Annotated in this window: 105 protein-coding genes (1 of these 105 running past the window's edge); 49 read left to right on the plus strand and 56 right to left on the minus strand. The window is 59.7% G+C overall.

The genetic code is table 11. The annotated features are described in order from the left end of the window. Positions 1–268 carry the 3' portion of a GNAT family N-acetyltransferase gene (locus tag QMY55_RS11385; protein ID WP_283488697.1) on the plus strand. It extends 266 nt beyond the left edge of the window, so 268 of the gene's 534 nt are visible here — the last part of the coding sequence; the start codon falls outside the window, past its left edge; its stop codon occupies positions 266–268. A gap of 154 nt (positions 269–422) precedes the next feature. Beyond that, complete coding sequence (locus QMY55_RS11390; protein ID WP_283488698.1) at positions 423–710, plus strand: YkvA family protein; 288 nt, start codon at positions 423–425, stop codon at positions 708–710. Between the two features lie 68 nt (positions 711–778). On the opposite strand, the gene QMY55_RS11395 is transcribed toward QMY55_RS11390, so the two are convergent. Beyond that, on the minus strand, positions 779–2,461 hold the full coding sequence (locus QMY55_RS11395; RefSeq protein WP_283488699.1) for a 2-isopropylmalate synthase: 1,683 nt from the start codon (positions 2,459–2,461) through the stop codon (positions 779–781). Positions 2,462–2,779: 318 nt separating this feature from the next. Between QMY55_RS11395 and QMY55_RS11400 the strand changes: the two genes are divergently transcribed. Continuing rightward, positions 2,780–3,595: an AraC family transcriptional regulator gene (locus tag QMY55_RS11400; RefSeq protein WP_283488700.1), complete on the plus strand. Its 816-nt coding sequence runs from the start codon at positions 2,780–2,782 to the stop codon at positions 3,593–3,595. Here QMY55_RS11400 and QMY55_RS11405 read toward each other — a convergent pair. Beyond that, entirely contained in the window at positions 3,592–4,665 is a 1,074-nt protein-coding gene (locus QMY55_RS11405; protein WP_283488701.1) for a linear amide C-N hydrolase, read from the minus strand. The two genes, QMY55_RS11400 and QMY55_RS11405, sit on opposite strands and share 4 nt — an antisense overlap. A 194-nt stretch (positions 4,666–4,859) precedes the next feature. Between QMY55_RS11405 and QMY55_RS11410 the strand changes: the two genes are divergently transcribed. Beyond that, positions 4,860–5,297 (plus strand): hypothetical protein, encoded by a 438-nt coding sequence (locus QMY55_RS11410; RefSeq protein ID WP_283488702.1) that lies wholly within the window; start codon positions 4,860–4,862, stop codon positions 5,295–5,297. Positions 5,298–5,398: 101 nt separating this feature from the next. Here QMY55_RS11410 and QMY55_RS11415 read toward each other — a convergent pair whose 3' ends face one another. Then, on the minus strand, positions 5,399–6,298 hold the full coding sequence (locus QMY55_RS11415; protein WP_283488703.1) for a LysR family transcriptional regulator: 900 nt from the start codon (positions 6,296–6,298) through the stop codon (positions 5,399–5,401). Between the two features lie 82 nt (positions 6,299–6,380). Between QMY55_RS11415 and QMY55_RS11420 the strand changes: the two genes are divergently transcribed. Beyond that, positions 6,381–6,572: a hypothetical protein gene (locus tag QMY55_RS11420; RefSeq protein WP_283488704.1), complete on the plus strand. Its 192-nt coding sequence runs from the start codon at positions 6,381–6,383 to the stop codon at positions 6,570–6,572. A 78-nt stretch (positions 6,573–6,650) separates the two neighbouring features. On the opposite strand, the gene QMY55_RS11425 is transcribed toward QMY55_RS11420, so the two are convergent. From QMY55_RS11425 to QMY55_RS11445, 5 genes are all read right to left on the minus strand, one after another. Then, positions 6,651–8,294 carry an ATP-binding cassette domain-containing protein gene (locus tag QMY55_RS11425; protein WP_283488705.1) on the minus strand — a complete coding sequence of 548 codons (1,644 nt, stop codon included), beginning with the start codon at positions 8,292–8,294 and terminating at the stop codon, positions 6,651–6,653. A 267-nt stretch (positions 8,295–8,561) separates the two neighbouring features. Continuing rightward, on the minus strand, positions 8,562–9,167 hold the full coding sequence (locus QMY55_RS11430; protein WP_283488706.1) for a TetR/AcrR family transcriptional regulator: 606 nt from the start codon (positions 9,165–9,167) through the stop codon (positions 8,562–8,564). Between the two features lie 55 nt (positions 9,168–9,222). Continuing rightward, the gene (locus tag QMY55_RS11435; RefSeq protein WP_283488707.1) at positions 9,223–10,389 is read right to left on the minus strand and encodes an aromatic ring-hydroxylating oxygenase subunit alpha; all 1,167 of its coding nucleotides are present in this window, start codon (positions 10,387–10,389) and stop codon (positions 9,223–9,225) included. Positions 10,390–10,542: 153 nt separating this feature from the next. Then, the gene (locus QMY55_RS11440; RefSeq protein ID WP_283488708.1) at positions 10,543–10,707 is read right to left on the minus strand and encodes a hypothetical protein; all 165 of its coding nucleotides are present in this window, start codon (positions 10,705–10,707) and stop codon (positions 10,543–10,545) included. After that, positions 10,682–10,903, minus strand: coding sequence for a hypothetical protein (locus tag QMY55_RS11445; RefSeq protein ID WP_283488709.1), 222 nt, complete (start codon positions 10,901–10,903; stop codon positions 10,682–10,684). Before QMY55_RS11445 ends, QMY55_RS11440 begins: the two co-directional genes overlap by 26 nt. Before the next feature lie 103 nt (positions 10,904–11,006). Between QMY55_RS11445 and QMY55_RS11450 the strand changes: the two genes are divergently transcribed. Together QMY55_RS11450 and QMY55_RS11455 are read left to right on the plus strand one after the other, a co-directional pair. Further along, positions 11,007–11,318 (plus strand): hypothetical protein, encoded by a 312-nt coding sequence (locus QMY55_RS11450; RefSeq protein ID WP_283488710.1) that lies wholly within the window; start codon positions 11,007–11,009, stop codon positions 11,316–11,318. A gap of 8 nt (positions 11,319–11,326) precedes the next feature. After that, positions 11,327–11,614, plus strand: a complete 288-nt coding sequence (locus tag QMY55_RS11455; protein WP_283488711.1) for a hypothetical protein — start codon at positions 11,327–11,329, stop codon at positions 11,612–11,614. Between the two features lie 10 nt (positions 11,615–11,624). On the opposite strand, the gene QMY55_RS11460 is transcribed toward QMY55_RS11455, so the two are convergent. Beyond that, positions 11,625–12,137, minus strand: a complete 513-nt coding sequence (locus QMY55_RS11460; RefSeq protein WP_283488712.1) for a DUF1697 domain-containing protein — start codon at positions 12,135–12,137, stop codon at positions 11,625–11,627. Between the two features lie 130 nt (positions 12,138–12,267). Between QMY55_RS11460 and QMY55_RS11465 the strand changes: the two genes are divergently transcribed. Beyond that, positions 12,268–13,251, plus strand: a complete 984-nt coding sequence (locus tag QMY55_RS11465; RefSeq protein WP_283484992.1) for an IS5 family transposase — start codon at positions 12,268–12,270, stop codon at positions 13,249–13,251. Between the two features lie 708 nt (positions 13,252–13,959). On the opposite strand, the gene QMY55_RS11470 is transcribed toward QMY55_RS11465, so the two are convergent. The 3 genes from QMY55_RS11470 to dsrO form a co-directional block, all read right to left on the minus strand. Continuing rightward, a complete protein-coding gene (locus tag QMY55_RS11470; protein ID WP_283488713.1) occupies positions 13,960–17,136 on the minus strand; it encodes a tetrathionate reductase subunit A in 3,177 nt (1,058 codons plus the stop codon). 108 nt (positions 17,137–17,244) lie between these two features. Beyond that, positions 17,245–18,285 carry an NrfD/PsrC family molybdoenzyme membrane anchor subunit gene (gene nrfD / locus QMY55_RS11475; RefSeq protein WP_283488714.1) on the minus strand — a complete coding sequence of 347 codons (1,041 nt, stop codon included), beginning with the start codon at positions 18,283–18,285 and terminating at the stop codon, positions 17,245–17,247. 13 nt (positions 18,286–18,298) lie between these two features. Beyond that, complete coding sequence (gene dsrO, locus QMY55_RS11480; RefSeq protein WP_283488715.1) at positions 18,299–19,162, minus strand: sulfate reduction electron transfer complex DsrMKJOP subunit DsrO; 864 nt, start codon at positions 19,160–19,162, stop codon at positions 18,299–18,301. A gap of 584 nt (positions 19,163–19,746) precedes the next feature. Between dsrO and QMY55_RS11485 the strand changes: the two genes are divergently transcribed. Genes QMY55_RS11485 through QMY55_RS11495 form a run of 3 tightly spaced genes read left to right on the plus strand, consistent with a single transcriptional unit; the run spans position 19,747 to position 20,858 of the window. After that, complete coding sequence (locus QMY55_RS11485) at positions 19,747–20,058, plus strand: DUF883 domain-containing protein (RefSeq protein ID WP_283488716.1); 312 nt, start codon at positions 19,747–19,749, stop codon at positions 20,056–20,058. A gap of 31 nt (positions 20,059–20,089) precedes the next feature. After that, the gene (locus tag QMY55_RS11490) at positions 20,090–20,485 is read left to right on the plus strand and encodes a phage holin family protein (protein WP_283488717.1); all 396 of its coding nucleotides are present in this window, start codon (positions 20,090–20,092) and stop codon (positions 20,483–20,485) included. 1 nt (position 20,486) lies between these two features. Then, a complete protein-coding gene (locus QMY55_RS11495) occupies positions 20,487–20,858 on the plus strand; it encodes a hypothetical protein (RefSeq protein WP_283488718.1) in 372 nt (123 codons plus the stop codon). Between the two features lie 113 nt (positions 20,859–20,971). Here QMY55_RS11495 and QMY55_RS11500 read toward each other — a convergent pair whose 3' ends face one another. Beyond that, entirely contained in the window at positions 20,972–22,030 is a 1,059-nt protein-coding gene (locus QMY55_RS11500; protein WP_283488719.1) for a quinone-dependent dihydroorotate dehydrogenase, read from the minus strand. Between the two features lie 34 nt (positions 22,031–22,064). Here QMY55_RS11500 and rpiA point away from each other — a divergent pair, with 34 nt between their 5' ends. Then, positions 22,065–22,763: a ribose-5-phosphate isomerase RpiA gene (rpiA, locus tag QMY55_RS11505; protein ID WP_283488720.1), complete on the plus strand. Its 699-nt coding sequence runs from the start codon at positions 22,065–22,067 to the stop codon at positions 22,761–22,763. A 105-nt stretch (positions 22,764–22,868) separates the two neighbouring features. Here rpiA and QMY55_RS11510 read toward each other — a convergent pair whose 3' ends face one another. The 6 genes from QMY55_RS11510 to QMY55_RS11535 all read right to left on the minus strand — a co-directional run bounded on the left by QMY55_RS11510 (position 22,869) and on the right by QMY55_RS11535 (position 30,466). Further along, on the minus strand, positions 22,869–23,174 hold the full coding sequence (locus tag QMY55_RS11510) for a hypothetical protein (protein WP_283488721.1): 306 nt from the start codon (positions 23,172–23,174) through the stop codon (positions 22,869–22,871). A gap of 15 nt (positions 23,175–23,189) precedes the next feature. After that, positions 23,190–23,852 carry a glutaredoxin family protein gene (locus QMY55_RS11515; protein ID WP_283488722.1) on the minus strand — a complete coding sequence of 221 codons (663 nt, stop codon included), beginning with the start codon at positions 23,850–23,852 and terminating at the stop codon, positions 23,190–23,192. Positions 23,853–23,995: 143 nt separating this feature from the next. Next, positions 23,996–26,035: a M3 family metallopeptidase gene (locus QMY55_RS11520; protein WP_283488723.1), complete on the minus strand. Its 2,040-nt coding sequence runs from the start codon at positions 26,033–26,035 to the stop codon at positions 23,996–23,998. A gap of 205 nt (positions 26,036–26,240) precedes the next feature. Beyond that, positions 26,241–27,095, minus strand: a complete 855-nt coding sequence (gene folD, locus QMY55_RS11525) for a bifunctional methylenetetrahydrofolate dehydrogenase/methenyltetrahydrofolate cyclohydrolase FolD (RefSeq protein ID WP_283488724.1) — start codon at positions 27,093–27,095, stop codon at positions 26,241–26,243. 156 nt (positions 27,096–27,251) lie between these two features. Then, positions 27,252–27,902, minus strand: coding sequence for a response regulator transcription factor (locus QMY55_RS11530; protein ID WP_283488725.1), 651 nt, complete (start codon positions 27,900–27,902; stop codon positions 27,252–27,254). After that, a complete protein-coding gene (locus QMY55_RS11535; RefSeq protein ID WP_283488726.1) occupies positions 27,899–30,466 on the minus strand; it encodes a PAS domain-containing sensor histidine kinase in 2,568 nt (855 codons plus the stop codon). The genes QMY55_RS11530 and QMY55_RS11535 overlap by 4 nt, the downstream gene beginning before the upstream one ends. 377 nt (positions 30,467–30,843) lie before the next feature. Here QMY55_RS11535 and aceE point away from each other — a divergent pair, with 377 nt between their 5' ends. From aceE to QMY55_RS11560, 5 genes are all read left to right on the plus strand, one after another. Further along, complete coding sequence (gene aceE / locus QMY55_RS11540; protein WP_283488727.1) at positions 30,844–33,558, plus strand: pyruvate dehydrogenase (acetyl-transferring), homodimeric type; 2,715 nt, start codon at positions 30,844–30,846, stop codon at positions 33,556–33,558. 18 nt (positions 33,559–33,576) lie between these two features. Then, a complete protein-coding gene (gene aceF / locus QMY55_RS11545; RefSeq protein WP_283488728.1) occupies positions 33,577–35,265 on the plus strand; it encodes a dihydrolipoyllysine-residue acetyltransferase in 1,689 nt (562 codons plus the stop codon). A gap of 124 nt (positions 35,266–35,389) precedes the next feature. Beyond that, complete coding sequence (locus QMY55_RS11550; protein ID WP_283488729.1) at positions 35,390–36,265, plus strand: hypothetical protein; 876 nt, start codon at positions 35,390–35,392, stop codon at positions 36,263–36,265. 94 nt (positions 36,266–36,359) lie between these two features. Continuing rightward, positions 36,360–38,204: a dihydrolipoyl dehydrogenase gene (gene lpdA / locus QMY55_RS11555; protein ID WP_283488730.1), complete on the plus strand. Its 1,845-nt coding sequence runs from the start codon at positions 36,360–36,362 to the stop codon at positions 38,202–38,204. Positions 38,205–38,351: 147 nt separating this feature from the next. After that, positions 38,352–38,543: a hypothetical protein gene (locus QMY55_RS11560; RefSeq protein WP_283488731.1), complete on the plus strand. Its 192-nt coding sequence runs from the start codon at positions 38,352–38,354 to the stop codon at positions 38,541–38,543. Between the two features lie 349 nt (positions 38,544–38,892). Here QMY55_RS11560 and QMY55_RS11565 read toward each other — a convergent pair whose 3' ends face one another. Next, positions 38,893–39,945: a hypothetical protein gene (locus QMY55_RS11565; RefSeq protein WP_283488732.1), complete on the minus strand. Its 1,053-nt coding sequence runs from the start codon at positions 39,943–39,945 to the stop codon at positions 38,893–38,895. Next, positions 39,896–41,797, minus strand: a complete 1,902-nt coding sequence (locus tag QMY55_RS11570; RefSeq protein ID WP_283488733.1) for a DUF3696 domain-containing protein — start codon at positions 41,795–41,797, stop codon at positions 39,896–39,898. The genes QMY55_RS11565 and QMY55_RS11570 overlap by 50 nt, the downstream gene beginning before the upstream one ends. 907 nt (positions 41,798–42,704) lie before the next feature. Here QMY55_RS11570 and QMY55_RS11575 point away from each other — a divergent pair. Next, positions 42,705–42,965 (plus strand): helix-turn-helix transcriptional regulator, encoded by a 261-nt coding sequence (locus QMY55_RS11575; RefSeq protein WP_283488734.1) that lies wholly within the window; start codon positions 42,705–42,707, stop codon positions 42,963–42,965. After that, complete coding sequence (locus QMY55_RS11580) at positions 42,955–44,238, plus strand: type II toxin-antitoxin system HipA family toxin (protein WP_283488735.1); 1,284 nt, start codon at positions 42,955–42,957, stop codon at positions 44,236–44,238. The genes QMY55_RS11575 and QMY55_RS11580 overlap by 11 nt, the downstream gene beginning before the upstream one ends. Before the next feature lie 268 nt (positions 44,239–44,506). Here the strand turns inward: QMY55_RS11580 and QMY55_RS11585 are convergent, their stop codons facing one another. From QMY55_RS11585 to QMY55_RS11600, 4 genes are all read right to left on the minus strand, one after another. Continuing rightward, positions 44,507–44,746: a hypothetical protein gene (locus QMY55_RS11585; RefSeq protein ID WP_283488736.1), complete on the minus strand. Its 240-nt coding sequence runs from the start codon at positions 44,744–44,746 to the stop codon at positions 44,507–44,509. Between the two features lie 385 nt (positions 44,747–45,131). Further along, positions 45,132–46,502 carry an MFS transporter gene (locus tag QMY55_RS11590; RefSeq protein ID WP_283488737.1) on the minus strand — a complete coding sequence of 457 codons (1,371 nt, stop codon included), beginning with the start codon at positions 46,500–46,502 and terminating at the stop codon, positions 45,132–45,134. Between the two features lie 630 nt (positions 46,503–47,132). Then, positions 47,133–47,489: a zinc ribbon domain-containing protein YjdM gene (locus tag QMY55_RS11595; protein ID WP_283488738.1), complete on the minus strand. Its 357-nt coding sequence runs from the start codon at positions 47,487–47,489 to the stop codon at positions 47,133–47,135. Positions 47,490–47,692: 203 nt separating this feature from the next. Next, positions 47,693–48,604 carry a LysR family transcriptional regulator gene (locus tag QMY55_RS11600; protein ID WP_283488739.1) on the minus strand — a complete coding sequence of 304 codons (912 nt, stop codon included), beginning with the start codon at positions 48,602–48,604 and terminating at the stop codon, positions 47,693–47,695. 88 nt (positions 48,605–48,692) lie between these two features. Between QMY55_RS11600 and QMY55_RS11605 the strand changes: the two genes are divergently transcribed. Both QMY55_RS11605 and QMY55_RS11610 read left to right on the plus strand, forming a co-directional pair. Beyond that, entirely contained in the window at positions 48,693–50,051 is a 1,359-nt protein-coding gene (locus QMY55_RS11605; protein WP_283488740.1) for an MFS transporter, read from the plus strand. Continuing rightward, a complete protein-coding gene (locus QMY55_RS11610; RefSeq protein ID WP_283488741.1) occupies positions 50,048–50,449 on the plus strand; it encodes a DUF4440 domain-containing protein in 402 nt (133 codons plus the stop codon). The genes QMY55_RS11605 and QMY55_RS11610 overlap by 4 nt, the downstream gene beginning before the upstream one ends. 9 nt (positions 50,450–50,458) lie before the next feature. On the opposite strand, the gene QMY55_RS11615 is transcribed toward QMY55_RS11610, so the two are convergent. The 4 genes from QMY55_RS11615 to QMY55_RS11630 form a co-directional block, all read right to left on the minus strand. Beyond that, the gene (locus QMY55_RS11615) at positions 50,459–52,312 is read right to left on the minus strand and encodes a vWA domain-containing protein (RefSeq protein ID WP_283488742.1); all 1,854 of its coding nucleotides are present in this window, start codon (positions 52,310–52,312) and stop codon (positions 50,459–50,461) included. Beyond that, a complete protein-coding gene (locus QMY55_RS11620; protein ID WP_283488743.1) occupies positions 52,312–53,379 on the minus strand; it encodes an AAA family ATPase in 1,068 nt (355 codons plus the stop codon). Before QMY55_RS11620 ends, QMY55_RS11615 begins: the two co-directional genes overlap by 1 nt. Before the next feature lie 114 nt (positions 53,380–53,493). Beyond that, on the minus strand, positions 53,494–54,135 hold the full coding sequence (locus QMY55_RS11625) for a VOC family protein (protein WP_283488744.1): 642 nt from the start codon (positions 54,133–54,135) through the stop codon (positions 53,494–53,496). 321 nt (positions 54,136–54,456) lie between these two features. Further along, on the minus strand, positions 54,457–55,377 hold the full coding sequence (locus QMY55_RS11630) for a LysR family transcriptional regulator (protein ID WP_283488745.1): 921 nt from the start codon (positions 55,375–55,377) through the stop codon (positions 54,457–54,459). 201 nt (positions 55,378–55,578) lie between these two features. On the opposite strand from QMY55_RS11630, the gene QMY55_RS11635 reads away from it, so the two are divergent. Further along, the gene (locus QMY55_RS11635; protein ID WP_283488746.1) at positions 55,579–56,931 is read left to right on the plus strand and encodes a DUF3100 domain-containing protein; all 1,353 of its coding nucleotides are present in this window, start codon (positions 55,579–55,581) and stop codon (positions 56,929–56,931) included. A 15-nt stretch (positions 56,932–56,946) separates the two neighbouring features. After that, on the plus strand, positions 56,947–58,122 hold the full coding sequence (locus QMY55_RS11640) for a M20 aminoacylase family protein (protein WP_283488747.1): 1,176 nt from the start codon (positions 56,947–56,949) through the stop codon (positions 58,120–58,122). A gap of 4 nt (positions 58,123–58,126) precedes the next feature. On the opposite strand, the gene QMY55_RS11645 is transcribed toward QMY55_RS11640, so the two are convergent. Next, complete coding sequence (locus QMY55_RS11645; RefSeq protein WP_283488748.1) at positions 58,127–58,363, minus strand: hypothetical protein; 237 nt, start codon at positions 58,361–58,363, stop codon at positions 58,127–58,129. A gap of 270 nt (positions 58,364–58,633) precedes the next feature. Between QMY55_RS11645 and QMY55_RS11650 the strand changes: the two genes are divergently transcribed. Together QMY55_RS11650 and QMY55_RS11655 are read left to right on the plus strand one after the other, a co-directional pair. Continuing rightward, positions 58,634–59,890 carry a cation:proton antiporter gene (locus QMY55_RS11650; protein ID WP_283488749.1) on the plus strand — a complete coding sequence of 419 codons (1,257 nt, stop codon included), beginning with the start codon at positions 58,634–58,636 and terminating at the stop codon, positions 59,888–59,890. Then, complete coding sequence (locus QMY55_RS11655; protein WP_283488750.1) at positions 59,880–61,001, plus strand: YbdK family carboxylate-amine ligase; 1,122 nt, start codon at positions 59,880–59,882, stop codon at positions 60,999–61,001. The genes QMY55_RS11650 and QMY55_RS11655 overlap by 11 nt, the downstream gene beginning before the upstream one ends. Positions 61,002–61,054: 53 nt before the next feature. On the opposite strand, the gene QMY55_RS11660 is transcribed toward QMY55_RS11655, so the two are convergent. From QMY55_RS11660 to QMY55_RS11670, 3 genes are all read right to left on the minus strand, one after another. Beyond that, positions 61,055–61,387: a DUF2322 family protein gene (locus tag QMY55_RS11660; RefSeq protein ID WP_283488751.1), complete on the minus strand. Its 333-nt coding sequence runs from the start codon at positions 61,385–61,387 to the stop codon at positions 61,055–61,057. A 251-nt stretch (positions 61,388–61,638) separates the two neighbouring features. Further along, positions 61,639–62,412 carry a hypothetical protein gene (locus QMY55_RS11665; protein WP_283488752.1) on the minus strand — a complete coding sequence of 258 codons (774 nt, stop codon included), beginning with the start codon at positions 62,410–62,412 and terminating at the stop codon, positions 61,639–61,641. 123 nt (positions 62,413–62,535) lie between these two features. Beyond that, positions 62,536–63,387 carry a DUF2167 domain-containing protein gene (locus tag QMY55_RS11670; protein ID WP_283488753.1) on the minus strand — a complete coding sequence of 284 codons (852 nt, stop codon included), beginning with the start codon at positions 63,385–63,387 and terminating at the stop codon, positions 62,536–62,538. A 266-nt stretch (positions 63,388–63,653) separates the two neighbouring features. On the opposite strand from QMY55_RS11670, the gene QMY55_RS11675 reads away from it, so the two are divergent. Then, the gene (locus QMY55_RS11675) at positions 63,654–64,448 is read left to right on the plus strand and encodes an aldo/keto reductase (RefSeq protein WP_283488754.1); all 795 of its coding nucleotides are present in this window, start codon (positions 63,654–63,656) and stop codon (positions 64,446–64,448) included. A gap of 42 nt (positions 64,449–64,490) precedes the next feature. On the opposite strand, the gene QMY55_RS11680 is transcribed toward QMY55_RS11675, so the two are convergent. Then, the gene (locus tag QMY55_RS11680; protein ID WP_283488755.1) at positions 64,491–65,165 is read right to left on the minus strand and encodes a hypothetical protein; all 675 of its coding nucleotides are present in this window, start codon (positions 65,163–65,165) and stop codon (positions 64,491–64,493) included. A gap of 358 nt (positions 65,166–65,523) precedes the next feature. On the opposite strand from QMY55_RS11680, the gene QMY55_RS11685 reads away from it, so the two are divergent. Then, a complete protein-coding gene (locus QMY55_RS11685; RefSeq protein WP_283488756.1) occupies positions 65,524–67,068 on the plus strand; it encodes a methyl-accepting chemotaxis protein in 1,545 nt (514 codons plus the stop codon). A 36-nt stretch (positions 67,069–67,104) separates the two neighbouring features. Here QMY55_RS11685 and QMY55_RS11690 read toward each other — a convergent pair whose 3' ends face one another. After that, the gene (locus QMY55_RS11690; protein WP_283488757.1) at positions 67,105–67,659 is read right to left on the minus strand and encodes a GNAT family N-acetyltransferase; all 555 of its coding nucleotides are present in this window, start codon (positions 67,657–67,659) and stop codon (positions 67,105–67,107) included. Positions 67,660–68,002: 343 nt separating this feature from the next. On the opposite strand from QMY55_RS11690, the gene QMY55_RS11695 reads away from it, so the two are divergent. Both QMY55_RS11695 and QMY55_RS11700 read left to right on the plus strand, forming a co-directional pair. Further along, positions 68,003–69,229: an MFS transporter gene (locus QMY55_RS11695; RefSeq protein ID WP_283488936.1), complete on the plus strand. Its 1,227-nt coding sequence runs from the start codon at positions 68,003–68,005 to the stop codon at positions 69,227–69,229. A 148-nt stretch (positions 69,230–69,377) separates the two neighbouring features. After that, entirely contained in the window at positions 69,378–71,144 is a 1,767-nt protein-coding gene (locus QMY55_RS11700; RefSeq protein ID WP_283488758.1) for an amidohydrolase, read from the plus strand. Between the two features lie 78 nt (positions 71,145–71,222). Here the strand turns inward: QMY55_RS11700 and QMY55_RS11705 are convergent, their stop codons facing one another. From QMY55_RS11705 to QMY55_RS11730, 6 genes are all read right to left on the minus strand, one after another. Continuing rightward, complete coding sequence (locus QMY55_RS11705) at positions 71,223–72,329, minus strand: FUSC family protein (RefSeq protein WP_283488759.1); 1,107 nt, start codon at positions 72,327–72,329, stop codon at positions 71,223–71,225. Between the two features lie 96 nt (positions 72,330–72,425). Beyond that, positions 72,426–73,832 carry an APC family permease gene (locus QMY55_RS11710; protein ID WP_283488760.1) on the minus strand — a complete coding sequence of 469 codons (1,407 nt, stop codon included), beginning with the start codon at positions 73,830–73,832 and terminating at the stop codon, positions 72,426–72,428. A gap of 291 nt (positions 73,833–74,123) precedes the next feature. Next, entirely contained in the window at positions 74,124–74,642 is a 519-nt protein-coding gene (locus tag QMY55_RS11715) for an EVE domain-containing protein (protein ID WP_283488761.1), read from the minus strand. A gap of 22 nt (positions 74,643–74,664) precedes the next feature. Next, positions 74,665–75,261, minus strand: coding sequence for a hypothetical protein (locus QMY55_RS11720; RefSeq protein WP_328517825.1), 597 nt, complete (start codon positions 75,259–75,261; stop codon positions 74,665–74,667). Positions 75,262–75,373: 112 nt separating this feature from the next. Further along, the gene (locus QMY55_RS11725; RefSeq protein ID WP_283488763.1) at positions 75,374–75,628 is read right to left on the minus strand and encodes a GlsB/YeaQ/YmgE family stress response membrane protein; all 255 of its coding nucleotides are present in this window, start codon (positions 75,626–75,628) and stop codon (positions 75,374–75,376) included. 186 nt (positions 75,629–75,814) lie between these two features. Continuing rightward, positions 75,815–76,441 (minus strand): C40 family peptidase, encoded by a 627-nt coding sequence (locus QMY55_RS11730; RefSeq protein ID WP_283488764.1) that lies wholly within the window; start codon positions 76,439–76,441, stop codon positions 75,815–75,817. 362 nt (positions 76,442–76,803) lie between these two features. Here QMY55_RS11730 and QMY55_RS11735 point away from each other — a divergent pair, with 362 nt between their 5' ends. From QMY55_RS11735 to QMY55_RS11750, 4 genes are all read left to right on the plus strand, one after another. Continuing rightward, on the plus strand, positions 76,804–77,406 hold the full coding sequence (locus tag QMY55_RS11735; RefSeq protein ID WP_283488765.1) for an isochorismatase family protein: 603 nt from the start codon (positions 76,804–76,806) through the stop codon (positions 77,404–77,406). Between the two features lie 422 nt (positions 77,407–77,828). Then, positions 77,829–79,721 carry a propionate--CoA ligase gene (locus QMY55_RS11740; protein ID WP_283488766.1) on the plus strand — a complete coding sequence of 631 codons (1,893 nt, stop codon included), beginning with the start codon at positions 77,829–77,831 and terminating at the stop codon, positions 79,719–79,721. A 273-nt stretch (positions 79,722–79,994) separates the two neighbouring features. Next, positions 79,995–81,383, plus strand: coding sequence for a phosphomannomutase/phosphoglucomutase (locus QMY55_RS11745; protein WP_283488767.1), 1,389 nt, complete (start codon positions 79,995–79,997; stop codon positions 81,381–81,383). Between the two features lie 24 nt (positions 81,384–81,407). Continuing rightward, positions 81,408–82,760, plus strand: coding sequence for a 3-deoxy-D-manno-octulosonic acid transferase (locus QMY55_RS11750; RefSeq protein ID WP_283488768.1), 1,353 nt, complete (start codon positions 81,408–81,410; stop codon positions 82,758–82,760). A gap of 114 nt (positions 82,761–82,874) precedes the next feature. On the opposite strand, the gene QMY55_RS11755 is transcribed toward QMY55_RS11750, so the two are convergent. The 5 genes from QMY55_RS11755 to QMY55_RS11775 form a co-directional block, all read right to left on the minus strand. Next, on the minus strand, positions 82,875–84,350 hold the full coding sequence (locus tag QMY55_RS11755) for a TolC family outer membrane protein (protein ID WP_283488769.1): 1,476 nt from the start codon (positions 84,348–84,350) through the stop codon (positions 82,875–82,877). Positions 84,351–84,484: 134 nt separating this feature from the next. After that, on the minus strand, positions 84,485–84,832 hold the full coding sequence (locus QMY55_RS11760; protein ID WP_283488770.1) for a rhodanese-like domain-containing protein: 348 nt from the start codon (positions 84,830–84,832) through the stop codon (positions 84,485–84,487). 90 nt (positions 84,833–84,922) lie between these two features. Next, on the minus strand, positions 84,923–85,633 hold the full coding sequence (locus QMY55_RS11765; RefSeq protein ID WP_283488771.1) for a protein-L-isoaspartate O-methyltransferase family protein: 711 nt from the start codon (positions 85,631–85,633) through the stop codon (positions 84,923–84,925). 22 nt (positions 85,634–85,655) lie between these two features. Continuing rightward, on the minus strand, positions 85,656–88,910 hold the full coding sequence (locus tag QMY55_RS11770) for an efflux RND transporter permease subunit (protein ID WP_283488772.1): 3,255 nt from the start codon (positions 88,908–88,910) through the stop codon (positions 85,656–85,658). Beyond that, positions 88,911–90,170 (minus strand): efflux RND transporter periplasmic adaptor subunit, encoded by a 1,260-nt coding sequence (locus QMY55_RS11775; RefSeq protein ID WP_283488773.1) that lies wholly within the window; start codon positions 90,168–90,170, stop codon positions 88,911–88,913. It lies immediately after the preceding gene. A 177-nt stretch (positions 90,171–90,347) separates the two neighbouring features. On the opposite strand from QMY55_RS11775, the gene msrA reads away from it, so the two are divergent. From msrA to QMY55_RS11790, 3 genes are all read left to right on the plus strand, one after another. Beyond that, a complete protein-coding gene (gene msrA, locus QMY55_RS11780; RefSeq protein WP_283488774.1) occupies positions 90,348–90,884 on the plus strand; it encodes a peptide-methionine (S)-S-oxide reductase MsrA in 537 nt (178 codons plus the stop codon). Between the two features lie 189 nt (positions 90,885–91,073). Beyond that, complete coding sequence (locus tag QMY55_RS11785) at positions 91,074–91,562, plus strand: hypothetical protein (RefSeq protein ID WP_283488775.1); 489 nt, start codon at positions 91,074–91,076, stop codon at positions 91,560–91,562. 147 nt (positions 91,563–91,709) lie between these two features. Next, a complete protein-coding gene (locus tag QMY55_RS11790) occupies positions 91,710–93,752 on the plus strand; it encodes a TonB-dependent receptor domain-containing protein (RefSeq protein WP_283488776.1) in 2,043 nt (680 codons plus the stop codon). 43 nt (positions 93,753–93,795) lie between these two features. Here the strand turns inward: QMY55_RS11790 and QMY55_RS11795 are convergent, their stop codons facing one another. Both QMY55_RS11795 and pdxH read right to left on the minus strand, forming a co-directional pair. Continuing rightward, positions 93,796–94,851 carry a tyrosine-type recombinase/integrase gene (locus QMY55_RS11795; protein WP_283488777.1) on the minus strand — a complete coding sequence of 352 codons (1,056 nt, stop codon included), beginning with the start codon at positions 94,849–94,851 and terminating at the stop codon, positions 93,796–93,798. Positions 94,852–95,183: 332 nt separating this feature from the next. Next, positions 95,184–95,831 (minus strand): pyridoxamine 5'-phosphate oxidase, encoded by a 648-nt coding sequence (gene pdxH, locus QMY55_RS11800; protein ID WP_283488778.1) that lies wholly within the window; start codon positions 95,829–95,831, stop codon positions 95,184–95,186. A gap of 34 nt (positions 95,832–95,865) precedes the next feature. Here pdxH and QMY55_RS11805 point away from each other — a divergent pair, with 34 nt between their 5' ends. Further along, positions 95,866–96,486 (plus strand): nucleotidyltransferase family protein, encoded by a 621-nt coding sequence (locus QMY55_RS11805; protein WP_283488937.1) that lies wholly within the window; start codon positions 95,866–95,868, stop codon positions 96,484–96,486. A 68-nt stretch (positions 96,487–96,554) separates the two neighbouring features. On the opposite strand, the gene QMY55_RS11810 is transcribed toward QMY55_RS11805, so the two are convergent. Beyond that, a complete protein-coding gene (locus tag QMY55_RS11810; protein WP_283488938.1) occupies positions 96,555–97,166 on the minus strand; it encodes a superoxide dismutase family protein in 612 nt (203 codons plus the stop codon). 105 nt (positions 97,167–97,271) lie between these two features. Beyond that, positions 97,272–97,913 (minus strand): gamma-glutamylcyclotransferase, encoded by a 642-nt coding sequence (locus QMY55_RS11815; RefSeq protein ID WP_283488779.1) that lies wholly within the window; start codon positions 97,911–97,913, stop codon positions 97,272–97,274. Between the two features lie 376 nt (positions 97,914–98,289). Here QMY55_RS11815 and QMY55_RS11820 point away from each other — a divergent pair, with 376 nt between their 5' ends. Next, the gene (locus QMY55_RS11820) at positions 98,290–98,811 is read left to right on the plus strand and encodes an OmpA family protein (RefSeq protein WP_283488780.1); all 522 of its coding nucleotides are present in this window, start codon (positions 98,290–98,292) and stop codon (positions 98,809–98,811) included. Between the two features lie 96 nt (positions 98,812–98,907). Here QMY55_RS11820 and QMY55_RS11825 read toward each other — a convergent pair whose 3' ends face one another. From QMY55_RS11825 to QMY55_RS11840, 4 genes are all read right to left on the minus strand, one after another. Continuing rightward, positions 98,908–99,435: a nuclear transport factor 2 family protein gene (locus tag QMY55_RS11825; protein WP_283488781.1), complete on the minus strand. Its 528-nt coding sequence runs from the start codon at positions 99,433–99,435 to the stop codon at positions 98,908–98,910. 458 nt (positions 99,436–99,893) lie between these two features. Beyond that, positions 99,894–101,140, minus strand: a protein-coding gene (locus tag QMY55_RS11830; protein ID WP_407650544.1) for an IS3 family transposase whose coding sequence is annotated in 2 segments (ribosomal slippage) — positions 99,894–100,795 and positions 100,795–101,140 — 1,248 coding nt in all. Because the reading frame shifts where the segments join, the coding sequence is not laid out codon by codon here. 155 nt (positions 101,141–101,295) lie between these two features. Next, entirely contained in the window at positions 101,296–101,751 is a 456-nt protein-coding gene (gene gloA / locus QMY55_RS11835; RefSeq protein ID WP_283488782.1) for a lactoylglutathione lyase, read from the minus strand. Positions 101,752–101,823: 72 nt separating this feature from the next. Further along, positions 101,824–102,102: a helix-turn-helix domain-containing protein gene (locus QMY55_RS11840; protein WP_283488783.1), complete on the minus strand. Its 279-nt coding sequence runs from the start codon at positions 102,100–102,102 to the stop codon at positions 101,824–101,826. A 142-nt stretch (positions 102,103–102,244) separates the two neighbouring features. Here QMY55_RS11840 and QMY55_RS11845 point away from each other — a divergent pair, with 142 nt between their 5' ends. The 11 genes from QMY55_RS11845 (at position 102,245) to QMY55_RS11895 (ending at position 110,588) form a co-directional block, all read left to right on the plus strand. Then, positions 102,245–102,604 (plus strand): hypothetical protein, encoded by a 360-nt coding sequence (locus QMY55_RS11845; protein WP_283488784.1) that lies wholly within the window; start codon positions 102,245–102,247, stop codon positions 102,602–102,604. Between the two features lie 229 nt (positions 102,605–102,833). Next, positions 102,834–104,132 (plus strand): replication initiation factor domain-containing protein, encoded by a 1,299-nt coding sequence (locus QMY55_RS11850; RefSeq protein ID WP_283488785.1) that lies wholly within the window; start codon positions 102,834–102,836, stop codon positions 104,130–104,132. A gap of 13 nt (positions 104,133–104,145) precedes the next feature. Next, positions 104,146–104,475: a hypothetical protein gene (locus QMY55_RS11855; RefSeq protein WP_283488786.1), complete on the plus strand. Its 330-nt coding sequence runs from the start codon at positions 104,146–104,148 to the stop codon at positions 104,473–104,475. 2 nt (positions 104,476–104,477) lie between these two features. Further along, positions 104,478–104,696 carry a hypothetical protein gene (locus tag QMY55_RS11860; RefSeq protein ID WP_283488787.1) on the plus strand — a complete coding sequence of 73 codons (219 nt, stop codon included), beginning with the start codon at positions 104,478–104,480 and terminating at the stop codon, positions 104,694–104,696. A 184-nt stretch (positions 104,697–104,880) separates the two neighbouring features. Then, positions 104,881–105,063 (plus strand): hypothetical protein, encoded by a 183-nt coding sequence (locus QMY55_RS11865; RefSeq protein WP_283488788.1) that lies wholly within the window; start codon positions 104,881–104,883, stop codon positions 105,061–105,063. Then, complete coding sequence (locus QMY55_RS11870; RefSeq protein WP_283488789.1) at positions 105,063–105,278, plus strand: hypothetical protein; 216 nt, start codon at positions 105,063–105,065, stop codon at positions 105,276–105,278. Before QMY55_RS11865 ends, QMY55_RS11870 begins: the two co-directional genes overlap by 1 nt. Positions 105,279–105,352: 74 nt before the next feature. Then, on the plus strand, positions 105,353–105,586 hold the full coding sequence (locus QMY55_RS11875; protein WP_283488790.1) for a hypothetical protein: 234 nt from the start codon (positions 105,353–105,355) through the stop codon (positions 105,584–105,586). 109 nt (positions 105,587–105,695) lie between these two features. Next, positions 105,696–106,976 carry a hypothetical protein gene (locus tag QMY55_RS11880; protein WP_283488791.1) on the plus strand — a complete coding sequence of 427 codons (1,281 nt, stop codon included), beginning with the start codon at positions 105,696–105,698 and terminating at the stop codon, positions 106,974–106,976. Between the two features lie 102 nt (positions 106,977–107,078). Beyond that, on the plus strand, positions 107,079–108,605 hold the full coding sequence (istA, locus tag QMY55_RS11885) for an IS21 family transposase (RefSeq protein ID WP_283484907.1): 1,527 nt from the start codon (positions 107,079–107,081) through the stop codon (positions 108,603–108,605). Further along, positions 108,595–109,392, plus strand: a complete 798-nt coding sequence (gene istB, locus QMY55_RS11890; RefSeq protein WP_283484906.1) for an IS21-like element helper ATPase IstB — start codon at positions 108,595–108,597, stop codon at positions 109,390–109,392. The genes istA and istB overlap by 11 nt, the downstream gene beginning before the upstream one ends. 473 nt (positions 109,393–109,865) lie before the next feature. Further along, positions 109,866–110,588, plus strand: a complete 723-nt coding sequence (locus QMY55_RS11895; protein WP_283488792.1) for a hypothetical protein — start codon at positions 109,866–109,868, stop codon at positions 110,586–110,588. Here the strand turns inward: QMY55_RS11895 and QMY55_RS11900 are convergent. Then, the gene (locus QMY55_RS11900) at positions 110,585–110,902 is read right to left on the minus strand and encodes a hypothetical protein (protein WP_283488793.1); all 318 of its coding nucleotides are present in this window, start codon (positions 110,900–110,902) and stop codon (positions 110,585–110,587) included. The genes QMY55_RS11895 and QMY55_RS11900 overlap by 4 nt on opposite strands. Positions 110,903–111,174: 272 nt before the next feature. After that, positions 111,175–112,197 (minus strand): DNA-binding protein, encoded by a 1,023-nt coding sequence (locus tag QMY55_RS11905; protein ID WP_283488794.1) that lies wholly within the window; start codon positions 112,195–112,197, stop codon positions 111,175–111,177. Between the last annotated feature and the right edge of the window lie 75 nt (positions 112,198–112,272).

Raw genomic sequence — 112,272 nt, forward strand, 5'->3', positions numbered from 1 at the left:
GGTCTATGTGCACCCTGGGCATCGCGGGCGTGGTCTGGGCCTGCAACTTATGAATCTGCTGATTGCCGAGGCCCGCCGCCGAGGCGATGTGCACGCCATCATAGGCGCCATCGATGCGGCCAACGAGGGCAGCATTGCACTGCACCGGCGCCTGGGGTTCGAGCATGTGGGCCAGATGCCCCAGGTAGGCTTCAAGTTTGGCCGCTGGCTGGATCTGGCGTTCTATCAGCTCACGCTGGAAACGCCGCTGAATCCGGTGGACGGCTAGGATCTGGCCGAAGGCTGCAAGCGCAGCCCCCTGGAGCATTGGCTGAAACATTCTGCAGCCAGATAAATCTGCGCCACTCTTGTCATCTCCCCAGGTACCCACACGTTAAGGACTGGCTGACGCTGGGTCAGCTCCTGTTTGATAAGGATGTGCCATGTGGAAGCTGGGGCGTTTGCTGACGATGTTTCGCAAGGAATTGTTGCTGGCCTGGGCCGTGCTCAGAGACCCGCGCGCACCCAGGGCCGCCAAGCTGGCGACCGTGCTGGCGGCGCTCTATGTGGTCAGTCCGATTGATTTCATTCCCGACGCCATTCCTGTTCTGGGCTGGCTGGATGACGGCTTGATCGGCTATCTGCTGCTGCAGCTGGCGTTCAAATTCCTGCCTGAAGAGCTGCTGAGTTCGCTGCGTCGCCGCGTGGATGGCAAGGCCAATGCGCACTGAAAACCCAGCATCAAAAAGCATAGCGGCCAACGCTTTTCCACCAAGCGCGGGCCGCTGTTTTCATTGAATCAGGCTTCTTCAAAGCGCGCGGCCGCATTGATGACCGCCAGCACCGAGGCCGTGATGATATTGGCATGCTTGCCCACGCCAAAGCGCGAGCCGGGCACGCCGGGCAGCACAGCTTCGACAATGGCCAGCGCGCTGGCATCGGCCCCCTGGCCCAGGCTGCGTTCCTCATAGCTGTCAATGCGCAGCGGCAGACCAAGCGCGGCAACGGTGGCAGCAATCGGGCCGTTGCCCGTGCCCCGGCTGCTCTGGCGCGGGCCATCTTGTCCATTGCTTGCATCGCTCGCATCACCCCAGTGCAGCTCTATGCCCTGGCCTTGTGCGCTATCGAACAGGCTGTGGCCCATATAGCGCTGGCCTGTGGCCATTGCACGGGGCTGCAGATAGGTGGCTTCGAACAAATCCCAGATCTGCTGGCTGCCGAGTTCGGTTTCGCTGGAGTCGGCCAGCCTCTGCACGATGGCGCTGAACTCGATCTGCATGCGTCTGGGCATGACAATGCCCCAGTCGCGCTGCAGCAGGAAGGCGATGCCGCCTTTGCCCGACTGGCTGTTGACGCGCACGATGCTGTCATAGGTACGGCCCAGGTCCTGCGGGTCCACGGGCAGATAGGGCACACGCCAGGGCGCATCGCTTTTCTGCGCCGCAAAGCCCTTGGCAATCGCATCCTGGTGCGAGCCGGAAAAAGCCGTGAACACCAGGTCGCCCACATAAGGGTGGCGCGGGTGAATCGGCAAGGCCGTGCATTCCTCGGCAATGCGCGCCACCGCTGCGATATCGGAAAAATCCAGCCCAGGCGCAATGCCCTGGGTGTAGAGGTTGAGCGCCAGCGTCACCACATCAAGGTTGCCGCTGCGCTCGCCATTGCCGAACAGACAGCCTTCCACGCGTTGGGCACCGGCCAGCAAGGCCTGCTCGGCGCAAGCCACGCCCGTGCCTCGGTCATTGTGGGGGTGCACGGACAGCACGATATGTTCACGCCGCGCCAGGTGGCGGCTCATCCATTCGATCTGGTCGGCAAAGACATTGGCCGTCGTCACTTCCACCGTGGTCGGGAGATTGACGATCATGGGCCGCGCCGGGCCTGCATCCCAGGCCGCGATGGCGGCATTGCACACGGCCAGAGACACCTCCAGCTCGGCCATGCAGAAAGTCTCGGGCGAGTATTGCAGCACCCATTCGGTTTCGGGGTACTGCTCGGTCAGGCGCTTGAGCAGGCTCACATGATGCTCAACCATGGCGATGATCTGCGGTACCTCCATGCCGAAGACGATTTCGCGAAAGGCCGGTGCAATTGCGTTGTACAGATGCACGATCACGCGGCGCGCGCCGGCGGCGCTGCGCACCGTGGTCGCGATCAGATCCTCGCGCAGCTGGGTGATGACCATGGGCGTGACATCCCGGGGGATCAGCTGCGCGTCGATCAGATGGCGCACGATGTCGAAATCCGTCTGCGAGGCCGAGGGAAAGCCCACCTCGATCTCCTTGAAACCTATGCGCACCAGCTCCTGAAACAGGCGCAGCTTGCGCTCGCGGTTCATGGGCTCGAACAGCGCCTGATTGCCGTCGCGCAAATCGGTGGACAACCAGATGGGCGCCTGCTTCAGCGTGCGCGAGGGCCACTGGCGATGGGGCAGGTCGACAACAGGATGGGCGCGGTATTTTTGAGAGGGGTTGGCCAGCATATGAAACCTCGAAATCAGTGAATGGATGTCCTGATTTCCCTGCTTGGCCCGGCGGGGCAAGCTGGCTAGGTCGGGGTCTGGGGAAACCAGATTGGGGCAGTTCGTACGGCAATGCGCGGACCCCGACCGGAGGTCAGAGCCAGTAGGCATAGCAAAAACAGCTGCAAACAGTCCATGGTCAAAGTGCGATGAAGGTGCTTGTCACGTTCTTGTGAAAAGCAATGACTGCACTTTAGACTTCAGGTTCTATGGGTTTCTATCAAAAAAATACCATTTGCTTTATGGATTTGGACATTGTTGCGGGAGGCGCTGCAAGCCATGGCCTATGCCTCGCCTGAACGCGGCGGCCAGCCGCTGAATCTGGATGGGCAAGGCCTGCCCGTGACCGGTGTGGTCGAGCGCTATCCCGCAGGCCATCAGGTGCCTGTGCACAGCCATCCCCACGGTCATCTGATCTATGCGACAGAAGGTCTGTTGCTGGTTCAGGCCAGCTCCGGCCAGTGGCTGGTGCCGCCCACCACGGCAGTGTGGCTTCGCCCCCATGTGCAGCACAGCCTGACCGCGACCACGGCGGTCAGCGCCTGCGGCCTCTTTGTGCGCGAGAAATTGGCCGCGCAGCTGCCAGAGCGGGACTGCGTGCTGCATGTCACGCCGCTGGTGCGCGAGCTGATTGCGGCCCTGGTCGGGCTGGACGCTGCAGCCGCAGCACAGCGGCGCAGCCGTTTGCTGGGCGAATTGCTGCTGGAAGAGCTGAAGGCACTGGCCGCGCTACCTCTGCATCTGCCCTGGCCCGAGGACGCGCTGATGCGCGAGATTTGCGAAGCTCTGGTGCAAGAGCCGGCGCGCGCCGTCAATGCCGATGCGATTGCCAGCCGGCATGCGCTGACCACCAAGACGCTGCATCGGCGCTTTCTGAAAAGCACGGGCATGAATCTGGGCAAATGGCGTCAACAGATGCGGCTGATGGCCTCCATCCAGTGGTTGCTGCAAGGCATGGCCATCACTCGCGTGGCGCTGGAAAGCGGCTATGAAAGCCATAGTGCCTACACCGTGGCTTTCAAAAAGAACTTTGGCTGCCCGCCCTCGGAATTTGTGCTGATCTCGCAGGGCGGGGCATTCGGCGAGCAGTCCTAGATGCCCAGGAACTGGAAGGGCTTGGCCGGCTTGAAATCCTTGGTGGCATTGCCCGAGAAGGTGTGACTCTGGTCTGCACCCAGATCCAGTTTCATGACCTTGCCGGTTTTCGGGCTGAAATCCAGCGCCTTCAGGTCCACCCAGAAGGTGTTGGGCGTCAGCGCGGACTCGAAGAAGTACAGCTTGCGCTGGTGATCGAACACGGTGCGCCAGCGGGTGGAGGAAATATTGGGCTGGTCTGGCGTGCTGATGCCATAAGGCACGGAGACATTGCGGATCACGCTGAAGACACTGGCCAGGGCCTTGTTGGGATTCGGGTCCTTGGGAATGGCTCCAACGTAGAACGATGCCCGCGCAAAGCGGTCTGCGGCGCGATTGGTGCCGGGCAGCATGGTGGTGCCGCCAATCTGCTGCCAGTAGCTGTTGAGCGCCAGTTGCTGGTCGAACGTGGGCGAGTTGGTCATGACCTGGTACTGGCGGCCATGGTGAATGACCTGCTTGCCGGCGATGTATTCGACGATGGCGCTGTCGCCGCTGGCATCCGACATGGACAGGTGCAGCGTGGTCAGGCGGTTCTCGCCGGGCACATTGTCCGAGACGATGGTGAAGGGCTGCTGCTCCAGCGCGGCCACGGCTTCCTTGACGGTGGCGAAGTTGTCCAGCACGTATTGGGCCCAGGCGGCAATCGTCAGCCCCGGTTTGCTGCTGGCGTCGAAGGCCGGGTATTGGGATTCGACCAGCCACAGCAGATTGGCATTGAGGCCGGCCTCGTTGACGCCGTCCGTGGTCGAAATGTCATAGCCCGAGGTGATGACGCTGCCGTATTTGGAGGTCCAGCGCAGCGTGTTGCTGCCTGTTTGCCCATTGCGCTCCATGCCGCGCGGCATCACCCAGAGGTTGCTGACGATATCGCTCTTCCAGTCCATGGAGCGGGCCGTCATCACCTGGCCTTCGGCGCCCAGAAACACCAGGCGGGTGCAGGCCAAGGCGCTGGTCGTGGCGGCAATACCGGAGGCGGCCAGCAGCAGGGCAGCCAGTTGGGGACGGATATGCGGCATTTTGGCTTTCATCAAATCTTCCTTCATGAGAAACAACAGTGATGGGCGTGGATGCTTGGAGTGAGCCAAGCGCTCAGGTTCCGCAAGGAGCGGGATGAGCATTCGCAAGGTGAGTTCGCCTTACATCCCGATACTAGCCTGCAAGCGAGGCTGGCCCATGTGTGCAAGACTTAAGGGCCCGCCCATGCCGGGAACAGTCATACTGCATGACCATGAGCCTCAAGCCTTCACTTACCTTCATCACCTTGCTGGCGCTGCTTGGCCTGAGCGGCTGCGACCTGATAGGCGGCGGTGACGAGTCCGCCGATAGCCGACTGAGCAAGGAGGCCATTGCCACGCGCGATGCGGCGCCGGAAGATGTTTTCAAAGGCGTGCTGGCGGGGGAATCCGTCTTCCTGCTGCTGCACGACTGCGAGGTCTATCGTGTGGAAACCGGTGACAAGGGCGAGGTGCGCTGGCAAAGCGTGCTGGCGCCCGACTTTTATCCGATGTGGACCGCCTGCCAGCGCCAGAGCATGAGCTTTGAAAAAGGCGCACTCACGGTCACGCTGGGCCGTATGGCCTTCGGCGCAGGCGGTTGCTGCGCCACAGGTGGAACCTATCGCTCCACCGATGGCAGGAACTGGAAAAAGATTGCGGACTGAGGTGCCCGGGTGAATGGCGCACTGCAGAAGCTCCGCACCCTGTAAAACCATAGCTGCTGACGTAGGCTGCTAGCGTGCTACGGCAGTTCCCATTGGAAAAACTATGCTGGCTTTTCCGAGCCGAACTCGGCCAATACCTTCAGCACGCTGTCCACTGCCGGATTCAGGTCGGGTTGCAGCCTGTGGGCTACGGCCATGGGGCGCATCAGCGTGGGTTGAAGGTGGCGTATCTGCACCTCGGTTGAGTTCAGCTGGTCTTCCACCTCTTCGAGCGGCAGCAGCGCCGCGCTCTGGCTAGCTGCGGCCAGGCTCTTGAGCGCTCCCGGATAGGTCAGCGCCAGGAAAGGGCGCGGCGTGTAGCCCGCTTGGGCAAACCAGTTGGCGATCAGGCCATGCATCTGGGTCGGGGCCGAGAACGAGGCCCAGCGCCGCTGGGACAGCCATTCGGGCGTGATCAGATCCGGGGCCTCCCAACTGGCGGGCAGCAGTGCAACCAGAGGGTCGTTGCGCCAGGGTTGCAGATGAATGTCCGCACCGGCCGCCTGGGGGCTGGCGACCACGGCCACGTCGAGCGTACCGGCAGACAGCCGCTTGACCGACTCGGCCGAGCTTACTGCCTCCAGCCGAACCTCCACGCCAGGGCTGCGGCGGCTCAGCGCCTCCAGCATCAGCGGCAGCAACCGGGTACTGACCCCTGCAGACACGCCCACGCGCACCACACCTTCGCGGCCCGATGCATGGCGCTGTACGCGCTCGACCAGATCATCGCTGGCGCGCAGCAGCTTGCGGCCTTCGTGCACCAGCACCTGCCCGGCCGAGGTCAGCTCGGCCTGGCGCCTGCCTCGCACCAGCAGCGTGGCTTCCATGCGCGATTCCAGTTCCTTGATATGCAGGCTGATCGTGGGTGGAGCCAGATGCAGCGCCTGGGCGGCAGCGGCAAAAGTGCCCAGATCGGCGATCGCTATCAAGGTTTGCAACTGGTCGAGGTTGAGGTTACGCATGGGTTTTTAGTCAGAAATTCTGAATTGACTATTCATTGAATTCAACTTTACAGAAGTTAGCCAAAACTTGAGCATCGGTCTCATGAATCATGATGACAAAAATGCTTGCCCGGCGATCCGCACAGATGAGCAGGTGCCGGCGCTGCAGACAGAGGAAAATGCGCCGAGCTGGCGCGAACAAGGGGCGGGCTGGCTGCAAGCCATTGGCCAGATGCTGGAGAGGGCCGCAAAGCGCATCGGCGAAAACTTTCGTGTGCCGCCCAACGGCGGTTGAGAGGTCACCGTATGCTATCAATACAGTAACATGTTGCGCTTTACAGGTAAGCGCTTGCGTGGGTTCTGGTCCATTTCTTTAAACCTCCATCCACAGCCATTCATCGCCTGCCCAATCGAGCCTGTGCGTGAGATGGATGGCTTGCAGCAATGCTTCATCGTGCGAAACCACGACCAGCGGCCCCGGATACTGGACAAGCAAGGCCTGCAGTGCCTGCTGCGAAGGCAGATCGAGGTGATTGTCGGGCTCATCCAGCAGCAGGATGGGCAGGGCGCTTTGCTCATCTTCATCAGCGTAGAGTGCGCAGGCCATGGCGGCCTTGAGGCGCTCGCCGCCGCTGAGCAATGCGTTGGGCTGGTCTATATGGCGGGCGTCCAGCCCCAGTTGGGCCAGGCGCATGCGTTGCAGCGATTCGGGCGTGCGCGGGCTGGCGGCTTGCAACTGCTTGAGCACGGAAAGCTGCGGTTGCAGCAGGCTCTGGCCCTGGTCCAGCAGGGCGAAGCTGCCATGCATGAGCCGCTGGCCCGAAGGAGCAAGCAACTGCCCGGCCAGTACCTGCAGCAGCGTGGATTTGCCGCAACCATTGGGCCCGCAGATGGCCACGCGCTGATCGGCGCGCAGCGCAAGGTTCAGCGGCTTGTGCGGCGGTGTGTAGGGCAGTTGCACATCACGCAGCTCTGCCACGATGCGATCGGCCCGCGCGTTCAGCCCTTGCGGCAGATGCCAGTGAATGCTGCCAGCCTGCCAGTCCACCTGGCGATGCAGGGCCTGGGCGGCCTCGCGCACGTCTTGGTTCAGTGCCTCGCGCTTGGCGGCATGCTGGGTGGCCAGTTTGCCGCCCGAGCTTTGGGCGCGCTCCTTGTTGGCGTCCAGCAGGATCTTGGCCTGGTTGCCGCTTTTGCCGATTCGGTCGCCGCGTGCCTGTCTGCGGCTCTGGCGCTCTTGCTGGTTGCGCAGGGCTTGTTCGGTGCGGCTGCGCTCCAGCTTCAGGCGGGCGAGCTCGTCCTGCGCATTCTGGCTTTGCTGGCGTTGGGCCTGCTCATAAAAAGCATAGCTGCCCCCATAGACGGTGATTGCGCTTGGGCTCATTTCGGCAATGACTTGCATGTGCTTGAGCAAGACCTTGTCATGGCTGATCAGCAGCAGCCCGCCACGCCACTGCTGAAGATCGCGCGCCAGGGCGGCGCGGCTGATGGCGTCCAGATGGTTGCTGGGCTCGTCCAGAATCAGAAAGTCGGCTGCTGAAAGGCGCGCGCCTGCCAGTGCCACGCGCATGGCCTGGCCACCGCTGAGCTGGCTGGCCGGGGTCTGAGGCTGCAGTGCTGGCAGGCCGATTTGCGCCAGCAGTGTCTGAAACTGCTGGCGAATATCCCAGCGTTCGGCCAGCAGCTCGAAGTCCCGCGCTTCGCTGCTGCCTTGCTCTATGCGCATCAGCGCCTGCAGGGCGGTCTCCATGCCCGCCAGCGCGGCCACGCTGGCGTGGGGCGTAGCGGCCAGCGGGTTCTGTGGCAGATAGTGCAACAGGCCGGAGGTGGTGATGCTGCCGCTGGTGGGCGCGATTTGGCCCGCCAGAATCCGTGCCAGCACGGACTTGCCCACGCCGTTGCGACCCACGAGCGCGGTGTGCTGTGCGCCAAAAGTGCAGCAAAGATCGGAAAACAGCTGCCGCCCGTTGGGCAGCGCATAGGAGACGCTGTTCAGCGTCAAACGAGGTTCGGTCATAAGACTCTTGCGATGATTGGATGCCAGACATCCCTGCACCTTGTGCCAAACGCTTGAACGCGTGGCAACGTGAGAGGGGAGGGGAGTGGCCGTCAGCAGGACGGCGGCATCAATGGCGCATGGGAGTCGAGACCTCGCAAGGGTTGGAAAGAGGGCGATTGTAGAGCGCTTGCCGCAGCGGTCAAGCCTGTATTCGATGGCTGTGACAGCGGCGTACTCTCAATAGCGAAGCGGGCAAAGGGTTGTGGAGCGGTAGTGTCCAGAAACTCAAGCCGCTTGCAGCAGCCTCAGCAGTTGCGCGGCCATGTCTTGCATCCAGTCGGATTCCTGGCGCAGCAGCGGGTCGGCAAAGGCGCGCTCGAAGGTCGGGCGCACGATATGCGCATAGTTCAGACTGCCCAGCACCATGGTCAGCAAGGCCAGTGCGGGTACGTCACGGCGCAGCAGACCGTCGCGCTGGCCGTCTTCCAGCAGCATCAGGGCGGTGTTCAGAAAACGCTCCAGCGGCCGGGTCTGGGCCGTGGCAATGCGCTCGGAGTTGTCCAGCAGCTCGCGGGTGACGAGCTGGGCAGCCAGGGGGCGCTCGCGCATCCAGTCCAGCTGCACGGCGACAAAGCCGGCCAGTCGCTGATCCGGGGCGGCGGTGTCGGCCAGCATCTGATCCATGCGCTGCATCAGGTCCTGGGCCAGAGTCTCCAGCAGCGCGCGGTATAGCAGCTCCTTGCTGGCAAAGTGGTGCAGCAACCCGGGGTTGCCCAGCTCGCAGTCGCGTGCAACAGCCGACAGCGAGGCGCCGGCAAAGCCGTGCTGGGCAAAGTGCCGTTCGGCGACTTCAAGAATCTGCTCTTTGCGCGGTTTGGCGGGTGTGGTCATGCTGGGGTTGCTATTCAATCAGAAGCTGCTTGCGCAGACAGGTATTGGGTTTGAATCACTTTATGTTTGAATTTTCCAAGGCCTGCTGCAACTGCGCGTGAAAGCGGGGAATGCTGTATTCAAAGCTGGCGAAAGTGAAATGCTCGTTGGCACCGCTGGCCAGCCCCTGTTGAATCGACTCGGCCAGAGCGTAATCTTCGGCCAGAGTGCGGCGGTACAAGTCCACATTGGCCTGCCAGTATTTTCCGGCTTTTTCGGTGGCCGGGGCCTGAGGCAGCAGGGTGATCTCGTGGATGCGGGTGCGCTCTGGGCTGATGGGCTCCAGGCAGCTGAACTGCGCATGGTCGGGCTGCACCAGCACGGTGTTGGTGGGGAAGAAGAAATAGGTCAGATTGCCGTACAGGCGCGGCTCGAAAGCTTCGGGCGGGGGCTGCTCGCGCGCAAAGTTGGCCTTGATCAGATACAGGCGCCGATGCAGTCCGCATTCATCGACCAGTTGCACATTGCCGGCAAACATGGCAGCAATGGTTTTTTGATGGGCAATCTTGAAGTGATAGGCCTCGAACACACCGTCCACCAACAGCTTCCAGTTGGCGGCAACTTCATAGGAGCGCGGCGCATAGCCCACGGCTGATTGCATGCCGGCCAACGTAGCCAAATCCTGCATGGCAGGCCCCAGTGCGGCGGCAATGTCTTGTGCTTGCTGCTGCGGGTCCAGCACCACCCAAATCAGGCCCGCCACCTCATGGCAGGCCAGGCGGCGCAGCCCCATGTCCTGCTGGCAAAGCCCGGCAAACCCTTGGGCCTGGGGCACGCCACGTAAGGCCCCATCGGTCTGATAAGTCCAGGCGTGATAGGGGCAGGAAAAAGCACGGGCCTGATCGCCCGCGCCTTCCGCCACCACCCGCGCGCCACGGTGGCGGCAGACATTGAGAAAGGCCTGCACTTTGCCGTCCGGCTGGCGCACCAGCAGCAAGGGCGTGCCCAGCCTGGTGAGCGACAGCCAACTGCCTGGCCGGGCCAGGTCAGAACTGGCTGCTACGGCCTGCGGATGCTGGCGCAGCAATTGCATCTCTTGCGCAAACTGCTCGGGGCTGCGGTAGCCGGCGACGGGAAGCTGACCGCCCTGGCCCTGTGCATCGGCCCGCATCTGCGTGGTTGCTTGCAGGGCGCGCTCATACAGATCGGCGGGTCGGGGAAAGATCAAGGCGGCGGCGTTCATGGCAGGCTCCTGAGCATCAAGAGCTGTCAATGTACCGATTGACTAGTCGGTGTTTGACTGGGGTTTGTGCTGAGTGGATATGCTGGCTTGCTATTAAAAACAAACCGCCAGCGCTTGCCTGGCATGCGCTGGCGGCCGATTTCCTTCAAATTTTCAAAGCGCCTGCTTGAAGAGCGCACGCACCGATTCGTCGATCAGATCGGCATCATCATTATTCAGTGTGGCTACGTGATAGCTCTCGGGCAGCAGCACCTGCTGGCGATGCCGTTCAGGATCATGCGGCCATTCCTGCTCAGGGTTTGGGGCTGCCGTGCTCAAACACACATTCCAGTTGGTACTGCGGATCGGGTTTTTTCACCGCCGCCAGCAACTGGGCACATTGCGCCTCTTCAGCGGCTTTCTGCGCCGCATGCTCGCTGGCGGCGCGGTGCATGAAGAAAACCATGATGGCGCCCAGCACCGCACCCACCAGAACGGCCCAGCCCTTGGTTCGGCGCAATTGCAACTCTGTCATATTGAAAATGATAGCAGCGCTGAGCGTGCAGCAGCCTTGCGTTTTAGGTGAGGAAGCGCTCCGCCGCGCAGTCTTAGAATCCAGAGCTTTTGCCGGAAACCCCATGAATGTGATCAGCCAGACAAGTTTTACGCTGCAGCAGGGTGATGTGCAGCGCATCATGCTGGCCCACCGCGACGCGTCCGACGCCGTGGTGCAAAGCAGAACAGGTGTGTGGCGCAAGCTGCGCATTGCCTCGATGGCAGGCGTGCCGCTGCTGGCGCTGGTTGCGGCCGGCATCAAGACCTCGCCGGGCATGCAGATCAGCTTCACGCTGATGCTGCTGCTGGGCCTGCTTTTCTACGTCAGCAACTGGCGCATCAAGCAGCGCATGTACGAGATGGGGCCAGCCGCACGGTCTCGCGCAAATCGGTGATTCAGGTGGTGAAGCAGCAGATCTTCAAAGGCCAGCCGCAACTGACCTGCTCGGCCCGGTTTGATGAAAACGGTTTCGATTTGCAGCAGGGCGGCCTGCACTTTGCTGCGGTCTATGACGACGCAAGCCGCATCGGCATCATTTTCGAGCGCCAGGGCATGCTGCAGATCACGCCCGCGAACGCGCGCAGCATGCCGGACGCCATCTTCTTTATCCCTTTGTCACAACTGCCTGCTGCAGATGCCGTCATGCAGCGCCTGCAGGGCAGCCCTTGTTTTGTGGCAGTGCAGGCCTGAGGTTTGGCAATCACATCGCCGCGGCCATCTCGGCCAATTTAGCGACCGTGTTGATGTTTCTTGCCGTGCCTTGCACCGCCGCAGGAATCTTGAGTTTGGACTGGCCCATGCCAGAGCCATAGGCCACATAGATCTCGCGCAAGCCCAGCGCTAGCTGTTCGTCGTTCTGCCCCTTGATATGGGCAAGGGCATCCGCGGGTGGCGCTTTGTCGAGAAAGATGGCGACGGTCTGATGCCCTGGAGAGTCCGAAAAAGGGTTGCCTGCCAGCACTTCGGCCATCTCCTGAGCCGTGCGCACAAAAACCTCGGCAGGTTTGCCCATATGGCTGGCTAGACGCTGCATCAGCGCACTCTTGACCTGCTGCGCCGTACCGCTGGCCTTGAACACCACATTGCCACTGGCGATATAGGTCCTTACCTGCTCAAAGCCCGCGGCTTCGCACATGGCCTTGAGTTCTGTCATGGGCAGTTTGCCTGTTCCCCCGACATTGACGGCACGCAGCAGAGCGATGTAGGTGGGCATTGCAGTAGGAGCGGATCACTTGGGGCGGTACCTATGCCTCGCCTGAAAACAGAAGGGGCCTACTAGGGATCCTCTGCACGAATCCACGCCTGATGTGCTTGCAAGGGCCTGAAGCCCAGACAATACAGACATGAAGCAAAGCAGCCTGGGCCTGAGCAACACCGTCAAGCGCACCCGCAAGCGCGAATTCCTGGACGCCATGGAGCTGGTGGTTCCTTGGGCTGAACTGGTAGCGCTGATAGCGCCCTACGCCCCCGAGAGTGGGCGGCGGGGTCAGCAGCCCTTTGCGGTGCAGACGCTGCTGCGCATCCACTTCATGCAGCAGTGGTTCAAGCTCAGCGACCCTGCAATGGAAGAAGCGCTGCATGATGTGCCTGCGTTTCGTGACTTCGCAGGTCTGTCTCGTTGGGACGAACACATCCCCAGCGAGTCGAGCATCCTGCGCTTCAGGCACCTGCTGGAACGCCACAAGCTGGCCGAACAAATCCTGGCCACGGTCAACGCACTGCTGCAAGCCAAGGGCTTGCAGTTGAAGGCGGGCACCGTGGTGGATGCCACGCTGATTGCGGCCCCCAGTTCCACCAAGAACCAAAGTGGCGAGCGTGACCCCGAGATGCACCAGAGCAAGAAGGGCAACCAGTGGTACTTTGGCATGAAGGCCCACATCGGGGTGGATGCCGACTCGGGCCTGGTGCACACAGTGCGGGGCACGGCTGGCAACGTCAGCGACATCGTCGAAGCCAACAGCCTGCTGCACGGGCAGGAGACAGATGCCTTTGGTGATGCGGGCTACCAAGGGGCGGACAAGCGCCCCGATGCCAGGCAAGCCGTGTGCTGGCACGTGGCCATGCGCCCAGGCCTGCGCCGGGCGCTGGACAAAGACAAGCCTCTTGATGATCTGATCGACCAGCTGGAGCGCACCAAGGCGCGCATCCGGGCCAAGGTGGAACACCCCTTCAGGGTGCTCAAGCAGCAGTTTGGATATGTGAAGGTGCGCTACCGTGGTTTGAAGAAAAACACGGCGCAGATCGTGACGCTGTTTGCCCTGTCCAACCTGTGGATGGCCAGGCACAAGCTGAAAGCCATGGCACAGGTGCGCGTGCAAGGGGCGTAATGCCCACGAAATCGGGGAATTGCATCCCCCTGGAGGCGCCTGGACAACGTTTGGGCGCCTTGCTGAGGCAGGCTTTATCTCACGGACGGGCGTAGCTCACTTCCAAGTAATTCGTGCAGACCTTCCCTAGGTAGGCCCTTCACTCACTGAAACTTGCCAATAGATGAGGGCGTAAGTGAGCTTCAGTCTTGATCTCTCTCTGGATGGAGCTTCTTGTGAGTGATTCCAGTTTGATCTTTGTGCACAAGAGATTAATAGGTGTTAACCCGCTGATGCACTGCTGGGTTGCCATTTCAGCAATGGCTGAAGGCGTGGCGAATCCATGACCGAACTCCAAAACCTGAGGTCATCGCTGCCAGTGCTGGACACCAGGTGTATCCGGCAAAGCTCACGCTGTCGTAGGGAGTGCGCGCGTCGTGCTGTGGCAATTATTGGGTGTCTTTGTAGGTTTCTTCGAAGCGGCTCTTGGCGCGCATGTATTCGTTTCCGCACTCAACAGTGATTGGGTCTGAGGCACACTTTCTAGACGGCTTGAAGTAAGCGGTCCAGGCAGCAGGCTTTCGGGCCTCATATTGACTTCTTGTCTCAGCGGCCTGTAAGGCTTGGGCTGCTCGTTTGGATTCTTGCTCGTGTTGATCTGTCGTAAAAAAGCCCGCCGCTCTCGCGATGGGCTTTTTCATCATTTGGAGATGAAGGCTTGAGCGGTCGTCAGACCTTTTTGACTTTGACTGGCAAGCCCTGCCGAACCACAGCTCCCGACACCCAGTCAATCCAGACATTGTCCTTTTCAGGCCGTGTCGGGTCGGCGAAGCCCAGAGCATTGAGGTTCACACCATTGCCATGCTGTGGGTTGGCATGGGTGGGTTGGCCGTCCACCTTGTGGGCCACGGTGCCCAGTTGCTTGTGGCCGTAGCCATGTTCAATAGCGATAGCACCGGGCGCGATACCGGCGCGCACCAGGGCTACGCCACGCAGTTGGCCGCCGGGCGTGCTCAGCTCGATGTGGTCGCCGTTGGCAATGCCCAGCTTGGCGGCGTCAGCCTTGTTGATGCTGACGGGGTTGTGCGGGTGTACCTGGCGCAGGCGCGAGGCGGCGATGGACATGCTGCTCATCAGATTCGATTTGTAGCTGGTCATGGTCAAAGGCCAGTCCTGCTCGCTGAATACGGCGCGCATATCCGAGCCGTCGGCCAGGCGCGTGGGGTACCAGGTTGGGCAGCCGCTGTAGCGCTCGCCGGTCATGGAGTGGCGCATTTTTGAGAGGCCCTCGTGCCAGAAGGTGGCGGGGAATTTGGCTTGCAGCTTGAGCTGTTCGCCCTTCCAGGCGTCTTCGACCTTGTCAAAGCGGCCGCCACGGCTCATGACCATGGCAACGCGGCGTACTTCCTCGGGCTTCACGCGCTTTTCCACTGAGGGCATCCACTTTTGCAGGCCAGTGATTTCAATATCGTCGTCGCTGGCTTCGGGCACGGGCTTGCCGGCCTGGTAGGCGATATTGCACATGCCGCGCAGGTAGAAGTCTTCGGCGTTTTCGAGGTCGAGTGGTTCGCCATCTTTGGTGGACATGGCATTCTTGCCAAAGCCGGGCAGGCCGAGTTGCTTGGCGACGGCAAAGATAAAGCTTTCAAAGTTGATGACCTGGCCGTCGGCCGTTTTGGCGGTTGCGGCCTCGACCGTGGGCCAGCGCACGGTGCTGCTCTTGGCCACCACGTCGGCCCAGGGCGCGCCAATGCCCCAGCTTTCATAGGTGACGGTATCGGGCACGATGTAGTCGGCCAGGGCCGAGGTTTCGTTGATGAAGGGGTCCACAGAGACAAACAGCGGTAGCTTTTTCACATCCTTGACGGCATCAGCCAGCGCGTTCTCGAAGCCGCACATGGCATAGATGGGGTTGCTCATGTGGTTGATCCAGGCCTTGACCGGGTAGGGGTAGCCCAACATGCCGGCGGCCAGCATTTCGCTGCTCAGGCCACCGGGTGCGGGATACCAGGGCGCCTTGGCGGGGTAGGGGTTCTGGCCCGCCTCCTTCTTGCGCTTGAACTCGCTGGTTTTTTCATAGGGAAACTTGGTGCGCGACAGGGCCACGCCCCTGGGCTTCACCGCGCCCTCGAACTGGGCAAAGTTGTAGCGCGGGCCGGGGCCGAAGGGGCCGAACGGCCCTGCGTCCATGACCCAGCCGCCGCGCACATTGAGGTTGCCGATAAGGTTGTTGAGCATGGCAATGGCGTAGGCGGTGTAGAAGCCCGAGCCATTCATGGTGCCGCCGTGCGAGTTGGCCACGGCCTGTTTGCCATGGCTGGTGAATTCGCGCGCCAGGTCTTCGATTTCCTTGACTGGCACGCCGCACAGTGCTGCGTATTCCTCCAGCGTCTTTTTGTGTGCCTCGGCGCGCAGTTTGACAAAGGCGGTGCAGACAGAGATGGAGGCAGGTTCCTCGGTCGCATCCGCAGCTTTAAGGGGCGTGAATTCGCGCTCCACGATCAGTTCAGCTGCGGTGGCCACGGTGTGGGCCACCAGCTTTCCATCGGCCAGTTGCACCACATAGACATCTTCGGCAGGCGTTTTTTCGTCAACAGGCTCGGGCATGGGCAGGCCGATATCGGCGCCACGCAGGAACTGGCCATAGCGAGGATGCCTGGGTTCGTTGACAAGCAGATGGGTGGCGTTGCTCCAGCTGGCTTCGCCCGCGGCAGCCATGGCAGCGGGGCCGGGCTGGGTCAGGAACTGCTTGTCGTAGCGCTCGTTGTCGATGATCCAGCGTATCAGGCCCATGGCCAGCGCCAGGTCGCTGCCGGGTTTGACGGGCAGCCAGCGGTTGTTGTCGCCCGCAGCAAAGCTGGACGAAGTGGGCAGCATGGGCGAAACCACCACATAGCGGTAGGTGTTCTCGCTGCGCGAACGCGCTTCGGCCAGCTCGCGGCCCACACGCTGGAAGGGGTTGCCCGACTGCGCGGGCGAGGTACCGATGAACAGGCCAAAGCGCGAGTTCTTCCAGTCCGGCTTGCCATGGGGCATGCCAGCCATATCTCCCAATGCGGCGCCCGTACCCACGCGGTAGGTCTGGCCGCAGTAAGAGCCGTGGTTGGACACATTGATGGTGCCGAAGGACTGTTTGGCAAAGCGGTTGACCAGTGGGGTGCGGCCCTCGTTGGCGGCCTCGGTCACCAGCAACTGGTTGGACTTGGGGCCGTATTCGGGGTTGGCCTCATCAATCAGCGTGTTGACGTCGCGGATGGCGGCGAGACCCTCCACATGGCCTTCGCCGAACAGGTCGCCGCCTTCGCAGATTTCCCGGACCAGCTCTTCGAGCGAGATGCTCTTCCACTGGCCCGAGCCGCGCGGGCCCACGCGCTTGAGCGGCTTGAGCACACGGTGCGGGGCCTTCTGGTGTTCGAGCATGGCCGAGCCGCGTGCGCAACTGGTGGCGCGGCCTTCCAGACCGTTGTCACCGCCCAGCATGGCATAGACCTCGCGCACCGGCGTTTCCATGGGCGCGGGATGGGTCGTAGCCAGCGGGTGATAGGGATTGCCGGCAATGCGGATGATGCGGTTGTCAGCGGTATCGACGCGCACACGCACGCCGCACTGCGTCCAGCAGCCCAGGCATGACGAGGGGCTGACCACCTGTCCGACTTGAGTGGACAGCTTGCCGGTGACGGGGTCGATACGGAATTCGGGCGTCAGCGAGTTGCCACGCGTGGCGCTTTGGGTGCTCTTGCCCGAGCTGCCGGTGATGAGGCCCTTGGCGCCCTTGGCCACGGTCTCGCCATAGCCGGCGGCAAAAGCCGCCAGGCCACCCGCCACGGCGCCGCCGCGCAGCAGCAGGCGTCTTTTGGCGATGTCGGCATCCTGGGTGGATTCAGGGGGGATTTTCTTGTCAGTCATGGTCTTGCCCTTGGTTCGAGGGAAGGGCAAGCGCAGCAGTGCTTCTACGGTTTTGATAGCTGCTAGCGCTTGCCGGTATTGCGGTACAGGCCTATTTGGCTTGAATCTTCAAGCGCCAACAGCAGGTTTGCGGGCGGGGAACAGCTCCAGGGCCCAGGTGGTCATGGCGACCAGCGCCACGCACAGGCCGGCTACGCCCAACATGCCCATCAGGCCTTCGCCGCCCAGCGGCATGCTGTACAGATACAGGCCGGCGCCAAACTTGGGCACGCTTTGCACGCCCATGAACAGCGCCCAGCGGAAGGCCCAGGCTGATGCAGCCAGTCCTATGCCCAGCACAAGCGTATATCCCTTGGCTCCCAGACGTTGCTCGCCGCGCAGCAGGGTCATCACCACGGCTGCTCCAAACACCGCCGAGCCCAGCATGGAGATGCGCCAGACGGGGAAGTCCTTGAACAGGCGCACGGCCATGTCAAACGACGGACTTTGGCCTGCAATGCCGGCCACGCCCCAGGTCAGGGCGCTGGCAACCAGGCCGGTAGCCAGCCACAGGCCCAGATTGCGCAGGCCGTGCAGGGTTTCAAAATCAGGCTGCAGCTTGGGCGGAAGAAAACGGTAGAGCACAAAGCCCAGGCCCACGGTGGCCAGCCAGCCACTGAGTGCCAGATTGATGGGGACCCACAGCGTGTTCCACAGCGGACGCGAGCGTATGACCATGATTTCGGCCCCGGTGTAGACCACGATGCTGAGCGTGGACAGCAGCAGCACGGGCACCAGGATGCGCATCAGCTTGTGCTTGCCCAGCCACCACAGTGCGCACATCAGCAGACACAGGCCGACAAACGTGGGCATGAGCACGGCGCCCAGACTCATCCACGACCAGGGCGTGAGGTGGGCATAGAAATGCCAGAAGCGTGCGGGCTGGTGCAGGTCGGCCAGCAGGGCGACAGGTGCTGCAACCGCGCTCATGGCCAGCACCAGCACGGCGGTAGGCAGCAGGCGCTGACGCAGCCCGTTGCTCGGGCCAAACACGCAGGCCGAGGTCAGCAGTGCGGCGCCGGTAGCAACGCCAACGAGGAAGAAATACTGCACGGCCCAGGGCAGCCAGGCGGCTTCATAAGCAGGGGTCAGGAGTTCGATGATTTGCATGATGGGACTCCTTTCACAGATGCTCGGCCACCAGGCGAACAGTCGCCTGTCCATCAACGCCGTTCACGAACTCATCGGGCAGTCCGATGTAGAACACATGGGGCTTGGTCTTCATGCCGGGCTTGAGGACCTTGATCTCGTCCTTGTGGGCATGGATACGCTGGTTGATCTCGCTGTGCGCGTCGTTCAGGTCGCCAATCACGCGCGCACCGCCCACGCAGCTTTCCACGCAGGCAGGCAGCAGACCGGCTTCCAGCCGGTGTTCGCAGAAGGTGCATTTGTCGGCGGTCTGCGTCTCGTGGTTGATGAAGCGCGCGTCGTAAGGGCAGGCCTGCACGCAGTAGCCGCAGCCCACGCAGCGTTCGTTGTCGACAAGAACAATGCCGTCGGTGCGCTGAAACGTTGCTTGCACCGGGCAGACGGGCACGCAGGGCGGCTCGTCGCAGTGATTGCACAGGCGCGGCAGGCTGACCATGGCGGGGGCCGTGTCGTCGGGTTTGTCCACCTCGTACTGCAGCACCGTGGTGCGGAACTGGCCTATGGGCGGCTGGTTTTCGACCGAGCAGCTCACCGTGCAGGCCTGGCAGCCTATGCATTTGCGCATATCGACCAACATGCCAAAGCGCTTGCCTTCCATGCCGGGGCGGCGCTGTGGCTGGAAGCCGGGGTCGCCGGGCAGGGCGGCGCGGGCGCTGCCGGCCAAGCCAAAGCCGGCGGCCAGAGCAATCAAGTCTTGCAGAAAACCTCGTTTGGCTTGAAGTGGGGCGGCTGATGAGGTTTGAGCGCCAGCCGGCTTGTGGCTGCTGGCTTGGGCAGGGGCGCAGGTACAGGCGTTGCCGGATGAGCAACTGGAGGATTCTGGTGTGTGAAGTGGCATAGCCCTTCCTTTCATCGTCGCAATGGCATCAGGGGAAACTGATGTTTATGCACAAAATAGTATTTAATAAATACTTTTTATGTGCTTATTACTATATGAATGGGGTGCCGGTGCCTACTTGATTTGAATCAAGTCTTGTTCGGGTAATCCCTTGCCGGAGGGGAATTGCCGTTCAGGAAAAAGCAGTGGCCCGAGGATGCAATCGTCACATTAATGAACTGTTAAATATTGGACCCTGCAGGGTCTCGAATGTCTGCATGTTGAATTGGCGCAAGGAATATGGCATCGGCTCTGCCGGGATCTGTGGCAGTTCCGTATGAAGCGGCCTCAGGCCAAAGCCCAAACGCTGCCAATGGCCTTGCAGATTGAGGTGGGTGCTTCTGTTTTTGAAGGGAGGCCCTGGGGGAATGTCCGACACCAGCCTGGGCGCACGAGGCGTTTGATCACTGTTTCTTTTGGGTAAGATGCTTGCATGCTGTGTGTGGCGATGAGTTTTTCTTCATCGCCGGGTCACAGTGATCGGCTTAGCGCAGCAAGTTTGCCTTGCGCTGAAACCCTATCAATCGTCACTAGAAAGGTTTGATATGTCTCGCTCTGTATCCGATACCGTCTCCAATGCCCAAGAAGATCTGGAAAAGCTGGTTGGCGATCTGCGTGGGCTGCTGTCCGCTCGCGAACTGGACAAGCTGCCCGAGATCAGCGCGCTGCGCCAGCGCATCGATGACAGCATGAACATGGTGCGCGACTCCGCCGTTCGCGCGGCCCAGGATGCCGCACGTCAGGCCCGCGATGCCGCCGATATGGCGGATCGCTATGCGCATGACGAGCCGTGGCGTGTCGCGGGCGCCGCCCTGGCCGTGGGCGCGCTGGTGGGCTTCATGCTGGGCCGCCGCTGATTGGCGGGCGGCGACATCAGGACGACTGCCTGTGAACTGGATTTCACTATTAGGTCTTGACGCATTGCAGGCGCGTTGGCGCGCCAGTCTCAATGAACTCGCGCTGGCTGCTGAAGACCGCGCAGATCTGGCCCAGCTCGAATGGCAGATGCACAAGCGCAGCCTTCAGACCCTGGTGGTGCTGGTGGTTGCGCTGGGTGGGTTGACGGTGGTGGTGCTCACGGTGCTGTCCATCGCCTTGATGGTGCAGTTCTGGGACAGCGACCATCGCACCACGGTGGCCTGGTGCCTGGCCGGAAGCTGGTTGCTGGTCTGGGTGCTGGCGCTGTGGCGCTTGCTGGCTGCGGTTAAGCAGTTGTCAGAGCCCTTCAAACTGACCCGTAACGAGTTCAAGGTGGACTGGAAGACGCTGAAGGAGAAGCTCTAGCATGAATGCACTTCGGCAGGCACCAACCGATAGCTCCAAACCTGAGGGCTTTGATGCGGACCTTTGGGAAGATGCAACGCCCGAGCAGCAGCTTGTGCTCAAGCGCATTGCCAAGCAGCGTTCCCGTTTGCAGGCACGCTCGGCGGCGAGAGCCCAGGCCCAGACGTTGCAGACTCAGGTCCGTGATGTCGAGCATGTGCAGCCTGATGCACCACTGGTCGATCGCGTCATCACCTTTGTGCGACTGCACCCGATTGCCACGGCGGTGGCGGGGGCAGCCTTGATGGCTGTTGGCCCGCGCAAGCTGATGCGCTGGGGCAGTATTGCCCTTCCATGGGTCATGAAGCTGCAGCAGCGCCGCAGTCGCGCCTGACGCCCGGCCGCGGAGTTTCGCAGCCTCCAAGCAAACAGCCCGTGCAAGCATGCGCTTCACGGGCTGTTTTTCATTCGCAATACAGTGCCTCAGAAATCTGAGGCCATGCGTATTCAGTGCATATGTGCGATGGCCTGGGCGGCTTCCGTCACCAGGTCCGGGCCGCGGTAGATCAGGCCGCTGTAGATCTGCACCACGTCTGCGCCCGCGCGAATCTTGCTCACGGCATCCGCTCCGCTGAGGATGCCGCCCACGCCGATGATGGGGAAGCGGCTGCCAAGGGCCGAGCGCAGCTGGCGGATGATCTGGTTGCTGGCTTCCAGCACGGGTGCGCCGGACAGGCCGCCGGTTTCCTCGGCATGGGGCAGGCCCTTGACGGCTTCACGGCTGATGGTGGTGTTGGTGGCAATCACGCCGTCCATGCCGTGGCGCTGCAGTGTGGCGGCGATCACGCCGACCTGCTCCTCATCGAGGTCGGGGGCGATCTTCACAAATACCGGCGTGCGCTTGCCATGCTCGGTGGCCAGTTGTTCGCGGCGGTTGGCAATGGCGCCCAGCAGGGCGTCCAGTGCCTCATCGCTTTGCAGCGCCCGCAGGTTCTTGGTGTTGGGGGAGCTGATGTTCACCGTCACATAGTCGGCATGGGGGTAGACGCCGTCCAGAGCCTTCAGATAGTCGCTGGTGGCATCTTCAATCGGGGTGGTGGCGTTCTTGCCGATATTGAGACCCAGCAGCATGGCGCCGCCATTGTTTCCTGCTTTTGCACGCACGCGCGAGCGGCGCACATTGGCCAGGAAGGCATCAAGGCCTTCGTTGTTGAAGCCCAGGCGGTTGATCAGCGCATTCTTTTCGGGGATGCGGAACATGCGTGGCTTGGGGTTGCCGGGCTGGGGGCGGGGCGTGACCGTTCCCACTTCCACAAAGCCGAAGCCCATGGCGGCCAGTGCATCGATGCAGCGTGCATTCTTGTCCAGACCTGCGGCCATGCCCACGCGGTTGGGAAACTTCAGACCGGCGAGCTCGATGGGGTCGCTGACCAGAGGACGTTCCCAGGCTTTTTGCAGCAAGGTATTCTGACCCTTTGCCATGAAGTTCATGGTGAAGTCGTGGGCGGCTTCGGGGTCCATACCGAAAAGAACAGGACGGGTCAGGGAGTAAGGAATAAGAGACATGGAGATAATCGCTGGATTACCTGGATTTTCCCTCATGACGACATCTGCTGCTTCCCTCTCTCAAGATGAACTGAAAACTTTGGTCGGACAAGCTGCCCTGAAATATGTGGTAGCTGGTGAAATTGTGGGCGTGGGCACGGGCTCCACGGTCAACAAGTTCATCGACGCGCTGGCCACCATCAAGGATCAGATCCCCGGCGCGGTCTCCAGCTCCGTGGCCAGCACCGAGCGTCTGAAGGCCTTGGGCATCAAGGTGTTCGATGCCAATGAAGTTCAGCGTCTGGCCGTGTATATCGATGGCGCCGACGAGATCGACGGCCAGGGCTATATGGTCAAGGGTGGCGGTGCGGCGCTGACGCGCGAGAAGATTGTGGCGGCCCTGGCCGACCGCTTTGTCTGCATTGCCGATGAATCCAAGCTGGTGGAGATGCTGGGCAATTTCCCGCTGCCCGTGGAGGTGATCCCCATGGCGGCAGGCCAGATCGCCCGTCGTTTCGAGGCCATGGGTGATGGCGTGACCGCGCAAATTCGCCAGAAGGATGGTGCGCCGCTGGTGACCGATAACGGCCAGCATATTCTGGATGTGCGTGGTCTGAAGATTGCCGAGCCCCTGGCGTTTGAATCTGAAGTCAACCAGTGGCCAGGCGTGGTCACGGTGGGTGTTTTTGCGCACCAGAAGGCCGCGGTTTGCCTGCTGGGAACGGCTCAAGGCGTGCAGACGCTGGAATACTGAGCACAGCGCTCTTGTCCCGAAGCCAGCGGCGCCATGTCGCTGGCTTTTTGTTATGTATTTGATAGCTGCTTGCGCTTGATGGGTAAGCGCTACATGCCGTTCTGATTAAAAAAGGGTGACCAGCTCAAGTTGTTCAAACAAGGTGGCTGCTACTACCCACGCCAGCAGCAGCGAAAAGCTCCAGCGCATCAGGCGCAGATTGAACGGATTGCGCTGATGGCGCCAGTGGTTGAACAGCTCGACTCCGCCCCATAGCAAGCCGTAGCTGGCAAAGAATGCGCCGACGATCAACTCGAAGACCAAGCGATTCAAGCCATTGCGCAGTCCGCCATCCGAGACAAACCACATGGTCAGCAGCACCGGTATGACCAACAGGGCTGCGGATTTTTGCAGTTCTTCAGGCCGGGTCATGGGCGGGTGTCCGATTTAAAAGCGCAGACCCGCGGGATTGTCGGCTGTGCGCGTGCCTGGTTGCGGTGTGGCCGGTGCTTGCGGGACAGCGGGGCGCTGGGGGGCAGGATCTTTGGCAGCAGTGGCAGGTGCAGGGGCTGGCGTGGTCAGCGGGCGCGCAGCCGCCGCCTGATAGCCGCGTGGGAGCTTGGACTGTGTGGGGTAGCCCGCGGCATTGAGGTATTGGCTCCAGTTGTCGGCAGCAAAGCCCTTGAGGTGCTGGCTGCCAATGGTGGCAAAGGGCAGGCTGTCCTGGCCGCTGAGCTTTTTGAGTGCTGTCATGTCGGCCGAGGTTTCGATGGTGCGCTCGCCAAACGGAATGCCGCGCCCGCGCAGATACTCGCGCGCTTCGTCGCAGGGCTCGCAGTCCTTGCTGCTGTAGAGCATGACGGGGTAGCGCTCAGCCGACTGGCGCAGCGCATAGGGCAGTGCGCTGTCGGTGTGAGCAGCATTCGGCGAGGCAGGCGGTGCGCTGGGCTGGGCCTGTGCTGCCGTCGGCGCTCGGTCTGAAAACGTCACGCGGCCATCGGGGCCGACGATGCGATAAACGCCCTGGGCCTGCGCGGCAGATGCCATCAGGCTGACACAGGCCATGACAAGAGCGGCGGAAAGAACAGAGCACGAATGACTGCGTGACATAAGCGAAGAAAGTGGGGCAAACAATATGGTGCCTGAGCATAACGGCATCTGTCGCCCTTCGGCTCAGGAATTGCCTGTGCGCTTGATTTGGCGCGCACACAAAAACGCCCTGCGGCGCAGGGCGTTGACGGCAAAGCGATGGATCAGGCGGCTTTGGCCATGCCCTGGTGGCGCAGCAGTGCGTCGATCTGCGGCTCGCGGCCGCGGAAGGCCTTGAAGGACTCCATGGCGGGGCGGCTGCCGCCGGCTTCCAGAATCGACTCGCGGTATTTGCGGCCGGTCTCGGGGTTGGGGGAACCATCGGCCAGCACGGTCTCCTCAAAGGCCGCATAGGCGTCGGCGCTCAGCACCTCGGCCCATTTGTAGCTGTAGTAACCCGCTGCATAGCCGCCGGCAAAGATATGGCTGAAGGTGTGGGCCATGCGGTTGTAGGCTGGCGAGGGCAACACGGCCACTTCGCTGCGCACCTTTTTGAGCAAAGGCATGAAGTCGTCGGCAGGGTTGTGTTCGGTATGCAGCAGCATGTCGAACAGCGCGAACTCGATCTGGCGCAGCGTCTGCATGCCGGACTGGAAGTTCTTGGCGGCGATCATCTTGTCATACAGCGTGCGGGGCAGAGCTTCGCCGGTATCGACATGGGCGGTCATGTGCTTGAGCACATCCCATTCCCAGCAGAAGTTTTCCATGAACTGGCTGGGTAGCTCCACCGCATCCCACTCCACACCGGCTATGCCCGAGACATCACGTTCATTGACCTGGGTGAGCATGTGGTGCAGGCCATGACCTGTTTCGTGGAACAGGGTGATCACATCGTCATGCGTAAGCAGCGCGGGCTTGCCATCCACGCCGGCGGCAAAGTTGCAGACCAGGTGCGCAACCGGGGTTTGCAGCTGATGGGTGTCGGGACGCAACCAGCGTGTGCGCACATCATCCATCCAGGCACCGCCACGCTTGCCCTTGCGGGCCTGCGGGTCCAGATAGAACTGGCCAACCAATTGGCCGGCACGCTCGATACGGTAGAACTCCACACAGGCGTTCCACACCGGCGCTTCTTCACGGCGAATCGAGACTTCGAACAGGGTCTCCACAATCTTGAACAGGCCGGCCAGCACCTTGGGTGCGGGGAAGTATTGTTTAAGCTCCTGCTCGCTGAAGGAGTAGCGGGCCTCCTTGAGCTTTTCACCGATGAAGGCCCAGTCCCAGGGCTGTGGGTCGGCAATGCCCAGCTCGGTCTTGGCAAAGGCGCGCAGATCGGCCACGTCTTTTTCGGCATAGGGGCGGGCGCGTTGGCCCAGGTCGCGCAGAAAGTCTATGACCTGCTTGGGAGAGTCGGCCATCTTGGGCACGACGGAGACTTCGCCAAAGCTCTTGTAGCCCAGCAACTGCGACTCTTCCAGGCGCAGGGCCAGAATTTCCTTCATCACGGCCGTGTTGTCGAATTTGGCGGCGTCGCCTTCCGCCTGCTCGGAAGCGCGTGTCACATAGGCGTGATAGAGCTTTTCGCGCAGCGCGCTGCTCTTGGCGAACTGCATCACGGGCAGGTAGCAAGGCATCTTGAGCGTGAGCTTGTAGCCTTCCTTGCCATCGGCTCCGGCAGCTGCCCTGGCTGCAGCAATCACATCGGCGGGCACTCCATCGAGTTCTTCGGCGCTGGCGTAATAGGCAAAGGCATCCGTGGCATCCAGCGCGTTCTCGCTGAATTTCTGAGCCAGCTCGGCAGAGCGGGCTTGAATCTGGGCAAAGCGTTCCTTGGCCGCGCCTTGCAGCTCGGCACCCGAAAGCACAAAGCCACGCATGGCGTGATCCCAGGCAGCGCGTTGTTCCTTGTTGAGACTGTCAGGGGCGATGGCCTTGTACTTGGCGTACAGGCGTTCGTCGGCGCCGAGGTTGGTCCAGAACTCGGTCACGCGAGGCAGTGCCTCGTTATAGGCGGCGCGCAGCTCGGGCGTATCGGCCACGCTGTTGAGGTGGTTGACGGCCGACCAGGCGGTGCCAAGTTTCTCGGTTGCCACATCCAGCACAGCCGAGATGGCTTCCCACTGCGCAGGAAAGTCGGGTGTGACAACGGTCTCCAATGCCTCGCTGGCGCGAGCCAGCAGAACATCAATGGCTGGGCCTACATCCGCAGGTTGAATGCGGTCAAACAGGGGCAGGGAGGATGTTTCGAGAAGTGGATTGCTCATGCTGTATTAGGTGCCGGCAAGGTCGGGAAAATCAAGCGCTGCCATGGCAATGTTTTGCTATGGCAGTGATAGCGTCAGCCTGTGGTCAGCAGCGCGCTGAGCTGGTTTTAGGCCAGAGACAGCAAGCAAGAGCCGCCTCGCAGCAAGGCTGTCGTCCCCCTCCGCGAAGCAGAGAGGGGGAAGCCACGCAGCGGCTCAGGGGGTGTCAGGGCGCTGCGCGCTCTGCAGACTCCATGGTGTTGACCAGCAGCATGGTAATCGTCATAGGGCCGACACCACCGGGCACAGGGGTGATGTAGCCGGCAACTTCCTTGACGCCGTCGAAATCCACATCGCCGCAGAGCTTGCCTTCGGCGTTGCGGTTCATGCCCACGTCGATGACCACGGCGCCGGGCTTGACCATATCGGCGGTCAGCACGTTGACCTTGCCCACGGCGGCGACAATGACGTCGGCCTGGCGCGTCATGGCGGCCAGATCGGCCGTGCCGCTATGCGTGACGGTGACGGTGGCGTTGGCGGCCAGCAGCATCATGGCCATGGGCTTGCCCACGATGTTGGAGCGGCCGATGACCACGGCATGCTTGCCGCGCAGATTCTTCATGCCAATCGATTCCAGCATCTTCATGCAGCCGTAGGGCGTGCAGGCCTTGAAGCCGACTTCCCCCACCATCAGTGCGCCGGCGCTGGCTACGTGGAAGCCGTCCACATCCTTGGCGGGCGAGATGGTTTCAATGACCTTGTGATCGTCGATGTGCTTGGGCAGGGGCAGCTGCACCAGAATGCCGTGAATGCTGGGGTCGTTGTTCAGCGCAGCCACGCGGGCCAGCAACTCGGCTTCGGTCATCGAGGCATCGTACTTTTCCAGCACGGAGTGAAAGCCCACGTCTTCGCAGGCCTTGACCTTGTTGCGTACATAGACCTGGGAAGCCTGGTTGTCGCCCACCAGAATCACGGCCAGACCGGGCGTCACGCCCTTGGCCTTGAGCGCTGCTGCACGCGTGGCGACTTCCTTGCGCAATTGTTCGGAGAGGGCTTTGCCGTCGATGATTTGGGCTGTCATTGCTGGATTACCAATAAAAAATGCTGCTAGCCCTTGAAATACAAGCACTAGCAGCTATCAGAATAGGAGTTAGCTAAGGCCTGGGCCCGAGCCGTGCTCCTTCAATTATCTCGCGATTGAAGAGGCCTCCAATCACGCTGGCATCTCTTGGATGGTTTAGTTGAGCGCAGCAGCCTTGGCGGCAGCGGCGGTCTGGCCTTGACCCAGGGCGATCTTGAGCAGATCGGCCACGGTGTTGGCGTTGAGTTTCTCCATGATGTTGGCGCGGTGCGCTTCCACGGTCTTGATGGAGATGCCCAGATCGTCGGCAATCTGCTTGTTCAGACGGCCGGCGACAATGCGCTCCAGCACCTGGGCTTCACGGCCCGTGAGCTTGGCCAGCAGCGCATCACGGCTGGCGGCCTGCTGGTGACCAGCGAAGGCTTCGCGAGCGTGATCCAGCATGCGTTCGACCAGGCCCAGCAGCTCTTCTTCGTTGAAGGGCTTCTGGATGAAGTCCAGTGCACCCTTTTTCATGGTGTTCACGGCCATGGGCACATCGCCATGGCCGGTGATGAAGACGATGGGCAGGGGGGATTTGCGCTCGATCAGGCGATCCTGCAGTTCCAGGCCGGTCATGCCGCCCATGCGGATATCCACGATCAGGCAAGCCACTTCGCGAGGGTCGTAACGTGACAGAAAGGTCTCGGCGGAATCAAAGCAGCGAACCCGGTAGTCCTTGCCTTCCAGCAGCCACTGCAGGGAATCGCGCACTGCCTCGTCATCATCGACTACGTAAACCGTGCCTTTTTTGGGTATCAAACTCATGCAATCGTCCTCTTTATGGGTTCGCTTGTCGTGTTGAGTGTTGTCGTCTCCACACCCGTTGCCAGTGGTAGCCAGAATGAAAAGCGGCAACCAGTGACCTCGGAACCATTGTAGAGGTTCTCGGCATGCATTCGGCCGTGATGGGACTCGACAATGGAGCGGCACAGGTTCAGGCCTATGCCCATGCCTTCGCTTTTGGTCGAGAAAAAAGCCTCGAACAAATGCTCCAGCACCTCGGGAGGAAGGCCTCTGCCGGTATCTTCCACTGTAAATTCAACACCTTGCTGGTCGTCATGCTGCTGCGGACGTACGCGCAACTCCACGCTGCGCTGACCCGTGGGGCGCTCGGACATGTCGATGGACTCAGCACTGTTTTTCATCAGATTGATGAGAACCTGCTCAATCAGAATGGTGTCTGCCATCACGGGCGGCATGCGCTCGGCCACATGCAGGGATAGCTGCACATTGCGGCGGCGCAGCTCTATGCCGGCCAGCTCCACGGCTTCGTTGACCATTTCCGAGACCTGGGCCAATGTGCGGTTGGGCTCGCTCTTTTTGACGAAAGAGCGGATGCGCTGAATGATCTGCCCCGCGCGCAGAGCCTGATGCGCGGTCTTCTCCAGCGCAAACTTCATCTGCTCGGGGGTGAGCGTGCCGTTTTCCAGGCGCGTGAGCATGCCGGAGCTGTAGTTGTTGATGGCCGTCAGCGGCTGATTGAGTTCGTGGGCCACGCTGGATGCCATTTCGCCCATGGTGATGAGGCGGCTGGCGGTCTGGGCCTTTTCGGCCTGGGCGGCGGCTTGCTCTTCGGCCTGGCGGCGCTGGGTGATGTCGGTGGCAATCACCATCTGGGCCAGGCGTCCGTCCACCCAGCTCAGGTAACGCGAGCGCACTTCCAGCCATTTGCCCAGGCTGGGCACAAAGATTTCGGCGTTGCCGCTGCGCGCAGTTGTCAGGGAGTCCGTGGGCAGGCCCATGAGCCCATCTTCATCTTCCGGCTCGGGTTGGCGACGCACAGGTAGTTTGCCGGCCTGGGCCACCAGTTGCAGATGGCCTTCGGTATGCGAGCCGAACCACTGACGGTAGAGCTTGTTGGCAAACAGCAGCTCGGCGCTGCCCAGAGGTGCTACGGAAACAGAAGCGTCCAGCGCTTCCAGCACAATGGTGAAGCGCTCATACGATGCAGAAAGCTGCTCGCGAATGCGATTGGGCTCGGTAATGTCCGTCATCGACGACATCCAGCCCGTGTGCTGGCCGTGGGCGTCGATCAGCGGAGACACATAGAGGCGCGCATCGAAGAGCGTGCCGTTCTTGCGCTTCACGCGCACCTGAAAGCCTCCCACGATGGTCTTGCCAGACAGCTCCTCGCGCAGTTGCGAGTGCAGATTGTCGTAATCGTTGTCGGGCCAGTAGGAATAGGGCGGCACCTGGCCGACCAGCTCTTTCTCGCTCCAGCCCGTCATCTGGCAGAACGCTGCATTCACATAGGTGATGCGGCCATGCAGGTCCAGGGCGCGCATGCCCGTGAGCACGGAGTTTTCCATGGCACGGCGGAAGTTGGTTTCGGCAACCAGGGCTTCCTGCGCGCGCTGGCGGCGGCGTGTGTGGCGCCAGGTGGCCAGCAGCAGCCAGGCTGTCATGGCAGACAGTGTGCCCACCAGCCAGAACAGGCCGCTGCCCACCACGCCCAGAGAGGTTCGGTAGGCCTGGGCGCGCAAGATCAGGGAAATGCCCACGGGTGAAACCGGAACTTCATATTCATTGGCAATGGCGCGCCAATGCAGCAGCTCGCTGGGGGTCTTGCGCGGTGCCAGCGGCGTGCCGGCTAGCACCAGCCCCTGGCTGTCCAGCATGGTGATGGCATAGCGCGCCATGACTTCGGTCGGCGTGCCGTAGCGCAGCAGGCTATCTACCGAGAACTCGGCCAGCAGCTCGCCCGCATAGCGGCTGTTGCTGCTGATGGGAACATGCAACTGCAACAGTGGTGGCGGGTCGTCAGGGGTGGCTTTTTCCTGCACATAGATAGGCTGCAGCATTTCCTTGGCCTGCTGGTAGGCATGCAGGGTCTCGCCTCTATGCAGCACTTCACCCACCACACGCAGCTGTTCGGTACTGACGGTGGGGGCCGCCTGGCTTTGCAGGATATGGAGCTTGTCGTCGACCCAGGTGATGGATTGCAGCTCGGGGTACTGGCTGATCAGCGCTTCGGCGCGGATGTCGAAGTCGGACTTGCGCATATCGCGGGTACCCACGTCACGGGCCATGCGCATCAGCTGTTCCTGGCGCTCCAGCAGGCGCAGGCGTACGCGCTGCTGTGCATATTCCACGTCACGGCGCAGTGCTTCCTGCTCGCGGTCCACTTCTTCCGTGCGCAAGTACCAGAAAGACGCAATGATTGCAGCCATGAACATCAGCACGGACGCCAGGGGGGCCAGCGCGGCATAGCGATCCTGGCGGGTCGGCGAGAGGCTGCGCCACCAACTGCGCCACCAGCGCACAGGCGAGGCAACGGATTGCACGCTATCGACGGGCTTTTTTTCTGGTTCGGAAGAGCTTGTTTGCATACCGTCAGTGTAGGGGAGAGACCAACTGCTTTATCCGAGTATTTCTGTCGTGTGGGCGACTGTTTTTGCAGTCTTCACTGTATGTGCATTTGCAGCATTTTTTTAAATAGTGAAATCACGAAGCACCATTTGAAATTCAAAAAAAATGTGCGAAACTCCCCCGGCATCGAGACAGTGAATCGGTTTAATCCGGGGAGCGCCTGAACGGGGCTGTGCCGCGCGTTGCGCGGTTGGCACTTGCCACATCGCGTGATGGCCGCACTCACTGATTCGGTTTTGAGAGCGTGCTTACTTTTTTTGCCTCTGTGTACAAGACGGGATGCAGAAAATGTTCGCAATACTCTGATAGCGACCCCCTCTCTCGAAGGAGACACACAATGACAGCTCAGACTGACCCACAAGGTGCTGGCATGCCTGCCGGCCTGGACCAACAAGAATCCCGCGAGTGGATGGATGCCCTCTCGGCCGTGATCGACCGTGAAGGTGCCGACTACGCCCACAAGCTGATCGAGGACCTGCTCGAGCATGCACGCCAAAGCAGCGTGGACATGCCTTTCTCGGCCAATACCGGCTATGTCAACACCATCGAGGCCGACCAGGAAGAAAAGTGTCCCGGCAACCTCGAGATCGAAGGCCGTCTGCGCGCCTACATGCGCTGGAACGCCATGGCCATGGTGGTCAAGGCCAACCGCATTCACCCTCCCGAAGGCGGTGACCTGGGCGGCCACATCGGCTCCTTCGCTTCGCTGGCCAATATGTTCGCGGCCGGCTTCAACCATTTCTGGCACGCCGAGAACGAAAACCACGGTGGTGACTGCCTGTACATTCAGGGTCACGTCTCGCCCGGCATCTACGCCCGCGCCTATCTGGAAGGCCGTATCTCCGAAGAGCAGCTGCTGAACTTCCGTCAGGAAGTGGACGGCAAGGGGCTGTCGAGCTACCCCCACCCCAAGCTGATGCCCGACTTCTGGCAGTTCCCCACGGTGTCCATGGGCCTGGGCCCGCTGATGGCCATCTATCAGGCGCGCTTCCTGAAGTACCTGCACGCACGTGGCATTGCCAACACTGAAAACCGCAAGGTCTGGGTGTTCTGCGGCGACGGTGAAATGGACGAAGTGGAATCCCTGGGCGCGATCGGCCTGGCTGCCCGTGAAAACCTGGACAACCTGGTCTTCGTGATCAACTGCAACCTGCAGCGCCTGGACGGTCCTGTGCGCGGCAACGGCAAGATCATCCAGGAACTGGAAGGCGAATTCCGCGGTTCCGGCTGGAACGTGATCAAGCTGCTGTGGGGCAAGGGCTGGGACGAGCTGCTGGCCAAGGACAAGGACGGCGTGCTCAAGAAGATCATGATGGAGTGCAACGACGGCGACTATCAGGCTTTCAAGGCCAACGATGGTGCCTACGTTCGCCAGCATTTCTTCGGCCGTGATCCTCGCGCCCTGAAGATGGTCGAGCACATGTCCGACGACGAAATCTGGAACCTGCGCCGTGGTGGCCACGATTCGCAGAAGGTCTACGCTGCTTTCGCTGCTGCGAACAAGCACCAAGGCCAGCCTACGGTTCTGCTGGTCAAGACCGTCAAGGGCTTCGGCATGGGCAAGGTCGGTGAAGGCAAGAACAACGTTCACCAGACCAAGAAGCTGAGCGACGAGGATATCAAGGCCTTCCGCGACCGTTTCAACATCCCAATCCCCGACAGCCAGATCGCTGACATCCCCTTCTACAAGCCGGCCGACGATACGCCGGAAATGAAGTACCTGCACGAACGCCGCAAGGCTCTGGGTGGCTACCTGCCTCATCGTCGCCAACAGGCCGACGAGCAGTTCACTGCGCCCACGCTGGACACCTTCAAGGCCATCCTGGAGCCCACACCCGAAGGCCGTGAGATCTCCACGACCCAGGCTTATGTGCGTTTCCTGACGCAGCTGCTGCGTGACAAAAACATCGGCCCCCGCGTGGTGCCCATCCTGGTGGACGAAGCCCGTACCTTCGGTATGGAAGGTCTGTTCCGTCAGGTCGGTATCTACAACCCCCACGGTCAGCAATACACCCCGGTCGACAAGGACCAGGTGATGTACTACCGCGAGGACAAGGCCGGCCAGATCCTGCAGGAAGGCATCAACGAAGCCGGCGGCATGTCCAGCTGGATCGCTGCCGCCACCAGCTACAGCCATAGCAACCGGGTCATGATCCCGTTCTATGTCTACTACTCGATGTTCGGCTTCCAGCGTATCGGCGATCTGGCCTGGGCGGCTGGCGACCTGCAAGCGCGTGGCTTCCTGCTGGGCGGCACCTCGGGCCGTACCACGCTGAACGGCGAAGGTCTGCAGCACGAAGACGGTCACAGCCACATCCTGGCCAACACCATCCCCAACTGCATCACCTATGACCCGACCTTCGCTCACGAAGTGGCAGTCATCATGCAGGACGGTCTGCGCCGCATGGTGCAGAACCAGGAAAACGTCTTCTACTACATCACGCTGCTGAACGAAAACTACCCCATGCCTGGCCTGGAAGCCGGCACGGAAGAGCAGATCCTCAAGGGCATGTACATGGTCAAGCCTGGCCAGAAGGTGCCCGAGAGCGGCCTGCGCGTTCAACTGCTGGGCTCCGGCACCATCCTGCGCGAATCCTTCTTCGCACAAGAGCTGCTGGAAAAGGACTGGGGCGTTGCCGCCGACGTCTGGAGCTGCCCATCGTTCAACGAACTGACCCGCGAAGGCCAGGAGGTGGACCGCTTCAACATGCTGCACCCCCTGGAAGCCGCCAAGGTTCCGTTCGTGTCCCAGCAACTGGCGGCCCATCCCGGCCCCGTGGTCGCTTCGACCGACTACATGAAGGCCTACGCCGAGCAGATCCGTCCCTACATGCCCAAGGGCCGTACCTACAAGGTGCTGGGTACCGACGGCTTCGGTCGTTCGGACTTCCGCGCCAAGCTGCGTGAACACTTCGAAGTCAACCGTCACTACATCGTGGTGGCTGCACTGCGCGGTCTGGCCGATGAAGGCAAGATCAACGCAACGACCGTGGCCGAAGCGATCAAGAAGTACGGCATCAACGTCGACAAGATCAACCCGCTGCACGCCTAAAAAGGGGAGACAGACAACATGGCATTGACAGAAATCAAAGTCCCCGATATCGGCGACTTCTCCGAAGTCGGCGTGATCGAAGTGCTGGTCAAGGTGGGTGACACCATCAAGGTCGAGCAGTCCCTGATCACCGTGGAGTCCGACAAGGCCTCCATGGAAATCCCCTCCAGCCAGGCTGGCGTGGTCAAGGAAATCAAGGTTGCCCTGGGTGACAAGGTCAAGGAAGGCTCCGTGGTCGTGATGCTGGAAACCGCCGATGCGGCTCCCGCACCTGCCGCCGCAGCGCCTGCCCCTGTTGCTGCACCCGTGGCCGCAGCTCCTGCACCCGTGGTTGCAGCCCCTGTGGCCGCCGCTCCTGCAGCATCCTCCACCGTGGACCTGAAGATCCCCGATATCGGCGACTTCAAGGACGTGGCCGTGATCGAGATGCTCGTCAAGGTGGGTGATACCGTGACCGCCGAGCAATCGCTGTTCACCGTGGAGTCCGACAAGGCCTCGATGGAAATCCCTTCGCCTTCGGCCGGCACCATCACGGCGCTGACCATCAAGCTGGGTGACACCGTCAACGTGGGCGACGTCGTCGGCCAGATGACAGTGCAGGGCGCAGCCTCTGCTCCCGTGCAGGCCGCCGCTCCTGTGGCGGCACCGGTTGCCGCTGCTGTGGCTGCAGCACCTGCACCTGTGGTTGCAGCCCCTGTGGCCGCCGCACCTGTGGCAGCGCCTGCAGCCCACAACCCCACCGTGGCGCCTTCGGGTCAGCTGCCCCATGCCTCGCCTTCGGTGCGCAAGTTCGCTCGCGAACTGGGCGTGCCTCTGGCAGAAGTCAAGGGCTCGGGCAACAAGGGCCGCATCACGGCGGAAGACATCCAGTCCTTCACCAAGTCGGTGATGGCCGGCGCCGTGCAGACCCTGGCTCAGCAGGCCGTGGCTCCCAAGTCTTCCGGCGCATCCGGTGGAAATGTCGGCGGCCTGGAAGTGCTGGCCTGGCCCAAGGTCGACTTCGCCAAGTTCGGCGCCGTCGAGCGCAAGGAACTGTCGCGCATCAAGAAGATCTCGGGTGCCAATCTGCACCGCAACTGGGTGGTCATCCCCCACGTCACCAACAATGACGAGGCCGACATCACCGAGCTGGAAGCCTTCCGCGTGCAGACCAATGCTGAAAGCGCCAAGGCCAAGAGCGACGTCAAGGTGACGATGCTGGCTTTCGTGATCAAGGCCGTGGTCGCTGCGCTCAAGAAGTTCCCCGAGTTCAATGCCTCTCTGGACGGCGACACCCTGGTCTACAAGCAGTACTTCAACATCGGTTTTGCCGCCGACACGCCGAACGGTCTGGTCGTTCCCGTGCTCAAGGACGCCGACAAGAAGGGCATTCTGCAGATCAGCCAGGAAATGGGCGAGCTGGCCAAGAAGGCCCGCGACGGCAAGTTGGGTGCTGCGGACATGCAAGGCGGCTGCTTCTCGATCTCGTCTCTGGGCGGCATCGGTGGCACCAACTTCACGCCAATCATCAATGCGCCTGAAGTCGCCATTCTGGGTCTGTCCAAGGGCGCCATGAAGCCCGTGTGGGACGGCAAGCAGTTCGTGCCGCGTTTGATGCTGCCTCTGTCGCTGTCGTACGACCACCGCGTCATCGACGGTGCAGCCGCTGCACGCTTCAACGCCTACCTGGGCGCTGTGCTGGCTGACTACCGCCGCATCCTGCTCTAAGCAGCTGACGGGCAGGCCGATTTTTAGTGAAATCGGCCTGTAGCGCTTATCTGAACTGCGCAAGCAGCTATCTTTTTAGATGCATTGCGCTTCACCTTGCCAGCCCCTTAGCGACATGAGTGAGATGAAGAACCTGAGACAGCATCCCATCGAGCATCTGCGTGGCGTCATTCCCGGTATCCGGCCTTTTCCGGATGCGGCTGACGTCTTCGCCGAGCCGGTCGAGAAGTACGCGCGGCATTTTCTGCCGCTCGTCACCATCGACCTGGCGCTGCTCGACGATGCCTGGAGCGGGCCGGTTCATCTCGTCGCCCCTTGCGAGCCCTACGAAGGGCAAGTCGGGGAGTGGGGAGGCGAGGAGTTTGGCAACGCGCTGCTCAAGCCTGACTGGCTGGCTTTCAAGCTCAACGAACAAGGCAGGTACGAGCTGCTGGGCGACTGGCGCTACTTCATGCTGGAGCAGGATAGGGCCGACTGGGCGGAAAAATCGCTGGACTGGCGCGAGGTGCGCACCCAGCATCGTGAACTGGTCAAACTGGGCGTGGCGCCACCGTTCGAACTGCACCACGAGGCCAAGTACTCCTGGCGCGATGTGATGGAGCTGCATTACGCAACCCAGCATGCGGCCTATGAGCAGGCCAGGCGGGACTTTCTGGCCCATGGCTGGAATGCTGCGAACGAGTGGGATGACCCCGCTGAAGTTGCCAAGCTGCCGCTGTATGAGCCAGGTACCGATTGCTACGAAACCAGCTCCGGGCGCTATCTGCTCGGCGTGCTGGGCGGCCCTTCCTGGGGCGGCAACTGGAGCAATCTGACGAATGAGCTGCTGAGCGACATTGGCACGGACGATGGCATTCACCCCATCCACCCAGAAACCGGCGCGCACTTCGAGTTCATCTGCAGTGCCAATGCCGATGCTTTTGCCGCAAGCGGCACCGAAACCCTGCTGTTCTACGAGCCTGAAAGCCGTACCGTATTGCTGACTTTTGACTGGAGCTAAGGCGTTAGCCGCCAGGCTTCAACCCGGAAATACCGTTTTCAGCTGCCTGAGCGAATCGGGCGGCGCAGAGACAAAAACCAAGATAGGAGCGCATATGAGCCTCATCGATATCAAGGTACCCAATATCGGCGACTTCGCCGAAGTGGGCGTGATCGAACTGCTGGTCAACCCCGGTGACACCGTGGCCGTGGACCAGTCCCTCATCACCGTGGAGTCGGACAAGGCCTCCATGGAAATTCCTTCCAGCCACGCCGGCGTCGTGAAGGAAATCAAGGTCAAGGTCGGCGACAAGGTTGCCGAAGGCTCCGTCGTGCTGTCGCTGGAAGTGGCCGCCGGCGCTGCCGCTCCTGTGGCCGCACCCGCTCCCGCCGCCGCGGCGCCAGCCCCCGTTGCAGCCCCTGTGGCCGCTCCCGTCGCTGCTGCTCCCGCCCCCGTGGCCAGCAACTTCAGCGGCGCGGTGGACTATGACTGCGACGTCGTCGTTCTGGGCGGTGGCCCTGGCGGTTACTCGGCTGCCTTCCGCGCTGCCGACCTGGGCCTGAAGGTCGTGCTGGTCGAGCGCTACGCCACCCTGGGCGGCGTCTGCCTGAACGTGGGTTGCATCCCCTCCAAGGCACTGCTGCACGTCGCCGCCGTGATGGACGAAGTCAAGCACCTGGAAGTGGCCGGCGTGAAGTTCGGCGCTCCCGAAGTGTCCGTGGACACCCTGCGCGGCCACAAGGAAAAGGTCATCGGCAAGCTGACCGGTGGTCTGGGCCAGATGGCCAAGATGCGCAAGGTCACCGTCGTGCGTGGCTACGGCAACTTCGTGTCTGCCAACCACATCGAAGTCGAAGAAACCACCGGTTCCGGCCAGGAAAAGACCGGCAGCAAGAAGGTCGTTCAGTTCAAGAACGCCATCATCGCTGCCGGCTCGCAAGCCGTGCACCTGCCCTTCATGCCCAAGGACGAGCGCGTGGTGGATTCCACCGGCGCTCTGGACCTGAAGGCTGTGCCCAAGCGCATGCTGATTCTGGGCGGCGGCATCATCGGCCTGGAAATGGGCACCGTTTACAGCACACTGGGCGCACGCCTGGACGTGGTGGAGATGATGGACGGCCTGATGCAGGGCGCTGACCGCGATCTGGTCAAGGTCTGGCAAAAGATGAATGCACCGCGCTTTGACAACATCATGGTCAACACCAAGACCGTGGGTGCCGAAGCCACGCCCGAAGGCATCAAGGTCACGTTCGCTCCTGCCAAGGACGGCGTCACCGTGCCCGAACCCCAGACCTACGACCTGGTTCTGCAAGCCGTGGGCCGCACGCCCAATGGCAAGAAGATCAGCGCCGAAAAGGCTGGCGTGGCCGTGACCGACCGCGGCTTTATCGACGTCGACATCCAGATGCGCACCAACGTGCCCAACATCTTCGCCATCGGCGACATCGTGGGTCAGCCCATGCTGGCGCACAAGGCCGTGCACGAAGCGCATGTGGCCGCCGAAGTCATTGCTGGCGAGCTGCAAGGCAACAAGGAACTGGCTTCCGCTGCCTTCAACGCCCGCGTGATTCCTTCGGTCGCCTACACCGACCCCGAAGTGGCATGGGTGGGTCTGACCGAAGACCAGGCCAAGGCACAAGGCATCAAGGTCAAGAAGGGCCTGTTCCCCTGGGCTGCCTCGGGCCGCGCCATCGCCAACGGCCGCGACGAAGGCTTCACCAAGCTGCTGTTTGATGACTCCCCCGAAGCCCACGGCCACGGCCGTATCCTGGGCGGCGGCATGGTCGGCACGCACGCTGGCGACATGATCGGTGAAATCGCCCTGGCCATCGAAATGGGCGCGGACACCGTAGACATCGGCAAGACCATCCACCCCCACCCGACCCTTGGCGAGTCCATCGGCATGGCAGCGGAAGTGGCCCATGGCTCCTGCACGGACGTGCCACCTGTGCGCAAGTAAGCGCAGCGATCAAGCCTTTGAGTTTGTTCAATAAAAAAGGCAGCCTTAGGGCTGCCTTTTTTATTTTGATAGCTGTTTGCGCTTTCTGCTTATGGGTTTGAAAGCATTTTGATGCATATGGGCGGCAGGGGGGCTGTGACTGGCGTTATGCGCCACCCTCTCAATGCATGGTTGCGCGATTATTTGAAATTGCTGCGCCACTATTGCACCGTCGTCCAGCAACTTGAGCGCGATGTCATTGCGCTGGTGGAGCAAGCCGTGCAAGCCAGCGTGCTCGCTGCGCAGCAGGCAGGGCGCTGGTTCTGGATGAGCTGCGCCGCCTGCACGAAGGTGTGCTAACCCGTTATGGCTTGCGGCCTAGTGAGTGGAAGGTTTGGCAGGGAGGGCGGCAGCGGTGACGAAATGATCGGTGAAATCGCTCTGGCCATTGAAATAGGCGTGACATTGACAAGAATATCCACCCGAACCTAACCCTTGGCGAGCCCAGAGGACTGGCGCTGGAAGTGGTGTATGGGTCTTCCACCTGTGCGCAAGTAAGCATTCAACGATTGATTAAAGAAAAGAGAGCCTTCAGGCTGCCTTTTCTATTTTGATAGTTGTGATCGCTTGCTGATTAATTGGGAAGCTTTGTTAGAGTACATAGATTTTCATTGGGTTCTGCATGAAAATCATAAATGTCATTAAGCTTTCATAAAAACTCAGGGTCGTTAATTATTAGCTCATGCTTTGGCCCTACTCTGGAGAATTCAATTATATTTTTTGATTTTATCCAGTACATCAGTCTTAATCCAACGCCTGATGATGTTATATGTTCACGATATGCATTTGATTCATTAAAAGTTTTTTGCTTATTACTGGATGCTGATTCTCTATACGGAGTAAGGTATTTTGATTGCATGAATTGTTCTAGAATAAATATTATTTTTTCGAAGGTGGTTTGGGAAAAATTTCCATCTAATGCTTGATTGCGGCGGGCACTATCTAAAAAACCACTATGAAAATAAATTTGATCCATGCGTAATAAGCAGCATTTTTCAGGATGACGCTTCATTAATTCTGAGAATATACATGCTTTTAAATCCTCTTTGTCAATAGAGGCTCTGAAATAGTCAAGGAAATTTATTTCCTGAATGCATTTAAAAATATTACATTTTAAATTTATCTCTCGATATATTTTTGAATTCAATATTTTCGGATCTGAGTCTTTAACGATAGAGTTGAGCGATATTGAATTTTTTAGCTCTTCGGTTGAGTGGATGATGATTTCGCCATCTTTCTTGGTATTCTCTAAATGGATTATTAGAGAGTCTATTAGAATTTTAAGGTCGTCATTTCTATCTTTATATATAAATGATGTTATTTCATAATTGGGTTCATTTTGCCAATCTATTATTCCTTCTGATATTTCATTGTCATCGATATTTGACAGAATCCAGTTTATTGAGCGTGAAAGGTCTTTGGGTGAAAAAATGCAATCCTCAACATCATTAATTTTACTTTGTATAGCTTTCTCTGTAGGGAATAAATTATTTGAATTTAACTTTCCAACAATGTCGTATTCAAAATAAGTATTTATTAAATTTTCCTCAAGTATTTTTTTAGAAAAATTATTCCAAGAGATGATTCTTCGAAATTTTCTATAGAACTTAGAATAGGAGATAGAATATATTCGCAAGATATATAAGTATTTTTCATTTGATGGCTTCTTCCTTCTTGTTTTTCTTTTTTCGAGAAGCTTCAATTAATATTCTTTCAATTTCTGAGTCTGTTTGGTCAAAGAAATCTTTTGGCCACTTTAATATGGATCCATACTCATTGATGTTGATGCTTTTAATCAAGCTTGATTCTTTTTCTTTGTCGATAAAGTAAATTTTTGAATTTTCATTAAGCCGGTTATCATTGGCTTGGGCAATTCTTAGCCTTAACCGATGAATAAAGTACTCGCTATGAGTTTCTATGATGCATTGTCTGCCTGATTCGGATAAAGCGTAGAAAAGATCTAAAAGTCGGGATTGTATTTTTGGATGTAAATGAAGTTCAGGCTGCTCGAAGATTAAAGTGTCACCTTCATTTGATAAAAGTGAAAGTAGCACAATTGGGAGAATTTGACTAACGCCAACACCCACATGTGTCAGGTCATGCCACTCATCTTCTGGATCTATTTTTACGAGTAGTTCATAACCTAGCTTCCCTTTGTCCTTTGTGGAGTATTCTGAAATAACGCCTAGGTATTTAAGCCAAACTTGGCAAGCAAATGCTAAAGTTGATTCGCATGGCTCGAATTCAATTTTATCTTCTATGATATTTGGTTTTAAATACTTTATTCTGTTGTTTTTATTCAGGTGTAATGCAGCGGCAGTAAACTCCCCTTTTAGGCCGACATTTTTTGGATCAGGTTGTCCAATGGATGAATATACTGCTTGTGGCTCACTTCGTAGTGGGCCAAGATATTTGAGTGAGTTGTTGAAATAGTTGGTTAAAGCGCCAGACGTATTTGATAGATCAATAGAGTTTATTTGTAAATCTGAATATACGTAGTCTGAGCTATTTAGCCAATAATTTTCAAATTGAAGTTTATTGTTGCTTAATAAATTAGCTAATCGTTCTCTTTTTTCTTCAGAGAGTGAATTGCATATTTCAATGAAATCTATTACCTTTAGAGGGGTGATTCTCTCTGATGCGAATTTTGAAAAATTTGGAAAGATTGAAATTTCATGCTTTAATAGGTCATTCCAGAATTTATTTTTATCGATTATATTTGTTTTTTTTAATCTCTTTTCTATGAATGAAGATAGATCCTTTGATTTTCGGATTGATTCTATTTTTTCTTTATTCTGTAGAGATATTAAATCGTCAATTTTATCCATAAAAACTGGATATATTTCTTTGCTTAATTCAATTGAATCTATATTTCCTGAATTTATGTTTATATATTTATCTTTCTTAAAGTCTTCTACCATCAATCTAAATATATTTTTGGATTTGTTGAATCTGATTTCGAAAGAATATGGTGCTAATGAATTGTTTATTACTCTGGATACTTCACTGTCTGGATATAATTTCAAAGAGTTTGTTAATGACGGTGAGAAATAGTTATTAACACTTAGAGTTTTTTCGTTAGTGGTGCTGAATCTTGTACATAATATTGAGTTGTTGCTTTTTATGGATTTGCCACTGGGATCTTTTGCTTCTTGGATTGAGTTAAATAGTATTTCGGTTATTGATGGATTGTAGTCGTCATCTTGATTTTTTGTTTTGTCTGTTGAGAATGAATATTTGTAATATATTGAAGAGTAATTTCCATACGTTTTACTATATAAATTTTTTAATTTTAAAGAGAGAGTTATTTCTTTTTTTAAAGGGCTTCTTGAAAGAATATCTTTCATCGATCCAAGTCTTAAAAGATTACCATTTAAAATCACAGAATCATAGTTGAATCTGCTGGAAAAGCTTTGGGTTATCAATAATATTGTTTGTAAAATTGAACTTTTGCCGCTGCTGTTTGCTCCGCAGAATATATTTATGGATTTCAATTCTATTGATGTTTGGTTCTTGAGAGATTTGAAATTCTCGACGGTTATTTCTTCAATCATGGATTACAATCTTGTAAAAGAAAAATTTTATCATAATTGTGTGTTTTTGTAAATTAAGCAGCATACGGTTTTTATTTTTTGATATTTAATTTCTTTTGATGGTTATTATTTAATTTTAAATTGTCGATGAATAAATTATTTATCTGTAAATTTGGTTTTAATGAATTTTATATATTTTTGAAAATATATTAAAACTTTTCTTCATTAAAATGTATTTTTATGTGATTAGATAAATATAATTTGTGATGGATGAATTTTTGTGTCGTATATATAATATGTGGCAGTCTGTTGGTGTAAGTAAAGCGTGAGAGCAGATGATTAATAAGTAATGTTTCTGTAATGAGCCTCTTTATAACGCCCTAGCGCTTATTTATCAGGTGGTAGAGACTATAAATTTGATAACGAAGTATCCCGGCACCCTTGCCCTTTTGCCCGCGCCAGCGACGGCGGCCTCTTGTTGCGGGCGGCTGCACCGCAGAGTGCATACGCATCGTCATCACTTCTGCGGCAACCTGTTTGAACGGAGTGCCATAGGCACGCAGTGAGTTTTGCCGCACAGCAACAAGAGGTTGGCGGCGCAGGTTTGCCCCGTAGCGCAGCGAAGGGGACGCGGGCAGCAGGGTCAGGCTCTTTGGCTACTTTCTGGCCTCAGAAAGTAGGGCGACCGCCGGGGCGAAACCAGGAACCTGTCCGTCAGTCAGGCATGAGGCTAAAACAAAATAACAAGCCAAAACCGACTCAACCCCAATCTCAATAAGCGCAAACAGCTATCAAATCAGTATCGCTTTGTCGCCTGGGACAGAGGGTGAGCTGTTTGTTTAATTTCCCGATCAGGAAATATAGATTCCTTTTCACGGTGCTTTGGCGCATAATTTCCCGAACGGGAATTTTCAAGCTAGGCCACCTTATGTCCACCATCCACACCGCCGATCAACTAGGCACCGCTGTGCGCACAGCCCGCAAACAACTGGGGCTGACCCAGCCTCAGCTTGCCTTGGCTGCAGGGGTGGGCACGCGTTTTATTGTGGATCTAGAGGCTGGCAAGCCCACGGTGCGGCTGGAGCATGTGTTGCGGGTGATTGATGCGCTGGGGGGAGAGTTACAGTTGGGCGGTTTGCCGGATCCAGCTTCTGAGGGGGTAGCAGAGGGCGCAGACCATGGCGCATGAACTCGAAGTCTGGCTGTTTGAGCGGCGTGTGGGCAGTCTGTCGCTGGTGCATGGGCGGCTGAGTTTTGCCTATGCGCCAGACTTGTTGGTGCTGCCGCAGGCCACGGCTTTATCGCAGTCGCTGCCGCTGCAGGCTGAGTCCTTTGACGATCACCAGACCCGGCCTTTCTTTGCCGGTCTGCTGCCCGAGGGGCAGATGCGCCGCCTGATTGCCCAGCAGTTTCAGGTGTCTGGCCAGAACGATTTCGCTTTGCTGGACCATATTGGCGGCGAATGCGCAGGGGCCGTGACTTTTCTGGAGCCGGGGCAGGCCTTGCCGCAGATTAACGGGGCTGGGTCGACCGGAGTAGAGGGTGATGTGGAGTGGCTCAGCGATGAAAAGCTGATCGCCTTGCTGGACGAGTTGCCGCGCCGCCCCATGCTGGCGGGAGACGATGGGCTGCGGCTGTCGCTGGCCGGGGCACAGGACAAGCTGCCCGTGGTTTTCGACGGCCAGCGCTTTGGCTTGCCGCGCAATGGCGCGCCCAGCTCGCATATCTTGAAGCCTGCCATCCATGCGGTGGAGGACAGCGTAAGCAACGAAGGCTTTTGTATGTTGCTGGCCGAGGTGATGGGGCTGCGGCCTGCCAATGCCCGCATTCATAGCGTCCTGGGCCGCTCGTTTCTGCTGGTGGAGCGCTATGACCGGGTGCTGAAGGGCGATGCGCAGCACCAGCCGCAGTTGCAACGTCTGCATCAGGAAGACTTTTGTCAGGCGCTGGGCGTGGTGCCCGAGATGAAGTACCAGAACGAGGGCGGGCCGGGCCTGGCGCAATGCTTTGCCCTGCTGCGCAGCGTGACCCGCCCCAGCGCGCCGCAGGTGCTGCGGCTGCTGGATGGGGTGATCTTCAATGCGCTGATCGGCAACCATGATGCGCATGGCAAGAACTTCTCGCTGCTTTATGGCGGTCGAAGTCCGGCGCTGGCACCGTTCTACGACCTGCTGGCTACGGCGATCTACCCTCAGCTAACGCCCAAGATGGCCATGAAGATCGGCAGCAAATACAAGTTCAGCGAGCTGGAAGCCAAGCACTGGGAGCAGTTTGCCGAAGAATCAGGCCTCGCCAAGGCTGCGACGCGCAGGCGTTTGCAGCAGTTGGCTACCGAGCTCCCCCTCGCTGCCCGTAAGCTGCAGGCAGCGCCACAGCATGGTTTTGCGGGCAATGCGGTGGTGGAGCAGATCGTGCAACTGATAGAGCAACGCTGTGCGTTGACGCTGAGGCGAATGGGCTGAGAGTGATTTCACGCCTAAATGGGAGCGCTGTGATGCGGTTTTAATTTCCCGAACGGGAAATATTTATGGAATTCAGTCGCTGCAAACCTAAAAATTCCTGATCGGGAAATTTTGAATTTCATAGCTGTTTGCGCTTTCTGCATAAGCGTTCAAGCCTGATTCAATGGATGCTGGATGCCGTGGATCTCAACACTCGCCACAAAACTGCCCCTTGACGAAGACAGTCATGCTATGCCGAGCGCCCGGCAGCGCGTTCAGTCCTCGGAACTCAGACCGCAGATGCGCGCGCGTGCAAGCGTTCCCATTCCTGCTCCAGCGTATTGCTTGGCAGCTTGCTGTTGCCGCGGCGATACCAGTAGTTGGCGTTGCTTAGATCGCCCTCGACCCGGTGCAGATAGCCGTGGATCTGGCACGACAGTTCGTCTCCGTGGACTTGCACCATGGCATGGGCTTGTTCCCAGTGGCCGGCTTTCGCCAGTTCCAGCGCTTTGAGATGATCGCAGGTCATCGAATTTCCTTGTCGGGGGCGGGTTGACTTGTTTGTGTGCCGGCCTTGCGGGGGCAGGAGCGCAGCCACGCGTGTGTCCGGGGCACTTGGGAGCAAGTGGCGCGGATGCGGAAAGGCGTGTCTGCTGAATGATTCGGGATCTTCTGATTTTGATAGCTGAACAGGCTTGTTGGACAAGCGCTTTGGCCCGTTTTAGGTCAAAGCTTTGTTGCGCCGCTTGTGCCTATTGCTGCGCGCATGGGTGGTGCCATGGCACTTTTCTGAATCTCAAGGCTGAAATGCAGATAGAAAAAGACCCATGGCAGGTGCATGGGCTGCACCTGCCATGGGTCTTTGAGGGGTCTTTGTGTTCAGGTGCTTTCAAGCGGCCTGAGCGTTGCCGGGCTTATGGGGTCTTGGCTTTGCGGATGGTGGCCGCCATCAGAACGATGATGGAGATGACCAGCATCACCAGCACCAGATAGATGCTGTATTGCCGGTTTCCCGTGTACTGGGTCAGCAGGCCGGCCAGGGTCGGGCTGGCGGCGGAGCCCAGGTTGCCCAGGCTGCTGATGAGGGCGATGCCGCCAGCGGCGACGGCAGGCGTCAGGTAGTCGCTGACCAGGGCAAAGAACAGCGGGGGCAGGGCGGCCAGGCCGACCAGGGTAAAGGCCAAGGCAATCAGCGAGCCTTCGAGGTGGCCGTGCATCTGCAGGGTGACGATCAGGCCGGCAATGGCCATGCCGGTGGCAATGAACAGATGCCAGCGGCGTTCGCGGTATTTGTCCGAGCTGGCGCCAAAGGCAATCATGCCGATCAGGCCCGCGATAAAAGGCAGGGCGGAATACACGCCCACGCGCAGCACATCTTCCACACCCAGGCCCTGGATGACGGTGGGCATCCAGAAGACAAACAGATAGGTGGCGCCATGCATCATGAAGTACACCAGTGACAGCGCATAGACCTTGGGGTCGCGCAGCAGCTGTCCCAGCGTGGTGCTGTTGGCGTGGCTGGCCTTGTGTCCGCCATGGTGGCCGCCGCCCAGGCCGGTGTCGTTGGCTATGTTGTATTGCAAACGGGCTTTTTCCGCATCGCTCAGCCACTGGGCGTCGGCCGGTTTGTCCTGCAGGTAGCGATAGAGGATCAGGCCCAGAATGATGGCGGGCGGGCCCTGGATGAGGAACAGCCATTGCCAGCCGTGCAGGCCGTCAATACCGTTCATGTATTTGAGGATGGCGCCGCACAGCGGCCCGGCCACGACGGCCATGCCCATGACGGCAGACAGAAAGATGGAGATCACGCGGCCGCGTCTGGCCGACGGGTACCAGTAGGTGAAGTACAGAATCACGCCGGGGAAGAAGCCGGCCTCGAAGGCACCCAGCAGAAAGCGTGCCACATAGAACTGCAGCGGCGTGGTGACCCAGGCCATGGCCGTGGCGATGATGCCCCAGACCACCATGATGCGCATCAGCGTCTTACGGGTGCCGATTTTCTCCAGCAGCAGATTGCTGGGCACTTCAAACAGAAAGTAGCCGATAAAGAACAGGCCCGCGCCAAAGCCGTAGGCTGCGTCGCCGAAGTCCAGCGTCTGCTTCATCTGGATTTGCGCATAGCCGATGTTGATACGGTCCAGATAGGCGACCATGTAGCAGATCAGCAGCAAGGGCAGCAGTCGCCAGCTGATCTTGGAATACAGCGCGTTGTCTGCTTCGATCTCGGGGCTGCTTGTATGGAGCCTGGGCGTGGCGCTCGCAATGGTCGTTGCGCTTGGGTTCATGCTTGTCTCTTGAAAGTTGGTATGGGGTGCGGCCCTGTTGCACGACTCGAAGGCGTCACGACGCTGTGGGCGCTGTCAGTCGCGATGCAAGGTCTAGCTTTGTGCCGTTGCCTTGATGCCTGGCCTCAATGCTGGCATGGCAAAAGCCGCAAGGCCTTTGCGTCGGCACATTGCCAGGCCAGTGCTGTGACTGAGGCCGGTGATTGATATGCCGGCCTTGGAGTTTCCGATTCATTTCTTCTACGCCCTTCATCGCCAGAACCAGGCTGCGCGCAATAGCTGCGCCAGTCTTTTTGATCTCCGCGGGGGCTGAAAATCAAACAGTTCGAGAGGCAATGTAGGACTGGCGTCCTCAATGGACTTAACGCATCCCGCAACTCAATTGTCAGATCACGACATCCAAGGGTAAGCCTTAGGGTCTGACTGGCTGCAGACTGTGCGGTGGGGAACCATGCTGCACGGCGCTGGTGCAGACAGGTGGCCCATCAGCGGATGGGCCTTTGTTTTTGATAGCTGGTAGCGCTTTCAGGATAAGGGCTTCAGGCGTTTTGCCTTGATTGACAGCGGCGTATTTCCAGCTTGCGCTTTTTGCTGCACCCGGCATTGCACCGGGTGCGTGGCCGGGCGGTCTCACGCCTTCTTCAGAAACTCGGACTTCAGAATGAACGGGCCCTGGTCCGTCTTGCAGTCCACGTCATGGTCGCCGTTGTCATAGACCAGGCGAATGCCCTTGATCTTGGTGCCCTTCTTGATGACGGTGGAGGAGCCCTTGACCTTCAGATCCTTGACCAGCAGCACGCTGTCGCCGTCGGCCAGCGGCGTGCCGTTGGCGTCTTTGATGACGCGGGGGCCGCTGTCTTCTTCGCTGGCGGCTTCGGCCTGGGCCGACCATTCATGGGCGCAGTCGGGGCAGATCAGCAGATCGCCATCGGGGTAGGTGTTGTCCAGACCGCATTGGGGGCAAGAGGGTAGGGTGGCTGTGCTCAAGGATTCGCTTCCGTTCAAACAGTAAGAGAGTAAGCACCAAGCCTAGCTGCTAAACAGTAGTGTCCCGGATTGGTGCGGATTGCAAGACGGCCATGCCCAAGACTAGGGCGCTGCTGCATGGCATGAATTTTATGTTTTTGATAGCGGATAGCGCTTTCTGGGTAAGCGTCAGAGGCTGTTTTGTCTTGAATTTTTGTGGGAAATCAACGCACCAGATGCTCGGCCAGAAAGTCGATGAACACCCGCGTCTTGCGCGGCAGGTGGCGGCTGCCGGGGAAGACCAGATGAATCGGCTGCTTGGGCAGGGCGTACTCGGGCAGCACGCGCTGCAGCTGGCCGCTGCGTACATCGTCCTGCACCAGCCAGTCGGGCAGCACGGCTACACCCAGGCCCGCCAGCGCCAGCGCGCGAATCGCGTTCGATGAATTGGACTGGTGGGCGGCGCGGCCCTGCACCTCGGCCTGCTGGCCCTGGGAGCTTGCCAGCACCCAGTGCGTGGGATTGTCCAGATTGCTGTTGGCAATCCAGGGCAGATCGGCCAGGCCTTGCGGCTGCTGCACGGCTTGCAAGCCAGTCAACCTGGGTGATGCGACCAGCCAGATTTCGTAATCTGCCAGCTTGCGGCTTTTGAGGCTGGAATCGGCCAGGCTGCCCAGGCGCACAACCAGGTCGAGCTTTTCGGCCACCAGATCGCTGAGCGAGGAATTGGCATCGTGGCTGATGGCAATGCCTGGGTAGCGCTGCACAAACTGCGGAATCAGCGGCAGCACATAGCGCTCGCCAAACTCGGCTGTGGTGCTGATGCGCAACTGCCCGCGCAGGCGGCGGCTGCCGTACTGGGCATTGTCAAATGCAGCTTCGATATGGCCGAAGATCTGCTTGAACTCGTCATAGAACTGCTGGCCGCTTTCCGTCAATGCCACCGACCGCGTGCTGCGCACCAGCAAGGTAATGGACAGGGCTTCTTCCAGCGCCTTTACATGCAGGCTGGCCATGGCTTTGCTGATGTTCAGGTAGTCGGCGGCCTTGGTGTAGCTGCCCAGCTCCACCACGGCCAGAAAAGTCTGCACGCGGTGAAGCTGGGTGTGGATGGCAGTGCTTGCGGTGGCGGCCATTGTTCAGTCTGGTCAAACAAAGTATCAAGCATAGCGGTATCGACGCGCTTGGGTACGCTCTCTACCATGCGCAGCTCAAAGGACAGACATGAGCTACCGTTACCGCATTGCCCTGGTGTTTTTGACCGGGTTTTTTATCGACTGCATCAATATCTTCATGCCCGCAGTTGCCTTGCCGCGCCTGGCCGCCGAGTTCGGGACAGCCAGCCTGGACACCGCCTGGGTGGGCAATGCCTACATCCTGGGCCTGACCTTGGTGATTCCCATCAGCACCTGGCTGGCCGGCCGCTGGGGCGCGCGGCGTCTGCTGGCGGCCTCCATGCTGGTGTTTGCACTGGCCGTGACGGCCTGCGGCATGGCGGGTAGTTTTACGGCAGTGGTGGTTTGGCGCTTCGTGCAGGGCATGGCTGGCGGGCTGTTGATTCCCGTGGGGCAGGCCATGGCCTTTGCCTTGTTTCGGGGGGCGGAGCGTGCACGCATCTCCACCCTGGTCATGGGCGTGGCCCTGATTGCACCGGCTTTGTCACCGTTGCTGGGCGGGCTGATTGTGGACAGCAGTTCCTGGCGCTGGGTGTTTTTTGCCAATATTCCGTTGGCTCTGGTGGCCGCGTTGCTGGCATGGTGCTGGGTGCGTGATCCGGCAGAGTCATTCGAGTCGTCGGTTGCAGCCAAGCCCGATATGGCCGGACTGCTGCTGATCGGCATGGCACTGACTGCTGTGCTTATGGGTATGTCGCTGTACGGCGCAGGCCGTGGCCGGGTTGGGGCGCTGCTGTGTCTTGCGCTGGGTCTGGCAGCCAGCGTGCTCTATCTGCGCCACTGGCGCAAAGCGGCAGACCCTGTGGTCGAGTTGCGCCTGCTGCTCAGCCCACGCCTGCGGGTGTCCATGGCCGTGTACTACGCCGTGCCCGGCGTGTTTACCGGCGTCAATCTGCTGAGCCTGTTTTTTCTGCAGGACCTGCTGGCGCTGAGCGCCCAGCGCTCGGGCATGTTCATGCTGGTCTATGCCGGCGGCGCGCTGCTGGCCATGCTGCTGTGCGGCCGCATCTACAACCGCGTGGGGGCGAGGCCGCTGTTTATGGTCAGCCTGCTGCTGCACAGCCTGGGTATTGCCTGCCTGATGGCGGTGAACAGCGCGGGCGATCTGCCAACCCTGGTGCTGGCCTATGCCCTGATGGGCCTGGGCGGCGGTCTGGCTGCCAATGCCGCGCAAACCACGGCGCTGATGGATTTTCACGGCTCGGAACTGCCCCAGGCCAGCGTGATCTGGAACATCAACCGCCAGATGGCCTTCAGCGTGGGCGCGGCCCTGTTCTTGATGATCTTCAATCTGCTGCAGCCGCATACCAGCGCGCTGGCGGCCTATCACGCAAGCTTTGCCGTTGCCGCCCTGGCCGGGCTGCTGCCGCTGACCTGTTTGCACACCTTGAAAGAGAACCAGGCATGAACGACCAGAACCTCAAAGCCGCTGCACAAAGCATTCACGATGTGCATGCGCTGATCCAGACCGTTTTTACCCAAAAGGGCGATGCCGCCCAGGCCGCTATCAAGGCGCTGATGCCAGTATTTGCCGAGCACTTCAGCATGGTCACCACGGGCGGTCGGATCGTGACGCTTGCCCAGGTACAGCAGATGTTTGAGGGCGCTGCTGGCAACCGGCCCGGTTTGCAGATGGCGGTGGATGAGCTGACAACCATCTGGCAGGGGGGCTCACATGTGGCGCTGCGCTACCGCGAAACGCATACCTTGGCGGGAACGAGCCATGCGCGCTATTCCACGGCGATTCTGGAAGTCGCAGCTGGCGGCGTGCTGTGGCATGCGCTGCACGAGACAGCTATTGCTTGATCTTGAATCTCAGCCCATCACAAAGATGGGTGCAGCTGTGCGAAACGGCAGCCTGCGGCCCGCAGGCAGCAGATAGGCATGCTCGCGCGGCACGCGCAGCGGGTCGCACTGGCCGTCGGTGATGATGAGCATGGGCCCATTCTTGGGAAAGTCATCGGCCTGGAGCAGCAGATCCACACCGGGCTGCAACACGGTGCCGCCGCGCCCCTTGAGAGCGATGCGCTGGGCCATGTCGGCGGTCGGCAGATAACCGAGGTCATAGGCTGCGGCGTCGCAGCAGATCAGGCGCACGGCGGGCACGTCCTTGGCCTCGGCATAGCTGGCGATGGCGCCCAGTGCCTTGGCCAGCACATGGCGCTCCATGGAGCCCGAGGTGTCCAGCACCACGCCAAACGTGCGGCCTTCCAGCCAGCGGCTGTCGGCCTGAATGCGCGGGCGGGGAATATCGGGCGTGGCACTTTGGCGGCGGCTGATGCGGGCATAGCTGTGCCTCGTCTCTATCGGCGGAAAGTGGTGGTCGAACCAGCGCGCCAGCTCCACCTGCCAGTCAATCGGCGGCTGCAGCAGGGCGCGAATTTCCTCGATCAATCCTGCGGGCAGCAGGCCTCGTGCACTTTGCTCGTGGCGCAGCAGGCCTTTGCCCAGCTGGGTGCGGCAGAACTCGTCGATGTCGGTGTAGTCACCCGCGTTGTGCTGGCCGCCTACATTGCGCTCCAGCATGTCGCCCTGGCCACCGGCCAGGGTGCGCAGCTTGCGCATGCGGCGCAGATCGCCAGCGATGCGGTCATAGATTTCTTCGGCGCTGAGCCCGCGCAGCTCCGGGTCGTAGAGCAGGCCTATGCCCGGCGGCTGGCCTACATTCATCTGAATCAACCAGTCGTTGATGACAAAGTCACAGGCCACGTTCCATAGAAACGGCTCGCGTCCGCGCCGGCGTGGCAGATGGCGAAGGGCCACATGAAGCACTTCGTGGGCGATGACGAAGCGCAGTTCCAGCTCGGATAGGCGCGGGCCGGGATTGACGTAGATGGTGCGCAGCATCTCGTCGACCGCGGCGACGGCAATGTCCTCGCGCTCGCAGATGCTGGCGTCTTCGATGATGTCAAACGCCGCGACCATGCTGCCCAGCAGTGGAAAGCTGTCCATGAACCAGTGGCGTGCGCGGTCCAGCGCGCTGCTGGCGGGGCGGCTCTGGCCAAACTCGCGGCGCACGCCAGCGGCAATTTCCACGGACTGGGTGACGGAGCGGGCCAGGCCCGCTGCAAACATTTCGGACCAACTGCTATACCGGCGCCAGCGCGGCAACGGCTTGCCGCTGGATTCGGGCTCGGGCCATTGCTCTGGCAGGGCCAGGCTGGGGTGAGCGCCACCTGAGCCGGGGCCGGCCAGGCTCAGTGCCTGCGCCCAGGCGGGTATGCCTTGTTCGCAGAACTGGGCATACCACTGAGCCTCTTCGCGCTGGGGCAGTCCGTCGGGTAATTCCATGCCTTCGGGTGGACGTCCCAGCTTGATGGTCTGGATAAAGCGCGCCGTGACCACATCGCAGGCCGCGCTCCATTGGGCCCAGTGGCTGCGGTCGCGCTGAAACAGCTCCAGGGCGTAGCTCAGCGTGGCCCGTCCCAGGCAATAGGCCCATTCTTCGGGAGCGGCCAGGCGTTTGGGGTGGATGTCGATCTGGCCGCTAAGGCGCTGGTGATTGAGGCTGGCCTGGGCCCAGCCATGGGCCGGACAGGCCGAATGTGCGCTGCGCACAAAGCCCAGGCTGTGGCTGAGTTCGGTAAAGATGGGATGTGCCTGCAGCAAGGCTAGGCCCTGCGTATAGGCCTGGGTGGCAGGCGTTTCTCGCGTCGGGGGGTTGGCCATCAGGCTTTGGCCGCTTCGCGCGCTTCCACCAGACGTGGCAGGTCGCGCACGATTTCCACCATATACCAGGCGGGCAAGGTCTGGCTGTCGCTTTCGGCGGTGACGATCTGCGCCATTTCCAGGCTGATCTGGGCCAGCTCCCTGAGCATGGCCTTGGAGCGGTGCACGGTCTGCTGCAGCTCGCCGCCGCTTTGCTGTTTGTCGGCGGGCAGGATCTTGAGCAGACGCGCGCGGAAGGCCTGGGCCAGGAAATACAGCACGTCGCGGTCCTGCGGGGCATGGGGCCAGCCGGAGTCGCCCTTGAAGATGGCGTCCAGCCGGTGACGGTCGTCGGCCAGCTTGTAGAAGGCCTTGAACTGCGCCGCATGCTGGGGCGTGAGGCAGCCGCTGCTCAGGGCTTCCAGCGTCTGCAGATTCAGATCGTCGCCATAGGACTGCAAGGCGTCGCTGAGCATATGCCAGGAGCGCGGCGTGGAAAACGCCTCTTCATGCTTGGGCGGCTGGCTCCACAGATGGTCGGGGCGCTGGGCCAGGTATTCGAGCACCAGAGCATGCAACTGGGCCTGCTGCGCCCATTGCAGCCACTCGCTGGCGCTGACCTTGAGCTGCACATGAATCATGCGGTTGACCAGCGCCGAGGACATGGTACGCACGATCGCGGAATCCTGCGCCCGGTTGCCAGCCGCAATCACGATGGAGCCTTCGGGCATCACATATTCGCCCACGCGGCGTTCCAGGATCAGACTGTAGAAGGCTTTTTGCACATCCTGGCTGCAGGCGTTGAGCTCGTCCAGGAACAGGCAATAAGGCTGCTCGCGCGCAATCATGGCGGGCGGGCAAAAGCGGGTTACGCCGTCGCTGATCTGCGGCACGCCCAGCAAGTCCTCGGGCGCAAGCTGGCTGCCCAGCAGGGACACACAGTCCAGCCCCACGCTTTGCGCGAAGTTTTGTACCAGGGCCGATTTGCCGATGCCAGGCGGCCCCCAGATGAACACGGGGCGTACGGTGGCGACGTTGAGAAGGAATTCGCTCAGTTGCGAGGGGGTGAGAGCCAGACTGGTTTGCATGCAGCTGGCAGTCTAAATCAGGCGCGCGGCACAGCGGATGCAATGGCGATGAAAACTACTGAATTGATAGCTTTCAGCGCTTTATGCAACGACGTTAGAGCCATATTTCTTCAGTTATTCGTAATCAAAATCGGCTTGGTAATCGGCCGGGTTGATGCCTTCGGCACGCAGCGGCTCGACCAGGCGAAAGCGCGTGATCTTGGCCGATGCGGTGATATAGCCCTTGATGACCAGCTCGCGCGTGACCGGGCTTTGTGCTTCCTGGGCCAGCTGCTCGATCACCCGTGTGGTCTTGCGCCGCGCCAGCATGCGAAAGAGGGCCGGTACATGGGCCAGCAGGCGCTTGAGTAGGTCTTCGGCTTCGGCCAGCCATTGGCCCTGCTTGGGCAGATCGGGCACAAAGCCCCATTCGTCCTCGGTCAGCGCGCGCCACAGGGTGATGGCGTGGCCGTCCGCATCGGTGACGCAGGCCATTTCTTCAAGCTGTGGCGTTTTCATGGGTGCATAGCGTGATGCCAGGCCGGCAGTCAGCAATGCTTGATAGGACTGCAGCACATCGCCAACCTGCAGCCGCAGTGCCACGGGCGCTTCAACGGCCTGCACCTGCAGCAGTCGCAAGCTGGCGCTGCCGGTATCGATGTCCACAAAGCCATCACCGCGCTGCACGGCGGCAAAGCCCATGACATCACACCAGAGCGCAGAGCTGCGTTCCAGTTGAGTCACGGGCACAACAAGATGGCTGATTCCAAAAAACATAGCAGACTTCGCTGGGCTGACAAGGGCAGGAATGATAAAGCGCCGTGATCGTAAGCAATCAGCCCGATTAGCTGTATATTTGTACAGTAATCTTGATTTAACCATTGAGATGGCATGTCTCAGTCGCCGGTAAAGTCTTTTTGGGAATGAAAATTGATAGCGGCTAGCGCTTTGCAGTAAAGCGCTATGACTTGTTTTGGAGGAAATTCCTGTCTGCAACAGTGCGCTTGGGTCTGAATTTTGCGAATAACTGTATTTGTATACAGACTCTGAGTGAAAAAGCATTCAAACTGAATACTGCGGCTGCAGCGAGTTCTGAACTCAGGCGTTGATCTGCGCCTGAAATGCCTGCATGCCTTGTACGCAATACTGCAAAAAACGGTTGGCGGCTGGCGACAGATGGCGTCCGGTACGGGTGACGAGCTGCATCTGCGCATGCTCAAAAGCCGGATTGCTGACGGGAATGGCCTTGACCCGGCCCTGGGCCAGCTCGGCCACGACGGCGCAGCGCGGCAGCAGGGTCAGGCCCTGGCCGGTGCTGACAAAGCTGATGAGCACGCTGATGAGATTGCTGGTCAGTGCCGGAGACAGGCGAATCCGGTCCGCTTGCTCCGCGGCTTCCACCAACTGGCGTATGCCGTAGACGCCCTGCAGCAGGGCGATGGGCCACTGCGTCAGCTCCTGCAGCGAAGTCTGGGACGCACCTGCCAGCGGGTGTTGAGGGTGAATGATGGCCTGCATGGGCTGGCTGGCCGACCCGCGCGCGGTGATATGGCTATCGGCAGGCGGGTAGTAGACAAGGCCGATTTCTGCTTCGTCCTCGCGCACGCGGCGCATGATTTCGTTGGTGCCGTAGATTTCCAGCGCAATCGACACGCCAGGGTGCTGCTGGCGGAACTGGCGAATCGGCCCGTCAATCAGCTCCTGGGCAAAGCCTTCACCGCTGACCACGCTGATGCTGCCGCTGTGCAGCCCGCGCAGAGCATCCATCTTGGCCAGCATGTCATGGCGGTGAGCGATATGTTGGCGGTAGTAGTCGAGGATGAGCTGGCCTGCCTGGGTGGGCACCACGCCGCTGCGGTGGCGCTCCAGCAGGGCCACGCCCAGGGATTCTTCGAGCAGGGTGATCTGGCGGCTGACGGCCGAAGGCACGATGCCCAGCTTCTCTGCGGCTGCCCGCACCGAGCCGCAGCTGACGGCTTCATAGAGATAGTGGGCGCGGGAGTCCTGGTAGGCAGACATGGAAAGAAGTATTCAAGCTGAAGCGCGATTTTGTCTCTGAAGTGTGCACTTTTTTAGAACAGAAAACATCAAGTCATGAAATAAACGCATTGATATATTCGTCAGCCGTATCAGGTGTATGGCTGAGGCCCTTCCCAGCTCTTTTGCATCTGAGGAGTGAATGCTTTTCTGCGGTGCGCTGCGGAGATGAAAAGGATGTCCATGAGTACAGAGATGCGGCCCGCTACACCGGGGCTGGAGATGCGCAACATGCTGCAGATTTTTGCGCTGGCGCTGGTGATTTCGGCCTTGTCCGAATGGCTGGGCCCTTTGCCCATTGAGCTGGGGGTGGGCAAGGTGGTGCTTCTGCCCATGATCTGGGCGCTGCTCATCGGTCTGGTGCTGGGCCTGTGCGCCAAGCGCATGCCAGCGCCGCTCAAGCTCAGCTTGCACAGCCAGCATCTGGCCGCTGCCGTTCTCTCGTTCGCCCTGTTCCTCTTCATTGCCAAGCTGGGCCTGCTGGTGGGCGGTTCGCTGCCGCAACTGGCCGAGGTGGGCGGCGGTCTGGCATTGCAGGAGCTGGGTAATCTGGTGGGCTGCGTGGCCCTGGGCATGCCGGTGGCGCTGCTGCTGGGCATCAAGCGCGAAGCCATTGGCGCGACGTTTTCCATCGGGCGCGAACCTGGCCTGGCCATCATCGGCGAGCGCTTCGGCATGGATTCGCCCGAAGGCCGGGGTGTGCTGGCCGAATACATCACCGGCACGCTGGTGGGCGCGATCTTTATCTCGTTGCTGGCCGGTTTTGTCTCCAGCCTCAATATCTTTCACCCGCTGGCGCTGGGCCTGGGCGCAGGCGTGGGTTCGGGCTCGATGACGGCCGCTGCCGTGGGTGCGATTGCGGCCCAGCATCCCGAAATGGCCGACAAGATCGCCACGTTTGCCGCGGCCGCCAATCTGATTGCGTTGACGGTGGGCACCTATCTGACGCTGTTTGTCTCGCTGCCCCTGGCCATGCGCGCCTACCGCTTCCTGGAACCCATTCTGGGGCGAACAAGCAAGGCCGTGGCCTCCGTACAAGCCGACAAGACTGCCGATGCAGCCAAGGCCGAAGCGGAAGAGCTTGTTCATCCACCCGTGCTGAGCCTGCCCATGCGCCTGCTGTGCTGGGTCTGGGTGGGTCTGATGGTGCTGATCGGCAACCGCATTGGTCATGGCGTGCCCATGCTGGAAGCGCTGCCCGGCGTGCTGCTGATCATTGTGGCCGTGCTGATCGGCGACCTGATCTATATGGGCACGCGACGCATGCTGCCGGCCGTTTGCTGGATTTCGTTCATTGCCATGGCCATGACCTTCCCCCACACGCCTTACGCCGCCGAAGTGGCTGCACTGACGGGCAAGGTCAACTTCCTGGCCATGATCACGCCCATGCTGACCTTTGCCGGTCTGTCGCTGGCCAAGGACATCCCCGCTTTCCGCCGCCTGGGCTGGCGCATCGTCGTGGTGTCGCTGATGGCCAATGCCGGCGTGTTTCTGGCGGCGACCATGATTTCGCAGACTTTTGTTCACACTCTTTGATGGGGGCGGCCTTCCATGTTGAACACCATCCAATGGCCGGGCCAGCAAGAGCTGCAAGCCTGGCGCCATGATTTTCACCGCCACCCCGAAACCGCGTTTCAGGAACACCGCACCAGCGCCCGCGTGGTGGAGTTGCTGAGCAGCTTTGGCCTGGAGGTTCACACCGGCCTGGCCGGCACCGGCGTGGTTGCCGTGCTCAAGGGCAATATGGGCGAAGGCCCCAGCATCGGGCTGCGCGCCGATATGGACGCGCTGCATGTGACCGAGCTCAACACCTGCGAGCATGCATCGCAGAATGCCGGGCGCATGCACGCCTGCGGTCACGACGGCCATACCAGCATGCTGCTGGGCGCGGCCAAGACGCTGGCCGCCCACCCCGATTTCAAGGGCACGGTGCATTTCATCTTCCAGCCCGCCGAAGAAAACGAAGGCGGCGCACGCGCCATGATCGAGGACGGTCTGTTCGAGCGCTTTCCCATGGATGCCGTCTACAGCATGCACAACTGGCCCGGCCTGCCCGTAGGCACGGCAGCGGTGCACGGCACGGCGGTGATGGCGGCTTTCGATATCTTCGATCTGACACTCAGCGGCAAGGGCTGCCATGGCGCCATGCCGCATCTGGGCAAGGACACTCTGCTGGCTGCCTGCCAACTGGTGACCCAGTTGCCCGCGCTGATCGCGCGGGAGCAGGAGGTGCACAAGCCTGCCGTGCTCAGCATCACCAGCTTCAACGCAGGCGATACCTACAACGTGCTGCCCGAGCAGGTCAAGCTGCGCGGCACTGTGCGCTGCTTTGACATGGCGCAGCGTGCCAGGATCGAGCAGCGTCTGCGCGACGCCATTAACGCCACCTGCATGTTGCACGGCCTGGAGTCTCATCTGGACTACCGCGTCAGCTACCCGGCCACCATCAACGATCCCCAGCACGCCGAAGTCTGTGCCGAGGTGTTGAGCCAGGTGCTGGGCGAGGGCAAGGTGCAGCGCGACCTCAAGCCCAGCATGGCCTCGGAAGACTTTTCCTTCATGGCCCAGCAATGCCCCGGTGTCTATATCTGGCTGGGCAATGGCGAAGACAGCGCTTCGCTGCACAACCCCAAGTACGACTTCAACGACGCCAATCTGCCGCTGGGCGTGCGTTACTGGGTGGAGCTGGTCGGGGCGCTGCTGCGCGATGGCAGGCTGCCAAGCTGAAGCTTCAGGCGATATGTTTGACGACGAATGCCGGGTTCATGCCCGGCATTTTTTTGTATTCGCTATCTTGGGAACTCATCTGTTGATAGCTGTAAACGCAGTACTGGTATGGGTTTGCATTGGTTTTGAAACTAATTGTGTTTTGACCCAGGCGGCTGCTGAACGGGCAGATTTCTTTCGCTATGAATCCCGGAGCTTTCAATCTGCCAGACTTCTGCCAGCGTTCGGCGGGGATGGGCAAGCTCCCGGTCCTATGATGTCAACAGCGCTTCCGGCAGTGAACCTGCTTGTTGCGTGCATGGGGCGGCGGCCATGACTACAGCGTGATACATGGGCCGACCACCGATCGCAGGTGTTGCACCGGGTATTCAGACGCCGACGTTCAATGCGCAGATTGCGCTGTCTGCGGGCCCATCTTCTTGTGGCGCATGCCACTGTCGCAACACAGCCTGCTGCAAGCTGGGCCATGGCTTTACGTTTTCGCCCGGCATCGAGACAGGAAAGGGCGTCGATGTTGCCTGCATCGCAAACGATTCTGAACTGGTGTGTGCTGGTTTCGGCCGCGGCCTTGCTGGGTCACCTGGTGCACCGGATTTCAGGTTTCCCGCGCATTCTGGGCTATACGGTGGCAGGGCTTACTGCCGGCTGGGTTAGCCAGTTCATGGGCTGGACAGATCTGCCCTGGCCGCTGCAGGGCGGCACGGTGCTGATGCTGGAGCTGGCCGTGGGCACCAGCATGATGCTGGCGGCATCCCAGGTATCGCTGCACTGGTTGCGGCGCCAGCCCTGGCTGCTGTTGCAAAGCCTGGGGGAGTCGCTGGCGGCGCTGGGTCTGACCACGGCCGTCTTGTTGGCGCTGGACTGTAGCTGGACGGTGTCGGTCGCTGTAGGCGTGGTGGCCATGGCCGCATCGCCCGCCGTGCTGCTGCGCATTGCCAACGATCTGAATGCGCGCGGTGCAGTGACGGATCGCAGCCTGCTGCTGGCGACGCTGAGCACCTCACTGGCGCTACTTGCCGCACTGGTGCTGATGCAGCTGTTCACGCCGGATGCGCAAGGCGGTCTGCGGTTTTCTGCAGCGGGACTGATTCCCTGGGTACGTAGTTTGCTGCTGAGCGTGCTGTGGGCGGTGTTGCTGACGGCCTCGTTCTGGCCGGTGCTGCGCTGGCGTTCTTCGCGCAGCGACTCGGCCGCCCTTTATCTGCTGGCGGCGCTGATGGCCACTTGCCTGCTGGCCGCCCGCTTTGGCGGTTCTGCCGCGTTGGCATTTGTTGCGACGGGGCTGCTGCTGCGCAATCTCAGCGCCATGCCTTTGCTGTGGCCGATGGCATTTCAGTCGGTCAACACCATGCTCAACCTTCTGATGTTTGTGCTGGTGGCCAGTATGGTGTCGCAGGTCACGTTCTCTTTTGCTCTGGTTTCCATAGTGGCTAGCGTAATATTGGCAAGGGGTATCGCTAAATTCGGCATGATCTTGCTGCTGGGCCATGGCACGGGCATTGGCTGGCGCAGGCAGTGGCCCGTAGCTTGCGGCCAGCTGCCGCTGTCGGGTGTGGCGCTGCTGGTGGTGTCTGCACTGGCCTTGCGCTGGGGAGGTGTACATGCCGCCAGCGCTTTGCAACTGGCATCGATTGCGTTGCCCATGATTGTGGTGTGCGAGCTCCTGGGAGTCTTGCTGGCATCGACCGCGTTGTGGCGCTGCGGCGATGCCCATCGCGGCATTGGCCGCGCCGCTTTGCTCAGAGGGGAGAAGCGCCATGACACTTGAAGCATTCCAACCGTCGGCGGCTTTGACGCTGGGCGTGGAGCTGGAGCTGCAACTGCTCAGCACCCATGACTACGATATGACGCCTTATGCGCCCGATATGCTGGCGCTGCTGAAGAATGTCGCCGTACCCGGGGCCATCGTGCCCGAAGTCACGGCCAGCATGATCGAGATCTCGACCGGTATCTGCCAGGATGCACAGGACGCCTGGCGGCAACTGGCGCTGACGCGCGACGCACTGGTCAAGGCGGCGGACCGGCTCAATATCGCGGTGGCCGGCGGTGGCACTCACCCGTTTCAGCAATGGCACCAGCAGCGCATCTATGACAAGCCGCGTTTCAAGGAGTTGACGGCGCTGTACGGCTATCTGACCAAGCAGTTCACCATTTTTGGCCAGCATGTACATATCGGTTGCCCCGACGCGGATGCCGCGCTGCTGATGCTGCACCGGCTGTCGCGCTATATCCCGCATTTCATCGCGCTGTCGGCCTCCAGCCCCTTTGTGCAGGGGCAGGACACGGCCTTTGACTCGGCCCGCCTGAATTCGGTATTTGCCTTTCCACTCTCGGGCCGTGCGCCGTTTGCGCTGCACTGGGAAGACTTCGAGCGCTACTTCGACAAGATGGCAGCCACGGGCGTGATCCACAGCATGAAGGACTTTTACTGGGATATCAGGCCCAAGCCCGAATTTGGCACGGTGGAAGTGCGGGTCTTCGACACGCCGCTGTCCATAGAGCGCGCCGCGCAACTGGCCGCCTATGTGCAGGCGCTGGGTGCCTGGTTCCTCAATGACCGCCCGTTCGAGCCCCGGGAGGACGACTATCTGGTCTATACCTACAACCGTTTTCAGGCCTGCCGTTTTGGGCTGGATGGCAGCTATGTGGATCCGGCCAGCAGTGAAGCATTTTCGCTGCGCAGCCATATAGAGCAGACCCTGGCCCAGGTCATGCCGCATGCAGGGCCAGAAGGCAAGGAGGCCTTGCAGCAACTGGCGCGGCTGTTGAAAAGCGAAGAGGGCAACGATGCCAGCTGGTTGCGCGCGCGCTATGGCGAGGTGCAGCAACTGCCCGAGGTTGTGCGCCAGGCCGCGCTGCGTTTTGGCGCAAGAGCATGATTCAAACCGGCCGCCAGCCCTTTTTCATCAAGCGCTGGCAGCTATGGTTTTGATCAGGAGGCGGAGGTCTCCGGCTTGGCAACGATCGTCACTGTATAGCCTTGGCCGCTCGCGATGACCTCCAGCAGACGGTCGATATTGGGGTGAGAGCCAGGGTGGGTCTTGGCATCCGCCGTGTGTTCGGCAAACAGCACAAGCCCTTCTTCGGCGGCTTTTGCATCGATACGGCCATGCTTTGCATACAGCGCGTGATAGAGGGTCAAGGAGCCAATCTTGCCTGGCGCATTGGGAATCGTTGCGGCCAGTTGTCCCTGATCGTCGAAAAGCTGCAGCTCGGCGATATGGGCGATGGAAGGAAGTTGCTGGAGATTGTCTGCAAAGGCCATGGTGTGTGGGTGATGCGGCGAGGGCATCACGGTTGCGATGGTGATTGAAAGCTGAGGCTTGCTATTAGGACTTATGCAAACAAGCCGGGCCGCCGTGGCGGATGCACAAGGAACATGCCCATAGGGCAAACATCTTGCCTGAACCTTATTTGCGTAAGTCGTGACTATTTTGGGGCGGAAATATTGCGCAGGAGCCGCTGCTTTGTTTTTGCTTCCAACCAGGCTGGCATTTTTCTTCGATTTCGCGCCACTCAGGCTTCTGCTGCTTGTGCTTCAAGCGGCGAGCTGTACTGCTGCAGGTTTTTCAGTGCCGCCTGCATCCGGGTCAGATGCACGGCGTACTCGGGCAGCTCGGCAATCTCCTGCATTTCGCGCTGCATGCTGGTCTGCACCTGCTCCGAGAAATGCTGCCATTGAGGTGGACTCATCAGTGCCAGGGCATTTTGCAGCAGGTCGCCTTGAGCGGCATGGGCCAGCGAGAGCTTGCGCACCACATTCAGGGCAAAGGGCGGGCACAGCAGGATCTGCATTGCCGTAGAGCGCGCCAGGGCGCGCGGGCTGTGGCCTAGCCGGCCGTGGCGCAGCGTCAGCAGGCCAAGGCCTGCGGTGCACAGATAGATCAAGCCCAGGCTTGCGAGCTGGGCCAGCTCCGAATGCAGCACTAGCAGCGAAAGCGGTAGGGCGATAAACAGTAGCGCCGCCAGCAGATACAGCGGCAGCGCAAAGACCTTGAAGCTGGCTGCATGCGTATCGAGGGGCGTGCTCAGGGGCGCGCTTTCCGACAGCTCGATCCGGGTTGCATCCCAGTGCAGCCTGTACAGCGGCTGATGCGGCAGCAGGATGGGCGGCCACAACAGCCAGTTCTGGCGCAGCTCGAAGCCCCGGTTGGCCAGCATGCCCGCCCAGCCGCGACGCTTGGGACGCAGCAGACCTTCTTCGGGTTTGAGCAGCAGGGCTGCGTCATACAGATAGAACAGGCAGATGGCCAGAACGATCTGCACCTGGATGCTGATGGAGAAATACAAAGTGGAAGCTGCTTTCGGCCTGAAATGACAAACCCCGCGATCTTAGCGATGCGCGGGGCCGTTATGGAGAGACAGCTGGAATGAGCGGCCGCCCGGCCGTCATTCAGAGATGCTCATGGCTGCTCAGGAAGTCTTCTTGCGGCCAAACAGCTTGCCCAGGCCTGCGAACACAGCCACGGCAGCGGCGGCGATGAGCTTCCAGCCGGCGGCCAGCGCTCCGGCAATGACGCCCCACAGCCCCTTCTTGGTGGCCACGGCAGCGGCACCGCCCAGCACCAGTGCGCCCAGGCCGATGGCAGCGACCTTGTCGCCATTCTTGAACTCGGCGTAGGTCTGGCCGCTGTTGTAATTGAAGCCGGTCAGGACCTTTTTGAATGCGTCCGTATTCTGGCCCAGGGATTCGGTGTCCGAGACCAGAGTGGCGGTCATCACGCCGCCGCGGCCCAGGATACGGGAGGTGTAGTTCACATTCTTCTGGCCGGCTTCATCGCGCAGACGCAGGCCCCATTCCAGGCGCTTGGTTGCGGTGTCGTAGTGAGGAGGGACTTGCCAGCCGTCGGTGTACAGCGCTTCCAGGCCCAGTTTCTTGCGCTCTTCGTTGCCGGCCTTGTCGCTGGCCTGCATGGATTTGAGCAAATCGTTGGCGTCGATTTTTTCATCGTCCTTGACATAGCCGGTTTCCTCATAGGAGAAGACGGCAAACCAGTCCAGCGACTTGGGGGCAATCAGAAAGTGGTCGCTGGTCGGAGGGTTGCCAAAGGCCTGCAGCAGCTTGGAGGTATCGGATTGACTCAGAAACGCATAGCCTGAGGGGATCTGAATGCTGGCCTTGCCGGCGATCTCGCCCTTGCCCGTTTCCTGCCAGTTGAGGGCCTTGATTTGCGCTGGCAGTTCCTGCTGGGCCTCCGGGGTTTGGGCCCACAGGCCCAGGGATAGCGACAGGCCGAGCACGGCTGCGGCGATGGACTTGAACATAAATTGAACTCCCGTGTTATGAATTGATTGAGGAAAGTCGTTTTGCAAAAACCGAGGACAGTTTTACATAGGCATGTGATTGACGGGCTCCTGTGTGTCGGCTGCGGCACAGCGCCTGGCTGAAACTGAGCGGACCAAAACAGAAAGATTGATAGCTGTCAGCGCTTGTAGGATGTGGCGATCAGCGCTTTTTTAAAGGGTTTTCCATGAGCTTGAGCAACGCACAGAATACATTGTCTTTTTTGCAGCAACATGCAAATTTGGGCATGGGCAGCTGGCATCTGGGCCAGGGACGACGCAGCTGGGAGGATGAGAAGTCCGCCTTGCTGACCGGGCTGCAACAGGGCATGACCGTGATAGACACGGCCGAGATGTATGGCGACGGCCTGTCCGAGGAGCTGATTGGCGATGCCTTGAGGGACTGGCCTTCGCTGCAGCCTCAGCCTTTTCTGGTCAGCAAGGTGCTGCCCATGAACGCCAGCCGCAAGGGCGTGCTGCGTGCTTTCGAGCAAAGCCGTCAGCGCCTGGGGGTGGATTGCATTGATCTGTACTTGCTGCACTGGCGCGGCCATACGCCGCTGGCCGAGACCGTGGCCGCTTTTGAAGAGCTGAAAGCCCAAGGCAAAATTCGCCATTGGGGCGTGTCCAACTTCGATACCGACGATATGCAGGAGCTGTGGCAGGTGCCGCAGGGCCGCAACTGCGTGGTCAACCAGGTGCTCTACAACATCTCAAGCCGTGGCATCGAATACGAGCTTCTGCCCTGGTGCGCCGAGCATGGCGTGGCGGTTATGGCTTACTGTCCGCTGGGGCACGGCGAGCTGATTGGCGAGCCTCTGCTGCAGGAAATCGGCGACCGTCATGGCGTCAGTGGCACGGCCGTTGCTCTGGCCTGGGCCATGCGCAGTGGTCAGGTGCTGGCGATTCCCGAGAGCGGTTCGGCAAAGCATGTGCAAGACAACGCCAGCGCCTTGCGGCTCAAGCTGACTCAGCAGGATCTGGCTGACATCGATGCAGCCTGGCCTGCACCGCGCTACAAGCAGCCGCTGGATATTCTGTAAGTTTTCGGAGTCTGGACGAAAACAGCAGCTCGTCCTTGCCGGTTAGAGGGAGTCCTCGTGGCGACCTCGGCCCAGACCGCCACCCATTCCCATTCCCTCGCCACCAGCGCCTGCGCCCGATCCTCTGCGGCTGCCGCTCGCTCCGCCTTCGGTGCTGCGGCGGCCCGTGCCGCCACCGGCTGCGGGTCGGGCCGGGCCTTGGGCTGGAATGGGGACCTTGCCTGGAATCGGCTCCAGATCCAGTGCTTCACGAATAAAGCTGCGCAGCGAAGTCACGAGGGCACTGGTTTCAATGGGCCGGCCCTCGACCATGTCCTGCGCGGCCTTGGCCGCCAGGGCCACCTGTTCCTCCGTCCCCAGCAAAATAATGTCGGACAAGGCGGCCTCTACCGCATCACGAATGCGGCGGCGGCGCTCTGCCAGGCCTTCATTGATGTTGGCGCTGCCTTCCTCTGTCTCGGCCTCGGCCTGCCTGAGATCGCGCAGGTGCATGGGGCTGACGCTGAGCGTGCCCGTGAACGAGCCGCCCAGCGTTTTGTAAGCCGCAATCAATGACTTGAGCCGCTCGTTGATCTGCCGGTTCTCACGTTCACGGTGCTTTTGCACGGTCTGCATGAACAGCAGACGAATTCCCATCATCAGGCAGGTCACCAGCAACAGGCCCAGCACGGTGGAGAGCACGGATGACCAGGAGCTGAAATCCAGAGAGGTGCGCATACGGAGCTTTCGGGACAGGGTAGAGGGGCAAAGGCAGCAGGGAAAGACAGCTCTATTGTGCTGCCCTCGGCCGTTTGACTTTCATGTGTCGAAGCCCCGTCTTTGTGCGACCGGATTGCCTATATCAAATTGATGGATATGTATCAATATGATTCTTTCGATCAGATCTGATTCGATGCATCTTTCAGACACAGCCAAAAGATCGTGAATGAGGATTGGATCCAGGACAAGGAATGTGTAAATAATTGAATCAAATAGAATGCTGTGGTTACACCGGTAAGGGTCTGGACCCGCTCAGGTAGAGGCACAGGCTTGTGCCGCATCTCGTTTTGTTGAACCTTGACCGTAGGGGCTTTCCATGAGAGTTAACGCACCTGTCACCCAGCGCGAGTATGGCTTTGATGAGCAGGCAACCTTGATGTCCACCACGGACACGCAGAGCTACATCAAATATGCCAATCAGGCCTTTATGGAGGTCAGCGGTTTTGAGCCGGAGGAAATCCTCGGTCAAACCCATAACGTGGTCCGCCATCCGGACATGCCGCCGGCGGCATTCGCCGATATGTGGGCCACGCTGAAAAGCGGCGAGCCCTGGAGCGCCCTGGTCAAGAACCGCCGCAAGAATGGCGACCACTACTGGGTTCGCGCCAATGCGATTCCCATCATCCGGGGCGACGTCACAAAGGGCTTTATGTCCGTGCGCACGCGGCCCGAGCGTCAGGAAATCGAAGCCGCACAAAAGCTCTACGCAACGATGAGCGAGAAAGGCGAGAGCGGACCGGATCTGCACAAAGGCATTGTCTCCAGCAAAGGGCTGGGCAAGCTGCTGTCCTTCTGGCGCCATATGGGCGTGCGCAGGCGCATTCGCCTCAATTCGTTGGCACTGTGGGCGGTGCTGCTGATAGGCGCCTGGCTCTTGACGCAAGACCAGGCTCAGTTTCTATGGGGGGCGGGCTTCATCAGTATCGCGCTGGTGATCATGACCGCACTGCTGGAGGCCCAGTTTGCCACCCCGCTGGAGTTGCTCAAGCGTCAGTCGCTCAATGTGGCCACAGGTAATAACCGCCAGACGGAGTCTCTGCAGCGCAGCGATGAAATCGGTACGACGCTGCGTACCGTCAATCAGATGGGGCTGATGTTTCGTTGGCTCGTGGATGACGTCAATCAGCAGGCGCTCAACGTCCAGAACGCCTGCGACGAGATTGAGCAAGGCAATGCCTATTTGCATGGGCAGACCGAACAGCTGGCAGTGAATGTGGCACAGACCTCGGCATCCATGGAGCAGATCACGGCGCGTGTTCAGTCCAGTGCAGACACTGCGCAGAAAGCCGGTGAGCTGGCCAGCGAGGCAAGTGCGGCCGCCTTGCGCGGCGGCCAGTCCATGGAGCAGATTGTCTCGACCATGGCATCGATCACAGCCAATTCCCATCGCATTGCAGACATTGTGGGCGTGATCGACAGCATTGCTTTTCAGACCAATCTGCTGGCGCTGAATGCCGCGGTGGAGGCGGCCCGTGCCGGAGAGAATGGCCGCGGCTTTGCCGTGGTGGCGGCAGAGGTGAGAGCGCTGGCCCAGCGCAGTGCCGATGCGGCCAAGGAAATCAAGACGCTGATTCAGGCCAGTACCGCCAATATCGAGTCAGGTTCGCGTGTGGTCAATGATGCGGGGATGAACATTGGCGAGATCGTCTCCCAGGCCCAGAGAGTCGCCAGCTTTATTGCAGAGATCAGCAAGGCCACGCGTGAGCAAAGCGAGGAAATCACCCAGGTCGGAAAGTCTGTTGCTGATATGGACCATCTGACCCAGCAGAATGCCCAGTTGGTGACCCAGGGCACGGCGGCCTCCAGCAGTCTGCAGTGGCAGGTGAAAAATCTGGTCGAAGCGATAGGCGTGTTTCGCTAAAAACCGGTAGTTTCGCTGCCATTCCCATCCAGGGCCTCAAGAATCCGCTGGTAACTGCCTTGCGCGGTAGACCACATGCTCGCGCAAGGGGTGGCAGCTTGGAAGGCTGGGGTGCCCAAAGGTTTGCGGGTCGCGCTCCATGCCCAGTCGCTGCATGACCCGTTGGGAGGGAATATTGCTGACGGCTGTAAAGGACACGACTTCGGGCAGGGCCAACTGCGCAAAGGCAAAGGTCAGCGCGGCGCGCGCGGCTTCGGTGGCAAAGCCCTTGCCCCAGGCCGACCGGGTGAGCCGCCAGGCAATTTCGACACAGGGTGAAAAAGGCAGCTCGTCCGTGGGAATGTGCAGGCCGGTAAAGCCGATGAAGGTCTTGCTGGCTTTTTCCTCCACGGCCCAGATACCCCAGCCGCGCTGCTCGATAAAGTCATGACAGCGCTGCGCCAGGGCGTTGCTCTCGGCCGCAGTCAGCGTCGCTGGGAAAAAACGCATGGTTTCCGGGTCGGCATTCAGGCGCGCAAAACAGGGGTAGTCGGAGCGCCGCCACTGCCGAAGACGCAAGCGGGCTGTTTCTGGTTCGTGGATCTGGATCATTGGTTTCCCCTGAAGGGACTCGGGCAAGTCCGCATTCGGCCGAACGCTATCCTAATTGCAAGCCTTGCCCTGTTGTAACGCTTTCCGGCACTGGAGCCTGGTATTTGCCGTGGTACTGCCTTTGGATAGGTGGCTTTTGCCCTATGCTTGATAGTTGACATATCAGCTAACAAGAACAAATAGGACTTGCGCAAACAAGCCGGGCCGCCGATGCACCAGGCCGCCGATGCGGATGCACAAGGAACATGCCCATGGGGTAAAGGTCTTGTCTGAACCTGATTTGCGCAAGTCATGACAAAGAGAGCCAGCAGTGACATTGCCTTCCAGCCCTGAAATTTCTTCCATGCCGCGCCCAGGCCTCAATCCCTCCTGGATTGTCGTGGCTGCCGGTGTCAGCGCATCCCTGCATGTGGGCAAGCTGCCGCCTGCCGTTCCGGTGCTGCAGCAGGAGCTGGGCATTTCCCTCGTGCAGGCAGGCTTTCTGCTTTCCACCGTGCAGGTGGCGGGGATGGCGCTGGGGCTGGTGGTCGGCCTTGGTGCGGACAAATGGGGGCTGCGGCGCAGCATGTTGACGGGGCTGGCGTTGATGGCATTGTCCAGCCTCGTGGGCGCTGCCGCGACCGGCTTTGCCTGGCTGCTGGCGCTGCGTGTGCTCGAAGGCCTGGGCTTTTTGCTGGTCGCCATGCCTGCGCCGGGGCTGATTCGGCGCAATGTGAACGCCGCCGAACTCAGCGGCCGCATGGGCTGGTGGGGCTCATATATGCCTATAGGCAGCGCCATCGGGCTGTTGCTGGGGCCCTGGGTGCTGCAAGCCACTTCCTGGCAGGCCTGGTGGATTGCATTGGGCTGCAGTTCCTTGCTGGCGTTTATCGCGGTATGGCGCATGGTGCCTGCGGATGCTGCTCGTATTTCTGCGAGTGCAACGCCCGCTGTGGCCGATTCGGGCAGCAATGGCTGGCGACCGCGCCTGGCGTTGACGCTGCGCAGCCCCGGTCCATGGCTGGTGTCGCTGGCCTTCATGCTGTATTCAGGCCAGTGGATGGGAGTGGTGGGCTTTTTGCCCACCATGTATGCGCAGGCAGGCCTGAGTGCCAAGCTGGCAGGCATGCTGACTGCGGTGGTTGCCGCCGCCAATATGGTGGGAAATATTGCCTCGGGCAAGCTCATGCAACGAGGCTGGAGTCCCCGTCGTTGCCTGCAGATCGGCTATGTGGCCATGGGGTTGTGCGCGCTGCTGGCTTATGTGCAGTTCGGCGATCAGCCCTTGGCGCCGTTGTGGCTGCGCTTTGTGGCCGTCGTGCTGTTTTCCGCGGCCGGGGGCTTGATTCCCGCCACGCTGTTCACCTCTGCCATGCATCTGGCACCCAGTCCGGGCACGGTATCGACTACGGTGGGTTTCATGCAGCAATGGTCTTGCGTGGGGCAGTTTGCCGGGCCGCCGCTGGTGGCGGCAGTTGCCACTGCCATGGGCGGATGGCAATTCACCTGGCTGGTCACGGGCAGCATGTGCGCGGGCGGCTGGTTGCTGGCCCTGGGCATTGATAGATGTTGGCATCGTTTGCAGCGATGAGCCTGCCTTGACTACTGATTTCATAGCGGCTAGCGAAGTTATATCAATGGATGCGGACGTTTTTATTGATAAAGAATAAACCTTGGCCCACCTGAAGGTGCTTGGCGAAAACAATTGCGGTTAGGCTGTACTCCTTTGAGGAGAGAGCATGCAAAAACGCCAGTTTCTTGTCACCGCAGCATCCTGGACCACTGCCTTGTCCACCCCTTGGCTGGCCGGCTGTGCAGCTTCCGGCAAGCCTGAGCCGGGCTCCGCCAGTGATACGCAGGCGGGCTTTGCGGATGCCATTTATTTCGGCGGCCCCATCCTGACCATGAATGACGCCCAGCCTCAGGTACAGGCTCTGGCGGTACGCGGCACCCAGATTGCGGCAGTGGGTGATCGCCAGGCGGTGGAGGCCTTGCGCGGGCCGGACACGCGCATGGTGGATTTGCAGGGGCGTACTCTGATCCCCGGGTTTGTCGATCCGCACAGCCACCTGGGAGGTGTGGGTCTGCAGGCGATTGCGGCCAATCTGCTGCCGCCGCCTGATGGACCCAATGCCTCGATCGCCGAGCTGCAGCAGACGCTGCGCGAATACATCAAGACCTCGCCCGAGGCGAAGCAGCTGGGCCTGGCTTTCGGCTTTGGCTACGACGACTCCCAGCTCAAGGAGCGGCGCCACCCCACGCGTGACGATTTGGATGCAGTCTCGCGCACGGTTCCGATTGCGGTGATTCATCAGTCAGGCCATTTTGGCTCGCTGAACTCTGCGGCGCTGAAAAAGGCCGGTATCGGTGCAGATACGCCCAACCCCGAAGGCGGTGTGATTCGCCGCAAGCCCGGCAGCAAGCAGCCGGACGGCGTGCTGGAGGAAAACGCCTTTTTCTTCACCCTGGGCAAGATCATGCCCAAGCTGAGCGAAGAGCAGTCCATGGAGTGGCTGGAAAAAGCGCAGGAGCTGTATCTGCAATACGGCTACACCACGGTGCAGGATGGCCGCGCCGACCCTGGCGCCGTGGCTACGACGATTGTAGCGGCCAAGGCCGGCAGGCTCAAGGTCGATGTGGTGTCCTACCCCGACATCACGCAACTGGGCGACGGTGCTTTCATGCACGGCCCTTACTACAGTCGCAGATACACCGGACATTTCCGCATTGGCGGCGTGAAGCTGACGCTGGATGGCTCCCCCCAGGGCAAGACGGCCTGGTTGACCCAGCCCTATCTGGTGCCGCCCAAAGGCCAAAAGAGTGGTTACCGGGGCTATGGTGTGCTGCCTGATGCCAAGGTCAACGAACTGGTGGCCAAGGCGGTCAACAACGGCTGGCAGATTCTGGTGCACGGCAACGGCGATGCAGCCATCGACCAAATGATTGCTGCCGTGCGTGCCAGCGGCCCGGTGGAGAAAACGCGTGCCGCGCGGCCCGTGCTGATTCACGGTCAGACCCTGAGACGCGACCAGATTCCGCAGCTCAAGGACCTGGGGATCTTTCCCTCGCTGTTCCCCATGCATACCTTTTACTGGGGCGACTGGCACCGCGATTCGGTGCTGGGCGATCCGCGTGCACAGAACATCTCGCCCACGGGTTGGGTGTTGCAGCAGGGCATGCGCTTTACCTCGCACCACGACGCGCCGGTCGCTCTGCCGTCATCGATTCGGGTGCTGGATGCGACAGTCAACCGCGTCACCCGCACCGGCAAGGTGCTGGGCCCGGAGCACCGGGTCTCGCCCTGGATTGCGCTGCAGGCCCAGACGCTGTGGTCGGCTTACCAACATTTTGAAGATGACCGCAAGGGCTCGCTGGAGGTCGGCAAGCTGGCCGATCTGGTGATTCTGTCGGACAACCCGTTGACCATGGAGCGCTCCAGGCTCGCCACGCTGGAAGTGCTGCAGACCATCAAGGAAGGCCGCAGCGTCTATCAGAAGCCTCATTGATTTTTTTACGTCAAATGCTCCTGAATTCGGAGCTGCTAGCGCTTGCTTGTCGATGGCTTGAGCAGAATCCGACGGGGATCAGGCATCGCGCGAGCCTATGAGTGCGCGCAGCGCATTCTCGAACTGCTGGGCGGCTTCATAAGCGGCCTGCCAGTCGGCGGCCAGCAGCGGCGCGATATTGGGTTGAACCTCGGGCTGCCAGGGAGCCAGGGTGGCCAATGGATCATCACTTTTGAGTGCGACCACGGTGGGTTGGTTGGCCAGATCCAGGCAGGCATCGACCAGCCAGCGGCAATAGCTGCTCAGCACTTCGGGCGGTGGGCTATGGGTATGGGAGGTCGCGCGGTTCATGCTTTCGGCCAGTAACAAGGCCGTGGCATAAACGCGCAGTGCATGGCGGTCATAGCGGCGGGTGACAAACGCCAGCCGGTCGGCATTGAGCCGTCCGCGCAGCGACCAACGGCGCGAGGCATGGGCTTGCCCTACAGCAGCGCGCAGGGCGGCCAAGGATTCATGCGCCAGAGACAGCTGACCCAGCGCGGTTTCAGCACTGTCGGCCTGCTGCATCTGGCAAGCTTTCAGAATCAGGTCCAGCCCGTTGGCCAGCTGTTTGAGAAAGGTGGAAGCCGCCCGGCCCATATCCTTGATGGGGTTGGAGGTGAACAGCACCTGGCTGAACAGCAGCCCTACAGCTGCACCGACCAGCACATCGAGCAGACGCGCGCTGCCCGCAGTGCTGGGGCCCAGGCCCAAAACCAGTACCACGGAGACGCCCGACTGAATAGGTACGGCCGGTGCGGGGCCTATGATCGCGCCCAGCAGCACGGCCAGGAAAATGCCGGCACTGAGCCGGATCAGCAGATGCTGGTCGGGCAACTGCCACAGCAGATCGCCAATCACAATGCCCAGGGTGCAGCCGATCAGCAGGCTTTTGGCCTGCTTGAGGTGGCTAGGCAGGCCGGGAGCCAGACAGATCACGGCCGTGACCACTGCAAAAGCGGGGCGGGGATGATTCCAGAGCAGGCGCGCCAGCTGCCAGGCCAGGGCGCTGGCCAGTGCAGCGGCGATTGCATCGCGAGCCGCCAGCTTTGCACGAGAGGGAAAAGTGGTTCTGGCGCGGCGCCAGGCCAGGGTGATGGGGTTGCTCCAGCGCAATGGAAAGCCTCCTGAGTCAGAAGCCTGCATGTTAGGGCGGCTGTTCAGCGTTTGCCTGTCGGGAAAGCGCTGACTTCCAAAAAAGGAGCGTGCAGCGCCCGCTGGGTAAGGGAGCTGTCCGTATTTTTACTCGATATCTTCGCGATACTGGGGCGCACAGCTGCGAAAACCGCCGGTGATGATGCCCAGATAGGCGAAGCCGATGCTGCCCCAGATCAAGCCGGAGGTCAGCGAGGTGGGCTCCACTTCCAGCCACATGGCGCCCACGCTCATAAAGCCCAGCACCGGTGTGACCACATAGCGCAGCACATCGCCCAGGCTGTGCCAGCGGCCCTGGCGCCAGACATACTCGGCCAGGACCGACAGGTTCACAAAGCTGAAGGCCGTGAGCGCACCGAAGCTGATCAGGGCCACCACATATTCAAGGCTCAGGAAGCCGGCGGTCAGAGCCACCGCACCCACGAGCAGAATGTTGTAGGAGGGTGTGAAGGTCTTGGGGTCGATATGGCCGAAAAAGCGCTTGTGGATCACGCCGTCGCGCCCCATCACATACATCAGGCGCGAGACGCCCGCATGAGCGGCAATGCCCGAGGCCATGACGGTGACGATGGCAAAAGCCAGCACCACGGATTTGAACAGCGCGCCGCCCACCAGGTAGAGGATTTCGGGCTGGGTTTCGTCCACGGCCCTGAAGTACTGCTTGGGATCGCCCGGAAAGTACAGCTGCAGGAAATAGGTGGCGGCAATAAAGATCAGGCCGGAGATCAAGGCGGTCAGGAAAATCGCCTTGGGCAAGGTCTTTTCGGTGTTGTGGGTCTCCTCGGCGAGAGAAGACAGGGAGTCAAAGCCGGTAAAGGAGAAGCACAGGATGGTGGCACCGGTAATCAGCGCCCCGATATCGGCCTGGGCACTCCAGAAGGGTGATCCGCTCCAGAGGCTTAGACCGCCATGTTCGGCGATGGCACCCAGTGCGTTCTGGCCGGCGTGCAGCTCACGCCAGACCAGGAAGGTGAAGATGGCAATGATGAGCAACTGAAAGAAAACGATGAGACCGTTGAAGTTGGCCACAAAGCGAATGCCGCGCAGGTTGACGACGACCATCAGGGCTGTCAGACCCACGATCCAGACCCAGTGATTGACCTCGGGGAATATCGAGGTCAGATAGATCTTGGCCAGCAGGATATTGACCATGGGCGAGAGCAGATAGTCCAGCAGCGAGGACCAGCCGACCATGAAGCCCACATTGGGGTGGATGGCCTTTTGGGCATAGGTATAGGCCGAGCCGGAAGAGGGGTAGCGCCGAATCATGTGACCGTAGCTCAGCGAGGTGAGCAGGACCGCCAGCAGCGCGACAAAGTAGGAGGTCGGCACATGCTGCAGCGAATCGCGCGAGACCATGCCAAAAGTGTCCAGCAAGGTCATGGGCTGGATGTAGGCCAGGCCGATGATGATCACATGCCATAGCAGCAGGGTCTTCTGCAGGCGGGCAGGGGTGGAGGAGGCCGAGGCCGCGGAGGGCGGGCGATCAGTCAATTGGGTCTTCCTTCTCAAGAACAAGAGCACCGGGCCTGGAATCCCGGTCTGCGCGTGGCCGTGTCGGGCACGGAACCACCGTTGTTATCTGTTGTTGTGGCACACCCTGAAAAGGGCGCCGTTCTTGGCTTTTCCTGCCTGGGTCAAGCGGCTGACCGAGGCTGGCGCGAAAAAACGCGACATTATCGGTGTTCGGGCTGCTTGAGGCAGACCTCGGGAAAATTGCCTTCCACTTCAGACGGAATCAGCGCAGACTGCTATGAATTGAGAAGTGACTGGGGTGGGCGCGACCTAGCGTCCTTCGAGCAGACCCATGATGCATTTCCATTCGGCCTGGCTTACCGGCGTGATGGACAGACGATTGCCTTTTTGCAGTACCCGCATGTCGCCGAGCTCTGGCTGCTCACGCAGTTCGGCGATCAGCAAAGGGCGTGTCTTGCGCAGCGCCTGCACATCCAGCATCAGCCAACGCGGTTTGTCCGGGGACGACTTGGGGTCGTAGTAAGGGTCGGCAGGGTCGAACTGAGAAGTATCCACGCGCAAATTGCCGGCAATGCGGGCGATACCGTAGATGCCGGGCTCGGCGCAGCTGGAGTGCCAATACAGGACGCCGTCACCGATCTGCATGTCGTCACGCATGAAGTTGCGTGCCTGATAGTTGCGCACGCCGTTCCATCCCATGAGCTGGTCTGGCGCAACCAGTGCGTGATCGATGGAGTATTCGTCGGGCTCATTCTTCATGAGCCAGTAGCGCTGGCCCGAGACGGCGGAGGAGGCGCTGGGGACGGTCAAGCTTGCGATATTGGTCATTGCAGTATTGTCGGCTGCAGAGTCAGCTGCCGGAGTGAGGGGGATTGCGTTTCCACGGTCCCCGGTCCGGCTGGCTCCAGTGGTGTGGATGCATGATGCGCTGGCGTACCTGGCCCCACTGGTTTGTCTTTTGCCCGCTTTGGTGCACCTGTGCACGGGCCTTGCGCAGGCGTTGAGGGATGTCGAGCTCGGCTTGCTCGACCACGCGAATGCAGTCCTGGATATGGCGTTCGCCCAGATAGCGCAATGTGGCGTAGCCTATCGCGGCAGCGGCGATCTGGCCGGCCAGCGGAACGTATTTGGCCGCTTGCTTGGTGCTCAGTCGCATGCCCACCATGCGTGTCACACGCAGTACCAGATCACGGGTAATGAACTTGCCGATCAGCACCGAGCCCACCATGGCAATGGCTTTCTGGACCTGTTCGCGCTTGCTGGGTGTGAGACTGTCCAGCTGCTCGGGCGTTAGGCCGAACTCTTCATTGATGCGCGGAATAAGCCTGGAGAGAAGAGCTGCGTCTGCAGCCCAGTCCAGGCCCGGCACGGGAATGGTGCTGGCAGCCGCGCTGACCAGGGCGCGCTGCTTGAGCAGCTTGCGAGAACGCTGGGCCGCGAGAGACACATCGTGGCGCTTGAGGGATGTAGGGATTGAGGTGGGAAGAGGTCGAGTGTCTTTTTTCCACATAAAGCATGGTCTCTATGAAAAAAGGCAGCGCGTCTGCGCTGCCTTTCGATCAACCCTGTGTCTTGCTGCGGATGAAACCGTAGATGAAGAGCACGATGATGGCGCCGATGACCGAGGCGATCCAGCCCGCGGCCTCACCGGCTCTGTACCAGCCCATGGCTGTGCCCAGATAGGTAGCCACAAAAGAGCCTGCGATACCGAGCAGGATGGTCATGATCCACCCCATGCTGTCATTGCCCGGTTTGATGGCGCGAGCAATCAGGCCGACGATCAGGCCTACGATGATGGTGCCAATGATGGACATCTTGATTCCTCTCTGAAAGAACAATGAAGCCTGACTCTATAAGTTGCCGTGTCCTGACCCTGTCAGACAGCAGAGAGTGTGGGCGCGAGCCTGATTCTTTCACATTTGTCTGTACAGCCTATATCTTCGCTCCAAACAAAAAACGCCTGCATATGGCAGGCGTTTTTTTCTGTCCGTGAATGGCTTTCAGGGTTGGATAGGAGCCAGTGCACTGTAGGCGGCTGCGGTGGCGGCCGAGGCATCGGCTCCTTCGACACGGCGGGCGCCGTCGAAGCGGCGGGCCCAGTAGGAGGTCTGCATGCTCTCCACACGCACACTGGCGCCGGTGCGGGGCGCGTGGATGAATTTGCCTTCGCCCACGTAAATGCCGACATGGCTGAAGGTGCGGCGCATGGTGTTGAAGAAGACCAGATCGCCAGGTTTGAGCTCTTCGCGGTCGATCTGCTGAGTGGCATGGGCTTGCTCGGAGGCCACGCGGGGAAGAACCTTGCCCACGGTCTGGGAGTAGATGGCCCGCACGAAACCGCTGCAGTCAAAGCCGGTCTCCGCACTGGTGCCGCCCAAGCGGTAAGGAACACCGAGGAAGCCCATGGCCGTCACGACCAGGTCGGAGGTTTTTTCGGTCACGCTCTGACGCGCTTCGCGAACGAAGTCGGTCGTCTTCTCGGCCACGGTGTGGCGAGCTTCACGTAACTGGGTAATCAGACTGCGGTTGACCAGCAACTGAGTCATGTCGTCGTCACGCTGCTCGCTGGGCGCCGCATGTGCGGAGGTCACGCCGACAAAAAGTAGTGCAATAAGCCATCTGGACATGGGGCGTGAGGGTACCACGTTAATTTGTAGGATGACACCGCTATTTCCAAGATTTCATGGGGAATTTGATTCAAAACATTAAATGACTTTGAGGCATGAGCTTATTGCGGCTGATGCTCTTAATTTCGTAGTGCTTCTGACCCCGTAATTTCCCTGTTCTGGTCACAATCTAGAAGGTTTGCATCAATTTGTGTTAATGCTGCCGCACAAAGCCTTTTCTGGCCTGAAAAAGGCTGGGCGGCTGCTTGCAGCGACAATAACGCCACGGGCGGCTTGGAAAACAGGCCTGAAGCTGCCTCACCGCTGACTAAAAAGGCAGTTGCAATTTCGTGGCAACTGCCCAATGCAAGGAAAGAAACAATATGCTGCTGGACGCAACCGAATCGCAACTGGTCCTGATCGACTATCAGGACAAGCTCATGCCTGTCATCCATGACGGTGAACAGGCATTGGCCAATGCCATCAAGCTGGCCAAGCTGGCCCAACTGATGGAAGTACCGGTCTGGGGTACGGAACAGAACCCTTCGCGCCTGGGGCTTAACAACGCTGAACTTAAAGCCCTGTGCAACAAGACTCTGGAGAAGATGTACTTCAGCGCCGTGCCCGAAGGCCTGGGCGAGTGGCTGCGCCCACCGGCAAAGCCCCAGGGCGGTAATGCCCGCAGCCTGCCCAAGCATCTGCAAAAGCCCCAGCAGCAAGCGCCCGAGCGCAATATGGTTGTCATCGCCGGTTGCGAAACCCATGTCTGCCTGCTGCAGACGGCGCTGGAATTGCTGGAAGAAGAGTTCGATGTATGGGTAGTGACCGATGCCTGCGGCTCGCGCACCGAGCGCAACCGTGATGCGGCGTTCGACCGCCTCGCCGGTGCGGGCGCCGAGCTGGTGACCACGGAGATGGTCATGTTCGAGTGGCTGCGTACCTGTGAGGATCCTGCATTCAAGGACATGCTGGCACTGGTGAAGTAAGCCTCTGCGGTTATCAAAAAAAGAGCGCCTTCTGGTGCTCTTTTTTTATTGCCGTCGGGCCGCCCCAAGGCAATAAGCTGCCCCCTTGGGGGGCCGCGGCCACACGGAGTGGGCAAGCGTGGGGCTTTTTTATATCTTTGGCACGACGGTGACGATGCAAGAGTCGCAATGGTGGTGCAGGGCTTGCCATGTGCCAGGTCTGAAACAGGTGTGACGCCTGGGCAAGTTGTAAGAGCTGCGTTGCCGGGAATCGATGCATGGATGAGGAAAGCCCGGATTGGAAGGTGGGGGGCTCTTGCGTTGAATGAAGGCAGCGCAGGGATTGCCCCTGGCCGCGTTGTCAGTTTCTGGCAAGTGCATTATGAATAATTATGAATTCAGAAGGCTTTCTGCAATGGATGGAAAGCCAAGGAGACATGAGCATGAGTGAGCATTTCGCAGAGTTTTACCAGCGTTCCATTGATGACCGCGACGGTTTCTGGGCAGAACAGGCAGAGTTGATTGACTGGCAGCAAAAGCCTTCGCAGATCTGTGATTACAGCCATCCGCCGTTTGCCCGCTGGTTTGTGGGAGGCGTCACCAACTTGTGCCACAACGCGGTGGACCGCCATCTGGCCACGCGCAGTGATCAGAATGCGCTGATAGCGGTTTCGACCGAGACCAATACCGAAAAAACCTACACCTACAAGGAGCTGCACACAGAGGTCAGCCGCATGGCGGCTGTGCTGCAGGCACTGGGTGTGGAAAAAGGTGACCGGGTGCAGATCTATATGCCCATGATTGCCGAGGCCTGCTTTGCCATGCTGGCCTGTGTGCGTCTGGGGGCGATTCACACGGTCGTGTTTGGCGGCTTTGCCTCAGGTGCGCTGGCATCGCGTATCGATGATGCCCAGCCCAAGGTGATCATCAGTGCGGATGCGGGCTCGCGCGGCGGTCGTGTCGTGGCTTACAAACCCCTGCTGGACGAGGCTTTGAAGCAGTCCACTCACCAGCCTGCCGCGGTACTGATGGTCAATCGTGGTCTGGCCGAGATGCCCATGAGCGCCGGGCGCGACCATGACTGGGCGGCACTGCGTGCGCAGCATCTGGATGCCCAGGTCGAATGCGTGTGGGTGGAATCCACGCATCCCAGCTACATCCTCTATACCAGCGGCACCACGGGCAAGCCCAAGGGCGTACAGCGCGACACCGGCGGCTACACGGTCGCGCTGGCTGCCAGCATGCCCCATATCTTCGATGCTCAGGCGGGCCAGACCTTTTTCTGCACCAGCGATATCGGCTGGGTCGTGGGCCATAGCTACATCATCTATGCCCCGTTGATCGCCGGCATGGCCACCGTGATGTACGAAGGCCTGCCGATAAGGCCCGATGCGGGCATCTGGTGGAGTCTGGTCGAGAAGTACAAGGTCACCCATATGTTCTCGGCGCCCACGGCAATCCGTGTGCTCAAGAAGCATGAGGCCGAGCATCTGACACGCTACGACATCTCGAGCCTCAAGGCTTTGTGGCTGGCCGGCGAGCCGCTTGATGAACCCACGGCAGCCTGGATCAGCGCCGCGATCAAGAAGCCCATTGTCGACAACTACTGGCAGACCGAAACAGGCTGGCCCATCATGACGCTGTGCAATGGCGTGGAGCCTCAGTCCACCCGCTTCGGCAGCCCCGGCAAGGCCGTTTATGGCTATAACGTCAAGCTCATCGACGATGCCACAGGCCAGGAGTTGACCGAACCCAACCAGAAAGGCGTGCTGGCCATGGAAGGCCCGCTGCCGCCGGGCTGCATGCAAACCGTCTGGCGCGATGACCAGCGCTTCATCAATACCTATTGGAAGAGCATTCCCGGGCGCTTGGTTTACAGCACTTTTGATTGGGGCATTCGCGATGCCGACGGTTACTATTTCATCCTGGGTCGAACCGACGATGTGATCAACGTGGCCGGGCACCGCCTGGGCACCCGCGAGATCGAGGAAGTGATTTCCTCGCATGCCCAGGTTGCCGAGGTGGCGGTCGTGGGCGTGGCCGACAGCCTCAAGGGACAGGTTGCGCTGGCTTTCGCCGTGGTGCGTGATGCGAATGTGGTGGCGGATGAGGCAAGCTGCAAAAACCTGGAGGCCGATGTGATGAAGCTGGTGGACTCGGCATTGGGCGCTGTCGCCCGTCCCCAACGCGTTTTGTTTGTCACCGCATTGCCCAAGACGCGCAGCGGCAAATTGCTGCGGCGCGCGTTGCAGGCGGTGGCAGAAGGTCGTGACCCCGGTGATCTGAGCACCATGGAAGATCCCGCGGCTTTGGCTCAGGTGCAGTCGAGGCTCTGATCCGAGGCTCAATCCCGGGTGGTTTCAGACGCCCGTGATTGCAAGGCCCGCGTGCGCAAGCTGCGGGCCTTGCTGTTTACAACCTAGAATCGAGAGATTGCGTTGTGCTGGCTGCGCCCAGTGCTATGGGATTGAAAACTTCATACGACTTACGCAAATCAGGTTCAGCCAAGACGTTTGCCCTATGGGAATACCTCTTGTGCATCCGCTCCGGCGGCCCGGCGCTCCGGCGGCCCGGCTTGTTTGCGTAAGTCCTGCTTCAGAAAGACCGTTGTGCAAGTTGCTTCTTCCATCTTCAAAGCCTATGACATTCGCGGCATTGTTCCGTCCACGCTGACCGACGAAGTCGCCCGCGGCATAGGTCGAGCCTTTGGCATGGCCGCGCTGGCGGCTGGCGAAAAAACGGTGGCCGTGGGTCGTGATGGCCGTCTGTCCGGCCCCTCGCTGTCCGGTGCTTTGATGCAGGGCCTGACCGATGTGGGTGTGAACGTGATCGACATCGGCATGGCCACCACGCCCATGCTGTATTTCGCGGCCGCCACGCTGTGCACCAGCGGCATTCAGGTCACGGGCAGCCACAACCCCAAGGATTACAACGGCTTCAAGATGGTGTTGGCCGGCCGTGCCATTTATGGCGATGAGATCCAGGCTCTGCGTGTGCGCATGGAGAACGAGGACTGGAGCATCACCGGCGCAGGCAAGATCAGCCAGGCTGATGTGCTGGCCGACTACACGGCACGCATCGTCGGTGACGTGAAGCTCGCCCGCCCCATGAAGATCGTGGTGGACTGCGGCAATGGCGTGGCCGGTGCTTCGGCCCCCGGCATCTTCCGCCAACTGGGCTGCGAGGTGATCGAGCTGTTCTCGGAAGTCGATGGCAACTTCCCCAACCACCATCCCGACCCCAGCAAGCCCGAGAACCTGCGTGATGTGATTCATGCGCTGCAGACCACGGACGCCGAGCTGGGCCTGGCTTTCGATGGTGACGGCGACCGCCTGGGCATTGTGACCAAGGACGGCCAGAACATCTTCCCCGACCGTCAGATGATGTTGTTTGCCAGGGACGTGCTGTCGCGCGTGCCCGGTGGCTCCATCGTGTTCGACGTCAAATGCACCCAGCGTCTGGCGCCCGAGATCGAGGCCGCCGGCGGCAAGCCCGTGATGTTCAAGACCGGCCACTCCCTGGTCAAGGCTCGCATGAAGGAGCTGGGCGCACCGCTGGGCGGCGAGATGAGCGGCCATATCTTCTTCAAGGAGCGCTGGTTCGGCTTTGATGACGGCACCTATGCCGGCTGCCGCCTGCTGGAAATCGTCAGCCGTGAGGCCGACCCCAGCGCCGTGCTCAACGCCTTGCCGACCAGCTTTTCCACGCCCGAACTCAATGTGGCCTGCGCCGAAGGCGAACCCCACCGCCTGGCAGCCGAGCTGCAGGCACTGGCCGCGACCGAGTTTGCCGCCCCTGCCCAGGTCAGCACGATTGATGGCCTGCGCGTGGACTGGGCCGACGGCTTTGGCCTGATTCGCGCCAGCAACACCACGCCCGTGCTGGTGCTACGGTTCGAAGGCCATAGCCAGGAGGCACTGCACCGTATCGAGGCGCAGATGCTGGCTCTGCTCAAGCGCGTCAAGCCTGATGCGCAGGTTGGTGCCGCTGCACACTGATCTTCGTCAGCAGCGACCGCACCCATGGGCAAGAAAGCTCCGATGACCTTGGCCCGTGGGCTGTTCAGCCTGCTGGCATGGGCGGCCCAACCTTTGCTGCGCCGCAAGCTGCGCAAGCGGGCCGTGGCGGAACCCGGTTACGCAGTGGCGGTGCCGGAGCGTTTTGGCCATTACACGCCGGCAGATCTGGGACAGGACGGGCGCGGCCAATGGGTCTGGATTCATTCCGTGTCTCTGGGCGAGACTCGGGCAGCGGCGATTCTGATTCAGGCGCTGCGCGAGCGCCTGCCCGCCATGCGTTTGCTGCTGACGCACAGCACGGCCACCGGCCGGGAAGAGGGGGGCAAGCTGCTGCGGACCGGCGATGTACAGGTCTGGCTGCCCTGGGACACCTTGGCTGCAACCAGGCGCTTTATCGAGCAGTTCCGCCCGGCCGTGGGCGTGCTCATGGAAACCGAGATCTGGCCCAATCTGATTGCCGGCTGTGCCAACGCCGGGATTCCACTGACTTTGGCCAATGCGCGGCTCAATGAAAAATCCGAGGCGGGTGCTCTGAAGATGGGGCTGATTTCAAAGCCAGCCTATGCGGCACTGGCCGCCGTCTGGGCGCAGTCCGAAGACGATGCGCGCCGTTTGCGCAATGTGGGGGCCAAAGTCAGCGCGGTGCTGGGCAATCTCAAGTTCGATGCACAGCCTGACGAGCAACTGATGAGCCGGGCGGCAAATTGGCGGCATGGATTGCGGTTGGCGCACCAAAAGCCCGTCGTTCTGTTTGCCAGCAGCCGCGAAGGCGAAGAGCTGCTGCTGCTGGAGCAATTGCAAAAGCAGCCGGATCTGGCCGGCGCCGTGCAATGGCTGATCGTGCCGCGCCATCCCCAGCGTTTTGATGCGGTGGCTCAGCTGATTGCCGATGCCGGGTTCGGCGTCTCCAGGCGCAGCCAGTGGGGTCATGCGGCCGATGCCGGGGATGCACCGCCGTTGCAGGATGGCAGCCTCTGGCTCGGCGATTCGCTGGGCGAGATGCCGCTTTATTACGGCTTGTCTCATCTGGCGCTGATGGGCGGCAGCTTTGAACCCCTGGGCGGGCAGAACCTGATCGAGGCCCTGGCTTGCGGTACGCCCGTGATTCTGGGGCCGCATACCTTCAATTTCAGCCAGGCCTCCGATCTGGCCGTGCAGGCAGGGGCTGCTTTTCGCTGCAGCGATATGGCGCAGGCCATGCAGCGTGCCGTTGCTCTGGTGCAGGATTTGCCGGCCTTGGCAGAGGCCGAAGAGCAGGCAAGACACTTCATGCTCCAGCACCGCGGGGCGGCAGCCGCCACGGCGGATGCCATTGTGAAGCTCATACGAGCGGGCCGGAACGGAAATTACTCCTGAAATCAGAGCGGCTCGCGCTGTCTGTGTTTGCGATTTGGATGTATTTCAAGCGGAAGCTGCAAAGGGACATGCGTCAGAAGCTATGAAATCCGCAGCAATGCAGCCAGGCTGAGGTCAGCGTTTTGTGGTGCGCGGCTCGACCGCCTTGCGGGTTGCTGGCTTGACGGCGGTCTCGGCTGCAGCAGGGCGTTGCATCGCTGCCGGTGCCTGCGTCACCAGCGTCAGGCTGTCGATGCTGCGCAAATCGTCGTCGCTGAGTACACCTGCAGCCTGCCGGAGTTTGAGCTGGCCCAGCAGCACCTGATAGCGGGCATTGGCCAGGTCTCGCTCGGTCTGGTAGACCTGACTCTGGGCATTGAGCACATCGATGTTGATGCGCACGCCTACGTCGTAGCCCATTTTGTTGGCTTCGAGCGCGCTCTGGCTGGAGGCCAGGGCGGCTTCCAGGGCTTTGACCTGGGCCTGACCTGACTGCACGCCCAGAAAGGCCGTGCGCGTGGATTGCTCCACATTGCGGCGCGCATCATCGAGCTGGGCGCGGGCTTTTTCTTCCAGCGCCACGGTTTCCTTGACGCGGTTCTGCACGGCAAAGCCGGCGAACAGCGGCATGTTCATGACGACGCCGATCTGGGCCGCGTTGGTGCGATAGCTCAGGGGGATGGAGGGCGTCATCGAACCATTGGGATAGCGGTTGACGACATAGCCTGCCTGCAGGTCGACCGTGGGTTTGTGACCGGCCTCGGCTTTGCGGGTTTCCAGTTTGGCAATATCCAGGGCCAGTTGGGCCTGCCGCAGCTGCGGCTGGCTGGCCAGCGCTGTGTCGACCCAGGCCTGCATATTGTCGGGCTCCACCTTGGGCAGGGTCATGGGCGCGACCAGTGGCGTGGGCTGTATGCCCACGCGGCCCACCAGTTGGTCCAGTGCCACACGTTTGACCTGCAGGTCGTTCTGCGCAGCAATTTCCTGTGCGGTGACCAGATCGAAGCGGGACTGGGCTTCGCGCGAATCGGTGATGGTGGCCGTGCCGACTTCGAAATTGCGCTTGGCCATTTCCAGCTGGGTGCTGATGGCCTGTTTTTGCGCCTGGGCAACCTGCACGCTGTCCTGTGCGGCAAGCACATCGAAATAGGCCTGGGAGACACGTACGATCAGGTTTTGTGCCGAAGCATCAAGCTGGGCCTGGGCCACGTCCACGCCGCGTTGGCCCTGTTCGTAAGCGATCTTGTTGGCCGGGCGGTACAGCGGCTGCTGGGCGCTGACTTGTACGTTCTGCTGCGTATTGTTGAAGCTGCTGGCCATGCCGGGTACGGCCACGGAGGTATGGACGTCGACATGGGTGCGATTGGCACCGGCAGACAGGCCGACACTGGGCAGCAGGCCGGACAGCGCCTGGTCCGCACGGCTGGCGGCGGCGCGGGCGTCGGCTTGCTGAGCCTGCCAGGTGGCGTCATAGCCGCGCGCCTGCTGAACCAGCTCGGACAAGGTCTGGGCCTGAACCAGACTGGCAGCCCCTCCAAGCAAGACGCCCATGGAAATCGCGGCAAGCGCGTGAGGAGGGACAATTTGCAGAGGCCGGGGCAGCTGGTTCATAGGTGTCGGGCTAAGGCAGTCTCGGGCAGATGAAGGGCACTGGAAATTCTCAGGACTTGCGCAGACAAGGATGTGCCAAGACGGCTTCCTTAAGGCAAAGCGCTGGCATGGGCCTGATTTGCGCAAGTCTTGTTCTAGTAGCGGGGCACGCTGGGATCGGCACTCAGCGACCAGGCGTCGATACCGCCGGTGATATTGCTGACATCTTCAAAGCCGTGGTTGAGCAAAAAGGCGGCCACGCTCATGCTGCGGGCGCCATGGTGGCACAGGCATGCGACGGGATGGTCTGGATCCAGTTCCTGCAGGCGGCCGGGAATTTCGTGCATGGGAATGCAGCGCAGCTCAAAGCCTTCGCCGGGCTGAATGCTGGACTGGGCGATCTCCCAGGGTTCACGTACATCGAGCACCACCGGTGCGACGCCCTTGGCGGTGTATGGGGCAAGCCACTGCTGGAACTGTGCGGGCAAGACCTGGGTCAACATAGAAAATCCTTGGAGGCTGGGCGGAAGAGGGCGCCAGCCATGTACCGAACAGAAAGCCCTGCGGGTTTGAGCCGGCAGGGCTTGGCAGCGTTAGAACGAGAAGCGCGAAGGCTCTTCAAACCCCACAAGGCGCGAGGCGGCGATATCCCAGGGCTTCTTGACTTCGAAGCTGTTGCCGTTCTTGGTCACCAGGGTGAAGCGCATGACGGGCATATGGCCGACGATGGCGGCTATGCGGCCACCTTCGTTGAGCTGCGCGTACAGGGCTTCGGGGATCTCAGCGACGGAGCCACTGAGCACGATCACATCGAAAGTGCCTTGGGCCAGGGAAGCTGTGGCGCCATTGGCCAGCTTGACTTCCACATTCTTGACGCCGGCGCTCAGCAGGTTCTCGCGGGCCATTTCGGCCAGCTCGGGGTCGATCTCCATGGTCACGACTTCCTTGGCCTGGGCGGCCAGCAGCGCGGCCATGTAGCCGGAGCCGGAACCGATTTCCAGCACGCGGTCGGAAGGCTTGAGCTGAACATCCTGCAGCATGCGAGCCTCGATCTTGGGAGCCAGCATGTGCCAGCCTTGCTTGGCGGCTTCTTCGGCAGTGCCCTTCAGCGGGATTTCCAGGTCCATATAGGCCATGGACTGGTACTCGGGCGGCACGAAGTCTTCACGGTGAATCTGGCCCATCAGCTCCAGCACACTCTCGTCCAGCACGTTCCAGGGGCGCACCTGCTGTTCGATCATGTTGAAACGAGCCTGCGCGTGCACGTCGCGCGGGTCCACTTGGGCGTTCATTGGCAGGGCCATGGTATCTCCGGGAAAAGACTTATCAGGACAAACCATCGATTCTACGAGCCTCGGAGGCATCGTGCGGCGGATCATCGCTTTTTGAGGGGGCGCCAGACCATTTGCGGCGCAGCCAGTTCGAAAAATCGTCCAGATAGCAGTACACCACGGGCACGACGACCAGGGTCAGCAGCGAGGAGGTGATGACCCCGCCGATCACGGCCTGGCCCATGGGGGCACGCTGCTCCGAGCCTTCGGATACCGCAAAGGCCAGCGGCACCATGCCGAAAATCATGGCCAGCGTGGTCATCAGAATCGGGCGCAGTCGTACGCGGGCTGCCAGCAGCAGGGCCTCGGCGCGGGGCATTCCGGGTACGGTCTGGCCTGTGGCTTCATCGCGGTGCGGCTCGCGGGCGCGGATGGCAAAGTCCACCAGCAAGATGGCATTCTTGGTCACCAGGCCCATGAGCATGACCACGCCGATGATGGAGAACATGGAGAGGGCCGAGCCAAACATCAGCAAGGCCAGCACCACGCCGATCAAGGTCAGTGGCAGCGAGGTCATCAGTGCCAGGGGCTGCAAGAAGCTCTTGAACTGGCTGGCCAGAATCATGTAGATGAAGATGATGGCCAGGGCCAGTGCGGAGCCCGCATAGCCGAAGGACTCGGCCATGTTCTTGGCCGCGCCGCTGAACTGATAGCTGTAGCCCGGCGGCAGCGGAATCTGGGCCATGACGGCCTTGATATCGGCCGAGACCTCACCCGCGCTGCGCTGGTAGACGTTGGCGTTGATGGCGACTTCGCGGTTCAGATTGCGGCGGTTGATCTGGCTGGGACCCGTGCCGTCCACTACGCTTGCGACCTGATTGAGGCGCACGATACGTGTGCCGCCATCGCTGGCAGCCAGCGCAAACGGCAGCCGCTCCAGGTCCTGCGGCGTGGTGCGGGACTCGGGGGCCAGACGCACATTGACGTCATAGGTCTGGTCGTCGCTGGCGCGCCAGTTGCCCACGGTCTGGCCCGCAACCCAGGTGCGCAGGGCGCTGCCCATGCTCCCCACCGAAAGGCCCAGGTCGGCCGCCGCGTCGCGGTGGACTTCGATATTGACCAGGGGCTTGTTGGGCTTGAGGCTGGAGTCCAGATCGACCAGGCCCGCAATGAGACGGATGCGATCCTGCACGATGCGGCTCAGGCGGGCCAGCTCGTCCAGATCCGGCCCCATCAGCGAGAACTCCACCTGCTTTTGGCCGCCTACGGGCTCGCGCAGGCCCACATGGGTGACGGTGATGCCTGCCACGGCGCGCAGCTGGGTGCGCAGATCGGCTGAAAGCGTATCCACATTGCGCTGGCGTTCGTGTCGGTCCACCAGCCGCACATAGATGCTGGCGTAGTTCTTGCCGTTGGCATTGCCGGTGTTGATGGTGGTCAGCGTGTAGCGCACCTCGGGCATGCGCCTGATGATGGCGTTGACCTGCAGGGCCTTGGCCTCGGTTGCCTCGATGGAAGAGCCCTCGGGCGTGTTGAAGCTGATCTGGGTTTCCGAGAAGTCGGCCTTGGGCACAAATTCCGTTCCCAGCAAAGGTACAAGCGCGAGGCTTGCTATGAAAATAAGGAATGCTAGGAACAGCGTCAGCAGCTTGTGCGCCAGCGACCAGCGCAGCAGGGACTGGTAGACATCGGACAGCCTGTCGCTGGCGCGCTCCACCCAGGCGGTGACTTTGCCCAACGTACGGTCATACAGGCTTTTCCGGCCATGTTCACCATGGGCGTGAATCGCCGGGTCATGCCAGACGCTGGAGAGCATGGGGTCCAGCGTGAAGCTCACGAACATGGAGATCAGCACCGCCGCAACGATGGTGATGCCGAACTCGTGAAAGAACTGGCCGATGATGCCGCCCATGAAGCCAATGGGCAGAAACACCGCCACGATGGACAAGGTGGTGGCCAGCACGGCTAGGCCGATTTCCTGCGTGCCTTCCAGCGCCGCCTGATAGGCGTTCTTGCCCATCTGAACATGGCGCACGATGTTCTCCCGCACCACGATGGCATCGTCGATCAGCAGGCCCACGCACAGCGACAGCGCCATCAGCGTGACCATATTGATCGAGAAACCGAACCAGTACATGAACAAAAAGGTGCCGATCAGCGCAATCGGCAAGGTCAGCCCGGTGATGATGGTCGAGCGCCAGGAGTTCAGGAACAGGAACACGATCAGCACGGTCAGGGCCGCACCCTCGATCAGTGTCTGGCGCACATTGTTCACTCCCACGCGGATAGCGCGGGAGTTGTCGGCCACGGCTTCCAGGCGTATGCCGGGCGGCAGCTCGGGCGCGATGGCCCTGGCTGCGGCGTTCAGGCCGTCCACCACTTCGATCGTGTTTTCGTCCTGGGCTTTCTGTACCGTCATCAGCAGCGTGCGCTGGCCGTTGTAGAGCGACAGCGTCTGCACCTCGGCGGCATCGTCCTGCACCCGGGCCAGCTGGCCCACGCGTATGGGGGCGCCATTGCGCTGGGCCACGATGATGTTGGCAAATTCCGCAGGGCGTTTGATGCGCGCATCAATCTGCACCACGCGCTCCTGGGTCAGAGAGCGCACGGAGCCTACGGGCAGATCCTGATTCTCCGCGCGCACGGCCTGAGCGACCTGATCGGGCGTGATGGAATATGCCTCCAGGGCCCTGGGATCCAGGTAGATATTGATTTCGCGCTGGGTGGCACCCACGAGGTTCACTGCGCCCACGCCGCGCACGTTCTCCAGCCGCTTTTTCAGCACCTGGTCGGCCCAGCTGCTCAGCGCAATGGCATCGGGCGGCGTCACTGCGGCGTTGTCCGGCCGGCTGATGCCGTGGAGCGCATGCGGATCAGGCACCACGGCCAGCGACCAGACGGCGGCGCTGGCCGGGTCAAAGCGGATGACGCGGGGCTCCTTGACCTCGTCGCGCAGGGTGGGGCGCACCGAAGCCACTTTCTCGCGCACATCGTCGGCCGCGCGGCGGCCGTCGATGTGGAGCTGAAACTCGATGATGACCACGCTGGTACTGTCGTAGCTGCGCGAGGTCAGGGAGTTGATGCCGGCGACCGAGTTGACCGCTTCCTCGATCTTCTTGGTGACTTCGCTTTCCACGATTTCGGGCGATGCGCCGGGATAGGCGACCGAGACCACAACCACGGGAAACTCGATGTTGGGGAACTGATCGACCTTCAGGCGCTGGTAGGAGAACACGCCCAGCACCACAAAGGCCAGCATGAGCATGGTGGCCAGTACCGGGTTTTTGAGGCTGATGCGGGTGAACCACATTTAGCGGCCTCCGGCGGCTGGTGGGGAGGAGGCTGTCTGCACTTCCACGGCAGTGCCTTCGCGCAGACCGCCTGCGGTGCCCGTCAGAATGCGTTCGCCGCCCTGCAGGCCCCGGCGGATCTGCACCCAGGTCGTGCCCTGGTATGCGGTCTGGCTGCCCAGTTCCACGCGCTGGTGGGCCACGCGCAAAACCGGCTGCGCAGCCGCTTCGTCAGCAGGGTTGGAGGGGGCCGTGGCCGCCGCAGGCTGGCTCGTGCGCAGCAGCTGCAGATAGGGCTGGGGCTTGTCGGTGCGTACGGCAGTCAGAGGCACGGCCAGCTGACTGGAGTCGCCGGTAATGATGCTGCCTTGCAAAAACAGGCCAGGGCGCAGTTGTACAGGGCGCAAGCTGCTATCTTTTTTTGCATCGCTGCCGTCAGGCTGCACGGCCAGATAAGCGGCGACGGTGCGCGATCCTGTCTGCGCGCTGGGGTTGATGCGCACCACCTTTGCCAGCACGGGTGCAAGGTCATCGGCTGCGCCAGGCACTTGCAGCCGGGCCGTCTGGCCCACCTGAACCTGTACCGAATCGGCAGGGGCCAACTGAGCCTGAATTTCCAGCTGCGCGGTGTTGACGACCTCGACAATGCGGGCCTCGACGCCCACACGCTCACCGCTTTGCACAAAGCGCTGGGCAATCTGCCCGTCCATGGGGCTGGTGATGACGGAATCCGTCACGGCCTTGCGCGCGGCATCGGCGGCGGACTGGGCGGCCGCCAGATTGGCGCGTGCGGTATCCAGATTGGCCTGGGAGGTGGCCAGCGCCGTGGTGGAGATAAAGCCTTTTTGCACCAGTGCGGCGTTGTTGTCCTGATTGCGTTGCGCTATGACCAGTTGGCCGCGCGATGCATCGGCCTGCTGCTGGGCCTGGCGCCAGCGGGCCGTGGCTTCGGTGGCATCGATGCGGGCCAGCACCTGGCCGCGTTTGACATTGTCTCCCTCGCGTACCTCCAGGCCGTGCAGCTCGCCGGCCACATAGGCCTTCACAACCGCCGAATGCAAGGCTTGCACAGTGCCGTTGACGGGCACGGTCAGCGACAGCTGCAGCGGGCGCACTTCCAGAACCTCGTTGGCTGCTATCTGTATGGGCAGCTCCAGCGGTGCGCTGGAAGCAGCCATGGCCTGCCTTTTATGCTGTTGATTGCTGAATGCGCGCCAGCCGACAGCGGCTAGCAGGCCGACCACAACCAGACCGATGGTCCAGCGGACGGAAGACTTCATGGTGTGTGAGGGGCGTTGTGAAGAATACATCCTGAGCGATCAGGGCCAGGGCTTTATTGCAATTTCTGCGGCAAGTGTAGTGGGCCGCCAAAATGGCGGTAGTGCTAGGCGCTGCGCCCCTGTGAAATCGGGATTGATTCCATACATGGGCGCAGGCTGTTTTCAAAGGAGTGAGCTATGGCAGTGCAGACGATTTATCTGGGTGGAGGGTGCTTTTGGTGCACCGAGGCTGTGTTCGATCGCGTGCGCGGCATCGTGGATGTGGAAAGCGGCTACGCCAACGGTCATCTGGATCATCCCAGCTACGAAGCCATCTGCACCGGTCAGACCGGTCATGCCGAGGTGGTCAAGCTCGAGTACGACAGCGATGTCATCGGCCTGCGCGATCTGCTGCTGATCTTTTTTGCCACCCATGACCCCACCACGCTTAACCGCCAGGGTAACGACGTGGGCACGCAGTACCGCAGTGCCGTCTTCACCACGAATGCAGAACAGGCCAAGGTGGCGGCCGAGCTGATGCAGGAAATGCGCGACGATGGCGCGTATGACTCCCCAATCGTGACCGAGCTGGAGCCCATCAAGGCCTATTGGCCGGCCGAGGCCTATCACCAGGATTACTTTCTGCAGCACCCCAACCAGGGTTACTGCGCCTTTGTGGTCGGGCCCAAGGTGCAGAAATTCCAGAACGCATTTGCACGCTGGCTCAAGAATTGATGGCCGACCACCAGTGATGCCCGCTTGAGCGCGGTTTGCGGGCAGTGCCTGCAAGCCCGCGTTACACTTCGCTGTCTTTTGCCAGCCCGATCGGGCTTGCTAGTTCATCGCCTATCCCTCCGGATTCGTCCCTTGTCCACTAGGTTCACTCGCACACAACACCATCGCTCCGCATTGGCTGAGCGGGGCATGCGCGTGGATGGCTGGTATGCCTACTGGCTGGCTGCCGTGCTGGCACTGGCCATGGTGCTGGGCCCCACACTGGGTCAGATGCACCGGGCAGTGCATGCGGCAGGGCTTTCCCCGGTCGTGGCTTCTGCGGTCGGCGCCTCGTGTGAGCAAGCCGTTGGCCATGTTGCAAACGTATCTGCTGCAGATGGAGATAGCTGTGCGACGCCATGGGCTCTGTCTGCCCAAGCCGAGCAGGGGGCAGCCCCGCCGGATTGCACGGCGGGCAACTGGGTGCATGCGCTGTTTGCCGGTCACGGACCGGCCGAATGTCAGCTGCTTGACCAGGCCAACCATGGCTATGCAGGACCGCCAGCAGTTTTGCACTTCGAGGGGGTAGCGCCTGACTCTGCGCTGCCAGCGCCCTATCTCCCTCGGCCTCACGCCATCTTTGTCGCCGCATCGTTCGATGCGCGCGCACCTCCTGCATCGCAACTTCCACGCGCCTGAGTTCCTGCCAGTCCGGGCAGAAAGCAAGCGCGCGTTCTTGAAATTAATAGCAATCAGCGCTTGATGCGTGAGCGCTAGAAGCTGTTTTGATTCATTTTTGCTGCCTCGCTTCGCACGCCGAAGTGGGCGCAGCTGTGTGGAATTGCGATGTCTTACCGTTCAACTTTGTTTATTTCTTCCTTGCTGGCTGCAGTGCCGGCCGTCCATGCGCAGGAAGCGGCGACTGCCGAGGCCACTCTCGGCGAGGTCACTGTCTCGACCACCGGCATGGCCGCCAGCGATATGGCCACGCCCGTGCAGGTGCTGGGCGAGGAGGAGCTGCGCCTGCGCCGTGCTGCCACGCTGGGCGAAACCCTGGCAGCAGAGCCCGGCATCAACGCCAGCCATTTCGGTGCCGGTGCCAGCCGTCCCGTGATTCGCGGCATGGATGGCGCGCGTGTCTCGGTGCTCAGCGATGGCTCCGAGTTGCTGGATGCCTCCACGGTCAGCCCGGACCATGCGGTCACGACCGAGCCCTTGCTGGCAACCCAGATGGAAGTGCTGCGCGGCCCATCGGCCTTGCTCTACAGCGCGGGCGCCATGGGCGGTGTGGTCAATGTGCTTGACGGCAAGATTGCCACCACCATTCCCGACAAGGCTTTGCAGGGCTCGGCCGAGGTCCAGGCCGGTAGCGCGGCGGGCATGGCAGCAGGTGCTTTTTCTTTGACCGGGGTTACGCCGCTGGGTGGCAACAATGGCTCGCTGGTCATGCATGCCGAAGGTGCGGCGCGCAATGCGGGCGACTACCGCGTGGGCAGCGGCTGGGGGGGCGGCGGCAAGGTGCCGGGTAGCTTCAGCCGTGGCAACACGGGCAGCTTGGGCTTATCATGGGTCGGTGACAACGGCTATCTGGGCCTGGCCTATACCCGACAGCAGGCCAAGTACGGCTTGCCTGGCCACCAGCACGGTTTTGCAGGCTGCCATGCCCATGGCGACCATCTGCATTGCGGCGATCACGACGGGCATGACCATGAGCACGAGGACAGTGGCTCGGGTAGCGTTCCCGTGGTGGACCTGACCAGCGAGCGCTGGGATCTGCGCGGCGAATGGCGCAAACCGGTGGCGGGTATCGCCGCCCTGCGCCTGCGTGGCGGCTGGACCCGCTATCAGCATGACGAAATCGAGGATGGCGCCGTTTCCACGACCTTCCGCAATCGCGGCCATGATCTGCGCCTGGAGATGGAGCACGAGCCCATCGCCGGCTGGCGCGGCACCTTGGGTGTGCAGACGCTGAGCCGCCGCTTCAGTGCCACGGGTGAGGAAGCCTATGTGCAACCTACGAATACCGAACGCCAAAGCCTGTACCTGCTGGAGGAATACCGCTGGCAGGACTGGAGCCTGCAGGGCGCCTTGCGCCATGATCGTCAGCGCATCGATGCCGAGCAGACCGATGTGCAGCGCAAGCACAGCGCGACTTCGTTCTCCCTGGGCACGGTCTGGAAGTTCAGCCCCGGATACAGCGCCACGGCTTCAGTCACGCGCGGCAGCCGCATGCCCACGGCCGAAGAGCTGTTTGCCAACGGCCTGCACATGGCAACCTCGACCTACGAACTGGGCAATGCCAATCTGGGGCGTGAACGCTCTCAGGCGCTGGATCTGGGCCTGAGCAAGAACTCCGGCGATACGCAGTGGAAGCTCAACGCCTATCACTACCGTATTCGTGGCTATATCTATGGCGCAACGCTGGATGAGCATGAAGGCTTGCAGCTGCTGCAATACACCCAGGGCGATGCACGCTTTACGGGCTGGGAAGCGCAACTGAGTCAGCGTCTGAACCGAGACTTGAGCGTGACGGTCTTTGGTGATGGCGTACGCGCAAGACTGGACGATGGCTCTGCACTGCCTCGCATCCCGGCGCTGCGCGCAGGCTTGCGCGTCAATGCCCGTCTGGCGAACTGGGACACCATGGCCGAGTGGACACAGGTGCTGCGGCAGAACCGAACGGCGGCATTTGAAAGCGAGACACCGGGCTACGGCATGCTCAATCTGGCTGCCAGCTACCAGTGGAAGAGCGGCGGCAACCAGTGGCAGTTCTATGTGAAGGGCCTGAACCTGACCAACCGCCTGGCGTACGCCGCGACCTCGTTCATCAAGACGGCCGCTCCATTGACGGGCCGTAATCTGATGGTTGGTCTGCGCATGGACTTCTAAGCACTGAATCGGCATGTAGCGATTGCTGAGCAAGCGCTACATGCTATAGATAGTGTTGCAAATGGCGCAAGGCGCGGGTGCTGTCCACGCCAATTCTGGCGATGACCTCCAACTCGGGCACGCCCGCACGCAGCCATTGCACGATGGCCGTGTTGCGCAACACCTGAGGTCCCACCCGCTGCAGTGGGAATTTCTGGCCGTTCTCGGGCTGGGCTTCATGGGCGCGCTGAATGATCTGCGAGGCCACATGAAACAGCATGCGGATCGACAGCGGCCCACCGCGGCGCGAATAGAACACCATATGCTCGCCGTCCACAACGCTTGCCCCGCGCTGCGCACGGCTGAAACCGCGCCAGGCCCGCAAGGCCTTGGCTACATTGGGTGAAACCTCCAGCAGCCGCTGCTGGGCGGCTCGGCCGCCATCGATATGCAGATAGCGTAGAGTATTGGATGCGGCACCCTGTTCCTGGTCATCAGGCTCTTGTGTATTGCCATCCCAGACTACGCTTTCGCTGCTGCGCAAATCCTTCCAAAGTAGTGCGCGTACTTCCTCTGGAGCCAAGGCCATTTCATAGAGCAGCAGGACAATCGCACGGTCGCGGGCATTCTGATAGCCGTCGGCCTGGGGAAACTGCCTTGGCAGAGCTTTCCAGAGCAGGGGGGGCAGGCAATGCCCTTTGCCGTCTTCCGAAGGGGGGCGCTCCATGGGTTCCAAGCCGGTTGCCGGGTTGGCCTGTACCCAGCCATGCTCCAGAGCATGATCATAGATACGCTCCAGCAAGCGCCAGTAGCGCCTGCGCGTCACGGGGCTGATTTGCCTGTCTGGGTGATGGTGGGCCCTTTGGCCTTCGCGAATACGCAAGAAGCTTTGCACATCGACGGCTTCAGCCTCGTTCCAGGGTTTGTTGGCAAGAGTAGGTGAGCGCTTGGCCTGAGCAGCGCTTTCTTGCGAAGGCTGTTCTCCTGACAAGTGGTAAAGCCAGGCAAGCCAGACCTTTTCGTAATTGCCATCAGGGCTGGTATCGAGCGGGTCCCAGCTCTTGCTGCCTTCATGGCTCAGCCATTCGTTGAAAACTTCGATACCGGAAGGGATGGACATATTTTTGATGGAAAGGTCATGAGAGAAGAGGGCGGTTTGGCTGAATGGGGCTGGCCTGAGATTGCAATTTTCCGGGAAGAAGAAAGCTCTCTGGGCTGAATCCGAGTTCAAGCAGGTGGGAGGTTTCTGGGGCTTATGTAGTTGCAAAGAGCCAACGCATGGAGCAAAGCCAATTTATCAAGGAGCAACAAGCTGAACAGAGACCAACTCCATATTCATATGAATCTTTTCATTTATTTAATGTAACTTACATGAATTAACTAAACATCATCAAAAACAGAACATGCCAAGAACTCTTAGTTGTCAGGGAGGAGGGCCTCCCTGAACCCCTATTACGGCGCCAAACGCTCGCGAATCCAGCTCTGGCCATCCAACCTGTAGCTGAGGCGATCATGCAGGCGGCTTTTGCGGCCTTGCCAGAACTCCCAGCGGTCGGGCACGAGGCGAAAACCGCCCCAATGCGGAGGACGGGGAGGGTTCAGCAGAAACTGTGCGCCATATTTGGCAGCATTGGCCACCAGCACGCTGCGACCGCTGATCACCTGACTCTGAGGGCTGGACCAGGCACCGATGCGAGAGTCCAGAGGACGGCTGGCGAAATAGGCATCGCTTTCTTCGGCACTGACTTTTTCCACGCGCCCCTCGATACGCACCACACGCTCGAGCTCCACCCAGTGAAATTGCAAGGCGGCAAACGGATTGCCTGCCAGTTGCTGGCCCTTGCGGCTTTCGTAATTGGTGTACCAGACGATGCCGCGTTCGTCATAGCCCTTGATCAGCACGATGCGCGTGCTGGGACGCATATCACCGCTGACAGTGGCCACGGTCATTGCATTGGGCTCGGGTACCTGGGCACGCACAGCTTCCTGCAGCCATTGATCAAACTGCTGCAAAGGATCTGCATCGGAAGCGGACTCACTGAGCTCTGCGCGCTCATAGCTCTTGCGCAGGTCTGCGATGGAAGAAGATAGGCTGCTCATGTCTGCATTGTGCCGCGCGCCAAGGCCTGGCGTTATGCTCAGGCGCAATATGAATCAAGAAGTTTTGTCCGCTCAGGCTCAGATCCCCGGGCTGCCTTGCGTGCTCGTACTGGCCGCGGGCAGGGGAGAGCGCTTTCGCGCCTCGGGCGGGAACACCCATAAGCTGCAAGCCATGCTGGGCGATCGAACCGTGCTGCAGACCACAATTGCAGCCGTTCAGGCCAGCGGACTGCCTTGGCATGTGGAATACGGGCCTCATTCCGGCATGGGTGAAAGCATCGCTGCTGCTGTTCGTGCCACTTCGCACGCCAATGGATGGCTGGTCCTCCCCGCCGACCTGCCTTTGATTCAGGCCAGAACGCTGCAGGCCTTGGCAGCTCAACTCGGCCAGCTCGACCCCGACTTGTTGCAGGTCATACAGCCGTTCTACCAGGCACAAAAAGGCCATCCTGTGGCCTTTACTCGCGCTGCACTACAAGCACTGTCGGCGCTTTGCGGTGACCTGGGCGCATCCAGTGTGGTCAAAGCTGCAGCGCAGTCGCAAATGCTCAAGCGCTGGGATTGTGATGATCTTGGCTGCGTGCTCGATGTCGATACCGTATCCGCGCTAGAGCAAGCCCGGCAGCTCTGGCGGCAACGGTTGCAGGGCGTTTAAGCCAGCGACAAAAAAGCCCCCGGCATCAGGGGCTGACAAACGGAAAAATCCGAAAACAGCACTGTGCATCAAGCTCCGCGCTCTATCACAGCGCAGGCCAGACGCGCACCAGAGTTGCCAGTGGGCTGCGTGGTGAAGTCATCGGGGTCATTGTGAACAATCAGGCTGCGACCCAGAATCCCGTTGGCACCGCGATTGAGGGCCAGATCCTTGCTCACAAAATCAATGATCGCTACACCTTGCGGATCCGCATCAAGGCTGGGCAGGTCTCCCAGATGATGGGGTTGGCTGGCGTTGAACTTACCATGGGCTTGCTGCGTAGGGTTGAAGTGGCCTCCGGCGCTCAAACCATCTCCGCTCGAACAATCACCTTTTTCATGGATATGAAAGCCATGCTCGGTATTGGGGGCCAAACCCTCCACGCGGCCTTGAATGCGTACACCACCTTCTGTCAGGGGGAAAAATTGCACGGTGCCGCTGACGCTGCTGCCCTTGGTCGCTTCCAGTCGTGCGATGGATTGCACGCTCTTGCCAGCGCCAGCCGTACTTGCTGCAGTTTCAGCAGCAGAGGGGGCGGCTGTATTGGTGCTGGAGCATGCGGTCACAAACAGCAATGCCGCTAGTGACAGACCCGTGACTACCGGGCGAGAAAAAAGGGTGGCTAAACGGCTCGCAAGCATGAGAGTCTCTCCAGAATGCAAAACTGCATTGTGCAGCACCCCTGTCTAAAACTTCAATAGTTTTTGCCTTGAATCCTAGGCCAATAAAGCGATGTCAGCTATGTTTCAAATAGCAGCACGCCGTTGAAACTGGCTGCCATGGGTATCGGCATAGCTGAGCAGACGCTTCAAAGCCTTGTCATCGATGCCCAGGCGCTGCAGCTCATCCAGTGTGGCGCGCGCATAGTCGAAAGTCGTGCCATAAATGCCCTGAGCCTGCGAAAAAATGCGTCGGTATTCATCCGGTGCCAGCTCGCCCGTGTGATGCGGGCTTTGGCGTGACAACGTAAAAGCCAACGCTTTCACGACGCCCTGGGATGTCTTGCAGGGCAGCCAGCGTGGGTCGTAGACCGCGTTGGGCATCTCACGTTGCCAGAGCCTGCGCATGACAGCGTCGCCGTCGGAACGTGGAATGCGAAACACCATGCCCTGACAGCTGCCGCCAGACAGCATGCCAAACACCAGCCCAGGAACCTGGGGCGTTCCGCGGTTGATGGTGCTCCACATCTTGAGAGCGCGGTGCCAGCCATGGACATGAGCCGCGCGGCGCTCCGTGAATTCAAAATCTGGGCGCCAGATCAACGATCCGTAGCCAAACACCCATAGATCCTCGCTGCCACCCCATTGCTGCAATGCCTGATCCAGCAATTGGTCGGCGTTGCGCTCTGCTGCATTCATATGCGTATTCAACAGGGCAAAAGTGGACATAAAAACTCCCGTGACCAGCGTCAGAACTCACTTCACTGCTAGGTATAACGCGGGAGGACGCAATAGGTGCACCGGATACAGGCCCACACGCATAAAAGCAACGAATTTCACTCTTGCATAGCAGCCCAGGGCGGTTTTTGCTGTTCTCCCTCAGGGTTGGCCTAGGGTTTACAGCAGCAAACCTCTACAATGGCGCGTTTTGCCACCCTGACGGCGCGGCCGATTCTGGGTGTGAAGAAGACAGTAGAACTTACGCAAATCCGGTTCAGGCAAGAGCTTTGCCTCTAGGTATCAGTCCTTGATGCATCCTTGTTTGCATAAGTCCTAGACAGATTTCGCACTTCAACACTTATTCGCAAGAACGGAGATTTCATTCATGTCTTTCAACAGCTCTGACGACAGCCAAGAACGCTTTGCCCTGGGCTTTCTGTTTGCCCTGATCGCGTTGGTCGTATCCACCATGGTCGGCACCGTCGTCTACAAGCGCGGCATTGCTCATGCTCCCAAGGCAGAAATGGCAGCTCCTGCAGCCAACGCCACCAATGTGCCTGTCGTGATTGAGGAAGATGTAGCCAGCGTGATCGTGGAGGATGGCGTGGTGAAGTTCTACTTCGCTTCCGGCAAGGCTGAAGTCGCCGAAGGTGGCAATGCCGCTTTGGCCGATGTGGTCAAGGGCGTGCAAGACGGCAAGCGTGCTGTGATCTCCGGTTTCCATGACGCCACCGGCAGCGTGGAAGTGAATGCCGAACTGGCCAAGAAGCGCGCACAAGCCGTGCAAGCAGCGCTGCTGGCCCTGGGTGTGGCTGAAGACAAGGTCGAACTGAAGAAACCTGAACAAATGCAAGCCGACGGCAGCAATGCACAAGCCCGTCGCGTGGAAGTGATCCTGGCCGATTAATTCACCATTTCGTTTGAAAAGCCCGATACGGCAATGGCTGTATCGGGCTTTTTGCTATTTGAACGCTAGCTATCTGCGTAGATTTGGCAATGACTATCAGCTGTTTTCAATGAAGCCCGTTGCAGGAGGCTGACCCAGTGCCACAACACGTTCCATTCCCTCCGCATTGGCTTGGCGCATGACAAAAGAGCTCCGCTGGAAGCGCATGTTCTTGATCTGCCAACGTCCATTGATGCGCAGATACTCGTCGGTGTACTGACCAGAGAGATTGACGATAGTGCGCTCTTTCACATTGATCTGACAAAAATCCAGATCCCATAGGGCTGTTGCGCTGTCTGTGCCCGTGATATGAATCTGCGGGTTGTGCCCGTGGTGTCGATCCTGAATCGATGGATTCTCAACAGCAAGTCTGGCGAATGTCTGCACCCAAGCTTCGCGGCCAGCGATGGGAGGGAATCCATCGGCCTCAATCACCGCACCATGCTCGACAAAGCATTCCCGCATGACCTCGGGCTGCTTTTGATCACAGGCACGCAGATATTGGGCTTTCAAAGTCTGTATGGCCTGTATGTCTTCAAGGTACTGCAGTCGTTTCTGCAGGTCATTGAGCATTGCGTCGTTCATAGGTTTCTACCTCCTTGGTTGCCCATCCTTCAAGGATTGAAGAAACCGTGAAACCTTCATACGGACGATGGAGGAGGGAGGACCACGTCCAACTTTATGTACCAGGGCTCTGAGGGGAACTTAGAGAAAGCAGGTGTAACAGGCATCTGCTCTGTAGCATCACTGTCTTTTCGCCAACTGCCGCTCCTCATTGTCGGCAGTCAATGTTGACCGCACATAACAGATGCCAGAAGCAACTCGTTTGAGTGCCAACGCAAGCATGAAACTCACAAAGTTAGCCCCTGTTCTCATAGCCGCTTCGCTCGGCAGCCTTGTCGTCGGCCTTGGGCTAGACGAACTTGGCATCACTGCCAATCTTGAGCTTTGGATAATTTTCTCCAGCTTGCTATTTCTCTGCGGACTGGTGTTTGCGTTTCTGATCTTGCCCCCGTAGTTCCGGACACCGTCCAGTCGCTAAGTTAGCCCTGATGGGCGGGGTGATTCTGCCGTCGTCGGAACTCCCTGGGCGACATCATCTTCAAACTCGAATGCGGGTGGATCTCGTTGAAGTGCTCGAACGCACCCGGCAATTGCGCCAGCACCGTCGGCGCGTCACGCAGGTCCATACGGCTCATGTAGTCGCGCTTGAAGGTGTTCACGAAGCTCTCGGCCATGCCGTTGCTCTGCGGGCTACACACGGGCGTGTTGATCGGCTTCAGGCCCAGTGATCTAGCAATGCCACGCGTCTCGTGCGCGATGTAGGCGCTGCCGTTGTCGGTGAGGAACTCCAATTCACGCTCCAGGGGCACGGCTTCAACCGTGCCAAAGCGCCGCTCCACGGCTTCCACCAGCATGTCGCGCACAGGCTCTCCCGCAAGTCCCTTGCCCTCCCAAGCCCGCCAGGCCAGGATCTCCCGGTCGCAGCAGTCCTTGGCGAAGGTGGCTGTGACCGTCTCGCCAGAATCGCACTTGATCTCAAAGCCGTCAGAGCACCAGCGCATGTTGCTCATCGGCACACTGACCTGGCCATCGTGAATGCGGCTCGAATGCCGTCGCTTGGGCGCCTTGGGCAACAGCAGTCGATGCCGCGCCATGACCCGGTAGATGCGCTTGTGGTTCAGCGCCTGTTGACCTTGTGAACGTCGCTCTCGATTGAGCAGCGCACCGGCGCGGCGATAGCCATAGCTGGGCAACTCGGCAATGTGGCGCCGCAGGTCGGCCAGCAAGAGCTCATCCTGGGCCGGGGTGCGGCCTCTGCGGCTGTCCTGCCAGTGGCCAGGGCGGTGATGCCGCACATGCAGATTCGAGCGCGCCACGCCCAGCACCGAGCAGACCGACTTCATTGGTCGTCCCCGGGCAACAAGGGCGAGCGCGCAATCCATTTTTTTGCTGCAGCGATCTCCACGGCTTCCTTGAGTATCTCGTTCTCCAAGGTCTTCTTGCCCAACACGCGCTGCAGCTTGGCGATCTCGGCACGGGCGGCTGCCAGCTCCGATGCCGGCACAACGGCCTCGCCTGCACCGACAGCCACCAGCGCGCCTTCGCGCTCCAGCCGCCGCCAAGTGAACAGCAGGCTGGCAGAGACGCCTTCCTGGCGGGCCACGAGCGACACGCTCATGCCTGACTCATAAGTTTTGCGAACCAAGGCAGCCTTCTCGGCAGCCGACCAGCGCCGCCTGCGCTGGTCTCGGGTGATGACCTCAATCGTTTCTGTATGCCTAGTCATACGCACAGTCCTATGCTTATCTCGAAGATAAGCGATGGACCGTGTCCGGAGATTCAGGGGGCTATCTCATTTCTTTCTCTGCGCTAGCTATCGGCGAGCAAAAAAAGCCCCGGCGCCTATCTAAAGGCGCCGGGGCTTTTTTAATGCTCAGTAGTTTAGGCGTTACGCAGTGGATCGAACTTTTCGCCGCTGGCGGAACTCTGGCGGTCAGCCATGTAAGCCCTTGAATTTTCTTGTATTAATTCGATCTTGTAACCATCGGGGTCGGTCACAAAAGCGATCACAGTGCTGCCGCCTTTAACCGGGCCGGCCTCACGTGTGACATTGCCGCCAGCAGCCTTGATCTTCTCGCAAGCCGCATAGGCATCAGGCACGCCCAGTGCAATATGGCCATAGGCCGTGCCCATGTCATAGCTTTCAGTGCCCCAGTTAAAAGTCAGCTCAATTTCGGCTTGACCAGGGTTGCCGCCTTCAAAACCCAGAAAAGCCAACGAATATTTGTATTCGGTGTTTTCGGAGGTGCGCAGCAGTTGCATGCCGATGACCTGGGTATAGAAGTCAATAGAGCGCTGGAGATTGCCAACGCGAAGCATCGTGTGAAGGAATCGCATCCTTGGATTGTGCCAGTAAGGCGTTTGAAGTTGCTGGTAAGTAGCCTCGCAAAGGGTCGATGCAATTTATATTTAACATAAGATACATAACCGCCGCGCCTCGGCTAAGAGGGCGGTGCGCGCCTCTGGCGTTTTGACGGTTTCAGCGTACTGATCTAGCAGTACCGCTTCGGGCTTTTCGCCCAAGATTCCAGCCACTTTTACGGCTGTCGATTCATCAAAAGTTTGGCGTTTTCCGCTCTTGTAGTTGCTCAATGCAGCGCGAGAAATCCCAAGGGTTTGGGCCACTTTGTAGTCGGTCAAGAGGCCCGTTTTTTTCTTGATTACATCAATCCATTCGTAGGGGGTCATAGCTGGTCCTGCTGCAATTTATGGGTGAACTTTAGGTTTTTGTCTGAAAACGTCAACACCCTGAAAATATTTCTGGTTATCGCATCGTTGACGGTTATCGGTGCGTTGACTATTCTCCGGCCAATTCTTAACAGGAGCGGCCATGTCTCAAAACTCTTCCCCGGATGACGTCCCCGGCGCCAAGCAAGGCACGGCCGATAGCTTGGCCGTTCCCGGCCGTGTCGGCGCTGGGGGCACCACATGCCTTCATTGCGGCAAAGCCCTGACTCCTTCCGCAGACGTTTTCGACTGCATTGCCGGTTTCCCTTTTGAGAAGTGCTCATGCAGGGTGAAAGGCACCAGCTCCAAGCCCCGATATCAGTTCCGTAAGTCTGTTGGACTTTTTGCCTTCCACGGCGAAGAGCTGAAAGCCATTGCGAAGCAAGAGTCGCGCTCTGTCGAATCGGTCATGCGTAGCTTGATCGTGCTGGGTCTTTGCTCCCGTCGCGAGGGGGAACAGTGATGGTCATCACTGCATACATGGGCAAGCTTGGAGAGGGCATGCAGTACCGCAATCGTGCTGAGTGGATGTCTATCGCTGACTTCCTTACCCGTCAAAACCTCGCGATTGTTCTGCGTTCGCAGGCCGCTGCGGCGAGGGGCCCCGCTTGCGGGGACACGTCCGCTGCGGGCGAAGCCCGAACCCTCCCCGTTGGTAATCACGGGGAGATCGTTGCCAAGGGAGTGGGCCTGTGAAATACGACGTTCTTGATTACTCGCAGTTTGTCGCTCGTCGTGCGCTTGGTGGTCGTCCATCCAAGAATGCATCTTTGGTTCTGGATGGAAACGAAGTGAAGCTTCGTTTGCAGGCAGAGCGCCGAAAGTCTGGTGGTGCTGTCCATATCGACTGGCTGCGCTTCACCTGTGAGCTGAAGAATGCGCCTGTCCCTTCGGTTGAGGTCTTGTTTCCCAAGGCTATGACCTATGAGGATGCTCGCAATGGAGTGACTGAGGCTGATCTTGATTTCAAGTACAGCATTGCTCGCTACCGTCGAGAAAAAATCTGTGAGCTGCTGCGTGATCTACCGGATCAGGACTTCGCGGCAAGTGCCCAGGCGCATGCTCTGGCACTTAAGGTCTGCAAGGCGTTAGGGCCAGAGTTCAAGATTGAACCCGAAGTCAAAAAGGGTCATGACTTTTACCGCTTCCGCTGGTCGATCACTCGCAATGACGCGGAATGTGCATGGGTTGGCTTCTTGGCCTCGGGCGAAAGCCCCAGACAGCAAGCACAGGCCAAAACAATCCACGCTAATGTGTACGGCTCTGCCTGCACCTTTGCGCGTGGTGACTGGCGGCACCGCATGGCGAACCTTATTGAAGAGGCGGGAGCCAAGATCACCCGCATTGACTATGCCTTGGACTTTTTCGAGGGCATCCGGGGCGGTCTTGAACGCATCCGTGATGACTGGCATGCGGGGCTTATGGATGTTGCTGGCCGGACTCCAAAACCCAACACCGTTGGCCCTTGGGTCAATGGTGGGCGCGGTCGCTCTTTCTACTTTGGTAGCAAAGAAGCGGGCAAGCAAACCAACGTCTATGAAAAGGGCGTCCAGCTCTTCGGCGAACTGGATGCAACACGCTGGGAGCGTGTTGAGCTGCGTTACGGCAACAAGCTGCGTGACTTGCCGGTCGACATGCTCCGTCGCGCTGATGACTTCTTTGCCGGTGCCTCGGACTGGCATCAAAAGATGCTGGCCGAGCACGGCAAATATGCCGAAGGCGAGGGCGTCAAGGTTCGCTCAAAACAAGCCATTCAAACCGTCAAGGCTGAAGTCACTCGCGCCGTGCGCTGGCTGACAAACACTGCCGGTGCAAGCGTAGCGCTGGCCTTTGAATTCCTCGGCCAAGACGAATTCCTCGAAATCGTCACAGGCCGCAAAAAGCCGGGACGGCTTGCCAAGTTCTCCAACTCTGAAATCAGCGCTGCCTGTGCGTCGCTGCATGCCCAAGTTTTCCAACCCAAAGTCCGGTCAGTCGGACTAGCCATCTAAAGGAGCGGCTCTCATGAAAATGCAATCCCAAGCACTGCTGTTCGGTATCGAATCCAGCAAGGGCGAATTCCAAGGCACCCCCTACGACTCCACCAAGTTCCACCTGTCGGTGGACATGGGCACCAAGTCCAACGGCAAGACCATCGGCGTCGTCACGCGCCCCTTCAAGTTCGGTGACTCCACCGAGATTGAAAAGTGGGTCAACCTGACCCCGCACCTTTCCTCGGGCAAGCCCATTAACTGCAACTGCGAGTTTGACGTTGTTGCCGCCAGCGACGGCGTCAAGCTCACGCTGCTGGCCATCCAGCCTGCTCCTCAAACCAAGGCAGCTGCTGCCTCCTAACCATGGCGCGCTACGTCATTCAGTCGGCCTCAACTGGCCGTTTCCTAACGGCAGACCCTGAAGGGGGGGAACCCCTTTGGGTGTCTCTGCTGCAGCAAGCAGGTGGGGGCGTCACTGATGACATGGAGCGCATCGCTCAGCTCGTCGGTGACTACTGCGAGCCTGAAGACTTCCCCCAGGTGATCGACCTCGACCGCTTGGGTACTGCAAACGACTACTGAGGTGATTCGATGAGTGGAGAACTCGAAGACGACACTGCGTGCTGCGACGAATGCGGTGCAATCAATCTCGGTCACTCAGTGGATGAGTTGAACGAATGCGGCTGCCCTGAGTGTGGCTCCCACCAATTGCGCGGTTATGCCGAATGGGTCGAAGACCTGCCTGATGCAACAGAAGGAGAACGATATGGAGATTGACGAAGACACCTGTACCTGCTTCGGCTGCGGGTCTATCAACATCGGCTACAGCATGGACGAGTGCACTGAGGGCTGCCCCGAGTGCGGTTCCATGGACATCATGAGCTATGGCGATTCTCAGCAGGAAGCAGAGGAGACCCAGCAGGCCTACGAAAACCAGGGCGGCTATTGATGACCCTCTTCGTCTGCACCCAGATCGAAGCCCCATGCCAGCCCGGCAACCAGGTCGCGGTGACCGACGTCACTGTCCAGGACTTTGCCGCGCTGGGCATCACGCCCGCCAGCATCGGCACTGCCGTCGCCCTGGGCTTCGGCATGGTCTTCTTCCTGGCCATGCTCGGCTTCGTCCTGGGCGTAGTGGTTCAGATGATCCGCCGCCACTTGTGAGATTGCAGCCGAGAGCTGGCATATCGCCTGTTCTCCGGTGCAAGTTCGCACCTCAACCATTGAAGGAAATTTCTATGTTCAACAAAACTCGTTCTATCGCCCGTCGCTACGGTGCCAAGGTCGTTGCAGGTTCTGCGGGTGCCTTGGCTTTTGCATCGGCTCATGCCGCTGGCATTGACGACCTGTTTGCCGAAGTCGACCTGTCCGGCGTCGCTACCAAAGTCACGGCCCTGGCCGTCATCATCGTCGGCATCGCCCTGGTAATGAAGGGCCCAGCGATCGTCAAGCGCATCATCGCCAAGATCTAAGGCCTCGGCATGTTGATCGTCGCCCTGGTTGTCGCCGTGCACGCTGCTTTTGCGCTGATCGGTGCAATCGGGGCGATTTGCTTTTTCATGCTTGCGAGGATTTAACGGTATGGCTCGTCTGTTCCGCCTGATTCTTGTGCTGCTTCTGCCTGTGCTTGTTGTTGATGTCGCCATGGCTGCTATCCCCAAGGTTGCGGGTTACCGGGTTGAGTCTGGCTCTCGTGTCTCTCCTGTTTATTCGTCTTTTGAGGGGGCTTGCGGCGATCCTTTAGCGCAGGTTATTGCCAAAGACTCGTTGTATAACCCCTATGGCTTTTATGCGAACGCGAGAGCCCGCTATGTTCCACCTGCTAGTAGTTCCTCTTGCGTTGTCTTTGGTGATAACTCGTCCGGGTCGGAGGTCAGGTTAGGTGCTATTCCGATTGTGGAAAGTGGCTCGACTTGTCCAAAAAATTCGACCGCATCGGGCTCGTCCTGCTCCTGCAACTCAGGTTTTGAGGAAAAAGACGGCCAATGCGTAGCACCTGATAAATGCAAGGACGTTGCTGCGACATGCGCTGGCAAGAAGGGTGGGCGCAGAAACTATGCATCCGCTTCGGGCGGCCTCGATGCCTACTGCATTCCCCCGCCTGATGACTTCTATTGGGATCAGCCTAAGTATCCCGGCTGCAATACGGGGTGCACCTTGCTGCCTTCCGGCGTGGATGTTGCGCTCAAAGATGATCAGGGTAAGACTTGGTGGCAGGGGGAGGGCAAGTTCAGTGGCGGCACCTGCGGTCTCGTGATGGGGGATGACAGCGCTTCCCCGGCCCCGGATAACCCAGCTGATCCCAGCAAGCCAAAGGAACCCCCTGCAAAGCCTGTAGATGAGCGCTGCGCGGGCCAGACGGGCACGGTGAATGGCAAAGAGGTCTGTATCCCTGCATCCAGTGCGATGGGTGTGGACTGGACGGGAACAACCAAGAACAGCGACGGTACAAGCACCGAGGGCAAGACCGTCACGACGTGCTCCGACGGCATTTGCGAATCCACCACGACAAAGACCAACAAGGACGCAAACGGCCAGGTTACTGGCACCACGACCAGTACGGACAAGGTGAGCCAGTCTGACTACTGCTCCAAGAACTCCAACAAGAACAGCATGCTCTGTGCTGCAGTCAATGGCAATCCAGTGCCTGGCAAAGGTAATCAGTCTTCTGGTTCTGGTACGGGATCAGGTACCGGATCTAGCGATGGCTGCACCATTTCCGACTGCAGCAGCGATTCAGGTGGAGGCCCTGGCAAGGTGGGCTTGCCTGGCACCGGAGCGGTTGAGTTTGGCAAGCTCTATGAACCCAAGTATCCGCAGGGGCCTGTAGAGGTCTGGAAGCAAAGCAGTGCAGGCTGTTGATTTCCACCCAGAAGTGACCCACTAGCCCCCGGTTTTTCCATCTCAATCTGACCCACGCATTAACCCTAGCCTGCTGCTTTCTTGTGCAGCAGGAGACCAGGAGTGATTGACGTGGCTACTTTGAGTGTCATCCGACGCTGGGCTCTGCGTGAGCACCTGTCCATCCGAGAGATCGCCCGCAGAACCGGGCTTTCTCGCAATACCATCCGCAAGTATTTGCGTGCCGATGTTGTGCAGCCTCGTCTTGCACAGCGCACCATCGTCACCAAGCTAGACCCATTTGCCAGCAAACTCTCGGGCTGGCTGCGCACAGAAGCCAACCGCTCTCGCAAGCAGCGGCGCACGATCAAGCAGATGTTTCTCGACTTGCAGGCGTTGGGCTATACCGGCTCCTACAACCGAGTTGCTGCCTTTGCCAGAGTGTGGAAGGCTCAGTGTCATGCGGCTGAGCAGACATCAGGGCGAGGCGTTTTTGTGCCTCTGGTCTTCAGCGCTGGAGAAGCCTTCCAGTTTGATTGGAGCGAGGATTGGGCTGTCATTGCGGGTGTACGGACTAAGCTGCAAGTGGCTCACTTCAAGCTCAGCCACAGCCGAGCCTTCTATCTGCGGGCCTATCCGCTGCAAACCCATGAGATGCTGTTTGATGCCCACAACCGTGCCTTTGCGGTGTTTGGAGGCATCCCTAGGCGAGGTATCTACGACAACATGCGCACAGCCGTCGATCGTGTCGGTCGTGGCAAGCTCAGAGAGGTCAATGCCCGTTTTAGTGCCATGGCCAGCCACTTCCTGTTCGAGGCACAGTTTTGCAATCCGGCCTCGGGATGGGAGAAGGGACAGGTCGAGAAGAATGTTCGGGACGCTCGCCATCGTATCTGGCAATCTGTACCAGCGTTTCCGACACTCAGTGCACTCAATGATTGGCTAGAGCAACGGTGTCAGCAGTTATGGCAAGAGATTGCGCATGGCCAATTGCCTGGCTCTGTCACAGATGTTTGGGTGCAAGAGCGCTCAGCCTTGATGCCCATGCCTCGGCCGTTTGACGGCTTTGTTGAGCATGCCAAACGGGTCTCGCCCACCTGTCTGGTGCACTTTGAACGCAATCGCTACAGCGTGCCAGCCTCTTATGCCAACCGGCCTGTGAGCTTGCAGGTTTATGCCGACCGCCTGGTCGTCGTAGCCGAAGGCCAGTTCGTCTGTGAACATCCGCGCATCATTGAGCGCAATCACCAAGGCGCTGGGCGAACGGTCTATGACTGGCGTCACTACTTGGCCGTATTGCAGCGCAAACCCGGCGCATTGCGCAACGGTGCTCCGTTTAGCGAGCTGCCAGACGCGTTCAAACGTCTGCAAGCCCTGCTGCTCAAGCAGCCTGGCGGCGACCGTGAGATGGTGGAGGTGCTTGCCTTGGTGTTGCAGCACGATGAGCAAGCCGTCCTAGCCGCTGTCGAGTTGGCATTGGAGGATGGTGTGCCTCGTAAGACCCACATCATCAATGTCTTGCACCGCCTCATTGATGGAACACCGGAACCTGAGCCCATCCATTCACCCCAAGCCTTGGCTTTGATCGTTGAGCCACAAGCCAACGTCGTGCGCTATGACCAACTCCGACAGGTGCGCCATGCGTCATGACCCAGCCATTGCAGCAATCATCATCATGCTCAGGCAGCTCAAGATGTTTGGCATGGCCCAGGCCGTGACAGAACTTGCCGAGCAAGGCTCACCAGCATTTGAAGCAGCACATCCCATACTGTCGCAACTGCTCAAGGCCGAGAGCGCAGAGCGAGAAGTGCGCTCTATTGCCTATCAGCTCAAGGCAGCCAAGTTTCCGGTCTACAGAGATCTGGCGGGCTTTGACTTTGCCCACAGCGAAGTCAATGAAGCCTTGGTGCGCAGCCTTCACCGCTGTGAATTCATCGAGAAGGCTAACAATGTGGTGCTTGTCGGTGGCCCTGGTACTGGCAAGACCCACATCGCTACGGCGCTGGGTATCCAGGCCATCGAGCACCACCGCCTAAGGGTGCGCTTCTTCTCTACCGTGGAATTGGTTAATGCCCTGGAGCAAGAGAAGGCACAGGGCAAAGCCGGACAGCTCGCCCACAGGCTGGTGCATACGGATCTGGTGATACTCGATGAGCTTGGCTATCTGCCCTTCAGCTCATCTGGTGGTGCGCTACTGTTCCATCTGCTCTCGACGCTTTACGAACGCACCAGCGTGGTGATCACCACTAACCTGAGCTTTAGCGAATGGGCCAGCGTGTTTGGTGATGCCAAGATGACCACGGCCCTGCTGGACCGCCTGACCCACCACTGCCATATTATGGAAACAGGCAATGACAGCTACCGCTTCAAGCATAGCAGTGCAGTCCAACAAACGCCCATGAAGAAGGAGAGAAACAAAACCTTATCCACATCTTGAGCCTTACGGCTCAAGCCAAAGGGTGGGTCAGTTTGAGATGGAAATAGCGGGTCAGTTTTGCATGGAAATCAACAGCTATTGCCATGATTCGCTGCCTTTCTGATGTACCGGGCCCCTAGATTCGGAGCCGGGTCGTCATCTGTCTGCTGCCCGTTTAACTGTCCCTTGCTTGCACCGTTCCCCTGAGTTCTTCGCCGTGCCTTTAGCGTTATCAGGATGGCTTTTCGGAGTGGGGAAGCTTTGTAAAGCGCAGCTTTATGAATACCCCCGGAGAAAAGACAAGGCCGCAGGCCGCTCCTGATTTAGCGTAGGCCGAAGAGGCGAAAACTCTGGGGAATGGTGCTGGGCGCGATGTATCGCGGGCAGCGGACGCCGTGCGGCGAGCACATAGAGCACCGAAGAGTGCTCATTCTTTGGATATCTGCGAGAGCGCTTCTCTCTTCTATGATTCAAGCCATAGGAGGAGGGGAGTCATGGGGCAATACGATCCAGAGGGGTGGCAACGCGAGAATCCATTCACGAGTGGGCGCAATGAAATGAGTATCTTGTCAAAGCTCATTTTCACAATTGCGCTGCTCTTGATCGCCGCGCTTGCGTACAGATATCAGTCGGAGATTTGGCGTTTTTTGATCGGGCCTCCAGTTACCGTAGTTCCTGCTCCTCAACGACCTGTAGTTCAGTCGCCTGAACGGACAGTCGTTGCGCCAAAAATCAATGTGCCAGACGAGTCGCACGCAGAATCTACGGGCCAGATTTATCGATGTGGAAATACCTACAGCAATACACCCTGCGAGGGCGGTAAGCAGATTGCGCAGCCAAGCGGCGGGCCAAGCTCTAGGGAAATTTATCTTTGCAAGGACTTTCAAGGCAGTCTCACATGGGAAAGTGTTCCGTGCTCAGCAAACGGGCGTTTTATGGATCGCATTGCGCGTGTGCCGACCAATGTCTCTTGGGAGGAGCAAGTCGCAATTGCTAGACAGCAGAGAGATAAAGCCCATGCTATAGCTGCTGAGCAAGTCGTTCCTGTGGCTCGCCGCTCGACTGCTTCAACTCCCAGTGAATGTCAGGTGCTCGAGCAGCGCATTCGAGTGCTTGATGCTGAATGCCAAGTCAATGCATGTGGAATGGACAAGCTCGATAGCATCAGGTTCGCTCGAAAGGAGGCTCGCGATCGGCAATTCCGTATTGGTTGCTAGCCGATTCTGAAAATGGGGGCGTTCGCTGCCCCTTTTTTTTGTTCCGAAAGAGCTTGCTCCATTCTCAACATTTGCTTGACAAGTCTTTCGTTTTTACGCTTAAGAGCCTCGGCTCTTGCATAGTTGCCTGCAGCATGGTTGTAGGCAACCGCATCAATGCTTGCGATGCCCCAGCGTGACTCCCAAAACAAAGCTAGATGAACCGCGCGAGGGCACTGTCCTTCGCGGCGGTACTTCTTTATTGTTGAGGGCTTGAGGTCTAACAGGCGAGCAAGTTGCTTGTCGTCGTATTGCAGATCGTCAAGGATGTACATGAGATGGGGCAAGTGTGCAGGGTATGGAGCTCTAAACATTACCGTTAATTCGGCGTGCTCATTCCTGCAAGTCTTATTGCAAAAGGGCGTACTGCTACAATTAGCCTAGCATTTGCGATTAAACATAAGATACATCGTATCTACTAAAGAAGAAGTTCGGGAGTCGCCGGTTTGATCGCGACACCCGCTCTCAGATTGCTCAGAGCTTCCGGGCCATATACCGGAGCCTGGGCATGGATCTGCACGCCTAGTACATGCACCTCCTGACAGGCTCAGCGCCGGTTCTTTCTCAAGCTTTTTGCTGGCAAATGCACTCGCGCAGTTGGTGCGGAGCCCCTGCTTGGGCGAATAAGGCGTGCCGTCGAATCTGACATGGCGGATGCGGGAAGCAAACTGGCTTGCATGCTGACCTGATCACGCGCCTCCACCAAGGCTTTGAGGTCCGTGATGCGTTCATTGGCCGATTTCAGAGCTTGCTCTGCTGACAATTGCCCGCCTCGCGCCTGAACCAGGCTTTCTTCCGAGCGAACAAATCGCTCGTGCAGTTCTTCATAGCGGGCCTGCTGACGACGCTCGGTCTCTGCTGCCTGCTTTTTGGCTGCGCTGACTTCCTGGCGAGCACGGTCGAGCTCGCCCAGCATGCGTCGTTCGTTGCCGGCGAATTGCTCCGCCAATCGTTGACGCTCCGCAGAGGCTGCCTGCAGAGCCTCAGCATGCTGCTGTTGATCCGCTTCACGTTGGCGTCCTTTTTCTAGCAATTCGTTGCGCAAGCTCTGAATTTGAGCTTCTCGCTCCTGCAGCAATTGCTGCATCTCCTCCAGACGTCGAGACAGTTCCTGAGCCTGGCTGTTGGCCAGCTTCATGGCTTCGTCCATGGCGCTTCTTTGCTGTTGCATGACTTCTTCGCGCTGACCCAGCTGCTGCTGCTGGGCTTTCACGCTCTCTTCAGCAACCGAAATCTGGGTCTCTCGTGTCTGTAGCACCTGTTCCGCAGCCATCTTTGCTTGTTCCAGCGCGCTGTTCCACATCTGCTCCGCGGCCTGACGTACGGGCTCCGGGACCTGATCCACCAGCTCGTTTCCAGACTCTGCAACGCCCAATCTTTGACCAAGGGCTGCAAACCATGTCTCCAGCATCGGGCTGACTGTATTGGGAGAGCCTCTGCCGATGTGCTGACGCACGCGCTCAATGGTCGGTCGCAGGCCTTGGGCGATCAAGGCATCTGCTGCGGCCCATACATCGGCCTCTTGCACGCCTCTGGACGTTGTTTTTGGTGTATTGCTAGAAATATTCATATTTACTAACGATAAGAGAGCGTTATCGATATTTATTTGTTGGTTACGTAATACACATTACATAATATGTAATAA

It is taken from the genome of Comamonas resistens (assembly GCF_030064165.1).
GTDB classification, from domain to species: Bacteria; Pseudomonadota; Gammaproteobacteria; order Burkholderiales; family Burkholderiaceae_C; genus Comamonas; species Comamonas resistens.

What these genes read in the sequence shown, in the direction of transcription:
- QMY55_RS11465 (WP_283484992.1), top strand. Translation starts at nt 12,268, where the DNA reads ATGAAGCAAAGCAGCCTGGGCCTGAGCAACACCGTCAAGCGCACCCGC.
- QMY55_RS11690 (WP_283488757.1), bottom strand. Translation starts at nt 67,659, where the DNA reads ATGATCCAGATCCACGAACCAGAAACAGCCCGCTTGCGTCTTCGGCAG.
- QMY55_RS11865 (WP_283488788.1), top strand. Translation starts at nt 104,881, where the DNA reads ATGGAGATTGACGAAGACACCTGTACCTGCTTCGGCTGCGGGTCTATC.
- QMY55_RS11450 (WP_283488710.1), top strand. Translation starts at nt 11,007, where the DNA reads ATGAATGTGATCAGCCAGACAAGTTTTACGCTGCAGCAGGGTGATGTG.
- QMY55_RS11675 (WP_283488754.1), top strand. Translation starts at nt 63,654, where the DNA reads ATGGGCAGCTGGCATCTGGGCCAGGGACGACGCAGCTGGGAGGATGAG.
- QMY55_RS11845 (WP_283488784.1), top strand. Translation starts at nt 102,245, where the DNA reads ATGTCTCAAAACTCTTCCCCGGATGACGTCCCCGGCGCCAAGCAAGGC.
- QMY55_RS11600 (WP_283488739.1), bottom strand. Translation starts at nt 48,604, where the DNA reads ATGGCCGCCACCGCAAGCACTGCCATCCACACCCAGCTTCACCGCGTG.
- gloA (WP_283488782.1), bottom strand. Translation starts at nt 101,751, where the DNA reads ATGCGATTCCTTCACACGATGCTTCGCGTTGGCAATCTCCAGCGCTCT.
- QMY55_RS11795 (WP_283488777.1), bottom strand. Translation starts at nt 94,851, where the DNA reads ATGTCCATCCCTTCCGGTATCGAAGTTTTCAACGAATGGCTGAGCCAT.
- lpdA (WP_283488730.1), top strand. Translation starts at nt 36,360, where the DNA reads ATGAGCCTCATCGATATCAAGGTACCCAATATCGGCGACTTCGCCGAA.
- QMY55_RS11750 (WP_283488768.1), top strand. Translation starts at nt 81,408, where the DNA reads ATGGGCAAGAAAGCTCCGATGACCTTGGCCCGTGGGCTGTTCAGCCTG.
- QMY55_RS11510 (WP_283488721.1), bottom strand. Translation starts at nt 23,174, where the DNA reads ATGACCCGGCCTGAAGAACTGCAAAAATCCGCAGCCCTGTTGGTCATA.
- QMY55_RS11420 (WP_283488704.1), top strand. Translation starts at nt 6,381, where the DNA reads ATGAATCATGATGACAAAAATGCTTGCCCGGCGATCCGCACAGATGAG.
- QMY55_RS11570 (WP_283488733.1), bottom strand. Translation starts at nt 41,797, where the DNA reads ATGATTGAAGAAATAACCGTCGAGAATTTCAAATCTCTCAAGAACCAA.
- QMY55_RS11560 (WP_283488731.1), top strand. Translation starts at nt 38,352, where the DNA reads ATGCGCCACCCTCTCAATGCATGGTTGCGCGATTATTTGAAATTGCTG.
- QMY55_RS11550 (WP_283488729.1), top strand. Translation starts at nt 35,390, where the DNA reads ATGAAGAACCTGAGACAGCATCCCATCGAGCATCTGCGTGGCGTCATT.
- rpiA (WP_283488720.1), top strand. Translation starts at nt 22,065, where the DNA reads ATGACGACATCTGCTGCTTCCCTCTCTCAAGATGAACTGAAAACTTTG.
- istB (WP_283484906.1), top strand. Translation starts at nt 108,595, where the DNA reads ATGCGTCATGACCCAGCCATTGCAGCAATCATCATCATGCTCAGGCAG.
- QMY55_RS11580 (WP_283488735.1), top strand. Translation starts at nt 42,955, where the DNA reads ATGGCGCATGAACTCGAAGTCTGGCTGTTTGAGCGGCGTGTGGGCAGT.
- QMY55_RS11840 (WP_283488783.1), bottom strand. Translation starts at nt 102,102, where the DNA reads ATGACCCCCTACGAATGGATTGATGTAATCAAGAAAAAAACGGGCCTC.
- QMY55_RS11620 (WP_283488743.1), bottom strand. Translation starts at nt 53,379, where the DNA reads ATGCAAACCAGTCTGGCTCTCACCCCCTCGCAACTGAGCGAATTCCTT.
- QMY55_RS11655 (WP_283488750.1), top strand. Translation starts at nt 59,880, where the DNA reads ATGACACTTGAAGCATTCCAACCGTCGGCGGCTTTGACGCTGGGCGTG.
- QMY55_RS11820 (WP_283488780.1), top strand. Translation starts at nt 98,290, where the DNA reads ATGTCTTTCAACAGCTCTGACGACAGCCAAGAACGCTTTGCCCTGGGC.
- QMY55_RS11700 (WP_283488758.1), top strand. Translation starts at nt 69,378, where the DNA reads ATGCAAAAACGCCAGTTTCTTGTCACCGCAGCATCCTGGACCACTGCC.
- QMY55_RS11470 (WP_283488713.1), bottom strand. Translation starts at nt 17,136, where the DNA reads ATGACTGACAAGAAAATCCCCCCTGAATCCACCCAGGATGCCGACATC.
- QMY55_RS11880 (WP_283488791.1), top strand. Translation starts at nt 105,696, where the DNA reads ATGGCTCGTCTGTTCCGCCTGATTCTTGTGCTGCTTCTGCCTGTGCTT.
- QMY55_RS11680 (WP_283488755.1), bottom strand. Translation starts at nt 65,165, where the DNA reads ATGCGCACCTCTCTGGATTTCAGCTCCTGGTCATCCGTGCTCTCCACC.
- QMY55_RS11515 (WP_283488722.1), bottom strand. Translation starts at nt 23,852, where the DNA reads ATGTCACGCAGTCATTCGTGCTCTGTTCTTTCCGCCGCTCTTGTCATG.
- QMY55_RS11725 (WP_283488763.1), bottom strand. Translation starts at nt 75,628, where the DNA reads ATGTCCATCATTGGCACCATCATCGTAGGCCTGATCGTCGGCCTGATT.
- QMY55_RS11875 (WP_283488790.1), top strand. Translation starts at nt 105,353, where the DNA reads ATGTTCAACAAAACTCGTTCTATCGCCCGTCGCTACGGTGCCAAGGTC.
- QMY55_RS11895 (WP_283488792.1), top strand. Translation starts at nt 109,866, where the DNA reads ATGGGGCAATACGATCCAGAGGGGTGGCAACGCGAGAATCCATTCACG.
- QMY55_RS11605 (WP_283488740.1), top strand. Translation starts at nt 48,693, where the DNA reads ATGAGCTACCGTTACCGCATTGCCCTGGTGTTTTTGACCGGGTTTTTT.
- pdxH (WP_283488778.1), bottom strand. Translation starts at nt 95,831, where the DNA reads ATGAGCAGCCTATCTTCTTCCATCGCAGACCTGCGCAAGAGCTATGAG.
- QMY55_RS11650 (WP_283488749.1), top strand. Translation starts at nt 58,634, where the DNA reads ATGTTGCCTGCATCGCAAACGATTCTGAACTGGTGTGTGCTGGTTTCG.
- QMY55_RS11765 (WP_283488771.1), bottom strand. Translation starts at nt 85,633, where the DNA reads ATGGCCCTGCCAATGAACGCCCAAGTGGACCCGCGCGACGTGCACGCG.
- QMY55_RS11425 (WP_283488705.1), bottom strand. Translation starts at nt 8,294, where the DNA reads ATGACCGAACCTCGTTTGACGCTGAACAGCGTCTCCTATGCGCTGCCC.
- QMY55_RS11685 (WP_283488756.1), top strand. Translation starts at nt 65,524, where the DNA reads ATGAGAGTTAACGCACCTGTCACCCAGCGCGAGTATGGCTTTGATGAG.
- dsrO (WP_283488715.1), bottom strand. Translation starts at nt 19,162, where the DNA reads ATGCCACTTCACACACCAGAATCCTCCAGTTGCTCATCCGGCAACGCC.
- QMY55_RS11395 (WP_283488699.1), bottom strand. Translation starts at nt 2,461, where the DNA reads ATGCTGGCCAACCCCTCTCAAAAATACCGCGCCCATCCTGTTGTCGAC.
- QMY55_RS11805 (WP_283488937.1), top strand. Translation starts at nt 95,866, where the DNA reads ATGCTCAGGCGCAATATGAATCAAGAAGTTTTGTCCGCTCAGGCTCAG.
- QMY55_RS11770 (WP_283488772.1), bottom strand. Translation starts at nt 88,910, where the DNA reads ATGTGGTTCACCCGCATCAGCCTCAAAAACCCGGTACTGGCCACCATG.
- QMY55_RS11810 (WP_283488938.1), bottom strand. Translation starts at nt 97,166, where the DNA reads ATGCTTGCGAGCCGTTTAGCCACCCTTTTTTCTCGCCCGGTAGTCACG.
- aceE (WP_283488727.1), top strand. Translation starts at nt 30,844, where the DNA reads ATGACAGCTCAGACTGACCCACAAGGTGCTGGCATGCCTGCCGGCCTG.
- QMY55_RS11630 (WP_283488745.1), bottom strand. Translation starts at nt 55,377, where the DNA reads ATGTCTGCCTACCAGGACTCCCGCGCCCACTATCTCTATGAAGCCGTC.
- QMY55_RS11535 (WP_283488726.1), bottom strand. Translation starts at nt 30,466, where the DNA reads ATGCAAACAAGCTCTTCCGAACCAGAAAAAAAGCCCGTCGATAGCGTG.
- QMY55_RS11500 (WP_283488719.1), bottom strand. Translation starts at nt 22,030, where the DNA reads ATGTCTCTTATTCCTTACTCCCTGACCCGTCCTGTTCTTTTCGGTATG.
- QMY55_RS11775 (WP_283488773.1), bottom strand. Translation starts at nt 90,170, where the DNA reads ATGAAGTCTTCCGTCCGCTGGACCATCGGTCTGGTTGTGGTCGGCCTG.
- folD (WP_283488724.1), bottom strand. Translation starts at nt 27,095, where the DNA reads ATGACAGCCCAAATCATCGACGGCAAAGCCCTCTCCGAACAATTGCGC.
- QMY55_RS11660 (WP_283488751.1), bottom strand. Translation starts at nt 61,387, where the DNA reads ATGGCCTTTGCAGACAATCTCCAGCAACTTCCTTCCATCGCCCATATC.
- QMY55_RS11610 (WP_283488741.1), top strand. Translation starts at nt 50,048, where the DNA reads ATGAACGACCAGAACCTCAAAGCCGCTGCACAAAGCATTCACGATGTG.
- QMY55_RS11435 (WP_283488707.1), bottom strand. Translation starts at nt 10,389, where the DNA reads ATGAACGCCGCCGCCTTGATCTTTCCCCGACCCGCCGATCTGTATGAG.
- QMY55_RS11695 (WP_283488936.1), top strand. Translation starts at nt 68,003, where the DNA reads ATGCCGCGCCCAGGCCTCAATCCCTCCTGGATTGTCGTGGCTGCCGGT.
- QMY55_RS11755 (WP_283488769.1), bottom strand. Translation starts at nt 84,350, where the DNA reads ATGAACCAGCTGCCCCGGCCTCTGCAAATTGTCCCTCCTCACGCGCTT.
- QMY55_RS11870 (WP_283488789.1), top strand. Translation starts at nt 105,063, where the DNA reads ATGACCCTCTTCGTCTGCACCCAGATCGAAGCCCCATGCCAGCCCGGC.
- QMY55_RS11640 (WP_283488747.1), top strand. Translation starts at nt 56,947, where the DNA reads ATGTTGAACACCATCCAATGGCCGGGCCAGCAAGAGCTGCAAGCCTGG.
- nrfD (WP_283488714.1), bottom strand. Translation starts at nt 18,285, where the DNA reads ATGCAAATCATCGAACTCCTGACCCCTGCTTATGAAGCCGCCTGGCTG.
- QMY55_RS11730 (WP_283488764.1), bottom strand. Translation starts at nt 76,441, where the DNA reads ATGTCCAGATGGCTTATTGCACTACTTTTTGTCGGCGTGACCTCCGCA.
- QMY55_RS11590 (WP_283488737.1), bottom strand. Translation starts at nt 46,502, where the DNA reads ATGAACCCAAGCGCAACGACCATTGCGAGCGCCACGCCCAGGCTCCAT.
- QMY55_RS11825 (WP_283488781.1), bottom strand. Translation starts at nt 99,435, where the DNA reads ATGAACGACGCAATGCTCAATGACCTGCAGAAACGACTGCAGTACCTT.
- aceF (WP_283488728.1), top strand. Translation starts at nt 33,577, where the DNA reads ATGGCATTGACAGAAATCAAAGTCCCCGATATCGGCGACTTCTCCGAA.
- QMY55_RS11530 (WP_283488725.1), bottom strand. Translation starts at nt 27,902, where the DNA reads ATGAGTTTGATACCCAAAAAAGGCACGGTTTACGTAGTCGATGATGAC.
- QMY55_RS11410 (WP_283488702.1), top strand. Translation starts at nt 4,860, where the DNA reads ATGACCATGAGCCTCAAGCCTTCACTTACCTTCATCACCTTGCTGGCG.
- QMY55_RS11715 (WP_283488761.1), bottom strand. Translation starts at nt 74,642, where the DNA reads ATGACCAATATCGCAAGCTTGACCGTCCCCAGCGCCTCCTCCGCCGTC.
- QMY55_RS11415 (WP_283488703.1), bottom strand. Translation starts at nt 6,298, where the DNA reads ATGCGTAACCTCAACCTCGACCAGTTGCAAACCTTGATAGCGATCGCC.
- QMY55_RS11400 (WP_283488700.1), top strand. Translation starts at nt 2,780, where the DNA reads ATGGCCTATGCCTCGCCTGAACGCGGCGGCCAGCCGCTGAATCTGGAT.
- QMY55_RS11785 (WP_283488775.1), top strand. Translation starts at nt 91,074, where the DNA reads ATGCGCGTGGATGGCTGGTATGCCTACTGGCTGGCTGCCGTGCTGGCA.
- QMY55_RS11495 (WP_283488718.1), top strand. Translation starts at nt 20,487, where the DNA reads ATGAATGCACTTCGGCAGGCACCAACCGATAGCTCCAAACCTGAGGGC.
- QMY55_RS11860 (WP_283488787.1), top strand. Translation starts at nt 104,478, where the DNA reads ATGGCGCGCTACGTCATTCAGTCGGCCTCAACTGGCCGTTTCCTAACG.
- QMY55_RS11445 (WP_283488709.1), bottom strand. Translation starts at nt 10,903, where the DNA reads ATGACAGAGTTGCAATTGCGCCGAACCAAGGGCTGGGCCGTTCTGGTG.
- QMY55_RS11405 (WP_283488701.1), bottom strand. Translation starts at nt 4,665, where the DNA reads ATGAAAGCCAAAATGCCGCATATCCGTCCCCAACTGGCTGCCCTGCTG.
- QMY55_RS11635 (WP_283488746.1), top strand. Translation starts at nt 55,579, where the DNA reads ATGAGTACAGAGATGCGGCCCGCTACACCGGGGCTGGAGATGCGCAAC.
- QMY55_RS11670 (WP_283488753.1), bottom strand. Translation starts at nt 63,387, where the DNA reads ATGTTCAAGTCCATCGCCGCAGCCGTGCTCGGCCTGTCGCTATCCCTG.
- QMY55_RS11625 (WP_283488744.1), bottom strand. Translation starts at nt 54,135, where the DNA reads ATGTTTTTTGGAATCAGCCATCTTGTTGTGCCCGTGACTCAACTGGAA.
- QMY55_RS11790 (WP_283488776.1), top strand. Translation starts at nt 91,710, where the DNA reads ATGTCTTACCGTTCAACTTTGTTTATTTCTTCCTTGCTGGCTGCAGTG.
- QMY55_RS11485 (WP_283488716.1), top strand. Translation starts at nt 19,747, where the DNA reads ATGTCTCGCTCTGTATCCGATACCGTCTCCAATGCCCAAGAAGATCTG.
- QMY55_RS11735 (WP_283488765.1), top strand. Translation starts at nt 76,804, where the DNA reads ATGCTGCTGGACGCAACCGAATCGCAACTGGTCCTGATCGACTATCAG.
- QMY55_RS11855 (WP_283488786.1), top strand. Translation starts at nt 104,146, where the DNA reads ATGAAAATGCAATCCCAAGCACTGCTGTTCGGTATCGAATCCAGCAAG.
- QMY55_RS11615 (WP_283488742.1), bottom strand. Translation starts at nt 52,312, where the DNA reads ATGGCCAACCCCCCGACGCGAGAAACGCCTGCCACCCAGGCCTATACG.
- QMY55_RS11900 (WP_283488793.1), bottom strand. Translation starts at nt 110,902, where the DNA reads ATGTACATCCTTGACGATCTGCAATACGACGACAAGCAACTTGCTCGC.
- QMY55_RS11575 (WP_283488734.1), top strand. Translation starts at nt 42,705, where the DNA reads ATGTCCACCATCCACACCGCCGATCAACTAGGCACCGCTGTGCGCACA.
- QMY55_RS11740 (WP_283488766.1), top strand. Translation starts at nt 77,829, where the DNA reads ATGAGTGAGCATTTCGCAGAGTTTTACCAGCGTTCCATTGATGACCGC.
- QMY55_RS11460 (WP_283488712.1), bottom strand. Translation starts at nt 12,137, where the DNA reads ATGCCCACCTACATCGCTCTGCTGCGTGCCGTCAATGTCGGGGGAACA.
- QMY55_RS11815 (WP_283488779.1), bottom strand. Translation starts at nt 97,913, where the DNA reads ATGTCCACTTTTGCCCTGTTGAATACGCATATGAATGCAGCAGAGCGC.
- QMY55_RS11705 (WP_283488759.1), bottom strand. Translation starts at nt 72,329, where the DNA reads ATGCAGGCTTCTGACTCAGGAGGCTTTCCATTGCGCTGGAGCAACCCC.
- QMY55_RS11430 (WP_283488706.1), bottom strand. Translation starts at nt 9,167, where the DNA reads ATGACCACACCCGCCAAACCGCGCAAAGAGCAGATTCTTGAAGTCGCC.
- QMY55_RS11905 (WP_283488794.1), bottom strand. Translation starts at nt 112,197, where the DNA reads ATGAATATTTCTAGCAATACACCAAAAACAACGTCCAGAGGCGTGCAA.
- QMY55_RS11760 (WP_283488770.1), bottom strand. Translation starts at nt 84,832, where the DNA reads ATGTTGACCCAGGTCTTGCCCGCACAGTTCCAGCAGTGGCTTGCCCCA.
- QMY55_RS11520 (WP_283488723.1), bottom strand. Translation starts at nt 26,035, where the DNA reads ATGAGCAATCCACTTCTCGAAACATCCTCCCTGCCCCTGTTTGACCGC.
- QMY55_RS11585 (WP_283488736.1), bottom strand. Translation starts at nt 44,746, where the DNA reads ATGACCTGCGATCATCTCAAAGCGCTGGAACTGGCGAAAGCCGGCCAC.
- msrA (WP_283488774.1), top strand. Translation starts at nt 90,348, where the DNA reads ATGGCAGTGCAGACGATTTATCTGGGTGGAGGGTGCTTTTGGTGCACC.
- QMY55_RS11390 (WP_283488698.1), top strand. Translation starts at nt 423, where the DNA reads ATGTGGAAGCTGGGGCGTTTGCTGACGATGTTTCGCAAGGAATTGTTG.